Source organism: Legionella sp. PATHC035, assembly GCF_026191115.1.
Taxonomy (GTDB): Bacteria; Pseudomonadota; Gammaproteobacteria; order Legionellales; family Legionellaceae; genus Legionella.
Genome location: NZ_JAPHOT010000001.1, coordinates 1,142,501 through 1,257,843, shown reverse-complemented (window position 1 = coordinate 1,257,843; position 115,343 = coordinate 1,142,501). Strand labels below are relative to the sequence as shown.

Here is a 115,343-nt window from a genome sequence, read left to right as displayed (position 1 = left end):
CCTAAAACTATGGTGCCAAAACCCACCATGGAACCTACCAATGCATTGGTAATCGACACAGGAACTCCAAGATAACTCGCAAGATTCATCCATATAGTGCATGCCAATAAAACCCCCAGCATACCCTCAATTAGGATCAAGGGTTGTCCAGAGAGTTGACTGGAATTTATAATTCCATCACGCATTGTTTCGGTAACGCCTGTCCCTCCTAAAAATGCGCCAGCAAACTCAAAAATTATGGCGATCAGCATCGCCTGTTTCACTGTAACTGCTTTTGAGCCCATGGTCGTGCTCATGACGTTGGCCAAATCATTAGCACCAACACCCCAAGTCATCATAAAACACAAGATGACCGCTATAACAAGATATATAATTGAATAATCCATAGAATTTGACTACCGAGCTATTAGAATTTGAAGACGACTACCCACATGTTGGGCACCATCGGCTAAATCATCAATCCATTGGACCAGTTTATAGAGGAAAATTGCATCAATTGCAGATAATTCTTTTTCGAATTCAAAAATACGATGCCTGATATCTGTTAGACGTTCATCGCTGTCATGTTCAATCTCATAAAGGGTTAGGATCATTTCTTCTACAATCTTAACTTCAGAGCCCCTGAAACCTGTTTCCAACAATTCATCTAATTCATTGATTGCCTTACACGCCTGTTTTGATGCATCCAGGCAACGGCTTAAAAAAGGCATAAAAATTGGAATGAGCGTCTCTGGAATGAGCATTTGCCTACTAATAATCAGTGTGGCAATATCTTCTGCTTTATTCGCAATGAAATCCTGGGCACTAAGTAGCTCGAGAAGATCAGTACGCGAAACAGGGAGGAAGAGCCCAGTCGGTAAGTGGAGACGTAAATCTCGTTTAATTAAGTCAGCTTCTTTTTCGAGAGAAATTATTTTTTCTTTTATTTTATCAGCAGTTATCCAATCTTTTTTTAGGACTGCTTCAAAAAATGGGTAGAGCTGCTTGGCGCATTGGTGTACTTTCCGCATGTGTTGTTCTATTGGCCTTATCGGTGAAGGACCAAACATATTAAATATGCTACCCATGATGTTCGCATCTCTTAAGCAAATTTTGGAGAAGTATACCCCAAACTTTTTCAGGAACAAAACAATTGAATTAGGGTTCAAGTATTTTTTTCCTTGACCAATGGATTTTTCAAGAGAATTGTGAAGAGGGCTTAAAGCTAAAAATATTTTTATTTTATTCCCTTGTTCTTTTATATTGGTCTACAATCAGATATTAGGGTTTACCATAATATATTTTCCCTTACATGAAATTCATGGATGAATATCAGGGACAAGGAGTTCGGGATGAAGCGATTTTGGTTAATCGGTTTATTATTGTTGGCAAATAATGTGTTTTCGCAAACGCTAATCACCAAGGTGATTGAACTGCATTATGTCCCTGTTCAAAAAGTGATTCAATTAGTGCAACCCCTGTTGCAATCCGGAGAAAAAATAAGTGGCTCTGGGCAAACTTTAATTGTGCAAGTTGCTCCTCAGACATTAACCCAAATTAGAGCCGTATTGCATCAAATTGATGTGCCCCCCGTAACATTTAAAATTTCTATTTATCAAGGCGACCCTAATTGGCTTAGTGCACAAAATGAAAATTCTGTGACCTATAGTTCGCAGTCTCCAGCCGAAGTGAAGCGTTCACAATCAGTTAAAGTAATGAGTGGTGAATCTGCCTTTGTCTCCACTGGGGAAGAAGTGCCAATCATCACCTCGGTAGGTGCAGGATTTTTTACGGGAATAGCTTACGAACAACATCAGATAAAAAATGGATTGCTGGTTCAACCGGTGATGCGTGGTTCAAAGGTCGAGTTAAAAGTGCGTCGAGTACGTGAACAACAAAATCCCGCAGGCGGACAGCAATTTGATAATCAAAATATAGATACAACCTTAATGGTCCCATTAAATAAATGGGTTTCTTTAGGAACTCCTGAGGGAACAGAGGATACAGACTCTTCCTCTGTGTCTTATACCGCTGGAAGGCCTTTTTCGCAGCAAGCAACACTTTATGTAAAGGTTACAGTAGAGCATGATTTTTAATTGTCTCTGAATAAAAAATATACAATTGGTATATAATTAATATAAACCTAATCAATAAACTAACCCTTCGGGAGGGCTCATGGCAATTATAAGCTCGTTGGCTAATCATTTGCTGATTGCAATGCCTTCTCTAAATGATCCTAATTTTGAAAGAACAGTGATTTACATATGTGAACATCATGAACAAGGATCTGTAGGTCTAATTGTCAATCGCCCCATGCAATTTCCCCTTGCCATCGTTTTTGAGCAGTTACATATTGAGCCAGTTCGTATGGAGCAAAGCAAAATGCCTTTAATGTTTGGCGGGCCAGTACAACCTGAAAGGGGATTTGTGATTCATAAACAATTTGGTGGGTGGCGATCCAGCTTGTTTTTACAAGATGAGGTGACGGTTACTACATCAAATGATATTATTCGTGCCATCGCAGAAGATAAAGGACCTAAAGATGTTTTAATTACTTTAGGTTATGCTGGATGGGTGGAAAATCAATTGGAAAAAGAAATTCTTGAAAATACTTGGTTGGTTTGTCCTTATCGATCGGAGATTTTGTATGAGGTTCCCTTCGAAGATCGTTGGGAATATGCAGGGTCCACTCTAGGGATTAGAATGAGCCAACTCAGTTCAAATGTCGGCCATGCCTAGTCCTGTTTATATAGGTTTTGATTTCGGTTATAAACGCATTGGTGTTGCAGTAGGGCAACAATTAACATGCAGCGCCTCCCCTTTAGCGACTTTGAGTGCTCGATCCGGTGTGCCTGATTGGGATTTGGTTGCCAAAGTGATTGCTGAGTGGTCCCCGCAAGCATTAATTGTAGGTATTCCTACCTGTATTGATGGCAGTGAATTATACACAACTTCCGCTGCGCGCCGATTTGCCAAGGAATTGCGCAAGCGATTTACTTTACCGGTTCATTTAGTTGATGAACGGTTTTCAACGGTTGCGGCTAGAGAGCAATTGTTTGCACAAGGTGGATATCGTAAAATCAAGCAAACTGAGGTAGATAGTATAGCGGCTTGTGTTATACTGGAGCAATGGCTACAACATCCTGAATAGGGTCTGTCCGCATTCTACTATCATAGCCACATACAACCCAAGTCATCCCTCGCTATGGTCGGGATGACATGAATTCATGGCTCAATCTAGCGAAGCGGGAAGAGACCTCAGAGTCCAAGCGGTTTAGTTAAAAATAAGGTTTTTATGAATCATTTCTTAGAAATTAGTCAATTATCACGTCAACAAATTGAATCCATACTACAACGTGCGGTGTATTTCAAAAATCAGAATCATTATCCATCATATGCACAATATACGGTTGCAAATTTATTTTATGAAAACAGTACGCGAACTCGGGTAAGTTTTGAGTTGGCTGCAAAGCGTTTATCCATGCCAGTAATCAATCTCGACCTCCACAGCTCTTCAGAAACCAAGGGAGAGACCATTGAGGATACCGTTCGCACCCTTGCTGCCATGGGAATCCACTATTTTGTAATTCGCCATCGTCAGAATGGGTTACAGCAAAATTTGGCCCAACAAATTGGGGATTTAGCCCATATAATCAATGCAGGTGATGGTACCCATGCACATCCAAGCCAAGCTTTGCTTGATATGATGACAATACTTGAGCGAAAACCGCGATTGGATCAATTAAAAATAGCAATTCTAGGAAATATTAGGCACTCAAGGGTGGCGAATTCTTTTCAATGTATTTGTGCTCAATTGGGAGTGGGTGAGCTTGTCTTGGTTGCTCCGGAGATTTGGCAACCACAGACCGTGCATTATGGACGAGTCACCCATAGTTTACGCGATGGATTAATTGATGCAGATGTGGTGATTTGTTTGCGAGTGCAACACGAACGTTTAGCAGAGTCCGATCATTTGGATCTCGATACTTATCGACGTGATTTTGCGCTAACCAAAGAAAATCTGACCTATGCTAAACCTGGCGTGATGGTGATGCATCCGGGACCTATAAATCGAGGGATTGAAATAGACAGTGATGTTGCAGACGGGGCACATTCTTTTATACTGAGTCAAGTTGCAAATGGCGTTTTTGTACGCATGGCAATTTTTGATGCATTAAATCATCAAGTGTAATATTAAGCACATCACAGGACAGAATAATTTAAATGGACCATCCGAGGATTTAGCTCAAAATAAGCGTCTTGGAGAAGAGTCAGATTTGAGTACAAATGGGGCTTTTCAATAGGATGTGCATCTGATTCAGAAGGATATACCCATGAGCGATCGCTATCAGCATCTATGCATTTTAGTATTGCTGAGTTTTTACTGTTTGCTTTTCTATTTTATTTTTAAGCATTATCAACGAGTTGATTTCTCTTCTTTTTATCTATCATCTCAGGCATTAATGCAAGGGGAAAATCCTTATAGAAATTTCTTTACTACGTTTTTGCCCGCTATAAAAATATTGCCTGCTAATTTAAATCCACCGTTTGTTTTGTGGGGATTTAGCTTTTTAACGCGATTAAGCTATTCCAACGCATTACTTGTTTGGGTTTGCATTTCGTTCATTTTAGGCATAATTGGAGTAACCATTAGTTTTTATTATGCGTTTTCGCATCGTTTTTTGCAGAAACATTATATCAATGTCTATCTTCTCTATTTCGCATTTTTTCCCACACTAATGAATCTGGTGACTCAGCAATTTGGATGTATTTTATTGTTTTTAATTATGGGGGGGTATTATTTTTATATAAATGATCGTGACTATCGTGCAGGTATATTCTGGGGCATTATCATTGCGATCAAATTATTTCCGGCTTTGTTATTTTTCTATGTTTTAAAACAAGGTCGTAAACGAGTTTTTGCAATCATGTTGGTTACTTTATTAGTGGCTGCATGTCTTCCCCTCCTGGCTCATGGGCCGGTGGTTTATGAGCAATATTTTAGAATGATGCGAGGGGTGTTTTGGTATGGGGATGATTGGAATGCCTCAATTTATGGGTTTATTTTTCGTCTATTTTTTGGGGGAGAGAAACTCCCTGATATGTTTTATTTGAAACTAGTTAATCTGTGCTATGGTGTTTTATTTTTATTTTTGCTTCGATGGTATTGGCGAAAACTAGGTCCAAATCAAAAGGATCCGGTAAATCACCAACCCTTTTGTCTGACCTTAGCGATGATGTTATTTCTGAGCCCTTTTGGATGGATGTATTATTTTCCAGTGTTAATTCTTCCCATGATCCTTATTTGGTTTGTGGCATTAAAAGAGCATGACTTTTCGCCAAAAACCATGTTGATGTGGCTCTTATGTCTCTTTCTCCTCAATTTTCCTATTGATTATGTTAACAGCCAAGTAATGTCTCATGCTTGGGTCCGAATCAGTTTTTTCTCCAGCCATTTTTATGGTTTATTGCTCCTATGCTCTCTATTAAGCAAAAGAAAAAACATCTATGGAAATAATGAGATCCAATCTGGTCAAGCAATGCATTATTCAATATCAACCATGATCATTATTTTCGTCTTGGGAGTGTTCGTTCCCGTAATCTACTACCTGATACGGTTACTCAATTTAACGTTTAATTTGGAATTGACCTAACTGCCATTAAGAAGCCGCTCTCCCATTTGTGGGAGAGGGGTAGGGGTTGGTGAGTTAAAATCAATACCCTCATCCGCCCTGAAGGGCACCTACTCCCCAAGGGGAGAAGGGAGTTTAACGGTAATCCCCTTTATCCGGGAGTGCGTAAAGCATGCCTGAAGGATAATGCTTGTTGTAAATGCTCTAAGCATACCTGGTTGCTTGCATTAATGTCAGCAATAGTTCGTGCAACTTTCAATAAACGATGATACCCCCGGGCAGACAGTTTGAGTTGCAGCATAGACTGTCGTAAAAAATCGTGTTCCTCAGAACCTAATCCACAAATTTTTTCACATGTATTGGCTCCTATATAGGCATTAAGACAACCTTGTCGGTCCAACTGTATGGCTCGTACTTTAATAACTTGTTCTCGGATGAGATCACTTTGTTTATCGGGATTACTATTCGGAGTAACTAACTCCTCCTGAGTGAGTGCCTGGACGGAGATATGCATGTCGATGCGATCCAGTAAAGGTGCTGAAATCTTGGCATGATATCGCTTGATGCGATCAGGGCTGCACAAACAGTTCGCCTGAGGATTGCCCCATTGTCCACATGGGCAGGGATTCATTGCTGCGATGAGCTGAAATTTCGCTGGAAATTCTATTTGTGCTGCCGCTCTTGAAATGCATATTGTTCCTGATTCGAGTGGTTGTCTTAAGGTTTCTAGGACGTGTCGATCAAATTCAGGTAACTCATCCAAAAATAACACCCCATGATGTGCCAGTGATATTTCTCCTGGTTTTGGGGGATTTCCCCCGCCAACTAAGGATACGGGGGAGGCGGTATGATGGGGAGTGCGAAAAGGTGGGGCGCACCATTCACTAAAATCAGGTAATTTACCGCGTATGGAGTTAATTGCGATACATTCCAGGGCCTCTGCTTCAGATAAGGGGGGCAAAAGAGTCCTGAATCGTTTGGCTAGCATGGTTTTTCCGCTTCCAGGAGCCCCATTGAGTAAAATACTGTGTCCGCCATATGCGGCAATTTCCATTGCTTTTTTCGCATGAAACTGCCCTTTAATATCAGACCAATCGTCTGTATAGCGCATCGAGCATGATTCAGGTTTAGGGGGGAGGAAGTGTAATGAAGTTCCTTGACAAAGGTAGCTGCATACTTCACGTAAGTTATTGGCACTGTAGATGTTTTGATATCCGGTCAAGGAGGCCTCATGTGCATTAGCACTGGCGATAATCAGTGAGCTTTTTTCTTTATTTGCTGCTAGGACAGCTGGAATAATAGCGGAAATGCCCCGAAGCTCGCCACTTAAAGCAAGTTCGGCTATAAACTCATGGTCGGTTAATTGGTTTTGAGGAATTTGCTTGGAAGCAGCAAGAATACCAAGAGCGATAGGTAAATCAAAACCACTTCCTGCTTTAGGTAAATCAGCAGGCCCCAAATTGACGGTGATTTTTCGGCAGGGAAATTCAAACTGGCTATTAATAATTGCAGAGCGGACTCGATCCTTGCTTTCTTTCACGGCGGTTTCAGCAAGGCCTACGATTGTAAAACCAGGCAAACCATTCGATAAATGAACTTCTACTGACACAGGTTGTGCCAATATCCCCACAGTACTACGTGTTTTAGTAAACGCAAGATTCATTGCTTATTCCTGTGATGTTGGACTAATTGTTCGACAAAATTAGAGCGTAACCCGCATTTTTCCTTTATTGCTTCGTTATCTCTATCTATTGACTTAAGTAAACTCTGTTCCTCGAATCAGATATGTCTTAGAATCTAAAACAAAGTTTATAGGCTTATAGTCTTGTCGCTGGAACTGATGCAGCAACTACTTTTGTTCTTTATTAAGCTGGGTCATTAAAATATCGACTTGCTTTTGAAGGTGTTCTACTTTTTCTCGGGTTCGTCCCAGAACTTTGGTTTGTACATCAAACTCTTCGCGAGTAATCAGATCCATATGCGCAAAAGCTGCTTGTAACACTTCTTTAAATTTTTGTTGGATGTCTTTTTCAATGTTTTGTAGACTTGGGGGAAGGGCAGCAAAAAGTTTTTTTGCTAAATCGTCAAATTGTTTGGGGTCGAACATAATCACTCCATGTTTGTTTTTGCAAAGAGTCTAACAAAAGTATTATCACAGCGGAATATATTATGAAAATGATTATGGCAATTATTAAGCCTTTTAAACTGGATGATGTCCATGAAGCGTTAATGGAAATAGGAGTGCCAGGAATAACTATTTCTGAAACCAGAGGCTTTGGACGACAAAAAGGTCATACGGAGCTGTACCGAGGTGCTGAATATGTAGTTGATTTCCTTCCTAAGATTAAAATTGAATTGGCCTTACCTGATGATATGGTTGAATTGGCAATTGAAGCGATTTGTAAATCTGCGTATACCGGAAAAATTGGTGATGGCAAAATTTTCGTTTATGAGTTGCAGCAAGTGGTCCGCGTGCGTACGGGAGAAATTAATGCAGATGCTTTAACCTAATCTCCCCCATACCAATAGATGGCACGTTGAGTAATGACTGCATTGAGCTGGATATCCCAGGGTTCAGGTTCGATGGAGTCGACACGTTGAAATTGGTAAGCGACACCAAATAAAGGACAATTTTCTCTACCTTTAAAGGTTCGATCGTAATAACCAGCACCCATACCAAGGCGATTACAACGTACATCAAAAGCAACTAATGGCACTATGGCTAAGTCTAATTCTTCGACAGGAATGGACAAATCAGGATCAACAGCGGGTTCAGCAATCCCGTAACGATTTTTTTGGAAGGGGGTATCCGATGTTGCTGGTAAAAAAGAAAGAGTTAAATTTTCTTCATTAAGAACAGGAAAATAACAGATTTTTCCTTGTGAGAGCGCATTCCTCCAAAGTTCATCCACATCAATTTCACCGTTAATCGCAAAATATAGTGCGATTTGTTTGGCATTTCGATAGTGCTCTAACAAGCGAATGCGATTGCATACTTGACTCGAAGCTGCGGCACGATACGAAACAGATATCTTGGAGCGTATTTGTTTCATTGTATCTCTTAAAGCCTTTTTGACTTGATCGGTCATACAAGTATCGGTGTATTATTCTCTTTAAATTATCGATTCTTTATTGTAAAAATTCAAGGTATTGAAATCCTCTAAAAAATTTGTCACTCTGAAATCTTAGGAAATTGCAAATTTTTTTATAAAAAACTAGGCAAGGAAGAAAAAATAAGGTATATAAGCCGTCCTGGTTTTTTGTGATCCTTTGATATTAGGATCTGTTGACAATTCTAGTGTCGACAGCCCCTAGATTCCATGTACAGTATAACTCATTGAGAGAATGGTATGAGTGATTTATTTGAAGATGATGAAGATGCTGTTGTAGAAGTCGGAGAAGACTTCGTTGATGTTGATAGTGAGTTGGATGTTGAAGCCGAGGTTACCGAAGTTGTTCCTAATGGTTTGGACGCTCGTAGACGATTGGAAAATATGTTGGATGAAAAACGTTTGCGTGATGAGCTGGACGATTTTGGCGATTATTAACCTCCCTTGTCAATAAACACTCGTATCCGATGCAACTGCTTTTTCTTGAATAATAGGTTTAAGTAAGTAATGACACGAACACGAGTACTCCCTGAAGGGGACAGTAATTTTGCGTTTCCAATTGATGATCGCATTTTTTTGGGCGAGGGTCTTTTTGAAACGCTTAAAGTGGAGAGTGCCAGGCCATGTTGTGCTTTTTTGCATTGGCAACGTTTAAATGATTCTGCGCTAAAGCTAGGTATTCCCTTTGATCTTTCTTTTAAGCAATGGCGAGAGCATCTGTTTCATAAAATTAAATGCGATAATTTATATCATGGTGGTATTAAAGCAATTCTAAGTGGCGGCTCGGCACCTAGGGGCTTAGCAGCTCAGGGACAGATAAGCCAGCTTATATTCCAGACTTTTAACTATACCGTGGAAACCCATCCCCTGCGATTGGTTAGCGCGCCGTGGTTAAGAGATGGAAACAATCCTATATATCAAGTTAAATCGGTCAACTATTTAGAGGCTATTTTAGCCCGACGTCAAGCAAATGCTTTAGGTGCTGATGAGGCGTTGTTTTTTAACTTGCAGCATCATGCAACGGAAACCACCTGTGCGAATTTATTTTTGATACAGGATAATTGCCTGCTGACTCCTCCTGTATCCGATGGCGTACTTCCTGGAGTTACCCGCTCAAGGATTTTGCAACTGTCGAAACAACAGGGGTTAATGTGCAGAGAAGTTTCTTTGACAAAATCCATGTTAAAAGAAGCGGATGTTCTTTTTGCGACTAATTCCTTACAGGGGATTCGTCCAATATGCTCCCTGGACGATATTCCATTTTTGGTAGAGCACCCATTACTCAGTCAATTATCTTCTTCTCTGAGTATTTGCGACGAAAGTAATTAAAATGCATGACCTTGATAATACACAACAGCACGATGATTGAGGTTGCTATTAGGATTCCTTTACTTTTATAAAATGCTCCTTGTTTTAATAAAGCCTCCATTCCCGCATATCCAAAATAGGTGTATACAATTTCAGCAGGTATAAGAAACAAAAAAGTAGTAATGAGATAAGGTCGGAATTTTATCGCAGTGATTCCAAGGCCATAATTGACTAGATTAAAAGGAACAATCGGGAATAATCGCAGAATGGCAACAATCATCCACCCTCGTTGTTCTACGGCAGAGATTAGTTTTTTTAGTCTTTTTCCTTTTCTTTGAGAAAACCAGTCATAAACGAGATGCCTGGTGATCAAAAAGGAAAAAGCAGCACCACTTGTTGCGCCTAATAAATTGAGGAGGGTACCAAAAAAGGGTCCAAAAAGAGCCCCTCCTGCTAAAGTGATCACCATCGTGGGTAAGAACATAATCGTGGCAAAACAATATATAATTAAAAATAAAAGCGGTGCAAGCCAGCCTAGATGGTCAACCCAGTTAATAATCTCACTTGAATATTTTTGAAATAAAAAGGCAGTGGTAATTAGGAATACCAAGGCTAAAACAATAAAGATAGTTTTAGCGGGATGAATAATACGAAAATTCATAGGATTTGTTTTGGCGTCGGATAAGTTTTTGTCAGTAAACGCACGGCTGCCCTTAGTAATCAAATTTATCAAGAAGTCTATTACACCTGGTTATGCGTTGCAATCTTGAAAAAAAATGATTGATTGGGTATAACCGAAAGCGAATTTTTTATAAGAGATACTCTAACATGGAACAAGTTACTTGGAAGGAAAAACAAAAGCAGCGAGCCCGTAAGTGGGTTAAAGCACTATTAGTACGCTGGTTTAAAGTAGAGTTGCGTGGTAATTATCAGCCCGAACCCAACTCAGTCATTGTTGCAAATAGAACTTCCACAATTGATTTGCTGTTGCTGGCCGCTTTTTTACCTGAGCAATTGACTGTAGCTTTTCCGCCATACTCATCAAGTAAACTTCGGATGAAGATGGTAAGGCTATTTGCCGATGTAATTACCATCGATTCTACCAATGCTTTTGCTGCAAGGGCATTGATCAAAGCGATACGAGAGGGAAAGCGGTGTGTTATCTTTCCTCAAGGAATAGGCGTGCAGGAAGAGAGCTTGAAGGTTTTTGATGCTCCGGGAATGGTATTACAAAAAGCAGGAGCATCGGTTATCCCGATACGTATTGATGGTGCTCAGCACAGTATTTTCTCTTTAAGCAAAGACAAACACCTTATTCGTTTATTCCCCAAAATTATTTTGCATGTATTGCCGACACAATCCTATATGCAGGATAAAAATAAGCCCCTTGACAGAAATTCAGTGAGCACACATTTATTTCGTTTGATTAGCGAGCTAACTTTTGCAAACAGCTTTCAACCCATGTCCATGTTCGAGGCTCTTATTCAAGGAGCTGCGTTAGGAACAAAGAACAAGGCATTGATTGAAGATGCAAATCGCGCTCCCTTAACTCATAAGCAATTTCTTGCACGTTGTTTTATTTTGGGTCGACAAATTAAAAAACAGACCCAGGTTGGAGAACATGTAGGCGTCATGTTGCCTACAACTATTGCGGGAATGGTTACCTTTTTTGCGTTGCATGCATATCGACGTATCCCTGCCATGTTAAATTTTAGTCTTGGTCTCCACAGTTTGTTGGTTACCTGTAAGGTTGCAGAAGTAAAAACAATCTATACGGCAAGACAATTCATCACCACAGCGAAACTGGAAGATTTGGTCGTGGGATTACAGAACGCAGGAATAAACGTTTTCTTTCTGGAGGATTTTAAATCTTCAATAAATTTAGGTCATAAACTTTCTGGATTACTCAAGGGACGATTTCCTTCCCGAGCTTATCAACTCATTGGTGAGCCGGTATCTCCGGAAGATACGGGCGTGATATTATTTACGTCCGGTTCAGAAGGAGTTCCTAAAGGAGTTGTCTTAACCCATTCGAATTTACAAGCGAATTGCGCCCAGTTAACTTCGCGCGTTGACTTTTCTTTTCGGGATAAATTTTTTAATTCCTTACCTATCTTTCACTGTTTTGGATTAACTACTGGTTCAATTCTCCCTCTAATCAATGGAATTAGTTGCTTTTATTATCCTTCTCCTTTGCATTATAAAATAATTCCGGGTTTGGTTTATCAAACCGGCGCTACGATTATGTTTGGAACTGATACTTTTTTAACAGGCTATGCTCGAGCGGCAGAGCGACATGATTTTAGCAGCGTGCGTTACATTTTTGCTGGCGCCGAAAAAGTGAAGCCTGAAACCATTCGCCATTGGATAGATACTTTTGGTGTAAAAATTTATGAAGGCTATGGTGCTACAGAAGCCGCACCCGTAATTTCCATGAATTGTCCTCTAGCTTCTATACCAGGGAGTGTGGGGATGTTATTACCATTCATGGAGAGTCGAATTGAACCTGTAGATGGCATTGCTGAAGGAGGGCGTTTAATAGTTCGCGGTCCTAATGTAATGACGGGCTATCTCTCTTCCGAAAAACCAGGAGCGCTTATTTCTCCAGCGGATGGATGGCATGATACTGGGGACATCGTCACGATGAATGACGAAGGATTTATTACCATTGCGGGTCGTGCTAAACGGTTTGCTAAGATCGCAGGTGAAATGGTCTCTCTTACTGCAGTAGAGGGCATTGCTTCGTCGATTTGGCCTGAATTACTCCATGCTGCAGTGAGTAAGAAAAGTCCGAGAAAAGGAGAAGCAATTATCTTGTATAGTGAGGCAACGAATGCGGATAAAGCAAGTTTTGTGAAAAGAATACAAGAACTGGCTTATTCTGAATTGCTTATCCCGCAACAGATTGTTTCAGGAAGCAAAATTCCTGTGCTGCCTTCAGGAAAAATTGACTATTTAACCATTGAAAAAGAACTCAGAGAAGAATTAGCTTAGAGCTAGCTGTTGAAACAAAACGGTCATCTAGTAGAAGAAATCCTCTCTCCCGCTTGTGGGAGAGGGGAATGACTTAAATCGGCGAGCTGCTGGTCGATTTTATTTCTTCAAAACATAACTACCTGGCGCATCCATTATTGGTTTTAATGGGAGTTTATTAAAATCAGGTGCAGGTATGAGTTTCCCAGAATGAGGCTTTAACCACGTCAACCATTCCGGCCACCACGAGCCTGGATGTTCTGTTGCTTGTTCCAGCCATTGCTCTGCATGAGCAGGGGCTCGAAGGTTCACTTTATAGCCGTATTTTTTCGCTTCAGGTGCATTGATAATTCCTGCAATATGACCAGAGCCTCCGAGAACAAAGCGTTTAGGGCCATTCATCATTTTAAAGCCCAAGTAGGTTGTTTTCCATGGTGCGATATGATCTTTTTCAGTGGAGAGAAAAAAGGTAGGGATGTCAATGGTGCTGATATCAATTGGGGTATGGTTAAGATGGATCTTACCTGGTTTGACCAAGTCATTGTGCAGATACATCCATCTTAAATATTGAGAATGCATTGTTGCTGGCATATTGGTGCAATCAGAGTTCCAGTACAATATATCAAAAGGCACAGGGTTTTTACCACGCAGATAATTTTTAATAAAAAACGACCAAATCAGGTCATTTGCTCGTAGGGAGTTAAAACTTGAAGCCATGAATTTTCCTGCAAGATATCCTTTTGACTTCATTTCATCCTCAAGTTTGGCGATTTGTTGTTCATCAATAAAAACGGCAATATCACCTGGATCACTGAAATCAATCATGGATGCCAAGAAGGTGGCACTCCGAATCGAGTTATCTTGATGTGCCTTATTGTACGCAAGTAACATGCACAGAAGTGTTCCTCCGATACAAAATCCCATGGTATTAACTTGCGCTACATTCAGTTGTTTTCGAATGATATTAATCGCAGTTGATGGCCCTTCATTTAAATAATCATACAAACTTTTATGAGAGAAATTGGAGTCTGGATTAACCCAAGAGATAATAAACACCGTAATTCCTTGTTTCACTAACCAGCAAATGAGTGAGTTATGCGGGCTTAAATCCATAATATAATATTTGTTTATCCAAGGCGGGATAATAAGAAGAGGAACCGATTTGACTTTGGCTGTTTGCGGCGCATACTGGATAAGCTCCATCATGCTGTTGCGAAAGACTACTTTTCCAGGAGTCACAGCAATATTTTCACCCAGTTTAAACGCATCTGTATCTGTCATTTTTATCATGAGACGCGGGGACTCAACTTCCAAATCAGAGAGTAAATTATGCAAGCCATGTAGTAAATTTTTACCATGGCTTTTCAATGTCTCATCCATAAGCTGAGGATTGGTATGAACAAAATTAGCCGGAGACAATGCATCTAAATACTGCTTGGTAAAAAACTGCAGACGTTTTGCGGTGTTTTTGTCAGGGTATTCCAATTGTTCAAATAAAGAATTCATATGCTGACTGGCTAAAAGATAGTGCTGAGTTAACATATTGAAAAAGGGATTATTGAGCCACTCCTCCTCGCGAAATCGAGGATCAGGAATAGGCATGGGAGTTCCATTCAACCAGTGTTGCATTTGAGATTGTGTTAAATTAATAGCATCTTGCCAGTATGCGAGTTGCATTTCCCAGATTTTTTCTGGATTCTGCAACAGAATAGTCATCACATTTTGAAAATGTTCCGTGAGATCAATATATTGATTGATAATTAATGAAAGTTGTAATGGCGTTTCCTTTATATCGGAAATAATTTGCAGGCTTTTTTCAGCGATAGCTTGTAATAACTCACCAAGTTCTTTGTCATGGGTCATCCTAACTCCTGTTAGACAAATTAACAGGAGTATATTTTGGTTTTTTTATTGGTATTTAGCAAGTTATTAGTTTGTTCATTGCATTGACTTTGGTTTTAATCAAGGAATTTACCATGCTCTAATTGATCCATTATGCCAGAAAGAACCACTTTTCTTTTTTTTATTGACCAGCTCATAGAGTTCTTGTGCTGTTTGGGATGGGTGCTTGGGTGCGTTGTTGGTACCCATATCCGTTTTGACCCATCCCGGGTCAAAACTTGAGACCGTAATTTCAGGTAACCTTTCTGCTAAAAGTAAGGTATACATGTTGAGACATGATTTGGACATTTTATAATGGGGTACCGAAGCGGAGTCATTGGAACTAAAAGCACCCCATCCTGAAGAAATATTAATGATTTGAGCGTGAGTATTTAAATGTGGAATGCATTGTTCCGTTAATTCAATGGTGCCAAATACATTGATCGCAAAGGTTTCCTTTAACTGGCGCATGTTAATTTTTTTTTCGCGCCAATCTTCCTGTAAAACGGCAGCGTTGTTAATTAAGACATCAATTTCTGGTAATTGTTTTGCGAAGTGATTAATTTGTTCGGAATCCAATAAATTCAGCGGATAGATTGTTAGATTCTTGTGTGTTAGGGGAGTATGTCCATTCGTTGATGTGCCAATAACGTGCCAACCCTGTGCTAAGAAGATTTTAGCTGTTTCCAGCCCTATTCCTCGACTAATCCCTGTAATTACAAGAGTACTCACCGTATTTCTCCATATTATAGCCTGGATAAAGCGTAGTGAAACCCAGGACTCTTTGTCGTCATCCCTGGTTGTACTGGGGATGACCGGTCGCTATTCTTCTTTATTAATGTTTAAAATGACGGACGCCAGTGAAGACCATAATTAGCCCATGCTCCTCAGCACAAGCAATTATTTGTGAATCTCTGATTGAGCCACCTGGTTGAATAATTGCAGAAATTCCTGCCTCTGCAGCAATCTCTACGGTATCAGGAAAAGGGATAAAGGCATCAGAAGCCATGACTGCACCATGAGTGTCTAACCCCATTTGTTCTGCTTGCCAAAGACCGATGCGGGCGCTCATGACACGGCTGGTTTGGCCGCCTCCCAATCCTATGGTTGCCACATCTTTAGCATAAACAATGGCGTTGGACTTAACATGTTTTACAGCACGCCAGGCAAACATTAAATCATTCATTTGCTGTTCAGAGGGTTTATTTAGGGTCACGGTTTTTAATTCATAACCTCCGAGTAAGAGTGAATCATGTTCTTGAACAAGTAACCCACCATCTACTTTTTTCATGTTCAAGCGAAATGCCTCATCTTGTTTCCAAGTTCCAGTCAACAAAACACGAACATTTTCTTTATTGGCAAGAACTTTTTTGGCTTCATTACTGACATCAGGAGCTACAATGACTTCTACAAATTGTTTTTCCAGAATGGTTTTTGCGGTATTGGCATCCAAAGTTTGGTTAAAAGCAATAATGCCGCCATATGCTGATGTAGGATCACATTGAAAGGCTTTGAGATAAGCATGAAGAAGCGAATCCCCGATGGCAATGCCACATGGATTGGCGTGCTTGACAATAACACAGGTTGGTTTGTCGCAAGCAAAAGATTTAACACAATCTAATGCAGCATCGGCATCCAAAATATTGTTGTAGGACAATTGCTTCCCTTGAATTAATTGCGCAGCGCCAAGAGAGCCCGATGCCGTATTTTTATCAACATAAAAAGCAGCCTGTTGATGGGGATTTTCTCCATAGCGTAAGTCGGTTATTTTGTTAAATTGACAGGTAAGGACCTCAGGAAATCCACAGGGGGTGTAATTTTGATCTAAAGTGGTTAGATAATTAGTAATTGCTGCATCATAGGCTGCGGTGTGAGCGAAGGCTTTTTTAGCTAAGGTGAATCCCCAGTCTGAAGGAGTTTTTTGGGTGTTTAAGTAGTGAATCAGTTCTGCATAATCCTCAGGTTTAACTACCACAAAGGTGTGGGCATGATTTTTTGCCGCGGAGCGAATCATAGCGGGTCCACCGATATCAATATTTTCGATAGCCTCATTGAAATTACAGTCAGGGCGGCTGATGGTTTGTTCAAAAGGATATAAATTGATTACAAGTAAATCAATGGGCCTGATTGAATGTTCTCGGAGTGTCTTTGCATCTTTTTTCCCACGTGCAAGTAAACCGCCATGGATAGCTGGGTGCAGTGTTTTCACCCGACCATCAAGCATTTCGGGAAAGCCTGTGCACTCACTGACATCGGTAACTGGCAATTTATTCTCTCTGAGTATTGCAGCGGTATTTCCTGTTGCAATAAGTTCTACACCTTGTTGGTGAAGTGCTTTCCCCAATTCAACAATGCCTCGTTTATCGGAGACACTAAGAAGGGCTCTTTTGGGGTGAAAAGCGGAAAATGTATGTTCTTGGGCCATTATAATTTCCTTAATAATCGTAACCTGGATAATCTCAGAATATGTTGTACATCGTCACCGAAAACTGCGGCAATTTAAAACTATTTATTTAATCTAGAAAAAGCGGTTGATCTTCTCTCTATGAGGGATATTGTTACACATCGTAAGTCATTGTCGCGAAGTGGTAATCTATGTCATAACTGCGGCATTATGCCTCATTAATGGATGTTGCCGCCCTCTCGAGAATGACCAATAGTTATTTGGTACTTATCGTTCAAAAATAGTTACTTCAACAAAGCCTTATCAGATCAACTACTTTTTGTAGGCTTAAACGCCAATAATGACCACCCACTAAGATTTTCCTGACGAACTACGACAAACATTGAGTCATAGGTTTTAATCAGTTCAGGTGCCTGTTCTTCCAGTATTCCGGATACAATGAGCATCCCTTCAGGATTTAGTAGTTCTTGAAAACGTTCTTTAAGAGAAATTAATGGTGCCAATAAAATGTTAGCGATAATTAAATCTACCGGTTTAGATAGAGTTTCAGGCATACCAATTGACAATTTACGCTCGTCCAGTTCGTTCGCTGAAGCGTTATTTTGAGTGGCTTGTAAGGCTTGCTGATCAATATCAACTGCATGTACTTTTGCGGCTCCTAATTTTAAAGCAGCCAAAGTAAGTATTCCTGAACCACAACCGTAATCAATAACTTCCTTATTTTTTAAATCAGCCTGTTCTAACCAGGTTAAACATAAAGCAGTGGTAGGATGAGTTCCAGTACCAAAAGCCAGGCCTGGATCTAACATGAGATTGACGGCATTGGGTTCTGGGGGAGTAGACCAGGTGGGACAGACCCATAAACGTTGTCCATAACGTTGTGGTTTAAAATCATCCATCCAAGCCCTTTCCCAATCTTTGTCTTCCAAAATCTCTAGGGTGCATGCCAGTTTGGGGTGATTTTGCAGTAGGAGATCGCGAGTAAACTGTGCTTGGAAGACTTCCGAAAATAAGGCCTGAATAACGACTTCAGGCCATAGCGGGGTTGTTCCTGGTTCAGGCTCAAGAACTGGATTATCATTTTTATCGGTCAGCATGATGGACAGCGCACCGAATTCTTCCAATTCATTGCTCAGCAATTCGATTTCTTGACTGGGACAATGTTCTATTTTTAATTGAAACCACACAGCATTAATCCTTCAACATTTTTTCCAAATAATGAATATTAGTACCCCCAGCAACAAACGATTGATCATGGAAAATACGTTGGTGTAACTCGATATTGGTTTTTATACCATCAATAATGATTTCATCAAGCGCATTTCGCATTCTTGCAATGGCTTCAGCACGAGTCTCCCCATAACTAATGAGCTTGCCTATCATCGAATCGTAATTGGGTGGAACTGTATAACTGCTATAAATATGGGAATCAAAACGTATGCCTGGGCCACCAGGTTGGTGTAATAATTTAATTGTTCCTGGTGAAGGCATGAAGGTTTTGGCATCTTCTGCATTGATCCGACATTCAATTGCATGACCATGCAATTTGATGTCATCTTGCGTCAGAGTCATCGGGATGTCACTGGCAATTTTGATTTGTTCTTTAATCAAATCTACTCCGGTAATCATTTCCGTGACTGGATGCTCAACCTGAATCCGTGTATTCATTTCAATGAAGTAAAAACATCCATCCTGATACAGAAATTCAAAAGTTCCAGCTCCGCGATATTTCAGCTCTTGGCACGCTTTGACTACTGAGTCACCAATTTTTTTTCTCAGTTCGGGGCTAATTCCTGGAGCAGGTGCTTCTTCCACTACTTTTTGGTGGCGTCTTTGCATAGAACAATCACGTTCACCTAAATGAATGGCTTTGCCTTGACCATCTCCGAGCACTTGAAATTCAACATGGCGAGGATTTTCAAGGAATTTTTCCATATAAACAATGGGGTTATTAAATGCGGCTTTTGCTTCGCTGCGGGTCAGTGCAATGGAGTTAAGCAGGTTCGACTCACTATGTACCACACGCATACCTCGTCCACCACCGCCGCCGGCTGCCTTGATAATAACGGGGTAACCAATCTTGCGAGCAACTTCCATATTCAATTGGTCATCATCAGACAAAGGGCCATCTGATCCAGGAACACAGGGAACTCCTGCAGCTTTCATCGCGTTGATGGCAGATACTTTGTCACCCATGAGACGAATGGTATCACCTCGAGGTCCGATAAAGCGAAATCCACTTTGTTCCACTATTTCCGCAAAATCAGCATTTTCAGATAGAAAACCATAGCCAGGATGAATTGCCACGGCATCAGTAATTTCAGCAGCGGAAATAATTGCAGGAATATTGAGATAACTTTTTTGTGCTGGAGCAGGACCAATACAAACCGTTTCATCAGCAAGACGAACATGTAATAAGTCTTTATCGACGTCTGAATGTACGGCTACAGTCTGAATGCCAAGCTCTTTACACGCGCGTAAAATACGAAGAGCGATTTCACCTCTGTTGGCAATAACAATTTTACTGAGCATGAATGCACCCTCTATTCTATAACAAACAGGACCTGATCGTATTCTACAGGCTCTCCATTAGCGACGAGTATATCTACAATTTTACCGGCGCGATCCGCTTCAATCTCATTAAACATTTTCATGGCTTCGACAATACATAATACATCACCTGCTTTAACTGTCTGGCCAATCGTTACGAAAGGAGGACTTTCAGGAGATGGAGAAGTGTACATGGTACCTACCATAGGAGAACGAATTTTATGGCCTGGAGTGGTGGGCATTGCAGTCTTACTTTCTTGATGAGAAATGGCTGCAGGAACAGGCGCATTATTTGTAGGAGGTAGTGAATCCTGACGTGGCGCGGGGGTAGAAACGTAATGAACTTGAGGCGCTTCCATTGCTGGGGCACTGCTGTGACGGCTTAGTCTAAGCGACTCCTCACCTTCTTTAATTTCAATTTCAGAAATGCCAGTTTCTTCTAGCAATTCGATTAATTTTCTGATCTTACGAATGTCCATTGTTTGATTCTCTTTCAATAATTGATGTTAATGCTAATGAGTATCCTTGCGCACCTAAACCACTGATAGTACCTTTTGCAATATCAGAAAAATAAGAATGGTGACGAAAAGGTTCTCGGGAATAAATATTACTGATATGTACTTCAATAAATGGGATTGCCACAGCACATAACGCATCCCTCAAGGCGATGCTGGTGTGTGTGAATCCTGCGGGATTAAAAATGATATAACTTACTTTGTCGATACTGGCTTGGTGAATTGCTTCGATTAATTCTGCTTCCGAATTGCTTTGACAACAGTTTAATGCAAAACCAGCTTGTGTAGCTTCTTTAATTAAACGAGAGTTGATATCAGCTAATGTCGTGACTCCATAGACTGAAGGTTCTCGAGTTCCCAGAAGATTCAAATTTGGTCCGTGTAAAACCAGAATTTTTTTCATGTGATAGTTAGTATCAAGCAATTTCGGCAGATTTTGCCTGATCTTCCTAAAATTGTCTATATATCTCCGAGGATATCTACAAGTTCTCTGCTTTTTTTATATTTTTTTCTTTATAGCCTTCACTGGAGTATTTGCGCACTTTATACCAGTCTCCTAGACTTTTACACGAGATAATGAAATTATTTCAAAGATTCAACAGTTTTATTTTTTAACTCCTCCTGGAAAAGGAATTAATAATGCAGGAAATGCTTGAGCAGCAGGAGGTACAAAAGGTACAACCTGTAATATATTTTATTATTTTGATGATGATGATATTGGTGCAAATCTCTATCGATCAATATGTTCCTTCTTTACCTGCGATTACCAAATACTTTAATAGTACGGAATCATCAATTCAATTTACCTTATTTCTTTTTATGTTTGGACTTGGAATTTCCCATATTTTTTTTGGACCTTTATCCGATAAAATTGGACGTAAAATGCCCTTGATTTATGGTATAGGAATAAGTGTTATAGGGGCTCTTTGCTGTTTACTTGCCCCTTCTGTTAGCGTATTGATTTTGGGACGATTTTTACAAGGCTTTGGCATAGGTTCTTGTAGTTCCGTAGGACGCTCATTAATCCGTGATCTTTTTACTGGCCGCTATTTATCCAAAATTGGTTCTTACGTGGGTGTTGCCAGCACGCTTCTTTTAGTCGCTTCGCCTATTTGGGGAGGGTTTATTCAAGAGCATTTTGGCTGGAGGGCTAATTTTTTATTTATTTTTATTTTAGGCCTTACATTTTGGGTCATTATGCTGTTGGTCTTGCCTGAGACTAATAAAAATCTTAATCCTGATGCAACTAAGATAAGAGTCATACTGCAAAATTATGGTGCTTTATTAAAATCTAAAATATTTTTAGGTTATACCCTATGCGCCTGTTTTGCATGCGCTGGCTTGATTGCTTATCTGACTATTGCTCCTTTTTTATTTCAAAATGTATTGGGACTAACTCCTTTAGAATATGGTCAATTGTCAATTTTTATTGCTGGAGCTATCTGTCTAAGTGGAATAATTAACAGTCAATTGGTGATGGTTAAAGGTGTTTCTTACATGTTATTTATCGGTGTCTTTTTGATGATGAGTGGCGGTGGGATCATGCTCAGTTTTGCGCTTGTGGGAATCATGAATGTGCTGACCATTATGATCCCTATCGCTTTATTTAGTATGGGGGCTGGGTTTACTTTTATTAACGCGTTCGCAGGAGTTTTTTACCCGTTTCCACACATTGCGGGAACAGTGGCCGCATTATATGTGAGTTTGCAAGATTTAACTGCCGCATTAACAAGTGGTATTATTGCAGTAACCAAGATACAAGGTCAGCTGTCCTTGGCTTCCATATTACTCGTATTAGGACTAGGTGCTTTAGCTGCATGGTATTATCAAAACTCAATAACTCGGTAGAAATGCGTTGAATTTTTATTGCATGGGTGATAAAAAATTTTTAAACTATGTGGTCATTATTTTTCTATGAGTTTCACTCCGAGCATCAAATAATATTTTAAAAAATGACAAAACTATGCTAGCTTGGATAAGTTTTAGAGTGTATTAGTTGTGTTCGCAGGCGTAACTCACCGGTTAGAACCAATCAAGTTTTTTCTAGGAGCTTGATTTTATGGATTAATTGGTTCGGATAGAGCTGAGTTGCTTTCAAGTTAGATTAAGTTGCAAATAAGGAGTGGGTTTCAATGCATCATAATTACTATTTATCTCCCCTGGCAGTCGCGCTGGCTTTAGGAATAGCATCTCCCGCGAGAGCTGCTGAACCGATGCCATTACAAAAAGCATCTCTCGAGCAAGTAAAACAGAAGTTTTCTTTGACTCAAGGTGTTGCCGTTGCAAAAGACAGTTTACGATTCGTTAGTGAGCATACTGACACGAATAAAGTGACACATGTGCGTATGCAACAACAATATGTAGGATTTCCTGTGTATGGCGGTTATGCCATTATGCACAGCATGCATACAGTAAAATCATTAGCTAATGCTCAGTCTAATGTAGCGATGAATGGTGTTGTTTATCAAGGTTTACAGAATGAATTAGGCCAACCCGATGCTTCTTTTGTGAGCAATGCTGATGCAGCATTACAACAATTTAAAGCAAAGTATGCCGGTAAAGAGGTGAGTGACGAAAAAGTCATTCCTATGGTTTATATCGATGCTCAGCATAAAGCACATTGGGCTTATAAAGTGAGTGTACTTGTTGTCCATAAAGATAAAATACCAGAGCGTCCTACGGCAATTATTGACGCAAAAACCAAGCAAGCTTTTGTACAATGGAACGATATCAAAACTCAGAGTAGAGATTCTGTAAGCGGATCCGGTTTTGGTGGAAATAATAAAACAGGTTTCATTCAATACGGTACTGATTTGCCCTATCTGGATTTAACTCGTGATGCTGAAAATGGAATCTGCTTTATGGAAAACCCAGATGTTAAAGTAATTGACATGGGTCATAAATACAGTTCAAGAAGTAGAGCAATGAAGTTTAATTGCCAAACTAATGATGCAAATATTTACCTCACCGGTTATAAAGGAGACGGTTACGATAGAGAAAATGGTGCTGCCTCTCCAACGAATGATGCTTTGTACTCTGGTCATGTGATTCACCATATGTATCATGACTGGTATGATACCAACGCCTTGAGCAATGCGGATGGTTCGGCAATGCAATTAGTCATGCGAGTTCATTACGGTGAAGGCTATGAAAATGCTTATTGGGATGGTCAGCAGATGACTTTTGGTGATGGTGATACCATGATGTATCCTTTAGTCTCTCTTGGCGTTGCTGCTCATGAAATTAGCCATGGTTTTACAGAACAGCATTCCAACCTTGAATATTATGGTCAATCAGGCGGTATGAACGAAGCATTCTCTGATATGGCAGCCCAAGCAGCTGAATATTATTCTGTTAAGAAGAGCACCTGGCAAATAGGTGGCGAGATCATGAAGGAAGACAGCGGCTATGATGCATTACGTTACATGGACAAACCAAGTCGTGATGGTGAGTCGATTGATACTGCTGATGAATATTACGGTGGCTTAGATGTTCACTATTCCAGTGGGGTATACAACCATTTGTTCTACATATTAGCAAATCAACCTAATTGGAATACCCGATTAGCATTCGATGTTATGGTGAAAGCCAACATGGATTACTGGACCCCTTATTCTAACTTTGATGAAGGTGGTGAGGGTCTGGTAAGTGCAATCAATGATTTGGTCGCTGCTGATCCAAACCATCAGACGTTTCCTGCGACCGCTTTATGCGATGTTAAAAAGTCATTAAATGAAGTGAAGATTGCTACCAATATGGATGGCTGTAATTAATTTGAGTTCGATATAAAAGGCATTTCAATGTCTTTTATATCGCAAAACCAAAATTAATGAATCTATAGTGTAATGGAACATAGAATACGTAGATGTAGAAGTCCTAGTAATCATTTACTGGATTATAAAGTCAGCTAGAAGTTTACTTATAACTTCTGGCTGCTCCATATGAATGTGATGTCCTCCATCCATTTTCTTTAGCGTGAGATTTTTTACTGTCTTAATACGGGTATTAATTATCTCAGTATCAAAAGCAAATCCGTTACTCGATAAGAGTAAATAAGTCTTCGCCGTTATTTCCTGCAAACAAGAGAGAATCTGAGGTTCGGTCATACGTAAGGGAGAACGTTCCAGTAAACGTTGATCATGTCGCCAATAAAATTTCCCCCTTTTTTCAATTAAGCTTCGTTCACAAAGAATTTTTGCAATATCTAAAGAGACATATCCTTTAAATGCACGTGCTAAAGCTGCGCTATTTATATGGTCATAACCTTTTGATTTTTTCTTATTTTGAACAAGAAAATGCGCATATTCTCGTAATTGTAGACAAGCGGTTTCTGCAGGGTGGGAAAATGGTCCTAATCCTTCGATTAAGCATAGAGAGAGAAATCGTTCTGGGACTACTCCTCCAACCAAACTTGCAAGACAAGCGCCCATTGAATGTCCTAACAAATGTACTTTATCCAATTTAAGTGCTTTGATTAGCTCAATAACAATAAAAATGCCATCAAAAAAATGATAGTGGCATCCTTTAGGAAGATGTGACGAGTGACCGTGCCCAGGCAAATCAACAGCAACAAAATGGAAATCATTTTCTAAGTATGGAGCAAGAGGGGCAAAACTATTTGCATTATCCAACCAACCATGAAGTGCTAGGATAGTCGGCTTATCAGGGGTTCCCCAGGTTTTGCAGGCTATAGAAAAACCTGGAATAGCGAGTGTTAGCATCTTCATTTTTAGTTACTTTTTTTAAAATTGTTCTTATTTATTATTATATCTCTACAACAAACAGGAAGGCTATAATTCATTATTGAATATAATGCTTGTCTCAGCTGCTTCAACGATTACACTGGTTGTGTCCTAAATCTTCGGATAAATTATGAGCTCCTTACTCCTTGCACACTACAATTTTTTTATACATTGGTGATATGCTTAATACAGAAACTTGAAAAGAGTGAACCATGCAAAAAGAGGCACGTAGCGTTTCATTAATAACTTATAATATTCATAAGGGATTCGGAGTAGGGGCCGTGCGCTTTTTGCTTCCTAAAATGCGCGACGCAATTACTCAATTAAATCCTGATTTTGTTTTCTTACAGGAAGTTCAAGGGGAACATAGGAAACGACAAAAACGAATCAATTCCTGGCCAGACTCTCCACAATTTGAGTATATTGCTGAAAATATATGGCCTCACTATGTTTATGCAAAAAATGCAGTTTATGAATCAGGACATCATGGAAATGCTATTTTAAGCAAATATGCTTTTGAGCGCTTTGAGAATATTAATCTTACCAACATTCGTCGAGCCTCAAGAGGAATTTTGCACGCGCAACTTAAGTTGGAGCACATAACGGTTCATTTATTATGTGTACACCTAGGTCTTTTTAAGGCTGAGCGTATCGTGCAATGTAACACATTAATGCAGCGTATTAAGGATGTCGTCCCGCAAAATGAACCTTTGTTGATGGCGGGAGACTTCAATGATTGGCGCACGGTTATTTCCAAACCGCTCGCGGAACACTTAAATATAGAAGAAGCTTTTGTGTCAGTGGAGGGGCAGCATGCACGTTCATTCCCTGCAATTAGACCGGCACTTTGCGTCGATCGTGTTTATTTTCGTGGGATGAACGTTCATGAAGTGGCCTGTTTGCATGGCAAGCCCTGGCGTATGCTGTCTGATCATTTGCCGCTTTATGCACGTTTTGATTTGATTATTTGAACCGCCACACACTCATCAACATGAAGGCGGCTGTTCGTTAGCCTAGCGCGAAAAATGCTTTGTCTCAGACGATTTCTTCCCACAGAATCGCTTCATTAATTTTCATTCCTAAATGAAATTTTAAAATGCATAATTCACCAGAGTTGTTATTACAAATCGTGTTTAGGACGACCCAAAATGACACGAGCTTTTCTGGATATGCATAGGTTCAATTAAATGGTGTATCAAGCGTAATCTGGCAATTCTTTATCACGCATTAAAATGCTGTAAACACCACAAGAGTGTTTGATTTAAAGGAACATGAAAAATAGCGATAAGGGCAAAAAGAGTAAGGATGGCATAGCGATTTAAAAAATAAAGGTAATTTTTAGATTTTTTCTCATCTATTAAAGGTGCAAAATCTGCAATCCAATCGCGAAGAGCGATGCAAATAGGTAAATAAAGCAAGACGATAATTTCACCAAAAATACGTGGTTCTATAAAATTTCCAACCAGAAGCAACCCGATAAAATAAAAAGCTGTTACATAACGTAGCGGACGATAGTTTTCGGGAATGTAATCATAGAAACCAAACCAAAATAAAGGTAATCCGGCAAAACAAAAGCAAAGCATAAATAAATTAAGATCAGCAAATAACCACTCCAAATTCATCTCAAAATGAGAATGAGGAGAATTATAAGCATTCCACTCTATAAGTTTTCCAGGTATCCCTCTCAGGCTCATTAGAATAATGATTCGTGCAGTTAAGTATGCAAAAAAAGAAAATAATATAGGTTTGAATACTTCTCTGAGTTTTTGCCAATGCAGTGCAGGGATGAGCAAGACCATTAAGATACTGCTTTCACGATTAAAAGTTGCTAAAAACACCAAAGGAACAAAATACAGCCATTGAGATCTGAGGCACCATAAAAAACCCAACGCTGTAAAAAATAGGGCTGGTGTATCTGCAGGATAAAAAAAGGTTGCCGCTCGTCCAACCGTAAATCGATAATTGATCACCAGGACTAATGGCAAAAGCAAAATAAATAACCAGCTGAGCAATTGGGCTTGGCGGGCATTAAATTCAAAACGCAATAACTGATATATCCCAAGATACATCAGACTGGTGAACAACCATTCTGCTAAAAAAAAACAGGTACCTGGTTGGATCGGTAAAAATAAAAATGGGTACACTAGTAGCGGGACTAAAACGCGTTGTGCGTAGGGAAAGGGTATTGAGAAGTTAATGAGTTGATCAAAAGTAGTCTCGACGAAAGGGCGCGTGAGCGTATAATGCAAAAATGCATATCCTAATAATAAAGCAATTGTTATAAAACGGGATTTATAGCGTAGAATATCCTTATTCATTTTTATGCCCTAATATTGTTTTTTTGTTCTCACAGTGAAGTTAGCCCTCATTCTGAACCCAGCGAGGTCTCTCCTACCCAATAACACGGCACTACAATATGATAATCCTTCACGATCCGTGGGATGACGGCAGTTTTTTATACCGAAAAAACCTGGGTTCCGGTGTGCTTAACCCAGGCTACACTTATCATCGGGATTGATTTAATTACGCTGTAGGTACTCTTCTTTTCCCAGAAGACGATCACTCCATCTTGGGATTATATTCACCAACACAGGCCAAGCTATTTAAGCGGGCACGATTTAATAAAGCTTCTTGTGCTTTAGAGACATTTGCTTTATTTCCACCCCAAGCAGTTAAACAGTCCTCCTGTAATGCTCTTCCGAAAGAAAAGCTGAGTAACCAGGGTTGATGGTCGATGCTATTAATGGCGTTTAGATTTGCTGTTGCCTGTTGTGGTGATTGGCCACCAGATAAGAAATTAATAGTTGGCACTGCAGCAGGTACATTATTACGAAATACACCAATAGTATAGTCAGCAACTTCGTCAGGCTCACTGAACGGACTATGTGCTTTGCCGCAGGTTACCATGCTCGGTTTTAAAATAATATGTTCTAACTCAACTTGGTGGATAAATAAAGCATGAAATAATTCATGAAGAACAATTTCACAAACTTCTGCGCAATGTTCAATGCTGTGATCCCCATCCATCAGTACTTCAGGCTCAACGATAGGAACAATACCTGCTTCTTGGCAAGCTGCAGCATAACGGGCTAGATTTTCTGCGCCTGTTTTCACAGCGGTTAAACTAGGGGCAAATTCAGAAATTGAATAAACATTACGCCATTTAGCGAATTTTGCGCCTAATTTTTTAAAATGCTGTAAGCGCTCTGCTAACCCATCCAAGCCTTGAGTGACTTGTTCGTTTTCCGTATTCGCCAAAGGAACTAATCCTTTATCTACTTTAATTCCTGGGACAATACCCTTATCTGCAAATAACTTAGTAATCGGAGTTCCATGTTCATCTGTTTGGTTAAAGGTTTCTTCAAATAAAATGACCCCATTAATATATTGCTCTAAGTTGGGTGTAGTGGCTAACAGCAATCTATAGTCTCTGCGATTTTCTTCTGTATTTTCGATTCCAATAGAGGTAAAACGCTTACCTATAGTTGAATTGCTTTCATCCGCAGCTAAAATTCCTTTACCCTGTTGCAGTATTAATTCCATAGTGCTTGATAATTCTTCATAACTCATAGTGTATTTGCTCCTGATTGTTATTAGGGCTTGTTTACCTTTCTATTATTTGGGTCAAATTGTCGCGATTTTCTGCGCGCTTCTATGCTCACATACTTTGCGTATGCTCCGCTTTGGTGCTCGAAAATCAGGCCATTTTGGGCTCAAACTAGCGAAATGTAAACAGGCTCTATCGAGATATATATTTTTCACGAATAATATGTTGCATGGCAAAACCTTGTTCTTTTAAAGAACTAAACGCCTCGTCAATCATGCTTGGATTTCCACATAAATAAACAACGTCACGTTGCGGGTCAAGATTCAGGGTAGGAAAAGCATGCTGTACATAACCACTGTGCTCGTTTTCATTGAGTTCATGTACTGGTTGTCTACTTAAATAGGGTTTGAACATGACCTTAGCGTATTTCTGAGAAAAAGCATGAAACTCATCGGCATAGAGAATTTCTTCTCGTCGCTGAACTCCTTGGAGAATGACTACTTCCAATTCAGGATGTTGTTCCATCAACAAGCCAAGCTCTTGAATCATCGCTCGATAAGGCGTAATTCCAGTACTTGTAGCAACGAGGATAAATCGGCCAGGTAGTTCATCTTTAATCACTAGTCTACCATAAGGACCACTGACCTGAATCGTATCACCAGGTTTTAAATTATAAAGAAACTGTGTGCCGGGCCCATTTTCAAAATAACCTGCTGCGATTTCAATTCGATTATCTTGTTTGGGCGAATTGGCTATACTATAACTACGTTTTAATGCTTTTCCTTGATGTTCAAAATGAATCGTAATAAATTGCCCGGCTAAATAATTAAAATGCGGGGATACTTCACAACTAAAAATGAAGTGTTTTACTTTAGGAGAGATCATAAAAGACTCTTTTAAAGTGATGGGAAATGTATTTATTTGCATGACGAATATCAACTTAGGTAGAAATCTGAGATTATAACCCTTAATTAGGATTAATAATAAGCAAAAAATTATGCATTACAAGTTTTAGCAGCGTATAATTAAATTATGAATACGCCAGATCTTATTGCAATTATAGGCAATTTAAGCCGTTCTTTATACCCTGTACAGCATTTAATTACTGGGGGGGCATATATTCTGGGTATTTTGTTTTGTATGACTGCTATTGCCAAACTCAGAAAAATTGCTGATCACAGAGCCCAATCTTCTTCCCAAGAAAAGATGTATACTCCAATGATGTATTTATTGATGGGCGCTGCTCTCCTGTATTTGCCTTCTGTTTTAGATACTATGGCTAATACTACTTTTGGTGTAGGGAATGTTTTAACTTATACCTCTTACAATTCTTCAAATATATTCAGCTCTATGGGCTTAGTCGTGCAAACTGCGGGTGTATTATGGTTTGTACGGGGTAGTGTGTTAGTTGCGCATTCCAGCCAACCAGGAACCCAGCACGGACCGAAAGGATTGGCTTTTATAGTTGCTGGTATCTTGGCGATGAATTTTGATAACACCATCGCGATGTTAAATTATATAATGAGCACGATGACGAGTTGGACTATGGCAGTTAAAACAAGCGCGGGATTTTAGATACCCTAATCTTCTTCTCCACATATCCTAAGATTATTTGCCTTGGCAAAATCAATAATCGATTGATACAGCAATGGGCTTGTTTCTTTAAGTTTAGGATCAAGCAATACACATTGATATCCTTCGCTATTCACACTTGGCCTTAGAAGGGGAGAATAATGAATGCGGCTATTTTTAAAGCTTGCCAATGAGCCACTCATCCGTTCTGCCCAGTCGCTGGGGCGAAAGGTTTTTCCTTGGGAGGTGATTCCTTCTATGATAATTGTTTTACTTTCAGGTGTAGCCATATCTTTATACAATATAAATACAGAGTGCTAAGTATAACATCATATGAAGCAGGCTGTACGGAAATTTATTCATTTTGTAAAAATAAATTTGTGTTAAATTTGGTTTTCAAAATTAATTTTTATCCCTATTATGTCAACATATTCTATTTGTCATTTTTTTGAAGGTTATTAGGAATGGAAAAAGAAAGTCATTCTGGTATTTATTTGTTGCCCAATTTATTTACAACAGCCAGCTTATTTGCAGCATTTTATTCCCTTGTTGCCTCGATGAAAGGACAATTTGAAGCGTCCATTATTGCGATATTTATCGGCATGATTGCCGATGGACTGGATGGAAGAATTGCACGCCTCACTCATACACAGACTGAATTTGGTGCTGAATATGATAGTTTATCTGATATGGTTACATTTGGGGTTGCGCCCTCATTATTAGTATATAATTTAATTTTGAGCCAATTAGGGAAAATAGGCTGGCTAGTGGCATTTGTTTATACAGCCGCAGTTGCTTTACGTTTAGCTCGTTTTAATACCCAGCTTGAAACCGCTGATAAACGATATTTTCAAGGGTTACCTTGTCCTCCTTCTGCAGCCGTAATGGCTTCTTTTTCTTGGTTATGCTATCAACATGGCTGGCAAAATGTGTTTGTTTCCCTATTAGCTGCGATCTTATCATTAATTGCTTCAGGTTTAATGGTTTCTAACTTTCGCTATTACAGTTTTAAGGAAGTCGATTTCAAGGGCAAAGTTCCATTCCTTTACGTTTTAGTGATGATTATTTTATTTGTAGCTATTGCCGCTAATCCTTCATTGGTTTTATTTGTGGGCTTTACGATTTATGCTTTATCCGGTTTATTTATGACGTTACTTGCGCTGCAAAAAATGAGAAGGAAAAAATCTAAAGAAATGTAGCATTAACAATGAGGTATACTTTGAGTTAACGCCAGCCCATGCTCCCTTGAGATGGGCTCTAAAGTTAAAAAGGGGGCATCTCTTTTATGTAGCGTATGATTCTTTTGACATATCCCACGCTGTTCTAAACGTTAATGTTCACTGGAATACGATAGGTGATTAGGATTAAGCGCTCCATCGTATGATGGATGGTTTGAAGGATTACTGTCGGAAAGATGTAGCCTTTTAATTATTCACCTTCACCAAAATAATTATTAATTAATTGAGTTAAGGCTTCATTCATTTGCACTTCATCAGGACCATCAATTTCCAAAATGAGCTCGCTCCCTTTATTGGCTGCAAGCATCATGACACCCATAATGCTTTTCCCATTAACGGTTTGTGAATTGCTGGTCACATCGATTTGGCTTTGGAATCTTGCTGCGGTAGAAACAAATTTCGCTGAAGCACGTGCATGTAAACCCAACTTATTAATTATTTTGATTTTAGTTTTAATCATAGCGCGACAAATGTACCACGAATTTGGTTATAAGTGTAGCTAAGTGCAGCAAAGTTAAATCGAAGAAATTCAGGATTTGCTTTGCTGCCTATAAAGCTACTTTAAGGGTTTATCTCTTAATCATGATTTAGAATTTTTTCTTTGTGCTTGCTCAATTGACGCTCTAATTTATCAATCAAATTATCGATTGCGGCATATAAATCATCAGATTCTGCGCTTGCATGCAGTTCACCTTTAGTTACATGAACAGTAGCTTCAGCAATTTGACGTAATTTTTCTACATTCAATACCACGTTGATGGATGTGATGTGATCAAAGTGACGCTCTAGCTTATCGAATTTTTCTTCGGTAAATGCTCTGAGTGCAGGAGTAACATCAATATGATGTCCAGTGATGTTAATTTGCATAAAAATCTCCTCGTTACAAGAGAACCATGGTGAAAATCATGGTTCTTAGGTGCTGTTGACAATTCTATTCTCTTGGCCATTTCGGCTCAATCTAGGGAATTGTAAACAAACCCTAATTAATTACAAATTATTTTTCGTTCATTGGATGGAGCAATACCCATTGCTTCACGATATTTTGCTACGGTTCGTCTTGCTACTTTGATACCCTGTTCTTCTAATAACTGGGTGATCTTACTGTCACTTAAGGGTTTTTTTCTATTCTCGGCAGAAATTAATTTTTTTATCACGGCGCGAATGGCTGTAGAGGAACACTCATCGCCGGCATTTGTATTGACATGACTTGAGAAGAAATATTTTAATTCGAATACCCCTCGAGGAGTATGTATAAATTTTTGCGTGGTGACACGTGAAATAGTTGACTCATGCATATCCAGAGCCGAAGCAACATCATTAAGAATCAAAGGCTTCATCGCCTCTTCACCATATTCTAAGAATCCTTGTTGGTATTCTATAATACACGTGGCAACTTTAAGCAGCGTTTCTTGACGGCTCTGAATACTCTTTAAAAACCAACGGGCTTCTTGGAGGTTATTTTTTAAAAATTGATTGTCTGCACTATTATCAGCGCGTTGAATAAGTGATGCATACTGGTTATTAATGCTTAAATGGGGGAGCACGCTTTGATTAAGTTGAACTTTCCATTTATTGTTAACTTTTTTAACGGTTAAATCTGGAATAATGTATTCGGTAATGTCTTCATGAATTAAATTACCGGGTTTGGGGTTTAATCCTTGAATTGTTTTCAATACCTTATCAATCGTTTTTTCGGTAATCTGATGGTTTTTCATGAGCTGCTTATAATTATGCTGGGCTAGTAATTCAATATCTTCTGAAATAATCTTTTTAGTCAATGCGAGGCTTTCTGCGTCTAAAGAAAGCTGCTCCAGCTGCACGAGTAGTGTTTCAGCAAGATTCACCGAAGCACAGCCTACGGGATCAAAGAGTTGTAATCGATGGCGTACGGCCTCGATTTCATCTAAATCCAATGGATGGGTGTCGCTTGTAAGACTTGCATGTAATTCATTAATGCTCATCGTAAGGAAACCATCACTATTTACAGCATCAATAATTGCTGTTGCTATGGCTCTGTCCACATCGCTCATGGGAGAAAGTTCAAGTTGCCATCTGAGATGATCTTGTAAATTAGTGGTAGTACAATGCAAATTGTCAAAATTATAGTCATTATCTTCAAAGGCAATTCGTTTACCTGAGCTTTGATACAATTCAGACCATTGAAAATCGTAGGATTCATCATTATTTTGCTGTTCTACTGCATGAGTTTCGAATTCCCCTTTATCTTCGTTTGGAGTTGCTTCAAGCATTGGATTTGATTCAACAATAAGTTGAATTTCTTGCTGTAGATCAATTGTTGATAATTGCAAAAGTCTGATTGCTTGCTGTAACTGTGGCGTTAGTGTTAAGTGCTGTCCAATGCTTAGTTGCAATGATGGTTTCATTCAAATCCTCTTTGTATTCATTGCTATTTACTATCAGTTTAAACGATTCGTAAGGATAATCCAGTATCTACAGCGTTAATTTAGGTATGACTTTGAAAAATTAGATTGTTACCAAGGGTATTTTTGAGGAGTCCTCTGCAGCATATTAATAAGAAACAAATTCAGAAATTTATTTTTTGTAAATAGAAGAGAGCGATATTTAAGAGATCGGTTAAGAAAAGCGTGTGACCTAGAAACAACATGAAGGGCCCCATAAGTTATGGGGCTTCAAACATTATTTTACTTTTTTCTCTTTGAAAAGAACGTGCTTACGTACTTTAGGATCGTACATCATAAGCTCCATTTTTTCAGGATGGTTTCTTGGGTTTTTCGTTGTAGTCTTATAGTATCCAGTTCCTGCTGTGGATTCCATTTTCACTTTAATCGTGACAGCTGCCATGGTTTATCCCCTTAAGTTATACTTTTTCGCCTTTAGCTCTGAGTTTATCCAGAACTGCTTTTATACCTAACTTGTCTACAATACGCATACCTTTGGTACTGAGCTTTAATGTGACAAATCGATTTTCTTCTTCAACCCAGAAACTGTGGTTCTGAATATTCGGCAGAAAGCGTCTTTTGGTTTTGTTGTTAGCGTGCGACACTTTATGACCAGTCATGGGTCGCTTGCCAGTTACCTGACATACTCTAGACATTGTGTTACTCCAAAATAGGTTTTAGTTTGCTTGTCTTTGTAAAATTCTGGGCAAATAGCCGGATGTGAAATACAAGAGCGGTTTTATATCAAAAAAATGCATTAGTTGCAAGATTTTTGTAAGAACATATAATTCCGGCTTTGACCAAATGATGAGTGTGATTTATGCAACGCCGGATAAAAAGTTATGTTTTACGAGCAGGTCGGGTAAGTAATCGGCAGAGTCAAGGACTGGAACTTTGGCTTAAAGATTATCAACTTACGGTGGATGGGAATCCATGGAGTTTAGCCGAAGAATTTAACCGTAATGCGGATACAGTAGTCGAAATAGGTTTTGGCATGGGATCTTCTTTGTTGGCCATGGCTAAAAATAATCCTGAAGTTAATTATATAGGTATAGAGGTTCATCTTGCAGGTGTGGGGAGTTTGGCTGCTGATCTACATGAACATCAATTATCTAATGTACGTATTGTGGCCCATGATGCTGTAGAAGTGTTTCGCACCCAATTGCTCGATAACTCAATTGCCGGAGTACAAATATTTTTCCCAGATCCCTGGCATAAAAAACGTCATCATAAAAGACGCTTAATTCAGAAAGAATTTATTCAATTAGTAACAAAAAAATTGAAGCCAGGTGGGTTTATTCATTGTGCGACCGATTGGCAAGAATATGCCGAGCATATGCTGGATGTCTTATCTACAGAGCCTGCATTGAAAAATTCCCAGCACGATGGGGGATATTCACCCCGACCCTTATCAAGGCCACTTACAAAATTTGAACAGAGAGGGGAACGTTTAGGACATGGAGTATGGGATTTGATATTTAATAAATTGCCTGAATCACCCTAATTTTAAATGAAAATCAGATTCTCAGGCCTGATGAGATTGTAGAAATTTTAACTATTCTTTTGATCTTCTATTGTCCAATGTGTAATATAAATCTGGAAGTAACACTACAGGGGACGTAACATGGAATTTATCATTGAAATAAATGCAGCTCTAAAATTAGGACTAGAAGAATTTAAAAAATTCATTGAAAAGAAGCTGCTCGACGACAAGAGTTATCTTGAACATCCATTCTGGATGGCAGGTGGTGTTCAAATGACTGTTCTGAACTATTTGATTGAACAACACCAGAGAAAAAATGAAGATTCTGTTGATAAGGAAATCCCGTCGGATTTAACAGAGTTTATTGATTTGATTCTCAGTAAAGTCCGCGATAAAAATATTGGTTTGCCCTTGCATCAAGCAATTGCTGCCGGCAAAGTTCAGCTGGCTCTGCATCTTTTGGATGCTTATGAATTTGATGCCAATAAGCGCGATGAAGATGGGCGTACTTTATTGTCTTTAACAGTACAAACTAAAAATCGTGAATTATTAACAAAAATTTTAGCGTTGAATCCTGAAGTGAATGCAACGACTCGCCTTAAAGAAGCCCGCATACCTTTTCAGCCTTTACACCAAGCCATAGCATTGGATTTTGTTTCTGGGGTGGTAAATTTAATCAGAGCAGGGGCAGATTTGGCTAATCCTGTAGGCGTGAGGAAAGATACCCCACTGATCTTAGCGGCACGAAAAGGTAAAATAAAGGCACTTGAAGGTTTATTGGATGAGGCTCCCATAGAGAGGTTGAAGTTGGAGGCGGAAAACATGCCTTGTCCAGATGAGGAACGAGGCGATAATGCGATGGATGCGCTGTGTAAACGATTGTTCCGGGAGCAAGATAATAAGGATTTACTTAGAGGTGTGGCTATGTTGCTTTGTCGTGGAGCCGAACCACCACGAAACAAGGGGCTGTGCCAATTATTAGCGAGCAAACGTAGAGATTTGCTCAAAGAAATCGATAGTTATATCGATAACAGGCCTGAATTAGTTGATCCTTTTGTAAGCAGATGCCATGTGGAAGACAGTGCATTACATGAGATAATTTATGTCGATCATTCTTGGGGGAGCACTTTACGACAGCTTTTTGGTAAACCTAGTGATGCAGCTTTTGTAATAGAGCGATTGGTCACCCGCAAATACAGCCGTCGTCAAGAAGGGAGTATGGATAGCCCAGTACTACCAACGGCTGCGGCAGTACCCTTAAAAGGTGATGAACCTCCTTTTAAACTCTATGCAGAATTTGTCCGACGATATAACGAAGCATATGAGAACCAAAGAATGACCAATCCCTGGAGTACTATGCGTTGGTTGATTGCCGAGGGAAAATGTAATTGGGAAACAGTAAAGCAATACGCTCGTCATCATCCCGGAACCAGGACTCAGATTATCTATGATGATATGTTTAAGACTTTGCCTAAAATGGAGATGCATGAGCCAATTGAAAATTCAACTGGAGGACTCCATCCTAGCAGTGAAGAATCCGCTGTAAATGCGGTATTTAATCCTTAGCAATACGTTTCAGTGGTAGTCGCTCTATTGAATCAATAGTTTGGATCCTGGAGATGTGTCATTCCTGTGAAGGCTGGAATCTACGGTTAAATGAGGCATAGTGCCCAATGGTTGGATTCCCGTTTTCGCGGTAATGGCATACAGCTTTTCAACCAGGCTTTGGCGTAGGTGATGGAAACCAACCCTCACGAAGAGATGCCTATGAATAGACGCGGTATGCGCATTAAATTAAAATCGTCTCAATCTGCGAGTTTTTTAAATAGTGATTATGAATACTAGCGTATTACTTTTAACGGTGATTTGTTTTATTGGCATGATTAGCCCAGGTCCAGATTTTATATTGGTTACAAAAAACGCATTTTTATATCCTAGACGTCAGGCTTTAGCCACTGCTTTGGGTATTGTTACTGGATGTTTCTTTCATGCTACTTATTGTATTTTAGGCTTGGCGTTTGTCATTACACAGAGTATTGTTCTTTATACAACCATTAAATATACGGGCGCATGCTATTTAATTTATCTGGGATTGAAAGGTTTAAGAACCAAACAAACCCTAAGTATGCATCAAGACCGCTCCTCGTTGCACAGGATAACTGTTTCCAAGGCTTATTTTGAAGGGGTTTTATGTAATGCTTTAAATCCAAAACTTGCAGTTTTTCTGCTGAGTTTGTTTACTCAATTTGTCTCCATTAACGCATCGATTGGCGATAAAGCTTTAGTTGCTGGGGTTTTTATCAGCGAATCGTTCTTTTATTGGCCCTTACTCGTTCTATTCCTGCAATCAAATAATATCCGAAAAATATTTACTAATTTTCAAACTACTTTGACTCGAGTATTTGGTGGTTTATTGGTTTATGTGGGAGTTCGGGTGATGTTGAGCGCAGATTAGTTTTTAGAGGAATAACATGTCAAAAGCTGCTTTAGGACTAAAAAAAACAGAGTTAGATACCCCTTGTTTAATCATTGATAAAAATCTTCTGAAATCTAACTTGGAGACAATGAGGAAACATTCTATCGAAAACAGTATCCATATCAGACCTCATTGTAAAACCCATAAGTGCTCTAAATTAGCTCGTCTACAGATAGAATTCGGTGCAATAGGCGTGTGCGTAGCCAAAATTTCCGAGGCTGAAGTTCTTATTCAAAATGGAATACCCAATATTCTAATTACTTCACCAATTGTCACAAAGAATAAAATTGCCAGGCTTATTTCGTGTCTGGAAAAAGCTCCCTCCACTTTGGTGGTGGTCGATAATAAAGAAAATATGATTGTTTTAAATGAAGCAGGTCAGCTCAATAAAAAAATGATCAATGTCTTAGTCGATGTCGACCCTGGGATAGGGCGAACCGGAGTTAAACCCGAAACTGCTTTAAATTTTGCTTTAGAAATGAGGCAATTCCCTTGGTTAAATTTGATGGGAATTCAATGCTATGCCGGTAACTTACAGCATATTACCTCTTTTAGTGAACGAAAGAACAAATCATTACAGACCATGTGTATGGCGAGTGATCTGGCAAAAAGCTTTCGGGAAATGGGTCTGAATTGTCCCATAGTCACAGGAAGTGGAACAGGAACTTATGATATTGATGTTGAAGCGACAGAAGTAACCGAGATTCAACCGGGTTCTTATACAGTGATGGATGTGCAATATGCAACGATTGGTTCAAAAAGTAATGAGCGGCAATTCAATACCTTTAAACCGGCAATGACCCTTTTAACCACGGTGATTAGTAACAACAGAACAGAACATGTGACTGTTGATGCAGGCACAAAAGCCATTTATGTAGATCAACATAAACCCCTAATCATCAGTCATCAGGGGCTGGAATATGATTGGGGCGGCTTTGGAGATGAGCATGGGAAAGTGACTGCGGTGAATGGCGCTCAATTACCTGATCACGGTGAGGTTTTAGAGCTCATTGTTCCTCATTGCGATCCAACCATTAATTTATTTGATCAATTTTTTATTACTGAAAACGATATTGTAGTTGATATTTGGGATATTGATCTCAGAGGAAAATGCCAGTAAAAATTAAATCCATGAAGTACGATCAACTCACTGGACATACTTAGTTTATGGAAAAGGCTAACCCTTCAGATTGTGCTAATTACAGCAGGAGAACTTGCTTAAACTTCATATACCCCATAGAATTCTAATTTTCTTAAAATTCTCCGGGAGAGTAGTACATGGGGTGGAATGAGCCAGATAAAGGCAAAGATCCCTGGAAGGGTAAAAATCAACCTCCAGATTTGGATGAGGCGCTGAAACGCGCTCATGACAAATTGAAGAAGTTTTTATTTGGAGGTTCTACCAAAATTGGTAGTGAGCCTTCCAAAAAATCGAATGGTGGTCTAATCGCGCTTACTGTAATTTTGGTTGCCTTTATTCTCTGGGTGTTGTCGGGTGTCTTTATTGTTGATCCCGCAGAACAAGCGGTAATTCTTCGTTTTGGTAAATATGTGGAAACAGTGGGTTCCGGACCACATTGGATACCAAGGATTATTTCTTCAAAAATTATTATGAATGTGGACCGCGTGTTGGATTATTCTTATTCTGCACAAATGTTAACGAGTGACGAAAATCTAGTTTCTGTATCCTTAGCGGTGCAGTATCGCATTGGTGATTTGCAGGAATATTTATTTAACGTCGCTAATCCTGAGGAAAGTTTGCAGCAAGCGACCTCCAGTGCGCTGAGACAAGTTGTAGGGACAACTACCCTGGATCAAATGATTACGGAGGGACGTGAAGTTTGGGGCAATCAAGTTCAAGAGACTTTGATAAAAACTCTGGATTTATATAAAACAGGTATTTTAATCGTCAATGTAGCACCACAGCCTGCACGTGCTCCTGAAAGTGTACAAGATGCGTTTGACGATGCAATTAAAGCACAAGAAGATGAAAAGCGCTTTAAAGAACAAGCCCTTGCTTATGCCGCGAAAGTTGTTCCAATAGCAGAAGGGAAGGCGAGCCGGATCCAACAAGAGGCTGAAGCTTTTTCCAAACAGCTTGTATTGAATGCCCAAGGGGAAGTTTCTGAGTTTTTAGCGTTACTTCCTCAATACACTGCTGCCCCAAAAGTTATGGCAGAACGCATGTATTTGGAAACAATGCAAAAAGTTATCAGCAAGAGCAGTACGATCATAGTCGATAGTAAATCAGGTAATTTGCTGTATCTTCCTTTAGATAAGTTATTTGGAAAGTCCTCCGGTTTTCCAACTGATACCGCAAAAAATAACAAAGCGGAAAGTGATGAATCCAATGAGACAGAGAACTTGGTCGATGGTCGTGAGCTCACCAGACCTGTTTATCGACAAGGGAGAAATTAACAATGAAAACTACGGGTAGAACCCTTGGCATTTTGATCTTTTTACTACTTCTATTTTTAGTGACCAGTGTATTTACGATAACACAAGGTCAACAAGGAATTCTTTTACGTTTAGGCCGTTTGGTTAATGATGGCTTGACTGATAAGGTCAAAGTATTGAATCCTGGATTGCATTTTAAAGTACCATTTATCGAAAACGTACGTATTTTTGATACGCGTATTCAAACTATGGATATTAAGTCGACCCGTATTGTCACTAAAGAAAAAAAGGACGTCATGGTAGATTATTATGTCAAATGGCACATTACCGATTTGGCTCAATATTTTAAATCCACAGGTGGCAATGAATTTAAGGCAGAAACACTACTGGAGCAACAATTAAATACATTGTTACGTGCGCAGTTTGGTAAACGTACTATTCCTGAAGTCGTGTCGGGTGGTCGTGATGATGTTATGGAGTTGTTGCGTAAAGCAGCCCAAAAACAAGCAGGCGGGTTAGGTATTAACGTGGTTGATGTACGCATTAAAGGAATTGAACTACCAGCGAATACCAGCAACGCCATTTATCAACGGATGCGGGCGGATATGCAAAAAATTGCGAATAAACACCGTGCTGATGGTCAAGCTGCTGCTGAAGAGATAAAAGCTAAGGCCGACGCTGATGTGATGGTCTTGTTAGCAACAACCCGCAGTAATGCACAAAAAGTACGAGCCATTGGGAAAGCACAAGCGGCGTCGATCTATACAGATGCCTACAGTAAAAATAAGGATTTTTTTGCATTATACCGTAGCTTGCTTGCCTATGAAGGGAGTTTTAAAAGCAGAAAAGATATTTTGGTATTGGATCAAAGCAGTGCATTTTTTGATTATTTTAAGCAAGCCACACCAAAAAATGATGGTGTACCTGCTAAAAAGTAACTATAATGTTGGGTTTTGGTAACTATTCACCTCTATACCAAAATCTTGGAGAACACTACATAATTTGTGGCAGGTTGATCAAAAAGTACTCTTGAATGGCAGGCATACTGACTATGTGAGCATTTTGTAGAATGTTTTCATTTGAGATGTACCTGTAGGGACTTGAGGCAGAGGAGTGGAGTTACAAATTTTGTTGAAATTGAGTTCTCAGGTTCTCAATTTAGAGTGGCGAATAGCATTTTGTAAATTTAAGAGTTGATCATGGGTAAAAACGTTGTTGTTTTAGGAACACAGTGGGGCGATGAAGGCAAAGGTAAAATTGTCGATTTATTAACCCAAGATGCACAGGTTGTTGTCCGCTATCAAGGCGGCCATAATGCAGGCCACACATTAAAAATTAATGGAGTGAAAACGGTTCTACGTCTTATTCCCTCCGGGATGCTGAGACCCCATGTGACTTGTTATATTGCTAATGGAGTGGTTCTCTCACCCGATGCACTATTGGGAGAGATTAAAGAACTCGAACAAAGTGGAATTGACGTGCGTTCCCGCTTACGTATCAGTATGGCTTGTCCACTGATTCTTCCCTGTCATGTTGCCATGGATAAAGCGCGTGAAACACATATGGGAAATTCGGCCATTGGTACTACCGGACGTGGCATAGGCCCAGCTTATGAGGACAAGATTGCCCGCCGTGCATTAAAAGTCAGTGACTTATTTCATCCTGAACGCTTTGCAGCAAAATTAGCGGATCTTTTAGATTATTATAATTTTCTTTTGACGCAATATTTCAAGCAACCTGCTGTAGCTTTTGAACCTTTATTAGATTCAGCGATGCAATGGGCTGAAGAATTACGTCCCATGGTTTGTGACGTTTCTGCTTGTTTGCATGAGCATCGGGAGCGGGGCGATAATATTTTATTTGAGGGAGCCCAAGGGGTTTATCTAGACATTGACCATGGAACATATCCTTTTGTAACTTCATCAAACACGTGTGTTGGTTCGGTAGTTAATGGTGCAGGATTTGGTCCAAAATACCTTGACTATGTGTTAGGAATCACCAAAGCTTATACTACTCGTGTTGGGGGAGGACCTTTCCCAACAGAACTCTTTGATGAAGTGGGTAAACAAATTGCTGAGCGTGGCCAGGAGTTTGGTGCGGTTACTGGAAGACCAAGACGTTGTGGCTGGTTTGATGCAGTTTTGTTAAAGCGTTCCATTGAGTTAAATAGTATCACGGGATTATGCATCACAAAGCTGGATGTTTTGGATAAATTAGATGTGTTACGTATTGCTGTTGCCTATAAAGATGCACAGGGTAATTTAATCTCTCGTCCTCCTCAAGCAGCTGCTGACTTCCAAGGTTTAGAGCCGGTTTATGAAGAAATGCCTGGTTGGCAAGAGTCTACTGCTGATGTCACGAATATGAGCGACTTGCCTGCCAATGCTTTGGCTTATTTAAAACGAATAGAGAATCTGCTGAATGTTCCAATTGACTTATTATCAACTGGACCAGAGCGCGATTCGACAATTATTTTACGTAATCCTTTTAAATCTTGATTTCAATTAGTGTTACCAAATATCCGAGAGTAAATTGGTAACAGAAGTAGGTCGGGCCCTTGGCCCGACAATATAATTTTTTCTGGCTGGCCTGATGTCGGTACCGATCTGACCTAAATCTTTTATTGCTCAAAACTTACTCATAAATTAATTTAAGCGAAACGCTCAAGTAATTGTCGCACCAAGGGCCTGACCTACATAATTTGCTGTGGAATTTAGTTTCTGTGGAATTCTTGGGCCAAAAAGGCCCGACCTACGCTCCAGTGACACACTAAAATTGATTTTCAAATGCATGAAGTTTTTGTTCCAACTCCCATTGTAATTGGGCTTTCTCACTCGTTTTGATAAATAGTTGGCAACTTTGGCTTTCCAGGTCTTGGCAATCGTCAATTAGTAGGGCCTTTTCAGGCGCAGACCATATGCTTTTACCCGGTAAAAATGAATAGGTGAGCGCATTCCTATTGATTTGTTTTAAGGTGGGATAATCCAGCCCATGATTCAATGCAGCTTCTACATATTGTTGCGTCAGGTTAGTTCGCAATATCCCTTCATCATCCGTAGACAAGACAACTGGAACCTCATGTTTAAGATAAAAATTAAGCGGATGGTTTGAACCCGAGATTTTTAATATTTTAAGATTGCTGATGAGATTAATTTCTACTGCTTTGTGATGTTTTGCCATGTAGTCCAAGGTGCTCTTTGCCTTATTTTCATGAGCAATATCTACTCCATGCCCAATTCTTTGGGCTTGGCCAGTGAGGAGTGCATCTCGAATGTGGTAATCTAAATCTTCCGGGGTAACAATTTCTTGAGTTAACTCTCCAGCATGTAATGCAATATTGACTTCAGGGTATAGCTTGTGTAGGTATTGGTATATTTGCATTTGTTTGCGATAGTCTCGTAAAGAGATCATCCCGTCTTCAGGCTGGACTAAATTAACACCAACAAGAGCGCCCTTACTTCGTATGGATTGATCAACAGCTTCAAACGCATTAAGTGTCTGTGCAAACAAGTTATCTAGAGATTGTTCTCGCAGGGAATAGTATAAAAATTTAATTTTAATTTGGCAGGCTTTTTTTTCTGGATTGGTATCGCAACCCAGCTCTTGGCGTGCTTGTTGCAAAATACGATTTGATTCGACTACAGTGTAATTGACATTATTTTGAAAGTCTTGGTTTTCCAAGAGAACCTTTCTTTTTTGGCTAAATGAAGTAGTGTTCTTGAGCTTATCGCCAAAACTGACTGAATGGGCATTATCAGGCAAGATCATCACTTCCATATAGCGTTCATTTTGTAGTGCTGCGGTTTGCATGACTGATGCAAGGAGTTCGGGCTGATGATCTGCAACTATGGCATTGAACTTATAGAATGAGTTGAAAAAATGATCGTGGCCTGATTCCTTCCCTGGCACAAAATCTTTCATAGACCAGCTTCTTACAGTGCTTGCATAAAGTTCAGGATGATTAAACAAATCTTTTGTCTCTACACCTTTACAAACAGATGGATTTTTACTGGCCGTCCAATTGCTGGTATTCAAGCAATAATTATCTTTAGATGTCAGTTCCAACATGACTTCTGGGTAGGCACCTCCAGATAAATGATAATGTAATTCTCCACCTTTAGGCATGGTTTTGAAGAATGTATATAAAGAATTCGGATCACTTTTTATTTGATCAAAATAAGATTGAACATTAGCTTGAGTAGCAGTGATAAAAAGCAGGGTGAACAGGAAGAAAGTTGATTTAATATAATTCATTGTAATCTAAAAAATATCAGTTTGTGAAGATTATCGCATAATTATTATTAAATCCCAACCATTGTATTTAGATTCTATTCATAGCAAAATGAATTTACAGTTTCTAAAAGCCAGCATATCATTTCTCACTCCAAACTGTGTTCTGTTTATCCTGAGTGGGAAAGTGAGAGGGCAAGTAAGCGTTGTCCTTAAAAGATAAAGAATCCCCTCTCCCACTCGTGGGAGAGGGGTCGGGGTGAGGGAACTCAATACCCACATCTGCCCTAAAGGGCACCTTCTCCCCTTGTGGGGAGAAGGGAGGCTGATGGCAATGAGACAAGTAGGCATAGGAAAGGAACCGGCACTCTTTTGAAGGTATTAGCAATTGAGTCTAAATCAATGAGGATGATGAATATGAAACTTTTTTTATCAAAATTGTATGCTATTTTAGGTGCTTTTTTCTTATCGCTAATGGCAGTAGGATTTTGTGAGGCAGCATCTGACATAAGTAATGCTACTAATAAAACCAAAATGACAATCAATGTTGGTATTTATGCCCCTTTTTCTAACGAATCTGCTTTTATTGGCAGGAATATGTTGGGGGCAATGGAAATCGCACGTGATCAATTAAAATCTTCTGACATTCATTACGAATTTTATACCTTAGATCAAATGCCGAATTCAGCGAATGCAGCAAAAACCGTGCAAAAATTTATTGATGCACACCACATTAATGTTTTGGTAACTGAAGGTACAGAAAGTGGCGCTTTAGTCGCACCTTTAGCAAAAAAAAATAAGCTCATTCATTTTTGTTTGACTGATGATTCAATCATTGCTGATGGAAAAAATAATTTCTTAACCCAAAGTCCCAATCACAAACAAGCTGCTGTTTTGACTCACTCGGTGAAACCAGAATTTATTGCTCAATTTAAGCAGGAATATTTCAGTCACCCTGTCAGTGAAGCAGGATATGCGTTTGATATATTCCATTTGATTCATAGTAGTGCCCAGCTGGCGATGAAGACTCATTCTGATTTTTCATCTCAAGCGGTTGCAACACATCTTTTAGCTCTCGAATCAGGGACGGGGGTAATGGGTACATTTGACCTAGATAAAAATGGTGTTTCTTATAAAAAGCAGATTCTTACCGCCTGAATAAAGCTCCCTTCATTCCCGGTTGCTTGCAACCGGGATATTGGCTTGCAACCTCTCTCACTTAATTTTCTTAATCTTGCCTTAACATGGGCGGTATAAAATTAAATCATAGTGTAGACATTCTTTTCATGGAGAAGAGGAGGTTGTATGCAAAGTAAAGATGATCTTCTAAAGCAAGTGGTTGCAAACACTCATCTGGGTAATAAAAAAGGGGTAATCTCAATCATCTTAGGTGAGCGTTTTGGTTATCCCTTGGGTATGATAAGGAGTAGATCTTCTAAGCAAGCTGTAGATTTCAAAGCCTTGAGTTTAGGTATAACTGAAGGAAAAGGGCTTGGTTTTATTGATTTTGTATTTGATCATACGACGGGTTTTATTGGAATAACATTTAGTAAAAAACTCAACCCACATGGACACGATGGCATTGCTGATTCCCTGTATATTCCTGGTTCTTCAGGGAGCGCCTTAAGACGAGCTACAATGGTCGGTGGCAAAATTGCATTTTTAAATAATATGTTTGTCAGTACCGAATGGAGTGGTCATTACGGTGCTGATCTGTGGAATACAAGAATCATTGAACATTTTCAAAGTATTTTTTATTGGACTACAAAACAACCCATTTTGCACATTAACTGGAGAGATAGTGATCCTGAGCAAGAGAAAGCAGCTGGCTCTGTTGTACCAAGCAAACAGGTTGAGAAACAACACTCCAGATTGATGACTTTTGGCTTATTTTGCGTCGATAATCGTGCTACTGCTGATGGGGTCAGGGCCAACACACCATTAACGAACGACCTCTCTAAGACGGTGGTTTCCTATTTACCGCCAAAATGATGTAACCAGGATTTATAGTACGATAATTGATGCCACTTAAGCTTCAGAGCGCTTCATTTCCGGTTGCGAACTACAGGGCTACTGTAATTAAAAGGTTTTAAGTAAAAGAAGAGGAGCCTAAGAAGGTCTGATTACAATCTAACTTCTTGGCTCCTCTTCGTTTATAGACGGTAATTATCTATTTGCTAAAGACATACCTTCCAAGACAGTCAAAGCAGCATAAAGTTGATAGTCGTTATGCATTAAATCGTCTATTTGAGCTTTAGCCGTTTTCGCTTTATTTTCCTCATTGTTCTTATTAATCAAGTGGCCATTAAGATTGGCTTCACTAAATCCAGTCAGATCAGAGGGTTTAGCAGCAGTCTTAGGAATCTCCATCTCATTGACTACGATATCAGGTACAATACCCTTAGCTTGAATTGAAGTTCCTGAAGGAGTGTAATAAAGAGCAGTAGTTAATTTAATCCCGGTTTTGTCATCCAGGGGTAATACGGTTTGCACTGAACCTTTACCAAAACTCGTTGTACCTAAAATAACGGCTCGTTTATTGTCTTTGAGCGCACCAGCTACAATTTCAGCGGCAGATGCTGAACCATTATTGATTAATACAACCATTGGTGCATTATGCAAAACATCGATACCTTTGGATAAGGCAGTAAAATCTGAACCAGGTAAACGTCCTTTCGTTGAAACGATGGTTTCGGGTTTGCCTGATTTGTCTTTACCAAGGAACGCATCAGAAACTTGAATGGCTGAATCAAGCAAGCCTCCAGGGTTGTTACGTAAATCCAGTACGAGACCTTTTAAGTCTCCGCCAGATTGTTGTTTTAGTCGATCGATGGCCTGCAGCATGTCTTTTCCAGTTAAGGCCTGGAATTGAGTTAAACGGATGTAACCATAGCCTGGAGCGAGTAATTTACTTTGTACACTCTTAATTTGAATCACTTCACGTACCAAATCAAAAGTAAGTGCTTTGTTAACTCCTTTGCGCAATACAGTCAACTGGATGGTGCTACCAGCTTTACCGCGCATTAAGTTGACGGCATCTTTAAGTGAGAGACCTTGGACAGACTCTTTACCTAATTTAATAATATAGTCTCCGGATTTAATGCCTGCTTTAAATGCTGGGGTATCCACCAGAGGAGTAACCACTTTTACAACGCCGTCTTCCATGGTCACTTCCAATCCTAACCCACCAAATTCACCACTCGTTGAGGTTTGCAGCTCTTTAAATTCTTCTTCATCCAGATAGCTGGAGTGAGGATCAAGACCATTGAGCATGCCCCGAATGGCGTTATCGAAGAGTTCTTTATCATCGACAGGTTTAACGTAATATTTTTTAATCTCACCGATAGCATTGGAAAATCGTTGAACATCTTCTAAAGGAACTGCTTTAGAAGTCGCATTGGAGTTTGTAGAATTATTTGCCTCATCATCTGCAAAGCCAGTCAGAGGTAACATAAGAGTAACAGCGTACACTATCGCAAGCGTGCAGGGATACAGTTTTCTTATTAACATAGCGATCTCCTCAGATGCAAGGCTACAACATAAGCCATCTTCTTTTATTATAATTATTGAAATGCAATTAAGGTGCCAGGGTTCACTTAGGATAACCAATTAAGTGGTGGAATTGCCTTTCCCCTTAGTCTTATTTCAAAGTATAGACCGTTTTGTTTAATTCCGCCGCTATGACCAACACTTGCAATTTGTTCATTTTGACGTACATACTGACCTTTGCTTTTGAATAGGGATTGATTGTGAGCATATAAAGTCATAAAACCTTGTCCGTGATCAATAATAATCAATAATCCATATCCCTTCAGCCAGTCGCTAAATACTACTTTTCCAGGATAAACGGCAGTAACTACGTCTCCTTCCTCGGCAAAAAATGTCACTCCTTGATTCATTTTGCGTAAGGATCGGCTCTGGCTCTGGACTGGGAGCGGCAATTTTTTGCGCATTTGGCTAAATGGACTGCTTGTTGGATGAAACGGTTTGTCCTTTTGAGTAATGCTTTGTTGGGCTAATGACTTCAGCAAACGGGCCAAATTCTCTTTATTTTTTCGTACCTCTCTCAACCTGTTTTGTTTGTCTTGAATTTCATGATTCAACGATTGAATTAAGGTCGTATGATAACTTTTATTTTGTTGCAGTCGTTCTTGATGCTGAGTAAGCTCCGTTTTAAGTTGCCTGTTCGCATGAAGTTCTTCACGAAGTTTTTCTTTGCTCTCACTTAGACGTGCGCGAGTTTTATCTATTTTTTCAATCAATAGTTGTCGTGACTTAACGATATATTGGTAATAGGTTAAAATCCGACTGACCTTATTTGGATCATCTTGATTGAGCAGTAATTTAAGTGATTGATACTCACCCATTTGATAGCGTGCACGTACGTGATTCGCTAATAATTGTTGCTGAGTAATAAGTTGTTGATTTAAATCGTTTACTTGTTTTTGCAAGTCAGTAATTTTATTTTCTTTGTTCTTGATATCTTCTTGAATGGAGCGGAGTTTGCGAATCCCTTCACCGATTTGCTTTTCAGTCTCTGATAATTCTTTATTTAAAATACCGCGTTTGTCGTGAGCAGAGTTTAACGTTTTTTGGAGGCTGTTAATTTGCGCATCTAATTGTTTTAACTTATTTTGTGTTTGGAGTACGGTAGAAGATTCTGCATAAACTCCAAAGCAAAACAACATACCAAAGAATAATCCACTAAAAGCGAGAGCACTCGATTGTTGCTTAATCCATCGAGTGGGTTTTTGTTTTTGCTTCGTAGCTATCAAATGATAAAAAGGGGAATTTTTAGCATTTGACTGACATAAGTTATGAGAAATTAAATAATTCCGTTTATTCATGAGTATCTTTTTCTAACAATTGATGTCCTGTCATTTCCGCTGGAGGAGTAATACCAAGCAAGGCCAACATGGTTGGTGCGATATCAATTAAGCTTCCTTCACTTCGGGTGAAATGCCAATGCCCCCCTACATATACTAGGGGTACAGGTTCACTGGTATGAGCAGTATGTGCTTGATGTGTTGTTTCGTCAAACATTTCTTCAGCATTTCCATGATCCGCTGTTATGAGGAGTTTGCCCTCTTGTTGGGCTAGTGCATGCCACACTTTGCTCATGCATTGATCAAGGCATTCTATGGCACGAATTGTAGCCTGAAAATTCCCACTATGTCCTACCATGTCGGCATTGGCATAATTGCAAATAATGACGTCATAGGCTTCACTGTTAATGGCTTCGACCAAACTTTCTGTTAATTGGGGAGCGCTCATTTCTGGTTGTAAATCATAGGTGGCGACTTTAGGTGAAGGAATGAGAATTCTCTCTTCATTCGAAAAAACATTTTCGTTCCCACCATTGAAGAAAAAGGTTACATGGGCATATTTTTCTGTTTCTGCAATGCGTAATTGACTTAACCCGTGCTCTGCAAGAACTTCACCTAAGGTATTATTTAAAGGAATCGGTGGAAAGGCCTGGGAAGTTGGCAGATTTTTATCATATTGGGTCATGCTGACAAAATAGGATAATTGCGGTTGCACCATGCGGTTGAATTTTTTAAATGTTGGATCAATAAAAGCGGTGGTTAATTGTCGGGCTCTGTCGGCACGAAAGTTATAGAACAAAACAGCATCGCCATCTTCTATTGCTTTTTTTTCACCTATAAGGGTAGGAGGTATGAACTCATCAGACAGATTTTGTTGATAATAAGACTTGATTGCTGCTTCGGCATCTTGAAAATGATGCGGGCTGTGGCCTTGTGTCAGTAACGTATAGACTGGTTCTATTCTCTCCCAACGATTGTCTCTGTCCATTGCATAATAGCGCCCACTAATGGAGCAAATTTGAGCCACTGGATGTCTTTTTAATTGGTTATTGAGTCGCTCTAAGCTATCTAAGGCACTTTGTGGCGGTGTATCCCGGCCATCTAAAAATAAGTGTAAATATACCGAAGTGAATTGTTGTTGCGCACATAAATTAAGTAAGGCAAATAGGTGTTGTTCGTGGCTGTGTACTCCCCCCGGAGAAAACAAACCCATAATATGCAGTGACTTATTTTTTTTCTGTAGGGTGGTTATTACCTCATGAAAAAGAGGGTTGTTGGCGAACTCTCCATTGTTGATGCTTTGGTTGATGCGAGTGAAGTCTTGTTGGATCACTCGTCCTGCACCTATATGCATATGCCCTACTTCGGAATTACCCATTTGCTCATCAGGTAAACCAACAGCATACCCGGAAGCGTGCAAAAGAATATGCGGGCAATTGTTCCACCATTCATCCCATTGTGGTGTATTTGCTTGGGCGATCGCATTATATTTATTATTTTTGTTATATCCCCAGCCGTCTAAGATCATGAGCAACAAGGGTGTTTTTTTTTGCATGCAATTCTCCGTGGAACACAATCCCAATTGGGTGGGAAAATTATACCTTACTTAATGGGTATTTCGAAATTTATTCATGCAGCAAAGTTTTGAACTCGGAGCCATTCAACATAACCTTTTCTTCGCTCTGAGTAATAAATTAATAATTTCTTAATAATCATGATTTAAAATGTGGCCAGATTGACTTTGGGTTGTTCAGGCTGAGGCGAGCTAAATTTAATCGGGATAGACAATTCAAACCTTGAGGAACGGTGCAACATGCCTATAAATTCAGGTCCTAAATTTTTTAAACCGAGTATCGCTCAGGAAAACACGTCCTCATCTTCCTCTTCATGTCAAAATATCCCAAATGAAGGGAGCAATACTCGGCAATTGGCTGCTAAATTTTTAGATAAAGTAGTTCATTATTCAAAATTAGATCTAAAAACCAGTCCTATTCTAATGAAACACTTGTTACATCTCCTAAAACTCGATGACCTAGATACCAAAGATGGAGCATTTAATCTTTTCATAAAAAAACTTACCTCAGAGAGAATTGATTTGACGGAACTGATTAATGCATTTAAAGAATATGCATTGAATAATGATGGAATCTGCACTCTCTTAGCCTACATTGAAGACAATCAATTAATTTCCCACGAAGAAATTAAACAATCAGAAGATATTCTTCTTGTTCAGCTCCATCTTTTGTGTCTGCTTGAATCTTTTGTTGCCACATTAAGCAATAGCAGCCAATTTGCTGAAGATACCTTCAAACATATTCTGAATCAGCGCAACAATCCATTTAATAAAGGTAATACCTGGACAAACTTTTTATTCGGTACCCCATGGGATACCCCTTTATTTGAACGTTTGAAACTCATTTCTATTGAGCCTGGCTTTTTGCAAATACTTTTTCAACGGCAAATGAGCGATAAATTAAAAATAACTGAAGAGGATGTAAAGCAATTTATCGAAAAATACCATTTATCCAGTTGGAATGCATCATCGATTATTGTCCCTAACACTGATGAACGAACCATCTCAATTGCACCTATGGCCATTAATATCATAGAAGCATGTCGCACTGATGTGGTTAGCCCAAGATATGAAGAGCGTGGTGGCAAAGAGAACTCAAAGTCAGGATTAGGCTTAATTGGCTTGATGGAACAATTAAATTATCGTACTGCAGCAAAACACAAAAAGCATATTCTTCCTGAAGGGGTTGAGGTGCGGATGCAACATACAGATGACTATCCATTGATTCCAGGTCTGGCTATCAATAGTGACCCTAAGGTGGTCTCAGAGTTTAAAATTGATAAATTTTGGCAAGATTTATATATAAGCTGGAATGCACGATTTGTTATTAGCAATATCGATTATAGTTTTCTAATATTTAAGCTCATGGTGCCCTCAGTGCTGGGTGCCGAAGCGCATAATTTTAAAGAAACACGATTGCTTGCACTTTTTTTTATAGGTAATTTATATCTCAGTGTAGCACCACAAAATAACTCTCTTTTTAAAATCGGATATCGATTAAAAAATGCTGATGAAATATTGAAGCAATGGGGTGTTATAAACCAAGAGTGGGCATCCTTGCTGTTACAGGGGCGTACCAACGATTCAGAAGTCATGCCTGATAAAGCTTATGAAAAAATTATAGGTAACTATCCCACACTAAGTATGCTGCGACAGCTTACTCTGTTCTCACAAGATCCAGAGGCTTATCGAATGTTGGTTAAAGGAACAACGGCTGCACAAGAAGTTGATGAGCAACAAAAGCCGAAAACAAGTAAGCAAAAAGTTGATAAGCAACAAGAAACAAAAACAGGCAAACAAGGAGTTGAGAAACAACAAAGAACCAGCTCAGGTCAAGAAGAGCGCGTGTTTCTAAAACCTCAATAAAACATCATGAAGAAGCAGAGCTGATGTTTAAATTAACCATGTCTCTTGAATAATCTTCGTTCATAAGTGCTTGTCTTCATTTCCGAAAATGATAGGGCGAATGGTATAAATTAAATTTTTTGACAACTGTTTTGATAGAAATCTTTTGAATGTCTATTGAGTCTCCTTGCTTCAGTAGTGACATTTTTGTATTAAAAAGGTTAGACTATGCACCATTTATTTGATTGGGAAGAGTAGTTTTGGAACAAAAAATTCCTCAGCATGTTGCCATTATTATGGATGGAAACGGTCGTTGGGCTGAAAGTAGGGGACTTCCACGTATTGAAGGCCATAAAGCAGGTGTTGAGTCTGTGAAGAAAATGATTCGCTGCTGTATGACCAAGGGAATTCCTTGCCTTAGTTTATTTGCATTCAGCTCGGAGAATTGGTTTCGACCTGCTGATGAAGTTAATTTTTTGATGGAGTTATTCCTGGAGTCCTTAAGAAAGGAACTTGCTGAGTTAAATCAGCATGGAATCCGCATGCGATTTACGGGAGACCGTAGTTTGCTCTCACCAGTGTTGCAACAACAAATGCGGGAAGCAGAGCTTTTAACCGCGAATAATGAGCAATTAATTTTGAATGTAGTTGTTAATTATGGGGGTAAGTGGGACCTGGTAAACGCTGCAAAAAAGGTAGCCAAGGCAGTTTTAAATGGTGAATTGGCAATAGAAGATATAAATGAAGTCAATTTTGCCCATTATCTGGATACAGAGGGATTACCTGACCCTGATTTATTTATTCGTACAAGTGGTGAGTTACGGATTAGTAATTTTTTCCTTTGGCAGCTTGCCTATACAGAGCTTTATTTTAGTGAGGTACATTGGCCAGATTTTGGTGAATATGAGCTTGAATTGGCTTTAGCTTCTTTTAATAAGAGGAAGAGAAGATTCGGACAACTTTCTTAATCAACAATAGGGATCATATACAGTTTACTAACTTGAGCCACATGGCCTGATTTTGGAATACAGAATCTCGTCATCCCTCGCTATGCTCCAAATGATGGGTAGTGTGGGTATCCGAGTGCAGAAAGTCACTGGTTTGGCTGAGGTAGAATTGCATACTCTCAATAATAAGGGCGACATTATGTTTTTCCAACGCTTAATTACAACACTGATTTTAGTGCCCTTGGTTTTATGGCTTATTTTTTATGGTAATCAGTGGCTTTTGGCAGGAATTGTTTTGCTTGTTTTTCTTGCTGCATGCAGAGAGTGTTGGCAATTAATTCCATTGCACCATTGGAGTCTCCAAGCCGGGTTTATTGCAATTATGCTTGTGGGTTTGTGGGCTTGTGGTGCTTTCTTTTATTACTGGTTGGATGTTGGCTTAATTATTTGGGGTTTGAATGTACTGGCCATCCTCAGTTTTCCTGGCTCACAGAAATATTGGGGTTATCCTGCTGTCGTAGCGATTGTTTGTTTTTTACTCCTACCGCTATTCGTACAAAGTCTAATTCATTTATATCACTTGCCTAATGGCAAAGCGCAGCTCGTTTATTTGCTGTTTTTAATTTGGGTTTCAGATACAGGGGCTTATCTTAGCGGAAAACTGATGGGCAAACATAAATTAATTCCTCAAGTCAGTCCTGGAAAATCTTGGGAGGGGGTTATTGGCGGGATTATTCTGTCTATGCTCATCGCTTGGATTGGATATAGTTATTTTAAACCGGTTGCTGCGGTTCATTGGTTCGTTTTAGCCTTATGTACTATAATTATTGCAATCTTTGGTGATTTATTTATTAGTATATTAAAGCGTCGTTGCCATTTAAAAGATACAGGCGCTCTTATTCCGGGACATGGCGGTATTTTAGACCGTTTGGATAGTTTGATTGCAGCGTTGCCTTTGTTCTATTTTGGACTAACTTGGTAATACTCGCAGGCGGCCCTATTGTCTGAGCTGTAACAAATCGATAATCAGGATGCTTGTCGCAAATGTGCATGGCAAGAAAGCACTTTTTACTTAGGTCTCGGAGAATTTGAATTGTAATTCTTGAGGATTACTTCATTTAGGATAGAACTATGCTTTCAACATTGCTGTATTTTCTTTTGGCGTTGGTCTTGTTGGTTACGGTACATGAGTATGGTCATTTTCAAGTAGCGCGTTGGTGTGGCGTTAAAGTCCTACGCTTTTCTTTTGGTTTTGGTCCTATCTTAGCGCGTTGGCGTGACAAAAAAGGCACAGAGTATGCCTGGTCGTTATTTCCTCTGGGCGGCTATGTCAAAATGCTTGATGAATCCGAGGGAGATGTAGACGAAAAAGAGCGCCATTTAGCTTTTAATAATCAATCTCTGTGGAAAAGAGCTGCAATCGTACTAGCAGGGCCTTTTTTCAATTTTATTTTTGCTTTTGTTGCGTTATGGCTGGTCTTGATTATTGGGATGCAATCATTAGCCCCGATGATCGAATCAGTAAAACCCAATAGTATCGCCGCACATGCTGGACTCAATGCAAAAGAAGAAATTATTGCATTGAATCATACCAAGATAAACAGTTGGCGAGATTTCCAGTATGCGCTCATGCCTCTTGTTGGTTCTCAAGAAACAATTCAGTTAACAATAAAATCTTTGGTTAATGGAAAGGAACGGCAGGTATTTTTGCCCTTGGCCAATTGGCAACTAGACAGCAAAAAGCCTGATCCGCTTGAAAGTCTTGGAATACAACCGTTTATTCCTTCAATCCCCCCTGTTGTGGGTGAGGTAGTCCCAGATTCTCCGGCGGCGAAAGCAGGTCTTGAGAATGGCGATAAAATATTAAGTGTTGATGGAAAACCTTTTGATGATTGGTTGTTTTTAGTGGATTACGTACAAACTCGTCCTAATCAACAATTAACTTTATCAATTAAAAGAAACGGCAGTATTCAAAATGTTGTTGTACAAACTGGCAGTCAGAAAAATAAGGATAAAATTGAAGGTTTTTTGGGAGTTCGCTCACAAAAAGTAAAATGGCCAGCACATTGGTTACGATTGGAGAGAGAAGATCCCTTAACTGCTGTGGGTACTGCATTAAGACAAACGGTACAACTTACTGGCACTACATTTACTTTAATGGGGCGATTAGTAACGGGAAAATTGGGATTAAATAGTATTAGTGGTCCAGTGGGTATCGCACAGGGGGCGGGTGATTCAGGGCGTAGCGGGTTAACAACTTATCTCTTTTTTCTCGCTTTGGTCAGTATTAGTTTAGGTGCATTAAATTTATTACCTATTCCGATGCTGGATGGCGGTCACTTGATGTATTATCTTTTGGAAGCAATTCGACGTAAACCTTTATCTGATGGTTTAAAATCAGCAGGAGCCTATTTAGGTTTATTGCTCTTAGCAGCTCTAATGTTTATCGCGTTGTCTAATGATTTATCAAGACTTGCGGGATAATATTCGAAAAACTTCGTAAATCTAGATTTTAGGTCGACTTGATCTTTTGTCCTGAGACGATAAAGACATAGGTTAAATAGCATTTTGGGATTCTTGGAACCAGGAATCAAGTCATTAATCGCAAAGTATTGGCAAAGTCAGGGAACAAAAACTTGACAGTAGTTTCTACTTCCTATAAAAAGTGTTTCAATTTTCAGTGTACCAAATTTGAGAGTTAATAGTACACGTAGTACTGGGCGTAAAATAATAATGAAAAAAATCAGTAGTAAGTTTATATTAGGTGTTTGTTGTTCCTCGCTCATAGCCTGGTCTTCACAAACAATTGCAGCAGATACTTTCGTCGTTCGCGGGATTAAAGTGACCGGCTTGCAACGTGTCTCAACTGGAACAGTACTCAATTATATACCTGTCCAGGTTGGAGAAGAGATTGGCCCTGAATCAACTGCTGAGATTATTCGCACCCTGTATGATACCGGTTTTTTTCAGTCTGTTTCATTAGAGCGTCAAGGTAACACGTTAATTGTCAATGTCGTCGAAAGAGCAACTATAGGTTCTATTAGTGTTGTCGGGAATAAAGAAATTCCTAGTGACAAGATGAAAGACTTCCTTAAAGAAATGGGTTTAGTCAAAGGCCGTGTTTTCCAAACATCTACTTTGGAGCGTTTAGAAAAGGAGTTGAAACAAGCCTATAACGCGAGAGGGAAATATAACGCGCGTATCGAAACTCGAGTTAGCCCTTTAACCGATAATAGGGTTGGTATTACCATTACTATTTCTGAGGGGCGCGTCTCCCGCATTAAACAAATCAAAATAATCGGTAATCACGATTTTACTACCAATGAATTATTACCCGAGTTTACTCTCTCCAAATCGGGTATCTTTACCTATTTTACTAAAAAAGATCAGTATTCTAAGTCAGGTATGGATGCATCTTTAGAAGCATTGCGTTCTTTTTACCTGGATAGAGGTTATTTGAAGTTTAAAATTATCTCCTCGCAAGTATTATTGTCGCCTGACAGAAAAGACGTTTATATCAATGTTCATATCGAAGAGGGGCCTCAATATCATTTTTCAGGCTATAAAGTGGTAGGGAAGCCGATATTGCCTCAGGAGAAAATTAATTCCTTAATCCAAGTCAAAAAAGGTGCTGTTTTTTCCCGTAAAAAAGTGACTGATTCAATCTCTGCTATAGGTTTGGCTTTAGGGGATATAGGTTATGGTTTCCCAGCAATTAATGCTGATCCACAGATAGACGAGAATAATAAAACTGTATTTATTGCATTTATTGTCCAGCCTGGCCGCCATGTTTATGTTCGTCGCATCAAGTTTCATGGTAATACCAAAACCAGTGATTATGTCTTACGGAGTGTCATTCGTCAGGATGAGGGAGGACTTTTATCGCTGCATAATATTAAAGAATCTGAACGGCAATTACGCTTATTAGGTTATTTAAAAAATGTTGATGTAAAGACTAATCCTGTGCCAGAAGCAAATAACCAAGTGGATTTGGATGTTAACGTAGAAGAAGCACCTTCAGCAGAAGCAAGTGCTTCGATTGGTTACGGTACTAATGGTTATCAATTAAATGCTTCAGTAAATCAACATAATTTTATGGGTACTGGACGTTCTATGGGGGCTGCATTTACTGCGAGTAAATGGGGACAGGACTATACAGTTAACTATTATAATCCCTTTTATACCGATACAGGTATAGGACGTGGCTTAAATCTTTATTATGCCCGTGTTGATCCGAGAAACCTTAATGTCAGTACTTACAACTCCAACCGTTTTGGTGGTGATGTAAATTACAGTATTCCCCTAGGGGAAACCAGTAGATGGCAATTGGGCTTTGGATATCAAGATGTCGAAATTAAGAGTGTTGGTTATGTAGTACCCATTCAGAATTTTGTGCAGATGTATGGAACCCATTTCCAGGAAATTCGTTTATCTACAGGTTGGAGTAGGAACAGCTATGATCAGTTTCCTTATCCTACAAGAGGGATTAACCAGCAAATTTCGGGTGTGATCGCCTTACCTGCGACTTCAGATTCGTTGTCTTACTTTAAAGGCTCTTATCAAGCGCGTCTGTACCAACCGATAACAAGAGGATGGATCTTCTCCTTACAAGGTTTTGCAGGTTATGGAAATTCTTTTAACAATAAAGGACTGCCATTCTTTGAAAACTACTATGCAGGGGGTATAGCACAGCCAGGCCAGGTACGTGGATATGACAGCTTCTCTTTAGGACCATTGGATAACTACCGTAATTCTGTAGGGGGTAACTTATTACTCAGCGGAACGGCGGGAATTATATTGCCTTATCCTTTAAGTCGAGATAATGTGAGAACAACTGCCTTTGTGGATGCGGGTAACGTATTTGCGGTGAATACCTTACCTACTTTGACTGGTAAATATGAAGGCCCCATAAGATATTCGGCAGGTCTTTCACTTGAATGGCGTTCTCCATTCGGTCCGTTAGCATTTAGCTTGGCTAAGGCATTGAATCCTCAACCTTTCGATCAAAAGCAATTCTTCCAATTTGCTCTATCTTCAGGATTTTAACTGATAATTTTCTTTCTTTTCTCCCTGATTTGGGAGAAAAGACGGAGCATATTATTTGTTACAAAATTATCGAAAATCATGCTGTACATATCGCAACCTATTGCGAATTGTGCTAGCATCATGCTCTTTAATTTTGGGAGATTAGTTATGAAGCGGTTAGGTCTGGTCTTAGCGGCCTTTGTTTTCAGCATATTTGGCACAAGTGTATTTGCTGATGCAGCAAAAATTGGCGTAGTTGATCTGCAAAAAATCATGCAGACTTCCAGTCAAATCAAAGAAATCCAAAAAAAATTAGAGAAAGAGTTTAAGCCACGTCGCGATAAGCTGGTTGCTGTTGAAGCTGGCATTAAAGCGGACATGGAAAAATTTAAGCGTGATAGCGCGATTCTGAGCGCCGCTCAAAAGAAAGAGATGGAAAAGAAAATTGTGAGTGCACAACAACAATTTGAGCGTGATGGTCAGCAATATCAACAAGAATTAAGCACTGCAAACAATGAAGCCATGGAAGCATTGTATGCTAAAGTCCGTGCAGCAATTGCAAAAGTTGCTAAAGATGATAAGTACGATCTTATTGTACAAAAAGATGCAGCTCCTTTCAGTGCAACTACTCTTGATGTAACTGATAAAGTTGTAAAAGCAATTAACTAAGCGGCGATATAAAATTGCTGACATTAGCAGAATTAGCTAATCATTTAGGTGGCGTGTGGCATGGAAATGCCAATCACGCCATTTTTTGTTATGCCTCTCTTGCTCGAGCTACATCAAAGGATGTTGCTTATTACGATAATTCGGCGTTACTCCCAATTCTGGGTACCACTTTAGCTGGTGCGGTGCTGCTCAAATCAGAACATCGCCATTTATGTCCAGGAAACTGTATTGTTGTCGCTCATCCTTCACAAGCAATGATGCATGCTGCCCAGCTTTTATCGGCTCCTCTGCCCGCAGTTTCGGGTATGGATCCCACAGCTATGGTTCATCAATCTGCTCAGTTAGGCCACGGTGTATCAATCGGGGCATATAGCGTCATTGGGGCTAATGTACAATTGGCTGATGGAGTGACTGTTGGAGCGAATAGTGTCATTGAATCTTCCGTACGAATTGGTAAAAACAGTCAAATTGGGCATGAGGTAGTGATTCATTCAGGATGTCAGCTGGGTGCTCAAATAATCATAAATTCTGGCTGTGTCATTGGTGCTTCTCCATTTAATTATTTAAAACAGCAGGGACACTGGCAACCAGGCTTTAATGCAGGTGCTGTTGTTATCGAAAATCAAGTACATATAGGCTCGAATACTGTCATTGATCGCGGTTCATTAAGTGATACTTATTTGGGAGAAGGGGTTTGTATTGATAATTTGGTTCAGGTTGCTCATGACGTATTGGTTGGTAAGAATACAATTATTGCAGGATGCGCTGCTATAGGTGCCTATGCACAAATAGGTGCTGATTGTATTATTGGCGGCGCGAGTTGCCTTGCTGCTCATGTACACTTGGTGGATGACGTAGTGATTACCGGAATGTCTACAGTCAGCAAATCGATTGCCAAACCTGGGATTTATTCATCCGGTACTCTAGTGCATGAACATCATCGTTGGCGTCGTAACGCGGCACGGTTTCGACGCTTGGATGATTATATGGTAAAGCTTGGCGCCTTAGAGAAAAAATTGAGTAGTATTGAATAAGAAGAATAAGTTTTTAGCATTAACAATTGATTTGAACCTGCTAAATCAGGATAATGTTTTTCCTTTGGACTCCGTTTTGGGCCATACTAAGCGTACTTATTAAAGCGAGAAACTGGTATGAGTGAACCTGTAGATATAAAACAGATTTTTAGTATATTGCCACATCGGTACCCCATGATCTTAGTGGATAGGGTACTTGATTTCAAACCATTTGAACAATTGACGGCGATTAAAAACGTCACCATTAACGAGAATTTTTTTACCGGTCATTTCCCGGAAAATCCAATTATGCCGGGCGTATTGATGCTGGAGGCGTTGGCACAAGCTTGTGGGCTTTTAGCAGGATTATCTCAAACACCTGAAGAAAATGAGGGTATTTTGCATTTCTTTGCAGGTATTGATAATGCGAAATTTAAACATGTGGTTACTCCAGGAGATCAATTACGCTTGGAAGTAAAGCTAATAGCAAGAAAAAGAGAATTTTGGCGCATGCATGGCGAAGCTTATGTAGGTGATAAACTGGCCTGTTCCGCGGATTTATTAAGTGCTGCAAAGGAAATTCAAAAGTGATAGATGAAAGAGCAATAATTCACCCCTCTGCAAAACTGGCAAACGGGGTTTCAGTAGGTCCTGGTGCTGTAATCGGGGCTGATGTGGAAATAGGTGAAAATACCTGGATTGGTCCTTATGCAATAATTGAAGGCCCAACCACCATTGGCAAAAATAATAAAATTTTTCAGTTTGCTTCAGTGGGCGACGATCCCCAAGATATTACCTATCAAGGTGAGTCCACGCGCCTAGAAATCGGTGACGATAATATCATTCGCGAATACTGTATGATTAGTCGTGGAACCGTGAAAGGGGGGGGAGTAACCCGGATTGGCAATAAGAACTTTTTTATGGCTTATTCGCATGTCGGGCATGATTGCATGATTGGTAATCAAATTATATTGGTTAGCTACGCTGCATTATCAGGCCATGTCACTGTCGGTGATTATGCAAACATAGGCGGATATGCCGCAGTCCATCAGTTTTGCCATGTAGGTGCCTATGCGTTTATTGCTAGAGCTTCTTATGTAGCTAAAGACGTACTTCCCTATCTCATGATATCAGGAGATACAACTTCTGCTTGTGGTATTAATACCGTTGGATTACGTAGACGAGGATTTTCATCTGAAGCAATTGATGGTTTACGACGTGCCTATAAAATAATTTTCCGCAAGGGACTAACGGTACAACAGGCTGTTGCTGAATTAGAATTAATGCAAAATGAATGCCCTGAAGTTGTTTTAATGATTGATGCATTAAATCAATCCACACGCGGAATTGTTCGATAAATTGATTAGAGTGATATCCTATGCTAGACATTCAATTATTGCGGGATGATCCGCAATTTGTTGCTTCCCAATTGCTAAAGCGGGGATTTAAGTTTGATGTTACATCGTTTACTGCTTTAGAAGAAAAACGTAAAGCGCTGCAGGTTGCCACACAAGCATTGCAAAATGAGCGTAATTTACGTTCTAAAGCGATTGGTGAAGCAAAGTCTCGTGGCGAGGACATTGAGCCCATGCGCGAGGAAATGGGCCGTCTTGCTCAGGAATTAGAACAGAAGAAGGACGAACTGGATGATTTACTCCAGCAAATTGAGGCGATAGCTCTAAGATTACCCAATATTCCTCATGAATCGGTTCCTGTTGGTGAAGATGAACAGCACAATCTTGAAATTAGACGCTGGGGTAAAGTGCCTACTTTTGATTTCCCCGTAAAGTCTCACGATGAATTAGGTGAGAACTTAAACCAAATGGATTTTGCTTTGGCTGCTAAACTGACTGGCAGCCGCTTTGTGGTGATGAAAAATCAATTGGCTCGATTACATCGAGCTTTAATTCAATTTATGTTGGACATGCATACGCAACAACATGGTTATCAAGAAATCTATGTGCCTTATATTGTTAATGCAGACAGTCTAATGGGCACAGGCCAATTACCAAAATTTGAAGAGGACTTGTTTAAGTTAACCGGAGAGCATGGGTATTATCTGATCCCTACTGCAGAAATTCCAGTAACCAACACAGTCCGTGATGTGCTTCTAGAGGAAAAGGTTTTGCCTATTCGATATGCCTGTCATTCGCCTTGTTTTCGTAGTGAAGCGGGTTCTTACGGTAAAGATACCAAAGGGATGATTCGGCAACATCAATTTGAAAAGGTTGAATTAGTTTGGATTACTAAACCTGAGGACTCATATGCTGCTTTAGAACAATTAGTAAACCATGCGGAAACTATTTTACAGCGTTTGGAGTTGCCTTATCGAGTGATTACTCTTTGTACGGGGGATATGGGACCAAGTTCAGCAAAGACTTACGATTTAGAAGTTTGGTTACCCAGTCAAAACACGTACCGAGAAATTTCATCTTGCTCAAATATGGAATCTTTCCAGGCAAGACGAATGAAAGCACGCTACAGACAGGAGCAGACACGCGAAATCGAATTAGTCCATACCCTGAATGGATCGGGTCTTGCTGTAGGCCGAACATTGGTTGCATTGATGGAAAATTATCAAGATAAAGATGGAAATATCCATATTCCAATGGCTTTAAGACCTTATTTAGGTGGTATTGAGTGTATTCGACGCGAGGTGTGAGTACTGAATAAAAAAGCTTCCATGAGCTGCAGCCTGGGCTGCAGCAAAAAATCAAGAGTACCAGCTTTTTAACTGCCCACCCTAAATTCCATGGTTTGATGCGATAGAATGTCCTTAGTTATTTCCTTATTATTTGGAGCAAAGGTTGAAAAGAAGGTGAGTCGAGGGTGATTAAAGAAGCCTTTTTTTTCGTCCATAGAGTATTCTGAACACTTTAAGAAATCTAAATGAGGCTCTATATCCTCTGCTGGTACGTCATCAGTTTTTTCTGAATACCTTTTCTTTTGTGATTCATGATACTCAGAATTGAGTTCTTCTGGTTCATTCTGAAACTCTCTTGCAGCAGTATTCTCCTCTGTGTCGATTTCTGTTAATTCACAAAATGAATGGTTGTATGGATAAAAAATAGAATGGTCTAAACCATCAGCATCAGCGAGCTCCAATAATTCAGATAATTCAGCGGATCTTGGATTTACAGCTTCATGAGGATTAAGGCTGGCATGATGCATTGCTTTATTTTCTGATGCATGTTGATGAATCGCGGTGATCTCATGAAGTAAGGTTTTGTTAATGAGTGACTTCATGTTGGCGCTTCTTTGGATCTTTTTTAAAATGTTTCTTAAATACTCAATATGAGCGGGATAGGTAGGGCTAATTTTTTTTATTTTCCTTGTGCTTTGTACACCCAATATGGCGTACGGATTCTTTTTGTGGACGCGATTTAAGGGAGCATGATAGGCATGCATTGTTTTTGCCATGTTATAAGCTAATTTTTTTTCCCTAAATTTTAAAAATAGCCAACGTTTTCTCCTTCTTTGTCTTGCTTTAAAATGCGCTTTTCTAATAAAAGCAAGCAGATGACGTAATCTGGAAGTGAATGACGGCGTTTTAAATAATTTATTAATGACATTAAATTGTCGTGTGACTGTTAGAAAAAACAATAAGTTATGTTTAAATAAAAATTTGAATTCTTGTTTTCTTTGCTCATTTTGATGCATTACATCAAATGGATTAGGGGCTGCATTTATTTTTCTGAGCCATTCTAGATGGGATACTAATAAAGGATAAGCCGCTTCCGATAATTCAAGCCGTTTAAAAAAACGATACGAGTTTTGAATCGTTCCTTTTAAAGGCACATCCAGTGCTAATTGAATGGCATCCATATCACTCAATTCCTGTTCGTCCAAGTTTTAAAAGTATAGTATTTTTTGCAAAAAGTGCATTTATTTTGGTCGCAGTGATTTATTGGTTGTCTTTCAGTGAGTTAAGTTATTCTTTTGACTTCCAGGGATATTTGCTTTTATGATGTTTTGATTTCTGTTGAGAAAATAGTTGGGTCGATATGAATTGTTCAACAAAGCTTCCCGAAAGACTCATTGACCTTTGTAACTGACCGCCGTTCACCCTAATCGATGAAAAAAATTGTTTTTTTTAGTGAAAACCGTTTGTAGCGTCATCGATTAACTGGGGAAAGAGAAAAAGAGTAAGTCATGGTAAAAAAAGGAAAATTTTATTGTTTGGCGATTCTCAACATGTTAGCCATCATTTTTTCTCAGAATATCGATGCAGCGTGTTCCCTCACTCATTCCTCAGGCCAAACTATTAGACGAACGGAAGATGTTTTAGGACGTCTACTTTTATCGGATGCACCATGTCCCCAAAATGTTTTTGCATTACGCCAACTGCTCAAAAACTCGGGGGTAACATTGCAAACTACATTAGTTGCTAATCGTGGATTTCATAATCCAACTCTGGGAAGTTTTAGTATATTTGAAATGGCTTTGGGGGAGTTAAAAATCCATGATGCTCATTGGGCCATTCAAGGAGGCGATTTTTTCTTCGGGCATTTTACAGCCATAGGACCAGGGGGTGATTTAATCGCGGATCAGAATTCAGAAAAAGATTCACTGATGGTTGAAGCGTTTGCTTGGGATTCAAAGAAAGAAGTATTTAATTTCTATGAATTACGAGGTGATGGCTCGCAGGGGCAATGGTTCTATCGAGGAGATTCGTCTGATATTTTTGCCGATAATGAATGGCTTCATCGCCAGCCCGATCCAAAGCACCCACAATTTGGTAATCGACTTCGTTGTTCCGGTTGTCATGGTGCTGGCGGACCCATTATGAAAGAACTGATTCAACCTCATAATGACTGGTGGGAGCCTATGAGACAACTGGATTTTGGTGGACACCATCCTGATACCTCGTTACAAGAGATTTTAGAAACATTGGTTCCTCCGGAGCAATTAGCTAAAAATGTTTTAATAGGGCTGCAAAAATTGAATCAAAGCAAAAAAATGCGTTCATTACAGGAACAACTTCGTCCTTTATTTTGTCCTGTTGAATTAAATTTAATGTCAGATAATTATCCCAACGACAAACAGCATAGCTCCATAAATATTCCGGTAGAGTTTTTTCTTGACGCACGATTTTTGCAAGCGAAAGGAAAGCAAACAATCAAGATTTCAAGAACTTTTTATCAAACGGCATTGAACGAGCTAGGTAGTCATTTTCCAGAAACTGATTGGAACGATGCAGATCACGCCTGGCTTACTCCTGTCAAGGCTGAATCAGATCAGTTAGCAATAGATAATCTCCTACAAAAAGGGATCATTGATTTGAAGTTTACGATGGATGTTTTAGACGTAGATATGACCAATCCCATATTTTCCTCAGCCCGGTGCAGGCTTTTGCGTTTAGTTCCTACTACAGCGACACCGAATTGGCTTGAGGTATTTAAGGAAAACCTCAATCAATCGGCGGACTGGGCTGCTAAAAAATTACTTAAAAACCTCATGTCTCAACAGCAAGATCCGGCATTTTATGTGCAAAAAGCAAAGAAATATCTCCAACAATGCCGGTTAAAATTGCAAAATAGCAAAAACGTATTACTGTTGTATCGCTTATTGGCACAACGACGCGCTGAGATTCGTGCCTCTGAAATCTCATTAAACCCTCGAGGCCAGATTTTGGAGCCTGGATTTCGCATTATATTCCCTGAAAATAAAATCAGCTCAACGCCAGAGCGATTAAAACTTACTTTATCCTGTGAGGTGATTGAAGACATTTGATTTACTGCAGTGTCCCAATAAGCCTACCTCCTCGGATGCGGTTTGGGAGAGGAATAAACATTAAAAGATGTTGAATCCCTAACTGTTTCATCCCTTAAGAAAAAATTTATTGCCTTGCTCGTTTATCTGCTGGATTAACATCTCATTTAATTGTAACCTTCATACTTGTTTCAAGAGTAGTTTTAAGTAGTTATGCTGCTTTAGCTTTAACCTAGTTTAGGAAAGAATATGGTTATTTATGAAGTAAATTTGGCCATTGATGGTGATATTTATCCTCAATTTCAATTATGGCTAAAAAAGCATGTCAAAGAGATGTTGCAGATTCCCGGATTTATTCAAGCACGTGTTTTGAAACCCGAAAACGAGGAACCTGTCGAGCAGGAACAATTAACAGTCCAATATCAATTAGAAAATAGAGATTTTCTAAATGTATATTTTGCTGAATTTGCATCAAAAATGCGTGAAGAAGGGCTTAATCTATTCAAAAATAAATTTTCCGCCCAAAGACGAATTTTCGAGGTTCAGACTAATTTCTTAAATTAAAAATTTGCATCGGCATTGTGCTTTCATATAGCCTTTTACTATGCAAAAATTATTGCACTTTGTCCTTCGGATAAATATAGGATATAGAATGAGACAGATGATTAAATTTGGATTTATATTGGGTTTGGCGGCAACGAGCAATGCCTTTTGTGCAGAGCCTGTTCAAGGAATTTATTTGGGTTTACTGGGCCAACTAAGCTATGCGCCCAATACTAATCTTAGTGTGACACTCCCTGATGGAAATACGTACAATGGTTCAGTTAAGTTGAGTGTCATCGGTGGTGGAGGCGGTGCTTCTTTAGGCTACAAAATAAAAAATTTTCGATTAGAGGGGGAGTTTCTTTTTAATCTGAACAATTTCGGTTCATTCAGTACAGGCTCTTGTACTCTGATCAGCCCCGATGTCTTGGGTCCTAATGGGAACTGTTCTGCTTTTATCGAAGAAACCGGTCTGGGTTTTAATGGTTACACCGCGGGTATTTACGGTCTTTTCAATACGTTTTATGACTTTTTGTCCAGCGATCCTAACGTCAACTTTGTCCCTTATGTGGGATTAGGTTTGGGGGGCGCTATTATTAAAAACCATGCTTTATTTCACAGTAATAACCAATGTATTTCTTTAGGTACTTGTTCACCGATTGTCTCGCAAACTGTGGATACCTCAAACAACGGCTTCGCAATTCAAGGGATCGTTGGATTCAATTATTATCTTGACGACTTTACCACCCTTGGTCTTGATTTCCGATATCTTTCTACAGTCAATTTTAATAAGAATAATTCAAATACTTTGGTCACGACGACTAACTCAAATAGCAACAATTATGGGATAGGCACCATTAATATCACAGCAAATTTTGCGCTTCAGAAAGCAGACTGATTTTTTTCTGATGCAGACTTTTCTGTTCTATGAACCATCACGTTATATTGAATGCTGCATCATAAAATTTATAGAAAAAAGCGATTCCTCTGTTTTATAGCTAGAATTAAAAACAGAGGATTAATTTTTAATCTTTAAATGGTGTCTTCACGGTGATACGTCATCCCGAATCTAATGAGGACTCTCCAATGTCTGGAATGTGAATTCATGATGAAATGTGATATCCAAATCAGGAGAATCTTCGTGGTAACACGTATTAGAATGATGAGCGTTTTATCAAATTGGATTTAATGACCAATAGGCAGGATAAGGATTAGTTAATCGATCATTTTGATGTCAGGCATAATTTATTTACAGGAGTTGTTGAGTGATGCACAGTCTGATGAATCATTGTTTTCCCACATTCATATTTCTTTTTTATCTCATTATTTTTCTTTTGCTTAGCAAAGTAGTTTTCCATTTTAAACGCAAGCTCACCAAGGATGCAGAAGACACTGCAATGGATATTGTTGGGAGTATCGGTGCTTTTTATAGTATTTTTTTAGGTTTTGTTATTTATATTTTATGGACTAATTATCAAAAAACTTATGAACTTGTTAATACGGAAGCTTCCCAATTGTATATTACTGCCCAAAGCGCTCGAGCTTTTCCTCCTGAGATTCAACAAAAAGTCATAAAAAATTTAAGCTTATATATTTCGTCTATTGTAAATGATGATCTAGTCGCTATGTCATTGGGGGAGGAAGGAAAAACAACGCAAGGAATAGGTGACAGCTTGTATCGTATCTTGTTGCACTATCAACCTAAAGCTTCTGTTGCTAATTTTTACCAAAGTGCGGTTTCTGCATGGAATCAGGCTACTCAGTATCGTGATTTTCGTTTGAATATGCTCAATCCAGCAATTCCTAATGCCTGGTATCTGATTATTTTTTTAGGTGCCTTCTTTATAATTGGTATTTATTCTTTGGAGTCGAGTTTGCAGGGACATCCTTTTCTGTATATTTTATGCATTTTTCTAGCCATTTACATGACTGCTATTAGTGTTCTAAGTTTTCCATATTCGGGTTGGGTCAAGGTATCGGATGCACCCTTTAATCGACTGTATAAGACCTTAAATAACTTACCCATTCAATCCAGCATAAAAATTGGAGAGAGTTCAAAAAACAATAATTTCTGAGCTCATCATTTAATTGAGACAGAAAATTGGATTAATTCATTATAATTTAAGGAATAATCATGGCATTAAAATTTGATGTGATTGTTTTAGGTGGTGGCAAAGGAGGTAAAACTCTGGCTGTTGAGCTGGCCAAAACTGGACAACGGGTTGCCATGGTTGAAGACAACCAAATTGGCGGTACTTGCATTAATGTGGCGTGTATCCCTACAAAAACGCTCGTACAATCTGCAAAGATTGCACACTATTGCCGTTCAGCATCAGATTATGGTCTAGAGGCTACTCTTGCCCCCGTCGATTTTAAAGCAATTCGAGCTCGTAAAGATGCTGTAGTTCATGCAATGCGAGAAGCTAATTTAAAACAATTTTTGGATTCAGGAATGGATCTGATGCTGGGGCGTGGACACTTCATAGGACCTAAGACAATTGAGGTTCTTTTGTCATCACCACGTGATGGTAAAAAGGTGGTGGAAATTACCGCGGACAAAATTTTTATTAATACCGGTGCCTTACCTCTTATACCTCCAATTCCAGGCCTTGACAAAATAAAATATCATACCAATGACAGCTTAATGAATGTCAATAAAGTGCCGAAGCATTTGCTTATTGTTGGTGGTGGATATATTGGTTTAGAGTTTGCTCAATTATTTCGACGATTGGGGGCAGCGGTTACAGTAATCGAGGCGGATAGCAAGTTTCTTGGTCGTGAAGATAGAGATATTGCTGAACAAGTTCTTAATACTTTAACTAAAGAAGGGATTCATTTTGCTCTTAATACTAAAATTAATGGCATTCGAGAAGAACATGGCGAAGTACTTGTCGATGTAAATCAGAATGGAGAACCCGCGCTGATTCGTGGGAGTGACGTACTGATTGCGGTGGGACGTACAGCAAATACGGCAGGATTAAATGTAGAGAAAACAGGGGTTCAGCTAGATGAACGTGGTTTTATTAGAGTAAATGATTATCTCGAAACTTCAGCTGAAGGCATTTGGGCTTTAGGGGACGTAAAGGGTGGGGCTCAATTTACGCATTTATCTTTAGATGATTATCGGTTAGCAAAACATAATCTGCAAAACCCTCAAAATAAGCGTTCCGTTCAAGGACGACTTATTCCTTATACAGTATTTCTTGATCCGGAACTTGCTCGTATTGGTCTAACAGAAACTCAAGCGCTTGCTCAAGGCCATAGTTTAAAAATCGCAAAAATTCCCGCTGCGGTTATTCCGAGGGCGAAAACACAAGGGGAAACAACGGGTCTTTTAAAAGCGGTTATTGATGCAAAAACAGATCATATTTTAGGTGTATCCATCTTCTGTGCTGAGGCTGGTGAAATACTTGGGGTAATCCAATTGGCGATGGAAGTGGGTATGCCTTATCAGCAATTACGTGATGTAATGTTTGCCCATCCTACCCTTGTTGAGAGTATTAATCTGTGGTTTGCCTCGGTGACATGAGTCTATTACGTGAACGATGCGTGCCCTTGAACGTGTAGGAGCATCCCGAAATAAGGACAATAAAAAACAGGTTATAAGGCGCCAAAATGCCTCTTTTTGGCGCTTTTTGAGCAAAGATATTTTCGTGAATCTCCAGTTTTTCCCGTACTTTTTTAATAAAAATAGATTAAATTTAATTCAATAAGATCAAATTTTGTAGTAAAAACACTAAAAAGTGTTGATTTAAATTTCATCTTATGTAAACCTTGCTCGCTATGAGTAGGAAATTAATTTACATAATAATCGGTATTAGTTGTCTTACATTCGGTTTTCTTGGATTGACGCTTTATAAGAAGGCTAAGCTCCATGAGCACCCACTAACTCCGAAAAAGGTAGTTATTAAAACCGAAAAGGTTAAAAAAGGTACGACAAAAAATAATACCTTACAAAAAGACGCTGAAAAAATAGCACATCAAAGCGCTGAACACATCGCGCAGAGTGCTAAAACATTAGCACATGCTACTAAAAAAATAGTGGTTGCTAAGAAGAGCGCCCGCCCTATGCACACCCCAAGAAAGGTTATTATGAAAAGCAGAAATATTGCTTTGACTAAAGTATCTTTCGATGAGTTGCCAGGTTGGGATACTGCTGATGTAAAAAAATCTTTATTAGCATTTCAGAAGTCGTGTGAGACGTTCTTGAAGCAATCACCATCTCATCCGATAAATACACAACACATCAAATTAAAAGCCCGTGATTGGCATCCAGCATGTAAGGCGGCCTTAGCCCTGGAGTCGGTTTCAGAAGATTCAGCAAAAGTGTTTTTTGAAAAGTGGTTTCATCCTATTGAGTTTGCGCAAAAGAAACCCGTTCATGGCTTATTTACCGGCTATTATATGCCTAAAATAAAGGGAACTTTAACAAAAAGCACTAAATACAACACGCCAATTTATGGGCTGCCAAAAGGTAAATATTCAACTTCCTATACTCGGGAGCAAATTGATAATGGCGCTCTCAAGAAAAAAGCACGTGTGATTGCATGGATCCATAGTCCTGCCGAACGACTCTTTTTAGAGATAGAAGGTTCAGGGGTAATTCAACTACCTAATGGTGAAAATATATATCTAGGATATGCCGGTGAAAATGGTGCCCCATATACCTCAATTGCTAAAATAATGATTAATAAAGGGATTATGAATCGCCATAATGCCTCTAAAGCAGCGATTATTCGTTATTTGGAGAAGCACCCTGAAAAAGCAAAATCAATTATCCAGAAAAATAAATCGTTTGTCTTTTTTGAGGATTTAAAAGAGCCTATGGCACTTGGCGCTCAAGGGATGGCCCTTACACCAGGCTATTCTTTAGCTGTGGATAAAAAATGGATTCCGCTTGGTGCGCCGCTGTGGTTGGATACAAAACGTCCTGATAAAAAAGATCAAGCCAATGAGAAACAATTTCAACGTCTGATGATTGCCCAAGATACAGGCGGTGCAATTCGTGGGTTTATGCGCGGTGATATTTATTGGGGTTCTGGGAAGCTTGCAACATTTCTAGGCGAGCATATGAAAAATGAAGGCCATTATTGGCTCTTGCTTCCAAAAAATATTTTATCTCGATTGGCTAAGAAATCACTTTAACTCAAGCATGCTCCTGCATGTATTGCCAACTGCATAAATAGAGGAAGCATGAGTTTTGCAGGATAAACCCAGTAAGCTGGGATTTGATCCGGTTAAATACCAGATTGCCTGAATTCAGAGTGTTCTATATGACGCTCTTCGCTGCTAAAATCATAATTCTTTAAGCTGACGTGTTGCCACGCATCGAGTATTTCCCGTTGTGCAATGTCCCAATCGGTACCTCCTTTATCTGAGCCTTGCCAAGACAGTGGAGTGAAATAGGGGGTCATTAAATCTTGAAACGAGATAATTTCTGTTATGGTATTTCCCTCATGGCCATATCCACATTTTTTAATTTGCAATAGTTCATGATAGCTTTTGGCACACGCCTCAAATGGAAAAAGTCCTATAGAGGCTTCATCGAAGAGCATATTTTGTTTCTTCGGTGTCAGATACCCAATAAGATAAGGTCTGATGAATGTAGTGGCTTTCCTTTTACCTTCATTGGACCCAGAACATCGTATAGTTCCATTTTCATGAACTAAATATAAACTCGACCCCCGTTCATTGTTAGGAGCGTTGGTGATAAAAATTACAGGTTTATTGTTGGGGCCAGAAAAAAGATAGGAAAAATTGATGCATTGTTTATCTTTCATGTAGTATTTACCGCCTAAATGGAAGCGAAGTGTGCTCTAAACCCTAATAAATAGCAACCTCTTTGAATCAGATACACTGGCTCTAATTTTCGTTTAGGGTAGGTGGCACCATAGTACCTGCGAGTGTACTACTGGTTGTAAGAATGGGCGGGATTCTACTTACCTTGTTACCGTACGCACTTAGATTTCATGTTGTAAAACCAGATTTAATTCCTATACTTTTTTTATAAAGTTTTTATTTGGAGTAAGGCAATGAGTCGTTTGTCGCTGGCATTTTTATTCACTTTAATTTCAATGTTCAATTCCGCCTTCAGTGATGAAGCCCCCAAGGTCCCTAATAAAGCTCAAACCAATAATATCCTTGAGCAAACAAAACAAAAACTTGATGATGCGAATCAAATTGAAAAGGATAATTTAGAGAAAGGCATCCAACAAGGCGAGGGACAAAATGATAAAAGTCATTGATACACTAGGGACTAAAATTTTTATTCATATAACGGACAGCAATACGTTTCAAGCTTTCAACGGTCATTTTTCCTACCTATATTTAGACCGAGTTTTTTAATTTTAATTCAAACGTTCTCCTATCAAAGTACTCAAGCTTTGGTTATCTTTTTTTTCCTATCTGAAGCAAAAGGCAATGTGTGCCCCTGCGCACGGCTCTTGATGAGTCACAGAACACAGGAGCTTGCCAATAAACAAGTATTAAGTCCAAAAAAGGATTTAAATTAAACACACTGTTGACAGATAGGCTTGAATGAGTTGGAATTCTTGCTCTGAATTTTAAATCAGAACAGTGATTAATAGAGATTTATGATGTTTACAATTAAATTTAATGGAATTGTTATTGGTACTCTTGACGATAATGCGAGTGAGCATAGTTTAAATCGATTAATCGGTCGTCATCTATTTGGAGAGTTTGTGGTCGGTCGGCTTTCAAACTCTGTTCGACAATCCTCTGGATGGCCTACCCTAAACCGCAAAAACTCAATCCATATTGATTATAGGGTTACCTTTCCTGTCGCCTCTCACGACAAAAATATTAAGGGAAAACCTTTAATGCACTATTTCACAAAAGAGGAGTTTAAAACGGGATTAGAGATTACAATACAACACAAAAAAAAGGAGTCTATTTATATTGAAAGTGACATGGTGCAGCAAAGGAAAAACTTCATAAATCAACTCAAGGTTACTTTGTTTGCATTGGCAAGCAATCGCCTCGATTCTCTGCCCCTTCTTCCTATTGAACTGATTCAACTTATTGTATTCAAAGCTAGCCCACATACAGTGACTATGGAGCACATAAATAAGTGGACAGAAGATATTTTAAAAAGAGATATGAAAATAGTTGAATCATCGCCTGAGCGCCAGAGCAAGGATATTACTTTTTTTAGCCCCCAAAACAGGCGTTCGCAAACTGCATGCGACAATTTTTTGAATCTGAGTATTGTCACTCTGGGAGCCATTGCAGTTGTTGGAAGTATGATATCGTAGATTGTCATTGGGGAAGGCCTTGCTTTTTTCCTATTTAAATTTTGAATAAGACAAATTAGCAAATCAATAGCCATGGTCACCGAAACTTAGAAGCCAGCGAAACCATAGAAAATTGATATAAAGACCCCAAATGGGCATTATTTAACAACTTAAGGATAAGCTCCTTCATTAATTTTTCACTCTTGCACTCCAAAAGATATTGGATTGTGTCACTGAAACGTTTGTTGTCATTTGACTATTTTTCCGGTCGGTTGTGCACTGATTTTTGCCGGAGTGAGGTTGTTAGTGATACGGGAGACAGCCCTATCTACCCGTCGTTGAAGCATGATTTCGACCATTACTGTTTCATTCGGATGAAGAATTTTGTTAATGTCAGCGAGTGAGGAATGAAAATCAAGTAACCTGTAATAGGCAAGGGCTTGGCTGCTTGCTTCAGGGTGTGCCTTGATACGAAATCCCAGATTACCTTGCATTTTCGGCGTATTGATCCCTGCCTCCATGATATCGTAGTCAAGAAAATAGGTCAGTTTTCCACGATCATGCTGGTTTTGCTGACGATCGACGAAGAAACCCACCGGAAGCGCATACTCACTATATTGGGGGCCTGCAGTGAGGTAAAGGTCATAATCGTCAAGATGATTGCCCCGGTCATCAATAAGTCGAAATATAATCATCGAGTAGCGATTAGTAATAAATTCGCGCTTATAAATAAGTGTTTTCATCAGTTCTATACGTTCATTTTTTTGCGTTTCTTCGGTCATCTTATTGAGTTCTTTTGCCAAAGTATTGTAGGCGTCACGAGTCTTTACTTGAAGGCATTTTAAGACCCATATCGCCGTAGGGTGAGTAGCAGCATTGGCCATAGTAATACTGCGAATAATTCCCATTTTTTTACCGGAATGCGAACATCCAGGAAGAACGCCGAAAGCCATCGTCCGTGCCCGTGTCATTTTCGCAACCACAAGACTTTCTCCGTTATTTCCCTCTTGATGTAACTTTAATAGACTGTAATTCATATTTGCAGCCGCTACTCGTACTACTCCATCCGATCCGACCTCGCCGGTATAGGAATTAAGCGCATCATAAAGTTGGCGATCAATTTTCTGTCCTGTAAGCACAAAGCAATAGATACCATGAGCAGTGCAATCGTAATCAAGCCAACTTTCATTGAGTTGCCAGCTCATAGCACTCCCAAGTTCAAGCCAATCAAGTACGTGCTGCCCCGGTTCAATACCTTCAAAAAAGCTTTTTATACGACTCAGTCTTGATTTACCGAGTTGAGCAAGCGCAGAGCCATGATTGGCGGGAGCCAACATGATTAGATGGCTCAAGGGGCATTTTGCAAGATTATTCTTAAAGTATAAATCCATCCATTTACGGACAACGGGGCCACCGGTGGAGTGAGTAATGCAAGCAAAACGCTCCCCGTTTCTTAGCTTATCCGCAATTTCATCGCGTATTGCATGATCGAATGCACGGGCTATATCGTCGACTGTTACTGTATCGTTAAAGCTGATATAACGTCCAAGATAGATGTTACCTACTTGAATATCCAGCGCTCCATCATTGCTTTGACGTTCAAGCCATTGAGGAAGCTCTCCATAAGTATTGGTATGTGTGACACTCCAACCGTGGACAAAGATAACAATCATAACTCTCCTTAGCTTATCAATGTAACAAAAGGGTTTGTTCCGTCAATCGATGGTACTCGATTATTTTACAATGAGTTAGCTAAGTCAAATTAAAAACTTGATGACCATTTGAAACCAAGACTTATACTTGAGACGGCTGCCTATCAAGAAGACTAGCAATAGCAATATTCGGTTACACTGAAATGGCTGGACTATACTGAATATATCGAGTTCAAGGAGGAGAAAAAGATGCTTTCTATTCAGCTTACCCCTATTATTTCAATAATTGCGGGAGTTTTAATTCTGCTGTTACCACGACTGTTAAATTATATTGTCGCTATTTACCTGATTATTGCTGGCATTGTAGGCTTGGGAGTGTTGCATTAAGAAAAATGATATAGAACTGCATCCCATAGCCGGGACTAGAAAAATCCAGGGTAGGGTGTAGTCCGTGTTTTTTGAACTACACCTTAAATTTTAATTAATCCATATTGGGTCATATCCGATTGTAACACTGTTGGTCTACCAGGCTATGACACCACCATCATAACGGTGCAGCTTTTCTGCATGACTTTGAGCGAATTCGTTCTCTGCTTGTTTTAGAATTCCTGCGACACTGGTTTGTACATCAATTAACGCATCTGCTCCGCCCATTGCTGTTTTTACCCACCCTGGATGAATGAGCATGACATGAACTCCTTTATCTTGTACATCGATAGCGAAGCTGCGCATGGCACAATTAAGAGCCGCTTTACTGGTACGATAAGCATATGATTTACCGTGGTCATTATCAGAAATGCTCCCCATGCGAGAGCTAATCACCAAGATATTTTTTTCCTGGCTCGCTTCGATATTGGTTAGCAAAGCATCACTCAATTTCACCACACTGATACAATTTACATTTAAAACTTCAAGGAAATTTTCTCTATTAATAGCACCTATGGTTACACCTTGCTCACCGCTAATACCTGCATTATTTACTAACAAATCAATCGGTCTGCTATTTAAAGCGTGTTTTAAAGAAGCTATATCTTGGTCGCTTGTCACATCTAATTGAATCAGTTCATCAGCCAACTCGTTCAGTTCATTTGCTTTGATGGGGTGCGGCAACATCCTATAACATAATATCCTTTCTCTTTAAGTTGACGGGCAAACTCCAAACCAAGACCTCTATTTGCTCCGGTAATGAGTGCTGTTTTCATATGAACCTCCTTTGTATTTGAAATTTGCCGCAGGACCAGAACGCTCGATTTTTTTAAAATTCCAGTTGTTCCTATCTAAAAAGTAACTATTAAATCAATTCGTAGTATAGTCTATGCACTTATGAAGGACTTTTAAGAGTCTACATAGAATAAAATAAGCATATCGAATAGTTTGTGCCTTTGCTCTCAAGAAAAGGCTAAGGCGATACAAAAAAATATATTTGAATCAGGAGAACCTCATGTGGATTAAGGACTTATTTATTGATATCCCTAAACGAGATAATGCACCGGAAACCAGATTGCATATCCGTATAGTCTGTGAAAACGAAGCGAATCTCGACAAAATGCCCTACGTTTTTATGCTTCCTGGTGGCCCGGGTGCCAATCATTCTCACTACAAGGATTACGAATGCTTGGCAACTACGGGCAATATGGTATTCATTGATCCCAGAGGATGTGGATTAAGTGAGAAAAACGACCCTTCATCCTATACTATGGACAATTATATTCGAGATGTGGATGAAATTCGTAAATACCTCAATCTGGAAAAAATAGTTCTATTGGGTAAATCCTATGGCGCAATGTGCGCACTAGGATACACTCTGACCTATCCAAAATATGTTTCGAGTCTTATCCTGGCAGCTGGTTCTCCAAGCTTTAGAAACCTTGAAACAGCTCGTCTTAATGTGGAAAAAAGAGGATCTCTGGCTCAACAAAAAGTCTGTGAGCAATTATGGGAGGGGACTTTTAAAAGCGATGAAGAGCTGGATCATTTTTTTGATGTCATGGATTCCATGTATTCTTGGAGGAAAAGACATAATCTTCCTGTAAATCGACCAGCTCCGGATTATATTTTTGCACATGAGCCTTTAAACCAGGGTTTTGGCGGATTTTTACGTACATTTAATTATGAAGATCGCCTGCATGAAATAACCTGTAACACGCTCATTTTGGTAGGCGAAGAAGACTGGATTACTGATAAAAAACATTCTGAATTCATGGCGAACAGAATCCCTAACAATCAATATCTCGTGTTTGAAGGCGCCGACCATTCCCTTGAGTCTGATGTTCCGGAATTATTCTTCGCAAGCATAGAGTCCTTTTTGAAAAGCCAATGTGAAAAAAGAAATTCGCATCATTTTTTTCAAAATGAGAATAAGGGGGAAAAAGCAAATTTGATCGCCGATGAAACAAAAAAATGTACATTCGGCTAAAAATTAAAAAAGTCTATTAGCAAAGCAATGTTGGGTCGTTTTGACCCAACAAACCCTTCTATCCTGAAGCTCGGCATGCAAATGTTCTAGGCGACAACCAATTCGGTGGATGACTCGTGAATAAATGCCCCCTATCGATTGACTTGAACTGTCGTAGCTCAATGCCATTAAAATATTCTTAGCTCAGCTTTAATTCGTTGGCATTGATCTTGAGAAGTTTCCAGAGTTGTTTGAGTCTTACGAAATGTTTGCGGTAAAATGTTGAAAAATTTCATGCAGGAAGTTTTCCATGAGGATTCATTATTATACTTCGCCAGTGTAAAATTTTCTTGATTTATTTTATTCGTGATCTCATCCAAAACATTAATAGCCCGTATGAGTTTTCCATCAAGTTTTGCTCTCATTTCACCATAACTTTCTCTTGCATAAGGGGCAATAAGCGTATTTTTCATTTCTTCAATTAAAGAGGTTAAATGAGCTAATTGTGATGAAAGAAGCAAGAATTTTGCATCGGTTGCTCCATATTCAAGGACTAATCGCCCAGTAATTCGCTCAAAATCTTGTTTCATTTTTTCTGCAGCAGAGAGAATGACTGCGTATTTTTCTCTAAAACGCATCAACAATTTGTTTAAGTGCTCTTCAGAATTGTAGTGTCTAAAGTAATCGGTATTTAGATTAGGGATAGGAGAGAGTCGGTGTTTCTCGCTGTTAAAATTCTCTGAAAAATTGGTGAATGTTTCTCCATTATTATCATCTACCTTATAATAATTTTTAAGTCGCGATAAATAGTTTACAGCAAGGTATACCTCATTTTCAGAAGGGTCACAGATATAAACTTCTTCACCCCATGTTGTGGGGTCTGAGGGATTGCTGTCAGCTTTTCTTCCGATAACTAAAAAACAATGATCGCCACCTTTTATATAAAAAGCTTCTGCAGAAACATGAGGTTCATAATTAATACAATAATCTAAAGCAAGTAAAGCATATTCATAACAATTGCCTACCGAGAATTTCTTACAAAGTTGAATACGTTGATAAAATTGTTGGGTAGTACTATCAAACTCCAGAGAAAATTTAGGGTCCCTCATTGCCAAAATATGAGATTCAAACATGACGTCGCTGATTGCTTTTTTTCGGATGTCAGGATACAAGTTATTGGCAGGCTGAGTTGTTCCTTCCAAAATAATTTCCCTGGCATATTTTAATGCATTTCTTGCGATATCTCTGTTTCTCATAACTAGGTCTCTAAATAAAAACGAATGGAATAATAATAAATAAAAAGAGTTAATGAAATTATTTAAATAAAACCCAAACTGATTAAGCTAAAGGCATGGCGATCAAGGTTAATTTTTGTTCATTTATGGCTATAATTTATATAAGCATAGAAAAAGGAGTTGATATGCTGTCCAAGTTAGAGAGTACTATTAAAAAAGAACTTCCATCTCTAGAGTTCAACTTGATCCCAGGTACGGATTTAATATACACCCGTAATGCCCATGGTCCTCGTCTAGAGGCTCTGAATACCGGAAATACTTTGCGATTAGGATATTATGGTCTTGTTAATTCGGAGGATATTGGCGGCAGGGATGTAGAAAAATTATTGCCTTGTCTGCAAGCAGAGCATCAAATTACTTCAATACTCGCGAATAATAGTGTTATAGATGATGCTGGTGCCATATTAATCGCCAATTTCCTAAAAAATAATACTTCTCTTCGAGTTTTAGATATCCATGCCAGTCAAATCAGTGAAGACGGTTTACTGGCAATCATCGACGCCTTGAAATCAAACGATTCCCTAGAGTATCTGAATATAAGAGCAAATAAGATTACCAATAAAGTATTAGAGAGCCTTTCTCTTACGCTTCAACATCACAATACTCGTTTAAAACAAATTGAGCTAACGCAAAATAGTGATCCAGCGGAAAAAGCTTTAAACCAAGGTTTACTCACCAAAATTTACGAGCAACTACCTATTAATCTCGAGACGAGAAAAAAAGAAGAACAAGAAAGACAAATTGCGTTAATAGCCATTGACGCAGAATCGCAGAAAGATGGCGAACTTGAAAAAAGGTTACCGAAGGAGGTAATTGGTGTTATCTCCTCCTATTTTCGCTCTCCACCTCAATCAAAACCTGGTGAGCCTAAGGAGGATGCGTCACCTAGGGTGGGTCCTAAGTAGTCATGCTGGCTAGGCGTACAGCCACAGCGTTTGAGGATTTGCCTTTAAACGAGTAAATAATACCCTGAAAATTTTTCTTAACGGAATTATTCGCCAATATCCTCGCTCCATAACTTACTATTTTGAATAATGAAATGTCGCATCATGCTGATGCATTCTTTATTCTGTAAGACCTCAAGTTTGACTCCATGAGAGGTTAATAGCGATTCTTCTCCCATAAAAGTTTGATTTTCTCCAATCACCACATAAGGAATCTTATAAAGAAGAATGGCTCCACTGCACATGGCGCAAGGAGAGAGTGTAGTGTATAAAATAGATTGCTCATAAACTTGAGCTTGCTGTCTACCCGCATTCTCTAACGCATCCATTTCAGCATGAAATATAGCGCTTCCTTTTTGGACTCGTTGATTATGTCCGCGTCCGATGATCCTGTTTTGATAAACAAGTACAGCACCAATGGGTATTCCTCCCTGGGCAAGACTTTGCCGAGCTTCTTTTATCGCTTCCTCTAAATATCGTTGATGGGGCACTGACATGGTTATCCCTTCATATGACAGTAAGATCTGGATATTCTCCAGCATTTTGAGTACTAGAAACAAGAACCAATAGTAATAACTCATTAAAAATCTTGCGAAAAGTTCGATTTTCAGTTTGATAGGGGGCAATTCTACAGAAAATCAAATGGTGATCCGAGTGATTAATTGGGTTAAATTTTTATATTGCACTGAACAAGATGATGGGAATGAGATTGTGACACTTGGAGCTATAATGCGCCTTTCTATAAATTTCATAACCTATTGATTTATATGGTCGGAGTGACAGGAATTGAACCTGCGACCCCTGCCTCCCGAAGGCAGTGCTCTACCAGGCTGAGCTACACTCCGTGTTAGAGTCGTACTATATAACATGGTTTACATTAAATTTCTGGGATTCACCGTGCTGCGCCCAGGCTTCTTAAATCAATAACTTCTTTGCAAGGCGAATTGAGCCAAATTGATCAGTGCCTCTTTATATTTTGAATTAGGTAGCATCATCAAAGAGGATAACGCCCTGTCAACTTCTTGGGCGGCGATGTTCTTGGTGTATTCTATCGCTTTGGTTTCTTCGAGGGCCAGAAGAATATCCGGGAGAAAATCCAAGGTGCCTTTTTTCAGACTTTCTATAATTTGTTGTTTTTGCAGTTCGGTACCATGCTGTAATGCGTGAATTAAAGGCAAGGTAGCCTTACCATCAGCCAAGTCGTCCCCTATATTTTTGCCGATTGTTTTGGCATCAGAGCAATAATCCAGAGCATCGTCGATAAGCTGAAATGCATTACCCAGATGCAGGCCATAGGCATACAGACTGTCTTGCACTTCCTTGGATGCCTTGCTGATGATCGGACCTATACAGGCTGCAGCTGCAAATAAGAGCGCTGTTTTTGCTCGAATTACATCAAAATATTCATCAAAAGTTAGCGTAGGATTATGACGGTTTGATAACTGTTTTACTTCACCACAGCTGATCTCAAGAGCTGTCTTGGCAAAAAGCTTGAGTACGTCTGGGTTACCAGAATCAACAATTAATTCAATGGATTGAGTGAAAAGGTAATCACCAACCAAAATACTTGCTTTGCTACCCCAAATATCATTTGCCGTCTGCCGTCCTCTTCTTAAGGTGGATTCGTCGATGACATCATCGTGTAGCAGCGTGGCTGTATGGAAAAACTCCACCATAGCAGCCAGAGTAATATGCTCTTTACCTTGATAACCACATGCATTACTTGCTAAAAGAACTAACAATGGACGCAGTCTTTTGCCGCCACTTTCTATGATATGGTGGGACATGTCATCAATTAAACCGATTTGTGATTCGATTTTATTAATAATAAGCGCATTAACTGCATTAAAATCGTCACTAACCAGCGTGCGTATACTGTCAATCGACATTGTTTGTCCTCTACGATTCAATCAGCAAATGCTAAGGTTTGTGCATACGAATTGTCAAGTAAAAGTAGGTTTAACTTGTGAGTACCCAGCCACACGTTCGACCAAGGGATACGATCTTTTTCTTGGGTTATTCGCTGCACACGAGCTTATACATTAAACCGAAAATGCATGACATCGCCATCGCAAACCACATAATCTTTACCTTCCAGACGTAATTTTCCGGCTTCTTTTGCCCCTTGCTCACCTTTACATGTGATAAATGCGTCATAGGCAATGACCTCTGCTCGGATAAAGCCTTTTTCAAAGTCCGAATGGATAACGCCTGCTGCTTGTGGCGCAGTAGCTCCTTTAGGAATAGTCCATGCTCTTACTTCTTTGATGCCGGCAGTAAAATAAGTTTGCAAGCCTAATAACTCATAACCTGCACGAATCACGCGATGCAATCCGGGTTCACTTAAACCTAAGTCTTCCATGAATTCTTGGCGATCTGCTTCATCTAATTCAACTAATTCTGCTTCAGTTGCAGCACATAGAGCAACAATACTGGCTTTTTCTTGCAACGCCAAATCACGAACTTGATCCAGTAAAGGATTGTTTTCATAACCGTTGTCATCGACATTTGCAATATAAAGTACGGGTTTTGCGGTAAGCAGAAAAAGGCGGCGCGCAATAGGTTCTTCTTCAGCACTCAATTCTAAGGTGCGGACTGGATAACCTGCATCAAGATGCGTCTTGATTTTTTCCAGGGTTTTCATTTCAAAAATTGCTTCTTTATTACCACTACGACTGTTTTTTCCTGCTTTCAATATGGCTTTTTCAAGAGTTTCCATATCGGCTAAAGCAAGTTCTGTATTAATGACTTCTATGTCACTTAGCGGATGTACTTGACCTTCGACATGGACTACGTCGGTGTTTTCAAAACAGCGTACTACATGGGCAATGGCGTCCGTTTCACGAATGTTAGCCAAAAACTGATTTCCCAAGCCCTCACCTTTAGATGCCCCTTTGACAATACCAGCAATATCAACGAATTGCATGGTTGCTGGGAGTACTTGTTGTGGTTTCACTATCTCACTCAAAGCATCGAGACGAGGATCTGGAACAGTAACTATCCCAACATTGGGTTCTATTGTACAAAAAGGATAGTTTGCCGCTTCAATACCTGCTTTGGTGAGTGCGTTGAACAGTGTTGATTTACCAACATTGGGCAAGCCCACGATGCCACATTTAAATCCCATGTGTAGTACCTCTATTATTAAAACGAATGTGAGTTCAATATAGAACGTCATACCCGTAAAAATGTGGGGCATTTTGTACGGAGCCATTCTACATAATTCAGTTCAATCTAAGAAAAAAGTAATCTTCTCAGATTGAACTCACCTTATATCTATACTAACTGCTACCTTGGATTAAGCTGCATTCAAATTCTACCCAGAATTTTTTTGCATCACCGATAAGCAGTTTTTAAACATTCAATTGATTCATTGCTCTGGCTAAATCACCTGAGAATATTAAAGGCATTACTGCCACGCCTCTATCAATTGCATCATAAATTAACTGTCTGTCTTGTGCAGCGGGTTTACTGAGCACAAATTGATGAACTAAATCTCTATGGCCAGGATGACCTATTCCTATTCGTAAACGGTGAAATTCTGTGCTGCCTAGTTGAGCTATTATATCTCTTAAACCATTATGACCACCATGGCCTCCACCTGATTTAAGTTTAATGCGTCCTGGTGGTAAATCCAGTTCATCATGAACGACCAATATTTCTTCAGGTGAAATTCGGTAAAATTGACTGATAAGTCGGGTAGGTTGACCACTATGGTTCATAAACGTCAGAGGCAAAACCAGCTTGCCTGAGTGCTGATTTAATTCCAAATCAGTCAGTTCGGCCTGCATTTTTTTTTCCAGCTTAAAAAAAGCACTGTGGCGCTGAGCTAAGGCGGAGACGAACCATCCACCAGCATTATGTCGAGTATATTCATAAGCTGAGCCTGGGTTACGCAAACCAATGATAAGTTTAATGGCCATGATATAGCTCTTGATAGGGGTTGGTGCTTATGTAGCCTAGGTTATACTTCGCTTAACCAGGCTACATTTTACTACGTGTTATATTGATTCAAGCACACTTGAATGATTACTCTTCGTCTTTTGCAGCATTAACAGTAGGTACCTCAGATGCTGAAACCTCAGCAGCTTCTGATGCTTCTTCCTCTGATGCGCTTGCTCTAGGCATGTGAATGCTCACAACTGGAGCGTCATGACTACCATCGGCAACATCAACAGTGAGTTGTACCCCTTTAGGCAATTTTAGGTGAGATAGATGAACCACCTCATCCATTTGAACATTGGACATATCTACTGCGATAAACTCAGGTAAATCTTTTGCCTGACAACGTACCTCAACTTGAGTCATGGTATGGTTAATAATACCGCCCGCTTTAATGCCAGGAGCTTTGTCTTCATTGATGAAATGAATAGGTACTAGTTTAACCAGAACGTCGGTTTTAGAAACGCGTTGTAAATCCATATGCATCACAACGGGTTTATAAGGATGACGTTGCAATGCCTTCAAAATAACATGTTCGACTTTGCCATCAACTGTAATATCAAAAACACTGGAATAGATACTTTCAGTTTCCAACGCCTTAACTACTTTATTATGCTGAAAGTGAATTGACATTGGCTTTTTATCCCCGCCATAAATAACAGCAGGTACTTTATTTTCAAGACGACGTAGGCGGCGGCTCGCACCTTTCCCCATATCCGTTCTTGTTTGTGCTTCTAAAAGGATGTTTGACATTGTATACTCCAAAGTTTATAAGTGTACCCTATCTAATCCGCGACCAGATTAAACACCGGATTATCATTTAAAAAATCCGGAAAGGGTGGCGAAGTATACAATATTTTAAAATGAACTTGAAGTCATAGGCATAATTTCATAGAATATGCGACTTTATTGAATTTGTGATAGCCAATCAGGCGAGTTGGAGAAAAATTATGTATGCGGTAATCAAAACTGGCGGTAAGCAATACACCGTGAAGGAAGGTGATGTGTTGAAAATTGAATTACTGCCTGAAGATGTTGGCAATGAAATACAATTTAAAGAGGTACTCATGTTGGCTGATGGCGATAAAATCGTCTGTGGTACTCCATTAGTTGCCAAGGCAACTGTGAAAGCTGAAGTGCTTGATCATGGCCGTCACAAGAAAGTCAAAATTATCAAGTTTCGTCGTCGTAAGCACCACATGAAACAAATGGGGCACAGACAATATTATTCGCAAGTTAAAATTACTGCGATAAGCAAGTAAGAGAGGATAGCAATGGCTCATAAGAAAGCAGGTGGTAGTACTCGTAACGGCCGCGACTCGAATCCCAAGTACCTTGGTGTGAAGCGTTATGGCGGTCAATTTGTTAACGCGGGTGAAATAATTGTAAGACAACGTGGCACACGTTTTCATCCAGGACCTGGTGTTGGTTGTGGTCGTGATCACACCTTGTTTGCCTTGGTTGAAGGTTTGGTACAATTTGTTGTTAAAGGTGAAAAAAATCGTAAGTATGTAACTATCATTGCAGAACAAAAAGAAGAAGCTGCAAACTAGTTAAGTTACATGACTACAGCCAGGATTCTGCGCAGAGTGGACTTGGCTTTTTATGATGTGTTTCGGATCATGAATTTTATTTTGTAATCCGAATGACACCTTATACCTATATGCAATGTTATTAACCCCGGCAACGGGGTTTTTTTTTATTTCGAGGTTGGTCATGAAATTCGTTGATGAGGCAGTAATAAAAATAGAAGCAGGCCATGGAGGAAATGGTTGTCTTAGCTTCAGACGCGAAAAATTCATACCAAAGGGTGGCCCTGATGGTGGTGATGGGGGCGATGGCGGTAGCGTTTATTTCGAGGCAAGTACGGATTTGAATACCCTTGTCGATTTTCGTTACATGCGTCATTACAAAGCGGGTAATGGCCAGCCCGGTATGGGCGGAAATTGTACTGGGAAAAAAGGCGATGATTTAATAATAAAAGTACCTGTTGGTACTATGATTTATGATGTAGATACTGGGGAATTGCTGGGTGATATTAAAGAGCCCGGTGTGCCGGTGTTAATCGCTCAAGGTGGATTTCATGGGTTAGGGAATACACGCTATAAGAGTAGTGTGAATCGCTCTCCAAGACAGACCTCTCCTGGAAGCCCAGGGGAAGCACGACATTTACGACTCGAATTACGGGTTTTGGCTGATGTAGGTTTATTAGGCTTACCTAATGCTGGGAAATCAACTTTAATTCGTGCCGTCTCGAGTTCAAAGGCTAAAGTCGCTGATTATCCTTTTACGACATTACATCCCAGTTTAGGTGTGGTCAGCGTTTCTTCTCACAAGAGTTTTGTCATGGCTGATATCCCGGGGCTCATTGAAGGAGCTTCTACAGGGGCCGGACTTGGTCATCGATTTTTAAAGCATCTTTCCCGGACCTGTGTATTACTTCATGTAATTGATGTTGCCCCTGTTGATGAAAGCGATCCGGTTGCATCAGCGAAAACAATTATTAATGAGTTAGCAGAATATAATCCAGAGCTGTTACAAAAACCGCGATGGCTGGTATTGAACAAAATAGATATGTTGCCTGATGCAGCAAGCAGGGAAGAGCGAATACAAACCATAGTTAATGGTCTGAATTGGAAGGATAAAGTCTTTGCTATTTCAGCGATCAGCGGTGAAGGAACACAACAGTTGTGTTATTCACTGATGCAGCTGATTGATGAGATGAAAGAGTCTGAAGCATAACCATTCGGCAGCATGTTCTACTACTGCAGCAGTACGATAAGGTATATTATGGGTTTCATGACCTTTCTGCTCGTGATTGCTGTAGTCAATGACTAATTTTGTGGTTCCTCGTATTGGTTGTTGTTGCCAATATTCGGCTAAGCCGGTCAGATGAAAAGATAATTTATTTTGATGCAGACCACTAAAATCCAATAAATGATGGATATGAGGCCTGGTCAGCAATAATTGCAATAAACCACCTGTGGCTTCGTCAATAATGGTTATTGGTTCATTAATTTGCGCGATTAATTCACGTAAATTTTCAGAAGCTTTTTTATCTATGCCACTAATGATATGTGGTTCTAAGATAGGATCAACAATAGCTTGTATTTGCGCGACACGATTCGGCATACAACGAACCTTAAATTCGATATAAGGTGATTCCCAGCGATAACCTGTTTGACAATCAATATCCTGCAGCGCATCTTCCAATTTTTGGGCAATTTCACTTTCTGCCAAGCCAAAAATTCGCCACTTAAGTATTTGTTTTTGACTGTGACTCGTTTGCTGTAATATGGGTAATACATATTGATTAAACATAGGCAAACATTCTCGTGGCGGGCCAGGTAATAAAAAAAACTTTTTATTATTCCAAGGGTAGTAACACCCTAAGGCACTGCCGAGAGGATTGGGTAAAAGTTGAGCATCTTTAGGGAAGAGACTTTGTTGAATATTCCCTGGATTAAGATTGAGATTTGCATCACGTAGCCGGCTTTTTATATGTTCTAGAGCGATAGAGTGCTGAATTAACTCCTGACCTGTAAATTGAGATAGGGCAAAGCGGGTGAGATCATCTGTGGTTGGCCCAAGCCCGCCAGTGATAATTACAATGTCATGCTTCTGGGTCAAGAACTGCAGACAGTTGATGATATCATCCACTTTGTCACTGCATGAAACATGAAAACCTAAAGACAAGCCTTCAGAGCTTAACGCGTGGGCTATATCACGCCCATTCGTATTTAAAGTATCACCATGAACTATTTCATCACCGGTTGCTAAAATGCCTAATGTCATTACCTGTTTCCGAGTATTCACTATGAATATGATTTTATAGCATAATTTGAAAAAACTGTAATAGTTGTTGACATTTATCTGCAAATTGCCTAATAACTAAAAAAGGTGGTTCTTTTTAAGATAGCTATCCATCGAACTACCTAATTTTTACGGTTTTTGTATGTGAGGAGAAATTATGGAATTTTCAAGCCGTTATGTAGCGCATGTACCTGACGCTCAAGGGTTTGTTAATTATTCTAAAGAAGAACATGCTATTTGGAATATTTTATTTGAAAGACAAATAAAATTATTGCCAGGAAGAGCTTGTGATGAATTTCTAGCTGGTTTAAACACGTTAGGCATTCAATCTGAGGCAATTCCACAAATTCCAGATCTAAATCAAAAACTTAAAGCAGAAACGGGTTGGCAAGTGTCTGCAGTTGCCGCGTTAATTTCTGCTCGCGAATTTTTTGAGTTATTGGCAACAAAACATTTCCCCGTAGCTACATTTATTCGTAATGAAGAAGAATTGGATTATGTCAAAGAGCCTGATATTTTCCATGAAATTTTTGGTCATTGTCCTATGCTGACGGACAAAGTTTATGCCGAGTTTGTTTATGATTACGCTCAGAAAGTATTAACTTTTCCTGAGTCCGATTGGCCGTTATTGCAACGTATGTTTTGGTTTACTGTTGAGTTTGGCTTAATTAACAGCATAAAAGGTCTGAGAGCATATGGAGGTGGGATACTGTCCTCGATTAGTGAAACAGTATACAGCGTGGAAAGCGATATTCCGCTGAGAGTCATGTTTGATCCAATAGCTGCATTTCGCATGCCCTATCGTATTGACATGTTACAACCTGTTTATTTTGTAATTAATGACTACCAGGTTTTATACGATTTTGTTTTATCAGATTTAGGTAAACTTATGGCTCGAACCCGCGAATTAGGGGAGTTTCCGCCGCTTTTTAAGGTAGATCCAAATAATCCTAATATTCATATTCGAGCGTGTTAAAGGTATACATATTGTAATGAGCAGCCAGTCTTGTTAACATCGAGCAACCTGTTTGTTCATTGGCTGTCTTAAGTCAAGGAGCATTATTTGATTAAAGTACTAATTGTTGATGACCATGCATTGGTTCGAATGGGGATTCGACGATTACTCGAAGATATGTCGGATGTAGAAGTAGTTGCTGATGCAGAAAGTGGTGAGCAAGCTTTGGCATTAGTCAAAAAACATTCCCCCGATGTTGTCCTTTTAGATATGAAAATGCCTGGAATTGATGGCTGGGAAGTAACACGTCGTCTAAAAAAATCAAATCCCCACGTTAAGGTTATTGCTGTAACTGCAATGTGTTCTGATGTGTTGCCTACTCGAGTTTTACAATTGGGTGCCATGGGCTATCTGACGAAGGAGTCAGGCGCTGAAGAAATGGCGGCTGCGATACGTAAAGTTGCTAAAGGCGAGAGATATTTAAGTGCTGAGATTGCTCAAAAAATGGCGATCAATAGTTTGGAAGAAGTACAAGGCTCACCTTTCGATGTGTTATCTGAACGCGAAATGCAAGTCATGTTAATGATTACGAGTGGTATGAATGTTCAGGAAATAAGTGACCGACTATTCCTTAGTACTAAAACGATTAATGGGTATCGTTACCGTACCTTTGAAAAATTAGGTATTAAAAACGATGTAGAGCTTACTTATTTGGCTCTAAAGCATGGAATTATAGAAAATCCTATCGATCTGGCATCAGAAGATTAAGAGCTTTGTAGCCCGGATTAGCGCTGCATAGTTCGGGATTTCTGTATCAATAGAGATTACCCATATCGGATTATGCTGCGCTATTCAGGGTTACACAGTTGCACTCCAGAGCACAATTAATTACTGCTATGATTATTAAATGAATATTTCTACTGAATTAGCGTTGTTTCTCACCAAGTTACCTAATGAACCCGGCGTTTATCGTATGTTGGATGCAGCAGGGAATCTTCTTTACGTGGGTAAAGCATCCAATTTAAAAAAACGGGTTACAAGCTATTTTAATAAACAAAATACAGGCATTAAAACACGTTCTTTGGTGAGTCAAATCGCCAGTATAGAAATTTCGGTCACGCGCAGTGAAACAGAAGCTTTATTATTGGAAAGTAATCTGATTAAGACATTGAAACCAAAATACAATGTTTTGTTACGCGATGATAAATCCTACCCATACATCCATCTTTCCAATCATCCTGATTTTCCACGCATTGAAAGTTATCGTTCAAAGAAAAAGCCTCTTTCAGGAGATTTCTTTGGTCCTTATCCCAGTAGTGGCGCGGTGAAGGAGACGATAGTAACCATTCAAAAAGTGTTTAAAATCCGCAATTGTCGTGACAGTTATTTTAATGCACGCTCAAGGCCGTGTTTGCAATATCAAATCAAACGATGCACCGCTCCATGTGTCAATTATATAACGCCAGAAAATTACAAGCGATCAGTACAAGATGCCATGCGATTTTTACAAGGTAAGTCCCAATTAATTCTTGATGAACTTGCTAAGCGGATGGACAAAGCAGTAACTGAATTAAATTTTGAAGAAGCAGCAATTTTAAGGGATCAGATTAAAAGTTTACGTTTAGTCCAAGAACAACAGGGCGTGTTACAGTTACGAGGCGATGCAGATGCTATTGCCATTGAGGTAAGTCCCGGTTTTGCTTGTGTTCAGTGCGCGACGATTCGTGAAGGCCAAGTATTGGCAAGTCAGTGTTACTTCCCCTCGGTGCCCCAAAAAGGCTTAGATGATGAACCCAGTATGGATGATTTATGGCAACAAACTTTTGATGCTTTTGTAGGTTTCTATTATTTAGATAGTCCGGAGAAAATCCCTGCGTTAATTATTACGAACCATGATTTAGTGGATCACCTATCATTGGAAGAAGCCTTATCACAACAACGAGGTAAGCAGTGTAAAATTCAAATAAATCCTCGCGGTATAAAATCCCGCTGGATGGATTTTGCACTGAATAATTTACGTGTTTCGGTAGCTGATTACGTGACAAAACATTCTACAATGAAATCTCGTTTTCATGAATTAGAACAATTTTTAGGATTGAAAAAGCCTATTGAACGCATGGAATGTTTTGATATCAGCCATACCCAGGGTGAAGCAACTGTGGCATCATGCGTTGTGTTTGATCATGAAGGCCCTAGTCCTGGCGAATATCGACGATTTAATATTGAAGGAATTACTCCTGGAGATGACTATGCTGCAATGGAACAGGCCATTACTCGTCGCTTTAAACGGTTAGTAGAAATTCAATCATTGCCGGATGTATTAGTTATTGATGGCGGAAGGGGGCAAGTCGCTGTTGCTGAGAAAGTATTACTTTCTTTAGGTATCTCGACAGTGATCTTACTGGGTGTTGCTAAAGGACCTTCACGAAAGGCTGGATGGGAAAAGTTGATTTTAGTCCATGAGGCACGCGAATTGACCCTACCCGATGATTCCAAGGCCTTACATCTGCTTCAACATATCCGTGATGAAGCGCATCGATTTGCTATAACGGCTCATCGTAAAAAAAGACAAAAAAAGAGACTGGATTCAACGCTTGAAGATATTGAAGGCGTTGGGGCAAAACGCAGACAAGCATTGCTTCATCGTTTTGGTGGGATACGAGAGCTTGCTAAGGCACCCATAGACGAAATTGCCAAAGTATCAGGGATTAGTGAACACTTGGCTAAACGTATTTTTCTTTTTTTTCATGGAGAAAAAGTTTAATCAGGAGCCCCGTCATTCTGGGTGCCTGACACCTAGGCTATCAGCAATAGATCAGAATATTATTTATAACCCTAGCAAAAATCCTAATATTCGTACTAAACTAAAATTAGATATGCTCGAATAATAATTAGAATAAATTGATATTTAAGCACAAATCTTGCATGTAAAAAAATAAAAGTAAGGTGAGAGGGGGGGCATATGTATAAATTACTTTCAACTGCATTGTTGATGTTTACGGTTGCTGTTGCGAATGCGGCTAACTTTTATGGCACTGGATTATGCGGTTACCCACAGTATGATTGCGTTAAGGTTGAGGCTGGACAAAGTTGGGAAACCTTATTTCCAGATGAAAAACAACGCGATATCGTCCAAAGAATCAATCGTACTTATAATCCTTTATGGACGGGCAAAATTATTGCGGTTCCAAAAAATCTGGCTTACCTCACTGTTTTTGACGTGTCTCCTTTTCCGCTAAAAATTCCAAACGAACATCAAAAGCAAATAATTGTTGATCAGGACAAATTGGCTTACGCAGCCTATGATGCTGAAGGGAATTTGGTGATATGGGGGCCAATTTCATCAGGAAGAGACAGGTGTCCGGATGCTAATCGTTCTTGCCGCACTTTAACTGGGATCTATCGCGTATTTAGTAAGGAAAATGAAAAATGTGTCTCCGATGTGTTTCCCATAGGTAAAGGTGGCGCGAAGATGCCTTTCTGTATGTTTTTCCATAAAGGCTTTGCATTACATGGTTCTCCAGACATACCTGGAGTAAGAGCAAGTCATGGTTGTGTACGCATGTTTACTCAGGATGCCAAATGGTTAAATGAGAACTTTGTTGAGTTATCCAGTGAACGAAATAATTTTAGGGGTACAACAGTTATTGTTCGTCCAATCAATGACAGTGAGTGAGAAAAATGATGAATACAATTAAAAAAATCACTTCGATTTCATTAATGTTTTTCTTAGGGTCAATGTCGACACACCTTGACGCAGCCCAATCTAAAAAAATGGATCCTAAAGAGGCGCAAGCTAAAGCAGAAAAAGAAGAGGCTCGATTTCCGATAGGATGCAGGCCCGTGGGGTATAAGGAAAGTTTAAAAGTATTGTCTCTTTACCCTGGAAAAGAGGGGGCGTTACAATCCTTGTATTTCTTCTTCAATCAATTACCACAAACGGTGAGTTTGTATCAAATGCGAGATGAAGACAGTCAGTATACTACCCGATACAATCATACAATAGGTGGCCGTCAATGGGCGGCATTAGCCACAGGGGAGCCCTTAGTCAAATTTATTTGTACATTGGGTGATGGTAAAACTTCCTATGGAAAAATTATTGATTGTGCTGATACGATAAAGGTCTGTGAGTACGTCAATGTAAAATTTGGTTTAAATAATAAAGGCAATTTTTGGATAGTCGATGGCACTACAAGAAATGGTGCCGTTAATGAGGTAGTGCATTACGGCATAATACCTGGGGTATAAATCTGAACACATAATGATAAAAATTCAGGTGAAATTGCTGTGCAAAGAGGGAGAATCTTCATGAAATCGCTAGTACCTTGGGTATGTTTATTCGTTGCATCAGCCAGCCAACATGCTTTTGCTGATGATTTTAGTGCCTATCGATTAGGGAACTATAATAAAGCGATAGAGCCTTTAATGAATCAATCAGGGAAAAATGCAGTTGCTGATTACTACTTGGGACGGATTTATCTTTATGGATATGGTCAACTTAAAAATAGTCAGTTGGCCATACGCTATTTTACCCAATCGGCACAAAAAGGCTATCTTCCTGCTATCCAACTTATGGCCAGATACACTTTATTGCATGAAAAGGATCCACAACAAGCTTTTACATGGTTTAAAAAGGCGGCGGATGATGGTGATGTAGATGCCCAAATGTTTACGGCGGCGGCATACAGATATGGAGTTGGAGTGAAACGCAATGAGGATGCGGCAACTCGCTATTACATCAGTGCGGCAAAAAATGGTAATTCCCTTGCCCAATTTACTTTAGCCAAGAATTTTATTGACAGTCGTAATGCATCAAATAAAAAATTAGGTCTTATCTGGTTAAATAAGGCGGTGGCCAATGGTAATCCTCAAGCGATAACTCGATTAGGGGAGTTATATCTTGAAGGGAAATTGGTTGATAAGGACGAAAAGAAAGGTGAAGAATTATTAACCCAAGCAGCAACTCAAGGTTTTGCACCCGCAATGGTTGCTTTGGGTGAATTGGCTTTGCACCAAAACCAAAAAGAACAAGCCTTGAAATGGTTTGGTCAGGCAACGAAACAACAGAATGATGAGGCGTATTTAGATCTAGCTCATAATTATTTGGAGCCCAAAAGCCCCATTTATGATCCCAAAACTGCCTTCATGTGGACCTTAAAAGCGGCTCAAGATGGTTTGCCACAGGGCAAACGTGAGTTAGCTGAAATGTACCAAAAGGGAATAGGCGTGGATGCTGATCCGAATTTGGCCAAGCAATGGCTAAATCAGGCGAATCAAGATGACAGTGCAAAAAATCAAGAGGCTGCTTTGGCGCAAGCAGCACTGTGGTTAAGTAATGGTACAACAGATAAATTGGAGCAAACTGATTTTCAAATGAAGGGCATACTAAGTGCTTGGCATAATCCTACGGTATTAGGTGATTTCGCTTATAACCAGGCACCCCGATTGAAAAAGATAATGCGTCAGTCTGTTTTTAAACCCCAATTTGAATTAGTCCAACCTAACGATGTTCCTATAACCAGTTACTATGATGCGATCTTGAATAAAACTCCTGGCTTCCAGGCGAATCAATGGACATACCCACTTTATCCTTTGGATCAACAGTTATCTGCTTTAGAAAGAACAAATACTCCAATATTTGCACAATTAAATCTTCCTGCACCTTATATCGATGCCAATTATTATGATTATGATGATTATTCACAAGCCAGTATCATGGATTTATGGACTCAAGGCTGGCAAGCACAGCTTAATTATATGTCGGTATTTAATCATTTATATTTTAGGGCGATCTTAGGTGATGCCCAATCGCAATTTCAAATAGGGCAAATGTTTCAATATGGTATTGGTGTGGCGCAAAGTGATGCGTCAGCTATTATTTTTTATCAAAATGCAGCCCAACAGCAACATTTAGGGGCCGAATACAATTTAGGGCTTTTATATTTACAGCATGCCAAGGATAAACAAGGTTATCAGCTGGCATTAAATGATTTAACGGATGCTGCGTTTAAAGGCAATAAAAAATCTCAATATGTATTGGCTCGAATTCTTTCACAAGGCATCACTGGCCCAGACGGTACAGTATTCATTCAACCGAATCAAGAACAAGCAATGTCTATGCTGTATCTGGCTGCCGCCAATAATTATGGTCCTGCAGAATATGAGTTGGCAGATAATTTGGCACGTCAAAATGATAGTGGCTTAAGTGTGAATGTCAGAAAGCACAAAATAGCGATGATTCGTCAATTGTATCAAGGTGCAGCAGATCGCGGAGTTTCTCAAGCGTTATTACCACTCGCCTTTTATAACGCTATGGATCAGGATAAACAAAGACAAGCACAAGCTTTTCGAGTTGCTAAGGATCAAGCGGCTACTGGTGATGAAAGTGCTGCCTTATTATTGGGCTTGCTTTATGACCGGGGTATTGGTGTACAAGCCGATCCAGGCCAAGCAATTAATTGGTATCAACAATCGGGTCAAAATGCAGTAAGTGATTTTATCTTGGGAACGTATGCTGCTGAAGGAAAAGGACTTCCTCAAGATAAGAATAAAGGGATAGCGAAATTACAGCAATCTGTTGATGATAAATTCTCTTACGCAGATTTTAATATGTCCGTACTACGCAAACAAATCGGACAAGACTTTTTGCCTGATTTGATCAATTCTTATAAATTAGGAAACAGTCATGCCGGAATCGTTTTAGCTGATTATTATTTAGCAGAAAACTCTGATCCGGAAAAAATGCAAGAAGCAAAACAAATTTATACCGGTTTGGCTGAAAAAGGTGATCAGTACGCCCAATTGAAATTGGCTTTTATGCTGGAAAAAGGTTTAGGTTCTGAACCTAATCTGACAGATGCCCAACGTTGGTATACTGCTTCTGCGGAACAAGGAAATCCTCTGGCACAGTATTTATTAGGCCAGTTTTATCAATTGGGTGAGAGTGGAGAGCCTGATTATAACTTGGCGAAACAATGGTATGAGAAAGCAGCCAAAGCTCTGCCTGAGGCTTCTGTTGCCTTAGGTTTTATTGATGAAACAGTCAATGATAATTATGTTCGGGCATTAAAAAATTATGAACAAGCTGCTGCCAAAGGTGATGTTTTAGGGGTATACAATTTGGCGCTCATGTATTTATATGGCAAAGGAACTCCAGTTAATTATCAGAAAGCCAAAGATTTATTTGTTGAAGCAGCAACTCATCAAGTTCATGAGGCAATGAATCAATTAGGGGCAATTTATTTTAATGGTTTGGGACAGGCTCGTGATACCCAACAAGCTCTAGCTTGGTATAAAAAAGCAGCCGATTTAGGGAATGCGAATGCACTTTACCAGTTAGGATTATTGTCTGAAACGGGAGTTTCTACCAAACTAGATTTCAATAACGCGCTCAAATATTACCAACAGTCTGCAGATAAAGGTAACGAAAAAGCGATGTTGGCTTTAGCAAGAATGTATCATTACGGGTTAGGAGTTGAAAAAAACCCAAAAATCGCAGCAAGTCTTTATGAAAAATTGGCTGCACGTCAAAATGCGTACGCACAATACCAATTAGGTACTTATTATCTCGAAGGTACTGCAGGTGAGCGTTCCATTACTAAAGGCAAGCAATTATTACAGCAAGCCAGTGATAATGGCAGCCTCCAGGCGCGTAAACTCTTGCAAAGAATGGAGGCACAAACTCAGGCTCGTGTCAGTTTTATTGAGCCTGTACTGATGAATAGAGCCCCTGCTACTGCAGATCAAGCTGCTGATTTTATGTATCTGGAAGCATTAAATGAATGGAATCAAGGGGATGAAATCTTATCGCGTATGATTTTACAGCGTTTAGTGACTCAATATCCCAATTTTGCACCAGCAAAACGTACTTTCGATCAATTGAATCAAGCACGAAGAGTCAGTATTTATGGTTAGTTAGTCAATTCCCCAAGTGAAGTAATCCTTCATCGCCATTAAAAAGCTCCTCTTCCAGCAGTGGGAGAGGGGGAGTAGGGGGGAGGTGTTTATTGTCGCAATATTCTCATCCGCCCTGACAGGCACCTTGATAATGATCTTATCCTCAGCAGTTATCTATTCAACAAGGTCCATCCAAAGTAGCAGCGTATTCGTCATATAAATTGGTTTTCATTGATGAAGCAGGTGTTGATAAATTTATTTCAAGAGAATAAGTGTGGAGTATAAAGGGTCGGAAGGATATTGGTGAAGTTTCTGGTAAACGCTTTGCCAGATCCAGTTTTATTGATGGATTAAGGGCGAATCAGGTGGATGCTCCTCTTTGTTTTAACGGAACTTGCGATACGGTTTTATTTAATTTTTGGTTAGCGTATTGTTTATCCCCAACTCAGTTTGCGTTTTAAATTTTATTTTTTCACCCAACGTGATTGGGCACGGTGAACAAAATGACAGAAAATAACGGAACCGAACCCTATGAGCCCACCTAATATAACATGCGTCAAGCGTTCTGATGCAACGCTCGCTGAATGCGTGACTAACATCACTGTTGTTGCAACAAAGAAACAACGAAAAGAATACGCAATGACATAACGACGGAAGGCAACTAAAGTTAAGAAAATGCCACAAATGGCAAAGGTCAAAGCAAAAGGCGTGCTGGGAATAATAAATCCGAATAAAATACCTAAGGGAACACCTAGTGATACACCAATAACACGTTGACTCAATTTTTGTGGCGTTGTCATTACATTACCAGTAACGACACTGGCAGTCCCCCAAATCATCCACTGTCCATTTTGCATCTGAAAATATTCAACCAGAAATGCTGAAATACAAACGGCGATTGCCATTGCAACCATGCTTTCAACATAAGGATTTTGCTCGCCAAGATCATTCAAACCGCCTAATCGCAATGGGTGATAATGAATCTTACGTTTCTTATAATATGCGCTTATTTCATCGAATTGGGCAAGCAATAACGTAGGAACTAATGCAATCAACAGATAGGGTAAAAATTGAGGAGCCTGCTGTAACATCACTGTATGATTAGTCTCCGCAGCAAATTCTGTAGCAAGAATAATGGCAGGAATAAAAGTCCAACTCCCTAAAGGACGAAGCCTCTCGCCCTTTATCGTAACCAAAATTACTGTCGTAGCAGCGAGGGTGCAGGAGACAATATACAGCACTGGCATAAGCTGGGTTAAAAAAAGTAAGTAAAACATTCCAACAATCATGCAACCATGAAGCAATACCCCTAATGCAGTAAGCTCAAGTCGTTCCTCTACAATGAGCGTTGATATAGTTAAAACAGAAGATTGAAGCCAAATCGAGTTATTGGTACTCAAATAGAGAAGGGCAAAGGGTAACAATACGATAATACCCCGCAGTAAAGACCCTATCTGAATTTCATCTTTTAATGCTTGTATCGTCTTGGAAATAACGTGCATTAGATCCCTTTGAGTTCATTTACTGTGACAATTTGTGCTATTTTTTCCATTAATTGGATAGAAAATTGATGTTCCTCCTGATTCGCCGCCGCACAAATGTCTTCAACAATACATACTTTATAATCACGATCATGAGCATCGCGAGCCGTGCTTTCTACTGCCCAGGAAGTACTGACTCCTCCCAGTATTACTCGTTCAATTTGGTTTGCTCGTAGCGCCGCATCAAGTGCAGTCCCATAAAATGCGCTCACTCTTGGTTTGACCATTGTTAAACTATTGCCAATCAGTAATTCAGGATGAAACTCTGTTCCTTTAGAACCAAGTTTTAGAGCATCCAACACATTTACTTTACCAAAGATAGGCGAATGCTTTGGTTGTTCCGTATAATCCGCACTAAAACCCACTTTCACCATGATGGTTAACCAATTCTTTAATATTGCAATTTCAAGAACTTTATTTACCTTTTTAATTATATCACGCTCTTGGGCATGTGCGGCTGAACGCGCTATTTTGCCTTGTGGATGCATAATATCAATAATATAGTCCAGACCTATAAATGCAGTACGCATCGTATTAACCTCCATCAAATACTCCTGAATATCAGTAAAGAAAGCACATTTTTTTGATTCCATAGTAACACTAAGTGTGCCTGATTTTATTTACTTGAATTTTCTTTAAAACGACTAGCCTCTATTTATTAAACTTTTGTCATTCAAGTTTCTTCATTGTTTCATATAAAAAATCAATTTTTTCATATTGTCCTTCTTGTATAAATCATAACTCAGACATAATTTGATGAATTATTAATCAATAATGATTTAACTGTGCCTAGTGGAAATACAAAATAGTGATCGGGATCTTCCAAATCAAAACCTCGAGTCATGTACAAGCTGATATTTCAAGTAATAATAATTTAGTTCAGGAAAATAAAACCTATCAATTGATTCACTCCAGAAAAGAGACCGATTTAGAAGGGGATAATTTTTTATGCTATGGAGAGGGATACTGCATTCTTTTTTAGTTTAGTAATCGTATTGCGCGCATCATCAGCACTGGCTTACGATGAACCGCTTGTGAATCTGGGGTTTAGCAGTTTTTATGATGGAAGTCCTCCTTGATTTAAACCCATAGAGAAATTTTGGACAAATCTCAACAATAAAATTAGAAAAGCGATCCCTCATTTTGAAACTCTCGCTCAAGCTATTGCTCATGTCGATAAATCGTTCATTTGAAAATCAAGGGGCTATAAAAGCAACGGATTTCAGTCGCTCCCCTTTTTATATGGGACAAATTCTTGCATCTTTTTAAATTTTTACTCAAAATATCCTTTGATTCATCTAGTTGTTTAACGGAATGTCTAACAAATAACAGGGGATGTTGAGATGAAATATACGGTAACTTTTTGCGTTTTTGATCATACAGTAGGTGGAAATCCTTTTTGGCATGGTTCATTTTTTCTGTCCAAATTGAATGAAAGCAATCAGTTGCTGGAGGTTGTTGAAACCTGGGGTTTTTACGGTGTTACCAGTACGGGAGATAATAGCAGTCGTTTTGAACAATTTAAAAGGAATCATCATTTAGATGTTGACTTCCAAGGCAATCACGGGATGCTGATCAATGAAGAAGTTCGCTATATGCATCTAGGTCATGGCTTGTATGGAAAAACCTTTGAGCTGACGCAAGAACAGTTCGAAGCGTTACAAAAGAAATGCACCAAGGCAGTTTCAGAGCAAGAAGCGGCTATTCGTGAGGTTGTAGGTGATGGCCAAAATTTCAAAGTCGATCCTCAAAGGCCAGGGCGAATTTACAGGGAAGAGGCATACTCCAAACAAATTTTTCAAATCGAACAAACCAAGGCAAAAATAGAAGGCCGCCCCTCCCGACTGAAACCTTTTGATTTTCATTTATCATTGGGGTTTTGGAAGATGCAATTTTATGGATATGCATTTTGGTTCCCTATACCCAGCCTTGAAAATTCCAATACCTGTAAAACCAGGGCCGTTTCCCTTTTAGAAGGTATCCTAACTGAGGAACAGCTTGCTCCATTTAAAAACTCCTCTTTGCCTCGATTTATTCCTGGTTTGGAGCCTATTCTATTGCATAGCGAAGGTCCACTTCGCACACATACCAAGGCATCAGGTAAAGAAGTATTTTATCGTGATCAAAAACAAGATAAAGAAGTGAAATTATATTGGAGTGTGCCACCTCAACTCTGTGATGTGTTAGCAGAGGATACTAGAGGCTTATTTAAAGTCGATGAAGAATACCGTCAGGAAGTGAAACAGGTCGTGAGCCGGTTACAGCGTTTGGAGTGGTCAATAAGGAATGCATTTGTACCGATACACGATGTAGAAAAAGAAAAAGTATTACGGAAATATAAAGAGGATTTAATTCAGCAAATTATTGCCTGCTATAAAGCGTTTGCCGTTATTGAACCTAAAAATGAAACGAAAATATCAGGTTGGCAAGGCTTCGCTCTCTCCTTATTTTCCTTACCCAAAAGTAGAGAGGAAAAAAAATTACAAGATAAAATTCATCAAGCGAATAGGTTGTTCAACTCGCTTTATATGGCAATAGTTGATGAATGGACAATCGATTTTGACTCCTTATTTGAGGAAATTAAGGGGAGTGAGCTTAAAAAGAGAGGGGATGAGGTGGATTATAATGAGCCTGAGGCGTTAGTATCTTATTTATCAATAGAAGATAAGAAAAATATATGTAAGATAATAGGAAGAAATTATTTAGAGAATGACGAAGAGACTCGTTTGACTGTCGGTTCAACTGCATAATTTTTATTAAAGTGTAACTGTTCTGAATTCAAAAACAGTTACACTGAATTCTCATTGAAACAATCAAATCTCGTCGTTCAATAAATTTTCTTGTATCTAAATTCATATGGTATCATAATAAAAATTAATGCTGTCTTTTTTTAGGCCATATTTACATGGGTGATCCTCAAGATCTATTCCAATCAGATTTTTTAACTATCCCATTAGATAAGTATCAAGGTGACCACTCGCCTGTTCTTTTGAAAGATGAGCTAAGTTGGTTGATTGCTCAGCTGTATCATTTTGTAGCAGAATCCCCTAATTCCACTTTGTTAATGCAAAGTAATTTTTCCTACTGGATAACTTATGCACTTCAATGTGCTGTAAATACCTATGATGCTGAAGCGGCACAACAAATTTGCACTCTTTTTTATCAATTAAGCCAAGATTCAAGTAGTTTAATCTTAATTTTTGAGCAAACGCTTGGTGGAAAATTTGCAGGGCAAACTGTTGCTTATGCATGGATGGACCAGCTCTTTTCCGCAACATATGACCCCAGAAATACCTCAGTGGTCATAGCCATTAATTATATTTTTAGCCAGTTATTAGCCCAAAAAGGTGACGGATTTTCTGATGTGGTGACAAAAAACATCACTGAGGGGAGTGAGAAGGGAAAAAACGCAATTCTTGTATTGGCTCGTGCTTTGGCAAATAGTGCTGAGGCATCTGAAAATCAGCATACAGCTGAATTAATTGCCAATTTATTGAGAAGTTTCGTTAAAAAATCTCCGTTTATTCTAGGCATCTCTCTAACTGAAGAAATAACACATGGTTCTTTTAAGGGAAAAAGCGGTGTCTATGTTTTGGTCGGCGCAATAAGGCAGGCGGTAGAGTATCAACCCCATCTAATACCAATAGTTGGCGATATTTTGATCGATGTGATTGATGTAGTTCCTAACGAGTTAAGCAAAGCCCTATGCAAAACTCATGAACAAGGTCCCTATAAAGGGAAAAATACCCTGCACATTATTCTTGTTTCGCTTGTTTCCGCTGCCTACCTCAATAAAAACTTAGAATCGGTAAGCGTTTTAATGCATGTAGTGCATAAAGTGTGGAAGAGCAATACAGATGGCAAAGTTACTTCAGCATTGTTGCACTCCATTGAAACTGGGGAGGATGCCAATATAAATGGAGTGATGATGATCGTACGTGCCATGCGCGCGGCAATCGACCATCAACATCAAGTAGCCCCATTTACTGATTTTTTAATTGATTTTATACAGAGTGACCCTAACGAGTTAGGTGATGCTTTTACTCATCATGCGCCTGCAAGTAATCTACGCGATTATACAGTTTCACCTTTAGTAGTTTTAATAAATACATTTCAAAGTGTTAACAATGTAACTCTGAAAACAAGCTTGCGTAATGTCATCAATAAGTTAGCTGATTCTAAATCAGCACTTGAAATGCTTCTTTCTTTATCTGGGGATGCAAAGTTAATTTTTATTGAAGAGTTAGCGCAAGTGTATTCTCTTAATCATAAGCAGGTAACCTGGCTTGCTCAAACTGATAGTCAGCAACTCAAAGCAAGCTCCACTACACTAGATTCTTGTTTTTTTTTGACAAAAAATAACTGGGGTAGAGGCCAACATTTTTTTGTAACACCCTACGTTTCTATGGATAAAGGAAAAAAAGAGCTCCAAGATAAAGAAGATCGATGTCTACAGGATGACGGGAGGAGAAATGCTAATGGTTTTAGCAGTCCTTAACTTATATGCAGAAACAAACTTAAATTCTAGAGCTAACTTGCTGTTTATTCAATGAAAAAATAAGTGGTTGTCCATTCATTATAAATACAATTAACGATTGCCTGTATTTTGGTCACAAGTTAAAATGCGGGCTCAATGTGGAGTTTTTTTGTGTTTTTAATTGATGGTGGTTCATTATGCCAAACCCTTTTTTTGTTTTTTTAAAGAAAAAGCATACCCTCCCTAAAGTTACTTCATATACAGAAACAGAACAAACTAAGGAACTGCAACTCCTTGTCGCATCGGGTAATAAAGCCCAATACAGAAAGAGAGAAAAAGACTTTAATGAAGAGGGCTTTAAATTCAGATTAACCAAGGGCGTAGTCTATGAAATTAGGGATGAGGGGGAAGATATTGAAGTCCAAGTTGCAGTCCAGGTTAAAGGATTTACTTTAACGTGGTACTTTTGGACTATCGATGGCCTGGACCAGTTCCCTCAGGAATTTAGAGATAAATTATTTAATGCTGCATCAAAAGTTCAAAGAGAAGAGGTTGAGGGGGGATGCGACTTATATCTCAGAGGAAGCGATGAGCTCCACGGCAAATTAATGCATCATCTTAAAGCTGAATTTTGGCAAAATCATAATCATTATCGATTAAAAAATAATAAGTCCTATACACCAATTGAGTTTAATCAACACATGTTCGGTCTTGCCTCAACGGAAATTTACCAAGAGTTTTTTGAAGAAGGTGAAATCGAAGCCATTTGTGAGAAATTTGCACAGTTTTATAAAAAATGGATAGCAAAGGAGGGCTGTAGACCTTCACTTGAGGAGGAGTACTTTAATGATCCTGCACAAAAATTAGATCTAGAAGATGTGCTTGAGCTGGAGTTATTTGCCCATCAACAAGAACCTTGTCGAATTAATCTGTCTGAATTAAAAGTAGATTATGAAAAAGCAAGAAAGGAAATAGAGCGAATTGTTAGAGAGGGTCTAACTACGGAAAAACTAGGTGTCTTATTAGAGAAAGTTGACCAGGAATATAATGAGCTTGTGGCGTTTAGAAAAATAGGTGGAAGCAGAGGACTTACTCCTGAGATAACCGATTCGAGTGTAATTAAAGCAAGTCGCTATCCAGTGAGTCCAGGTCGGGATGATAAGCTTAAAAAAGAGCTACCAGATGTTCCAAAGTGGGCGTATAGTGTTCAAGCTGCTGTTGAAAAAGCAAAAGCATTTATCCTTGATGATGCAAAAAAGAGATTAGCTGTTCCGGAAAAGATTATTACCGACAGTATGAGTTTAACTGAAGCCCATGAAGTAGGAGTGGCAAATGAAGGTGATGACGGAGCAAAAACAGAAACAATGGAGGTGACAGCTCGTGAGACAGAACCGAGCAAACCAAAGTTACGTGCAGCATTTGCAAAGTCTATTGACGCCTCGTTTCTTAAGATCTTGCAAAAGGAAAATGAAAACGCAAAAACGACTAAAATAGCCTCTATTACAGAGGTACAGACGCTATTTAGAATTTAAGCTCAGCCTAATCAATTGAGGAAAAAGAAATGGGTAGACTTTTTCAAAATAAAAAGAAGGATGTTAACCGAATTTTTGGATGTTTTGTTGCAGCTGAAGCAAAATCCGGAGAATTTTTTAATAAATTGAATGCACTTCAGAATGAACTTTATACGGTAAAAACCAAAGAAGAGTTTGATATTGTTGTTCAAAAATTAATTAATGAGGGAAAAAATGTTCATCAATTTTTATCTGAACTCATAACAGGAGCAGATCAAGAGATTATGTCAAAAGTGATGGTGCAATTGGCTTCGCAGCCTAATCTCAAAAACTTTATCATCTTGTTAAATTATACAGAGCTTGTAGCAAAAAGTATTGCTAACACCAATGAATCATTAAGCGTGCAAGAATCATTAGTTGGTTTAACTGACGAGCAAAAAACGGCGTTACTCGTTTTCATTACCAAATTAAAAGAGCTTAAACCTATTGCAGCATTACTTGTAAATCAGGAAGAATTATTTAAAGTGCTTCTTCAACAAACAACTTCATTGGATGCTCTTGATGCGATAGAAACTGAAATTGAAAATAAAAATCGACTACTTGATGGTGCCCTAGAACGATTATTACCTTACCCTAAAGATGAACTCGTAGCAGGACAAATTATTAACATCTTGAAAGCCAATAGGCATCTACTCAAGGTATTACAATCATTTGATTTACATGAAACATTAATGGACGACATATTAAATGCAAGAGCAAGAATTCTCGCACATACTGACTCTCATGCGAGCGCTCAACCAGTGTGTTAACGAAAGGTTACATTTTTCTTGATGAATTTTGCCCTGGTTTATCAATTAAATCCAGGTGACGTAGTCGTCTTGCATCGAGGAAGAATCGCATCGGCATATCTTCAATGGATGCTTCATTCGATTGCTTTAAAGGCACATCATTATTTTTTAGGGTGATTATGATGAACAGAAAAAAAAGAAAGTCGAACTGGCATGGCCAGTTCGATGCGAACCAATTAAGGATTAAGCAGCCATTGATTTAACACGAGCTACTAAGCGACTTTTAATACGGGCAGCTTTATTCTTATGAATTAAACCCTTACCAGCTGCTTTATCAATAACTGGTTGTGCTTTGGTGTAGGCAGCATGAGCGGCTTCTTTATCACCTGATTCAACAGCTTTAATCACATTTTTAATGTAAGTGCGGAACATAGAACGTGCACTGGCGTTGTGTTGACGTAATTTTACGTTTTGGCGAGCACGTTTGATCGCTGATTTAATATTTGCCACTTAAAAATCTCCACTCATTCAGACGGTACAAAAGATGGTGATCATGCACAATGAGTCAGAATTTGTCAATAGACTTCTTTGTTTCTAAAGTAGAAATTGATTCGCTCTATTGCGATATGTCTGATTTTTATGCATAATCAATTGATCAATATGGAACCAAAGTCTCTCTAGCAATTATATTTTAAAATCTTATACCTTATATTTAGGTTAGGAAAATTAATTCATTTAGGTATATCATAAGGTATTTTATTTCATGCATAAAAATTATGTCAGCAACAGAAACAGAAATTATGGTACCTAAACGCCAGAGCTTGCTACGCTCAACGACCTTGGTTTCAGTCATGACCTTCATTTCACGTATTGTCGGTTTTATACGAGATATGGTTCTTGCCAATTTTTTTGGTGCGCAAGCAGGGATGGATGCCTTTTTTGTGGCGTTTCGTATTCCTAATTTTATGCGCCGTCTTTTTGCAGAAGGAGCTTTTGCGCAAGCTTTTGTTCCTGTACTTGCTGAATATCAAAAAACACGCTCTCCGAATGATGTACGAGTTTTTATTGCGCGCATTGCCGGATATCTGAGTTCAATTCTAAGTATTTTTACTGTGATCGGAATATTCGCCGCACCGGTGATTATCTATTTATTTGCTCCTGGCTTTAGCCATGACAGCAGCCGTGCTGTATTGGCAACAGAAATGTTGCGTATTACTTTTCCATTCTTAATGTTGGTTTCGCTAACAGCCATGGCTGGAGCGGTATTAAATACCTACGGTTATTTTGCCATTCCAGCATTTACGCCAGTATTATTAAACATCTGTATGATTCTTGCTGCGGTTTATCTATGTCCTCATTTGCCAATACCCGTAGTAGGATTGGCTTGGGGAGTGCTGATTGCTGGTATTGCGCAATTGCTTTTTCAAATCCCTTTTTTGCATCAGCGCAATTTATTGGTAAAACCTCAATTAGTGAGAAATGATGAGGGGGTAAACAAAGTTCTAAAGCTCATGATCCCCGCTTTATTTGGTGTTTCAATTGCGCAACTTAATTTAATGGTCGACAGCATTTTTGCCTCCTTTTTAAAAGTTGGCAGTGTGTCCTGGTTGTATTACACCGATCGCCTGACTGATTTCCCACTAGGTGTTTTTGGCGTAGCGATTGCCACAGTGATTCTCCCACATTTATCTCGGAGGCATGCGGAGCAAAGTATCAGCCAGTTCTCAAGTGCGTTGGATTGGGGACTGCGTTCTATTTTACTTATAGGAGTGCCTGCAGGTCTGGGGTTGTGTTTCTTTGCTTTACCTCTGATCTCAAGTTGTTTTGCTTATGGTAAATTTACTGCTTATGATGTGATTCAGACACAAAAAAGTTTAATTACTCTTGGAGCCGGTGTCCCTGCTTTTATGATGGTAAAGGTTTTGGCTTCAGGGTTTTATGCACGACAAGATATCAGTACCCCAGTGAAGGTGGGGGCAATTTCGATGGTGGTTAATACGTTATTATGTTCTGTATTCGTTTGGCACTTCGCTCATGCGGGTTTGACTTTAGCTTCGGCATTAGCAGGTTATGTCAATTGCGGCACTTTATTATTCCTACTGATTAAACGTGGAGCGTTCAAACCTTCGCCTGGATGGTTAAAATACAGTATGCAATTATTCTTAGCCAATGCAGCCATTAGTCTCTATTTAATTTTAATGAGTGGAACAGTCAGTTATTGGCTTGGGTTTTCTCCAGTAATGCGTTTAGGCATACTAGCCGCTCATGTAGCTGTTGCTGTGGTAATATATGTTGTAGTGTTGGGATTAGCCGGACTCAGACCTGCTCATTTTCGTGGCCAAGTGAAGGAATAAAAAAATGCAAGCAAAATTATTTTATGAGACTCAGAGTGATAGAGCGGTTCCTCTTTATTTGATGTCACAAAATCAATGGGAAGAAGGGATGAGCCTGTTTACACCTGCAGAACAAAATTGTCTTGCTTTGCATCAATTTCAAGGAAAATTGGGCGACTCCTGTTGTATCCAGAATGCAGATGGATTAATCGACAAAGCATATATTGGTACAGGAGATGGAAATCAGGTTCAGGCTTTAGCCAATGCAGCACTGGTACTCCCACCGGATACTTATCAAGTACAAGGAAGATGTACTCAGGAAGCAACAATGAATTGGGCTTTGGCACAATATCGTTTTGATGCTTATAAAAAACAAGAGATAAAACCTCGTATTTTAGTCGTTCAACCAGATGATTTGAATGCTCTTTTGGCTCTAACCCAAGCGCAATTTTTAGTGAGGGATTTGATAAATAAGCCGACTAATGATTTAGGCCCAAAAGAGTTAGCTGAAGTAGTAGAGCAATTAGCAAAAACACATAAAGGACAATTTAAACAATGGGTTGGCGATGAATTACTCGACGATAATTTTCCAGCAATCCATGCCGTTGGACGTGCTTCCAAATCAGCACCTCGCTTGTTGTCCTTAACGTGGGGGGATGAGAAAAACCCTCGTATTACACTGGTTGGAAAAGGAGTTTGTTTTGACAGTGGTGGGTTGGACATTAAATCCGCTTCGGGCATGCGTTTAATGAAAAAGGATATGGGAGGCGCAGCCCATGTAATCGGCCTTGCGCAATGGATTATGACTCGTAATTTACCCGTGCGCTTGCAAATGCTTGTACCTGCGGTAGAAAACGCGATAGGCCCCGATGCTTTTAGACCAGGTGATGTCTTAACCATGCGTAACGGCTTAACCGTAGAGATTCATAACACAGATGCAGAGGGACGTTTGGTATTAGCCGATGCTTTGGTCAAAGCATGCGAAGAGCAGCCTGAATTACTGATTGATTTTGCTACCTTAACAGGAGCTGCAAGGGTTTCCGTCGGTACCGAAATTGCAGCCTTATTTACCAATAAGGATCAATTGGCTGCCGAAGTCACTGCGGCATCATATCAAGTCGCTGATCCTGTCTGGAGATTACCTTTATTTGCTGCATACGAAGAGCTGCTTCGTTCGAATGTGGCTGACTTGGCTAACTCGAGTGATCATCCCTATGCTGGCGCTATTGTTGCTGGATTATTTCTGCAACGTTTCGTGTCCAAATCGATACCCTGGATGCATTTTGATATTATGGCTTGGAACTTAGGCAGTAAACCAGGTAAACCTGAAGGTGGTGAAGCGATGGGATTACGTACGGTTGCAGAGTATTTGTTACGTGTTTATGGATAGTTGTTTTGTTCCATGCAACAAGACATCGATCCTTCCAATAAGGAGATTTTATGTTAGTGACGTTTCATACAGATGCTTACGAAGACATTACCTATTTTGCAGATGTAGCTAAAAGTCTGCTTTCTTTAATGGGGCATAGTGGTACGGTTCCAGGAGCGATTAAAGCAGAAAATCTTCCTGAGGCTTTGCAAAAGTTACAGTCTGGGCTTGGCAAAGAAAACAAAATTGCTGAGGAAGATGACGACAATGAACCCAAAATAAGCTTGGCAAAACGAGCTGTTCCCTTAATCAGTTTGCTGCAAGCTGCGATAAAAAAAGACAAAGATGTGCTTTGGGATTAGTGATCTTTATGAGTCTAGCCTGGTTGCAAGCAACCAGGTTGTGCTAATCCAAACCTATTTCACTTCAATCTGATGTGTATGTAATTCACAACCTTTCGCTCTATAGTCCCTGTAATGAGTGCGACTCTGTTCTTTATCCGCTTCTGCGTTAATCACGATTTCCATAATGCGCTTAAATTTCGGGTAAAAATCAGGAACATGACTCGAAAGATTCAATAAAATATCATTAAAACCTCTTGGTTCACGTTCATAACCAATTTGTATTGGGGGCGGTGGTTCAGGTCCTTCACCTTGGAGGTTATGTGGGATAAAACTGTCCTCTTTGAAAGTCCACAACAGCTCATCCAATAACTCAGCATCCTGCTTGTTATTACATAAGACATAAACTTTATGCCCTTTAGCATAAGCTTTTTCCAAAAGACGACAAGCAACCAGCCAACGTGCATGGTTCTGGTCGCTCGTTAATAAGTAAAAATCAACGCGAATGGATGGCATGGCGTATTATTTGAGTTAATAAAGGAACAGGTCTTCCCGTAGCATTACGATTTTTACCGAAAACCCAGGCTGTACCGGCAATGTCTATATGGGCCCAACGATACTTTTCTGTAAAGCGGGACAGGAAACACGCAGCTGTAACACTACTTGCAGTACGATCAAAATTTGCATTGATCATATCTGCTAATGGACTATCGAGCGCATCTTGATACTCATCATCCAGGGGCATACGCCAGACACGATCATTGCTGTCTTTAGCAGCTTTTTCGATGAGCTGTGCTAATTCTTCATCTTGGGTCATAAAACCGGATGCTACCGTACCCAATGCAACAATAATTCCACCGGTAAGGGTTGCAACATCGATGACGAATTCAGGTTCATACCGTTCTGCATAAGTTAACGCATCAGCTAATACCAGACGACCTTCGGCATCAGTATTGATAATTTCAACAGTTTGCCCAGACATACTGGTGACGATATCCCCTGATTTAACGGAAGTACCACTGACCATATTTTCAGCACTGGCAATCAAGCCGATTACATGAATGGGAAGCTTCAGTAACGCGCATGCTTTTAAAGCACCCAATACACTAGCAGCCCCTGACATATCATATTTCATTTCATCCATAGCATTGGCGGGCTTGATGGATAACCCACCTGAATCGAAGGTAATTCCTTTGCCTACCAGAATGATTGGGGGAGTATTTTCTGCACCTTTGTAATGTATGTCTATTAGTCTTGGTGGTTGGGCTGAACCTTGAGCGACTGCCAATAACGTTTCCATACCCATTTGACGCATTTCTTCTGGCCCCATCACTTTGCAACTCATATTTTGTGCAAACTCTTTGCATAACTGCGTTGCTTGCTCGCCTAAATAAGTGGGGGTACAGATATTAGCGGGCATGTTCGCAAGATTACGGGTTAATTCCACACCCGCAGCAATGGCGTGGCCTAATTTTACTCCCTCATTACTGGCATTAGGTAAATAAAAAGTTACAGAATCCAATTGATGGGCTTTTGCCTTTTTCTTTTTAAAATCGAGTAATTGATACCGCTGATTATCCATTTGAATAATCATTTGTTCCAATTGCCAGTCTGCGGAATATTCATTTATTTGTGGGAGGCATATGGTTGCACTCCGAACACGATGCTTGATTAATGCTACAGTAATCTCTGTGGTTCTTTTTTTTAGTTGCGAAGGGCTGAATTTAGCTTGCTCGCCACATTGAATAATTAATAAGCTCCCTTGCAGATTATGATGCCATTGTATATCACCAGCTTCAGATGTTTTCTGAATCAGTGTGCTAATTAGGCCGTGGTTTTCTTGATCTAAAGCCCGGGCAAAATCAGATAAATCCGTATCAGAAAATACGCCAAGTACAAGACATTCGCTGGTTGATAACGAGGGGTTTTGTGTTAATTCATATTTCATTTTTTATTATCCTAATGTCTCGTGTAGCCTTAGGCATGGCGAAAACCGCCATACTCGATAGCCTGGGTCTCCTTGCCCTAGTTTCGTTTTCCGATAAGCGATCCCGCTGTCTCGGATACCGTCATGCTTCACCCAGGTTACAATTTAATTGCAGTTTACCTAAACTAAGTTTGGTTTTAAACAGGCAATTTACAATCTGTTAAGGGTTTTGTAGGTACAACAATTTGCACATTTATACCTTTAATTGTTGGACTATTTAGCGCTTTTTCAAGATAGTCAATCAATGGTACCTCAACTACTTTGCCATATTCTGACGAAGCTTGCCGAAAATACAATTGTCCGTCATGTCGAATTGCAAAACCTAAATGCGATATATTTAATGCAGTACCAATTTTTTGGCTTAGATCCCAGTTTGGTCTTACAATTTCAATGATAGCGCCATGAGGAATTTGCGCAAATAAATACATATTTGGTTTATTATGTTCGGGAAATAACGCAGTAAAGGGAAGGTAAGGGACTTTTTCGGAAGTCACTTCTAATTGAGCCCCTTTCCTTTTCAATTCATCTAATCGCGCTTCTTCTTTTCCTTTATCGGCATCTTCTAGTCTAATTGTTTCAATCGTTTTAAAGGCATACCAATTAGGTTTATTAATCACTGCCTCAGCGATTTGAGCTACTGGTTGATTATTTTTATCTTTAATCGTTAATGTAATGTCTTTAAGGAGTCCGTTTTGCTGATTGTTTTGATTCCAATCCAGGCCTTGAAAGTGATTTCGTTGAAGATAAGAAACGAGGCCATTTTTATAACGCATATTTTTTATGCATTGTTGAAACGAGGTTAGGGAATTGGCCAAAGCTAAAGACAGAACCGTGTTGACATAGGTATCGCAATCGAATGAGTCGACACGGTATTTAGGAAACTGATCATAGCGTGCCTTGGGACCCTCTCCTAAAGAACCAAGTAAATAAGGGATACCCAAAAATTGGCTGCTAAACCAATCTATTCTATCGGGCATGGAAGTATTCGGCATGCTGCTTAGTCTATGGTATAGTTCTTCTATAGAGGAGTTAGCTTGTATTTCAGTAGTATTCGAGTCAAAAGCATAACTTATAAAAGAAATGAGGAAGCAGGTTATAAAAATCAAATGTTTTAAGGGAGTAAGTGTGCACTTCATCAGTTTTTTCTATCTAAAGCCAAATAATGACTACATATTAACCTGTTACGGAGTATGGAGGCAAGAATGCTCAATATAATCTGGCTAGCGATGATACTGATTTCCGTAGTAGTTGGTGTGATTGAAGGACGTATTGATGAGGTTGGTCGTGCTGTTACTGACTCAGCCAAACTTGGTTTTGAAATTGCTCTTGGTTTGGCAGGAATCATGTCCTTATGGCTTGGAATTATGTCCATAGCGACCGAATCAGGACTGGTGACTGTATTGGGTAAACTTCTCAAACCGATTTTGAGACGGCTGTTTCCGGATATTCCTACAGAACATCCCGCAATGGGGGCGATCACCATGAATATTGCTGCAAATATGTTGGGACTTGCCAATGCAGCAACTCCATTTGGATTGCAAGCGATGAAAGAGCTGCAAACCCTGAACCAGCATGCCAAAATTGCGACCAACTCCATGTGTACTTTTCTAGCTATTAACACTTCAAGCGTGCAATTAATTCCTGCTACTGCAATTGCATATTTGGCGGCAAATGGTAGCACTAATCCAAGTAGTGTCATTGTCAGTTCTTTAATCGCCACTATCGTTTCTACTTTAGTTGCCATCATTGCCGTAAAGCAATTAGCGAAATTACCCATGTTTCGTGTTGGAAGGAAAGACAGCCTATGAGTGGATTTGCTAATCAGTTGTCTAATTGGATGCTTTTAATTTTTATTGTGGGTATTCCTTTATACGCTGCAATAAAAAAAATTAACGTTTTTGATGCATTTATCGTAGGCGCAAAACAAGGATTTGATACGATTTTGAGCATTGTTCCTTATTTAATCGCGATGATAGTTGCTATTGGAATGCTGCGTGCTTCAGGATTTTTTGGCTTAATGGCCAATCTGCTCGCTCCTCTTCTCGCCATGATTGGTATGCCTCCTGAAGTATTGCCCTTGGCCTTAATTCGGCCTTTCTCAGGAAGTGCTTCAACAGGATTAATGGCGGAGTTGGTTCATCAGCATGGTGGAGACTCATTTATCGCCAAAGTTGCAGCCACGATGATGGGGAGTACAGAAACAACATTTTATGTGATTGCTGTTTATTTTGGTTCTATAGGAATTCGCCGAACACGACATGCTATCCCAGCTGGCTTGCTAGCAGATCTTGCTGGAATCATTGCCTCTGTACTCGTTTGCCGTTATTTATTTGGGTGATTTTCAGAGTCAACTCAATAGAAAATTGCATTAACGATTATCCAATTCTTGTCTTTTTCTTGCCCTTGCTTTTACCCTTACTGGCGTAATTTGTTTTTTCAAGTGATTTAAAACGTGCAAATACATTTCGTACCTTCGCTTTAAATTGGGCCATTTCTCGCGCAGGAACAGGAGATGCTGTAGGGAGGTAGGTCGTTGTTGGATTTCTTGGTTGGTTATGAACATGCAGCTCATAATGGCAATGAGGACCTGTAGCCAGACCTGTTTGGCCTACGTAGCCAATTACTTGACCGCGTTTAATTCGGCTGCCTTTGGACAAGCCTTTGGCAAATCGAAGCATGTGTCCATACAGCGTACTGAAGGTTTTGTCATGTTTGACTTCAATCATATTTCCGTAGCCATTGTGTCTACCAATATTGGTAATGACTCCATCACCAACTGATTGAATGGGTGTGCCAATAGGCGCTGCGAGATCAATACCTTTATGTGCTCTTTTATAATGCAATATGGGATGATATCTTGAAGAAGTAAAGGTTGAGCTTATATGGCTGAACTTAATCGGATACCGTGAAAAGGCTTTCTTAAAACTTTCGCCTTTGGGAGTATAGTAATCACGGTTGCCATTTCTACTAATATGGCGTACCGCTTGTGCAGTTTTTCCTTGATTGGTATAGCTTACAGCAACAATATCACCAATACCTACCATTTTGTTTTCTACATAAAAGCTGTCATAGGCAATGGAAAAGCGATCGCCGCTACGAACAGAACGCGAGAAATCGATTTCCTTACGTAATATCGTAGTCATTTGTTGAATTAATTTTCGAGGTATTCCCAAGCGTTGAGCAGTAGCGAAGAGTGAGCCCGAGACGACACCTGTGACGTAACGCTCTTGAGTTTTTACTTTTTTGGAGTCTACTTTCGTTTTATAAACTGCCCCATCCCTATAAACAGTTAATGTTTGAATGTTATTCATTGGAATAACTAATTTTTCTAATTTATTTTTATTAATTAAAAATTTTAGTTCCTGACTCGGTTTTATTGCTGTCAGTGCTTTTGCATAAGGATTTTTTTGCATCACCAAATGTAAATTTTGTGCCGTTAGTCCAAGACGTTTAAATATGGTTGCCATAGAGTCACCGGATCTAGGCCTAATCGTTTGCCATTCGTTGTCCTTAACAATTTTTTTGATAGGTTTGATTGTTTTGACAGCATTATCAACGACCGTTTTAGCGGTCTCATTGGCAAGCTCAGGTTTAGACTCTTCAACAATTTCTTCTTCATTTTGATATGCGTTTTCTTGATAGCTTTCGTCTTGGTATTCTTCGGACTCATCCCCATCGAGATCAGGTAAGCTCAGGGTTTGAGTTTTGGGACCTTGATATGAGTTATGCGAAAATTTTTTTACAAGAAAATAGGGGAGTGAAAAAGCAATAATTAAGGCAAAACCCATTAATACCTTAGATGGCTTAGATTTTTTATTTTTATTTGTTTTTCGTTTTTCGATATATATATAAGGTTTCTTATCCATCGTTTGCCTATACATTGCCATCCGGAACTATGCTATTGTCTGCATTTATTAATTTTTCGGGTGACAAATTATTTTAAATCACCTTTTAGGTATGGCAGGAAATTGCCAACCGGGCTAAGATACTCGGTGTGAGAAGATAGGTCAATCATTTATAAAGGTTTTGATGTCATGATAGTTGAAGATTCAGTATGTTCCGAACTAGTAAGAGGCTGCGAAGAGGTACTTCCGCAGCAGGAATTGGAAAAAAAATTACAAAAAGGAACTCCCTTAAAAATAAAGGCAGGTTTTGATCCAACTGCACCTGATTTGCATTTAGGACATACTGTATTACTAAATAAGTTAAGACAATTCCAACAATATGGCCACGAGGTTAT

General features: G+C 39.3%; 111 protein-coding genes and 1 tRNA gene (2 of these 112 running past the window's edge). 65 read left to right on the top strand and 47 right to left on the bottom strand.

The annotated features are described in order from the left end of the window. Together OQJ13_RS05650 and OQJ13_RS05645 are read right to left on the bottom strand one after the other, a co-directional pair. Positions 1-386, bottom strand: the start of a protein-coding gene (locus OQJ13_RS05650; protein ID WP_265709787.1) for an inorganic phosphate transporter. The gene continues 868 nt to the left of window position 1, outside the view; only the first 386 of its 1,254 coding nucleotides appear in the window; it begins with the start codon at positions 384-386; its stop codon lies off the left edge, out of view. Between the two features lie 9 nt (positions 387-395). Beyond that, entirely contained in the window at positions 396-1,067 is a 672-nt protein-coding gene (locus OQJ13_RS05645) for a TIGR00153 family protein (protein ID WP_265709786.1), read from the bottom strand. 264 nt (positions 1,068-1,331) lie between these two features. Here OQJ13_RS05645 and OQJ13_RS05640 point away from each other — a divergent pair, with 264 nt between their 5' ends. The 5 genes from OQJ13_RS05640 (at position 1,332) to OQJ13_RS05620 (ending at position 5,633) form a co-directional block, all read left to right on the top strand. Then, positions 1,332-2,075 carry a type II/III secretion system protein gene (locus OQJ13_RS05640; RefSeq protein ID WP_265709785.1) on the top strand — a complete coding sequence of 248 codons (744 nt, stop codon included), beginning with the start codon at positions 1,332-1,334 and terminating at the stop codon, positions 2,073-2,075. 79 nt (positions 2,076-2,154) lie between these two features. Continuing rightward, entirely contained in the window at positions 2,155-2,718 is a 564-nt protein-coding gene (locus OQJ13_RS05635; protein ID WP_028380972.1) for a YqgE/AlgH family protein, read from the top strand. Continuing rightward, complete coding sequence (gene ruvX / locus OQJ13_RS05630) at positions 2,711-3,130, top strand: Holliday junction resolvase RuvX (protein WP_265709783.1); 420 nt, start codon at positions 2,711-2,713, stop codon at positions 3,128-3,130. The genes OQJ13_RS05635 and ruvX overlap by 8 nt, the downstream gene beginning before the upstream one ends. Before the next feature lie 144 nt (positions 3,131-3,274). Continuing rightward, on the top strand, positions 3,275-4,171 hold the full coding sequence (locus tag OQJ13_RS05625; protein ID WP_265709782.1) for an aspartate carbamoyltransferase catalytic subunit: 897 nt from the start codon (positions 3,275-3,277) through the stop codon (positions 4,169-4,171). A 142-nt stretch (positions 4,172-4,313) separates the two neighbouring features. Next, positions 4,314-5,633 carry a glycosyltransferase family 87 protein gene (locus OQJ13_RS05620; RefSeq protein WP_265709781.1) on the top strand — a complete coding sequence of 440 codons (1,320 nt, stop codon included), beginning with the start codon at positions 4,314-4,316 and terminating at the stop codon, positions 5,631-5,633. A gap of 130 nt (positions 5,634-5,763) precedes the next feature. Here OQJ13_RS05620 and OQJ13_RS05615 read toward each other — a convergent pair whose 3' ends face one another. Both OQJ13_RS05615 and ubiK read right to left on the bottom strand, forming a co-directional pair. Then, on the bottom strand, positions 5,764-7,275 hold the full coding sequence (locus OQJ13_RS05615) for a YifB family Mg chelatase-like AAA ATPase (RefSeq protein ID WP_265709780.1): 1,512 nt from the start codon (positions 7,273-7,275) through the stop codon (positions 5,764-5,766). A 186-nt stretch (positions 7,276-7,461) separates the two neighbouring features. Next, positions 7,462-7,719 (bottom strand): ubiquinone biosynthesis accessory factor UbiK, encoded by a 258-nt coding sequence (ubiK, locus tag OQJ13_RS05610; protein ID WP_265709779.1) that lies wholly within the window; start codon positions 7,717-7,719, stop codon positions 7,462-7,464. 62 nt (positions 7,720-7,781) lie between these two features. Here ubiK and OQJ13_RS05605 point away from each other — a divergent pair, with 62 nt between their 5' ends. Further along, positions 7,782-8,123 (top strand): P-II family nitrogen regulator, encoded by a 342-nt coding sequence (locus OQJ13_RS05605; protein ID WP_265709778.1) that lies wholly within the window; start codon positions 7,782-7,784, stop codon positions 8,121-8,123. Here the strand turns inward: OQJ13_RS05605 and OQJ13_RS05600 are convergent. Next, positions 8,120-8,701 (bottom strand): 5-formyltetrahydrofolate cyclo-ligase, encoded by a 582-nt coding sequence (locus OQJ13_RS05600; protein ID WP_265709776.1) that lies wholly within the window; start codon positions 8,699-8,701, stop codon positions 8,120-8,122. The genes OQJ13_RS05605 and OQJ13_RS05600 overlap by 4 nt on opposite strands. A gap of 261 nt (positions 8,702-8,962) precedes the next feature. On the opposite strand from OQJ13_RS05600, the gene OQJ13_RS05595 reads away from it, so the two are divergent. Then, positions 8,963-9,160, top strand: coding sequence for a PA3496 family putative envelope integrity protein (locus tag OQJ13_RS05595; RefSeq protein WP_028380980.1), 198 nt, complete (start codon positions 8,963-8,965; stop codon positions 9,158-9,160). Positions 9,161-9,229: 69 nt separating this feature from the next. Continuing rightward, on the top strand, positions 9,230-10,051 hold the full coding sequence (locus OQJ13_RS05590) for an aminotransferase class IV (RefSeq protein WP_265709774.1): 822 nt from the start codon (positions 9,230-9,232) through the stop codon (positions 10,049-10,051). On the opposite strand, the gene OQJ13_RS05585 is transcribed toward OQJ13_RS05590, so the two are convergent. Then, on the bottom strand, positions 10,005-10,691 hold the full coding sequence (locus OQJ13_RS05585; protein ID WP_322783755.1) for a TVP38/TMEM64 family protein: 687 nt from the start codon (positions 10,689-10,691) through the stop codon (positions 10,005-10,007). The genes OQJ13_RS05590 and OQJ13_RS05585 overlap by 47 nt on opposite strands. A 167-nt stretch (positions 10,692-10,858) precedes the next feature. On the opposite strand from OQJ13_RS05585, the gene OQJ13_RS05580 reads away from it, so the two are divergent. Beyond that, the gene (locus OQJ13_RS05580) at positions 10,859-13,024 is read left to right on the top strand and encodes an AMP-binding protein (protein ID WP_265709770.1); all 2,166 of its coding nucleotides are present in this window, start codon (positions 10,859-10,861) and stop codon (positions 13,022-13,024) included. Between the two features lie 99 nt (positions 13,025-13,123). Here OQJ13_RS05580 and OQJ13_RS05575 read toward each other — a convergent pair whose 3' ends face one another. From OQJ13_RS05575 to aroQ, 7 genes are all read right to left on the bottom strand, one after another. Beyond that, complete coding sequence (locus OQJ13_RS05575) at positions 13,124-14,866, bottom strand: PHA/PHB synthase family protein (RefSeq protein ID WP_265709768.1); 1,743 nt, start codon at positions 14,864-14,866, stop codon at positions 13,124-13,126. A gap of 108 nt (positions 14,867-14,974) precedes the next feature. Then, the gene (locus OQJ13_RS05570) at positions 14,975-15,616 is read right to left on the bottom strand and encodes an SDR family NAD(P)-dependent oxidoreductase (protein WP_265709766.1); all 642 of its coding nucleotides are present in this window, start codon (positions 15,614-15,616) and stop codon (positions 14,975-14,977) included. A gap of 103 nt (positions 15,617-15,719) precedes the next feature. Next, the gene (gene purH, locus OQJ13_RS05565) at positions 15,720-17,309 is read right to left on the bottom strand and encodes a bifunctional phosphoribosylaminoimidazolecarboxamide formyltransferase/IMP cyclohydrolase (RefSeq protein ID WP_265709765.1); all 1,590 of its coding nucleotides are present in this window, start codon (positions 17,307-17,309) and stop codon (positions 15,720-15,722) included. A gap of 287 nt (positions 17,310-17,596) precedes the next feature. Further along, the gene (gene prmA / locus OQJ13_RS05560) at positions 17,597-18,475 is read right to left on the bottom strand and encodes a 50S ribosomal protein L11 methyltransferase (protein WP_265709763.1); all 879 of its coding nucleotides are present in this window, start codon (positions 18,473-18,475) and stop codon (positions 17,597-17,599) included. A 4-nt stretch (positions 18,476-18,479) separates the two neighbouring features. Further along, positions 18,480-19,820, bottom strand: coding sequence for an acetyl-CoA carboxylase biotin carboxylase subunit (gene accC, locus OQJ13_RS05555; protein ID WP_265709760.1), 1,341 nt, complete (start codon positions 19,818-19,820; stop codon positions 18,480-18,482). Positions 19,821-19,831: 11 nt separating this feature from the next. Beyond that, positions 19,832-20,317, bottom strand: a complete 486-nt coding sequence (gene accB, locus OQJ13_RS05550; protein ID WP_265709757.1) for an acetyl-CoA carboxylase biotin carboxyl carrier protein — start codon at positions 20,315-20,317, stop codon at positions 19,832-19,834. Beyond that, complete coding sequence (aroQ, locus tag OQJ13_RS05545) at positions 20,304-20,756, bottom strand: type II 3-dehydroquinate dehydratase (RefSeq protein ID WP_265709755.1); 453 nt, start codon at positions 20,754-20,756, stop codon at positions 20,304-20,306. Before aroQ ends, accB begins: the two co-directional genes overlap by 14 nt. Before the next feature lie 245 nt (positions 20,757-21,001). Between aroQ and OQJ13_RS05540 the strand changes: the two genes are divergently transcribed. Next, positions 21,002-22,201, top strand: a complete 1,200-nt coding sequence (locus OQJ13_RS05540; RefSeq protein ID WP_416209919.1) for a multidrug effflux MFS transporter — start codon at positions 21,002-21,004, stop codon at positions 22,199-22,201. A 284-nt stretch (positions 22,202-22,485) separates the two neighbouring features. Next, entirely contained in the window at positions 22,486-24,126 is a 1,641-nt protein-coding gene (gene proA, locus OQJ13_RS05535; protein ID WP_265709750.1) for a zinc metalloprotease ProA, read from the top strand. A gap of 114 nt (positions 24,127-24,240) precedes the next feature. Here the strand turns inward: proA and OQJ13_RS05530 are convergent, their stop codons facing one another. Continuing rightward, complete coding sequence (locus OQJ13_RS05530; protein ID WP_265709748.1) at positions 24,241-25,080, bottom strand: alpha/beta fold hydrolase; 840 nt, start codon at positions 25,078-25,080, stop codon at positions 24,241-24,243. Positions 25,081-25,307: 227 nt separating this feature from the next. On the opposite strand from OQJ13_RS05530, the gene OQJ13_RS05525 reads away from it, so the two are divergent. Further along, complete coding sequence (locus OQJ13_RS05525; protein WP_265709747.1) at positions 25,308-26,066, top strand: endonuclease/exonuclease/phosphatase family protein; 759 nt, start codon at positions 25,308-25,310, stop codon at positions 26,064-26,066. A gap of 249 nt (positions 26,067-26,315) precedes the next feature. Here the strand turns inward: OQJ13_RS05525 and OQJ13_RS05520 are convergent, their stop codons facing one another. The 3 genes from OQJ13_RS05520 to OQJ13_RS05510 all read right to left on the bottom strand — a co-directional run bounded on the left by OQJ13_RS05520 (position 26,316) and on the right by OQJ13_RS05510 (position 29,569). Next, positions 26,316-27,413: a hypothetical protein gene (locus tag OQJ13_RS05520; protein ID WP_265709745.1), complete on the bottom strand. Its 1,098-nt coding sequence runs from the start codon at positions 27,411-27,413 to the stop codon at positions 26,316-26,318. A 241-nt stretch (positions 27,414-27,654) separates the two neighbouring features. Continuing rightward, positions 27,655-28,665 (bottom strand): class I fructose-bisphosphate aldolase, encoded by a 1,011-nt coding sequence (locus OQJ13_RS05515; protein ID WP_265709744.1) that lies wholly within the window; start codon positions 28,663-28,665, stop codon positions 27,655-27,657. Positions 28,666-28,834: 169 nt separating this feature from the next. Then, the gene (locus tag OQJ13_RS05510; protein ID WP_265709743.1) at positions 28,835-29,569 is read right to left on the bottom strand and encodes a ferredoxin--NADP reductase; all 735 of its coding nucleotides are present in this window, start codon (positions 29,567-29,569) and stop codon (positions 28,835-28,837) included. Positions 29,570-29,674: 105 nt separating this feature from the next. On the opposite strand from OQJ13_RS05510, the gene OQJ13_RS05505 reads away from it, so the two are divergent. Then, entirely contained in the window at positions 29,675-30,217 is a 543-nt protein-coding gene (locus tag OQJ13_RS05505) for a type IV secretion protein IcmC (protein WP_265709741.1), read from the top strand. Positions 30,218-30,222: 5 nt separating this feature from the next. On the opposite strand, the gene OQJ13_RS05500 is transcribed toward OQJ13_RS05505, so the two are convergent. After that, on the bottom strand, positions 30,223-30,504 hold the full coding sequence (locus OQJ13_RS05500; RefSeq protein ID WP_028381000.1) for a DUF3579 domain-containing protein: 282 nt from the start codon (positions 30,502-30,504) through the stop codon (positions 30,223-30,225). A 174-nt stretch (positions 30,505-30,678) separates the two neighbouring features. Here OQJ13_RS05500 and pssA point away from each other — a divergent pair, with 174 nt between their 5' ends. Further along, positions 30,679-31,413 (top strand): CDP-diacylglycerol--serine O-phosphatidyltransferase, encoded by a 735-nt coding sequence (pssA, locus tag OQJ13_RS05495; RefSeq protein WP_265709737.1) that lies wholly within the window; start codon positions 30,679-30,681, stop codon positions 31,411-31,413. Between the two features lie 229 nt (positions 31,414-31,642). Here the strand turns inward: pssA and OQJ13_RS05490 are convergent, their stop codons facing one another. From OQJ13_RS05490 to rpmB, 5 genes are all read right to left on the bottom strand, one after another. Continuing rightward, complete coding sequence (locus tag OQJ13_RS05490; RefSeq protein WP_028381002.1) at positions 31,643-31,912, bottom strand: HPr family phosphocarrier protein; 270 nt, start codon at positions 31,910-31,912, stop codon at positions 31,643-31,645. A gap of 116 nt (positions 31,913-32,028) precedes the next feature. Then, positions 32,029-32,319 carry a ribosome hibernation promoting factor gene (hpf, locus tag OQJ13_RS05485; RefSeq protein WP_265709736.1) on the bottom strand — a complete coding sequence of 97 codons (291 nt, stop codon included), beginning with the start codon at positions 32,317-32,319 and terminating at the stop codon, positions 32,029-32,031. Between the two features lie 116 nt (positions 32,320-32,435). Then, positions 32,436-33,836 (bottom strand): RNA polymerase factor sigma-54, encoded by a 1,401-nt coding sequence (locus OQJ13_RS05480; RefSeq protein WP_265709735.1) that lies wholly within the window; start codon positions 33,834-33,836, stop codon positions 32,436-32,438. A gap of 274 nt (positions 33,837-34,110) precedes the next feature. Next, the gene (rpmG, locus tag OQJ13_RS05475) at positions 34,111-34,275 is read right to left on the bottom strand and encodes a 50S ribosomal protein L33 (protein WP_003635328.1); all 165 of its coding nucleotides are present in this window, start codon (positions 34,273-34,275) and stop codon (positions 34,111-34,113) included. A 16-nt stretch (positions 34,276-34,291) separates the two neighbouring features. After that, complete coding sequence (rpmB, locus tag OQJ13_RS05470) at positions 34,292-34,528, bottom strand: 50S ribosomal protein L28 (RefSeq protein ID WP_028381005.1); 237 nt, start codon at positions 34,526-34,528, stop codon at positions 34,292-34,294. A gap of 164 nt (positions 34,529-34,692) precedes the next feature. Here rpmB and trmB point away from each other — a divergent pair, with 164 nt between their 5' ends. From trmB to OQJ13_RS05435, 7 genes are all read left to right on the top strand, one after another. Then, complete coding sequence (gene trmB / locus OQJ13_RS05465) at positions 34,693-35,376, top strand: tRNA (guanosine(46)-N7)-methyltransferase TrmB (protein WP_265709734.1); 684 nt, start codon at positions 34,693-34,695, stop codon at positions 35,374-35,376. Between the two features lie 120 nt (positions 35,377-35,496). Continuing rightward, complete coding sequence (gene ankC, locus OQJ13_RS05460; RefSeq protein ID WP_265709731.1) at positions 35,497-36,921, top strand: Dot/Icm T4SS effector AnkC/LegA12; 1,425 nt, start codon at positions 35,497-35,499, stop codon at positions 36,919-36,921. Positions 36,922-37,189: 268 nt separating this feature from the next. Continuing rightward, positions 37,190-37,810, top strand: a complete 621-nt coding sequence (locus OQJ13_RS05455) for a LysE family translocator (protein WP_265709730.1) — start codon at positions 37,190-37,192, stop codon at positions 37,808-37,810. 16 nt (positions 37,811-37,826) lie between these two features. After that, positions 37,827-38,951 (top strand): DSD1 family PLP-dependent enzyme, encoded by a 1,125-nt coding sequence (locus OQJ13_RS05450; RefSeq protein ID WP_265709729.1) that lies wholly within the window; start codon positions 37,827-37,829, stop codon positions 38,949-38,951. 158 nt (positions 38,952-39,109) lie between these two features. After that, positions 39,110-40,249 carry an FtsH protease activity modulator HflK gene (gene hflK / locus OQJ13_RS05445; RefSeq protein WP_265709727.1) on the top strand — a complete coding sequence of 380 codons (1,140 nt, stop codon included), beginning with the start codon at positions 39,110-39,112 and terminating at the stop codon, positions 40,247-40,249. 2 nt (positions 40,250-40,251) lie between these two features. Then, a complete protein-coding gene (gene hflC / locus OQJ13_RS05440) occupies positions 40,252-41,166 on the top strand; it encodes a protease modulator HflC (RefSeq protein WP_265709725.1) in 915 nt (304 codons plus the stop codon). 261 nt (positions 41,167-41,427) lie between these two features. Then, complete coding sequence (locus tag OQJ13_RS05435) at positions 41,428-42,726, top strand: adenylosuccinate synthase (RefSeq protein ID WP_265709723.1); 1,299 nt, start codon at positions 41,428-41,430, stop codon at positions 42,724-42,726. A gap of 271 nt (positions 42,727-42,997) precedes the next feature. Here the strand turns inward: OQJ13_RS05435 and OQJ13_RS05430 are convergent, their stop codons facing one another. Continuing rightward, the gene (locus tag OQJ13_RS05430) at positions 42,998-44,482 is read right to left on the bottom strand and encodes an adenosine deaminase family protein (protein ID WP_265709721.1); all 1,485 of its coding nucleotides are present in this window, start codon (positions 44,480-44,482) and stop codon (positions 42,998-43,000) included. Between the two features lie 393 nt (positions 44,483-44,875). Here OQJ13_RS05430 and OQJ13_RS05425 point away from each other — a divergent pair, with 393 nt between their 5' ends. Beyond that, positions 44,876-45,616 carry a branched-chain amino acid ABC transporter substrate-binding protein gene (locus OQJ13_RS05425; RefSeq protein WP_265709720.1) on the top strand — a complete coding sequence of 247 codons (741 nt, stop codon included), beginning with the start codon at positions 44,876-44,878 and terminating at the stop codon, positions 45,614-45,616. A 147-nt stretch (positions 45,617-45,763) separates the two neighbouring features. Then, a complete protein-coding gene (locus tag OQJ13_RS05420) occupies positions 45,764-46,450 on the top strand; it encodes a polymorphic toxin type 43 domain-containing protein (RefSeq protein WP_265709719.1) in 687 nt (228 codons plus the stop codon). 174 nt (positions 46,451-46,624) lie between these two features. Here OQJ13_RS05420 and OQJ13_RS05415 read toward each other — a convergent pair whose 3' ends face one another. From OQJ13_RS05415 to gpmI, 3 genes are all read right to left on the bottom strand, one after another. Further along, entirely contained in the window at positions 46,625-47,968 is a 1,344-nt protein-coding gene (locus tag OQJ13_RS05415) for a S41 family peptidase (RefSeq protein WP_265709718.1), read from the bottom strand. A gap of 86 nt (positions 47,969-48,054) precedes the next feature. Then, positions 48,055-49,146 carry a murein hydrolase activator EnvC family protein gene (locus tag OQJ13_RS05410; RefSeq protein ID WP_265711894.1) on the bottom strand — a complete coding sequence of 364 codons (1,092 nt, stop codon included), beginning with the start codon at positions 49,144-49,146 and terminating at the stop codon, positions 48,055-48,057. Between the two features lie 151 nt (positions 49,147-49,297). Continuing rightward, the gene (gene gpmI, locus OQJ13_RS05405; RefSeq protein ID WP_265709717.1) at positions 49,298-50,839 is read right to left on the bottom strand and encodes a 2,3-bisphosphoglycerate-independent phosphoglycerate mutase; all 1,542 of its coding nucleotides are present in this window, start codon (positions 50,837-50,839) and stop codon (positions 49,298-49,300) included. Positions 50,840-51,097: 258 nt separating this feature from the next. Between gpmI and OQJ13_RS05400 the strand changes: the two genes are divergently transcribed. From OQJ13_RS05400 to serS, 10 genes are all read left to right on the top strand, one after another. After that, positions 51,098-52,723 (top strand): symporter, encoded by a 1,626-nt coding sequence (locus OQJ13_RS05400; protein ID WP_265709715.1) that lies wholly within the window; start codon positions 51,098-51,100, stop codon positions 52,721-52,723. A 239-nt stretch (positions 52,724-52,962) separates the two neighbouring features. Beyond that, complete coding sequence (locus OQJ13_RS05395; RefSeq protein WP_265709714.1) at positions 52,963-53,670, top strand: isoprenyl transferase; 708 nt, start codon at positions 52,963-52,965, stop codon at positions 53,668-53,670. Positions 53,671-53,848: 178 nt separating this feature from the next. After that, positions 53,849-54,631 (top strand): phosphatidate cytidylyltransferase, encoded by a 783-nt coding sequence (locus tag OQJ13_RS05390; RefSeq protein WP_265711893.1) that lies wholly within the window; start codon positions 53,849-53,851, stop codon positions 54,629-54,631. A 149-nt stretch (positions 54,632-54,780) separates the two neighbouring features. Further along, positions 54,781-56,133 carry an RIP metalloprotease RseP gene (gene rseP / locus OQJ13_RS05385; protein ID WP_265709712.1) on the top strand — a complete coding sequence of 451 codons (1,353 nt, stop codon included), beginning with the start codon at positions 54,781-54,783 and terminating at the stop codon, positions 56,131-56,133. Positions 56,134-56,382: 249 nt separating this feature from the next. Next, entirely contained in the window at positions 56,383-58,695 is a 2,313-nt protein-coding gene (gene bamA, locus OQJ13_RS05380; protein WP_265709711.1) for an outer membrane protein assembly factor BamA, read from the top strand. Positions 58,696-58,842: 147 nt separating this feature from the next. Then, positions 58,843-59,343, top strand: a complete 501-nt coding sequence (locus OQJ13_RS05375; protein WP_265709708.1) for an OmpH family outer membrane protein — start codon at positions 58,843-58,845, stop codon at positions 59,341-59,343. A gap of 14 nt (positions 59,344-59,357) precedes the next feature. Continuing rightward, positions 59,358-60,377, top strand: a complete 1,020-nt coding sequence (gene lpxD / locus OQJ13_RS05370) for a UDP-3-O-(3-hydroxymyristoyl)glucosamine N-acyltransferase (protein ID WP_265709707.1) — start codon at positions 59,358-59,360, stop codon at positions 60,375-60,377. A 117-nt stretch (positions 60,378-60,494) separates the two neighbouring features. Next, entirely contained in the window at positions 60,495-60,947 is a 453-nt protein-coding gene (gene fabZ / locus OQJ13_RS05365) for a 3-hydroxyacyl-ACP dehydratase FabZ (protein WP_028381025.1), read from the top strand. Then, a complete protein-coding gene (lpxA, locus tag OQJ13_RS05360; protein WP_265709703.1) occupies positions 60,944-61,714 on the top strand; it encodes an acyl-ACP--UDP-N-acetylglucosamine O-acyltransferase in 771 nt (256 codons plus the stop codon). The genes fabZ and lpxA overlap by 4 nt, the downstream gene beginning before the upstream one ends. 20 nt (positions 61,715-61,734) lie before the next feature. After that, complete coding sequence (gene serS, locus OQJ13_RS05355) at positions 61,735-63,018, top strand: serine--tRNA ligase (protein ID WP_265709702.1); 1,284 nt, start codon at positions 61,735-61,737, stop codon at positions 63,016-63,018. Between the two features lie 68 nt (positions 63,019-63,086). Here the strand turns inward: serS and OQJ13_RS05350 are convergent, their stop codons facing one another. Then, positions 63,087-64,181, bottom strand: a complete 1,095-nt coding sequence (locus OQJ13_RS05350) for a hypothetical protein (RefSeq protein WP_265709701.1) — start codon at positions 64,179-64,181, stop codon at positions 63,087-63,089. A 327-nt stretch (positions 64,182-64,508) separates the two neighbouring features. Between OQJ13_RS05350 and OQJ13_RS05345 the strand changes: the two genes are divergently transcribed. The 6 genes from OQJ13_RS05345 (at position 64,509) to OQJ13_RS05320 (ending at position 71,756) form a co-directional block, all read left to right on the top strand. Next, positions 64,509-66,089 (top strand): hypothetical protein, encoded by a 1,581-nt coding sequence (locus OQJ13_RS05345; protein WP_265709699.1) that lies wholly within the window; start codon positions 64,509-64,511, stop codon positions 66,087-66,089. Between the two features lie 228 nt (positions 66,090-66,317). Continuing rightward, positions 66,318-66,632 carry a DUF4286 family protein gene (locus OQJ13_RS05340; protein ID WP_265709698.1) on the top strand — a complete coding sequence of 105 codons (315 nt, stop codon included), beginning with the start codon at positions 66,318-66,320 and terminating at the stop codon, positions 66,630-66,632. Positions 66,633-66,720: 88 nt separating this feature from the next. Beyond that, positions 66,721-67,509, top strand: a complete 789-nt coding sequence (locus tag OQJ13_RS05335) for an outer membrane beta-barrel protein (protein ID WP_265709697.1) — start codon at positions 66,721-66,723, stop codon at positions 67,507-67,509. A 370-nt stretch (positions 67,510-67,879) separates the two neighbouring features. After that, positions 67,880-68,686, top strand: coding sequence for a DUF4239 domain-containing protein (locus OQJ13_RS05330; RefSeq protein WP_265711892.1), 807 nt, complete (start codon positions 67,880-67,882; stop codon positions 68,684-68,686). A 59-nt stretch (positions 68,687-68,745) separates the two neighbouring features. Beyond that, positions 68,746-70,140 (top strand): mercuric reductase, encoded by a 1,395-nt coding sequence (locus OQJ13_RS05325; RefSeq protein WP_265709694.1) that lies wholly within the window; start codon positions 68,746-68,748, stop codon positions 70,138-70,140. Positions 70,141-70,394: 254 nt separating this feature from the next. Next, positions 70,395-71,756 (top strand): murein transglycosylase A, encoded by a 1,362-nt coding sequence (locus tag OQJ13_RS05320; RefSeq protein WP_265709693.1) that lies wholly within the window; start codon positions 70,395-70,397, stop codon positions 71,754-71,756. A 92-nt stretch (positions 71,757-71,848) separates the two neighbouring features. Here OQJ13_RS05320 and OQJ13_RS05315 read toward each other — a convergent pair whose 3' ends face one another. Beyond that, positions 71,849-72,391 (bottom strand): hypothetical protein, encoded by a 543-nt coding sequence (locus OQJ13_RS05315; protein ID WP_265709691.1) that lies wholly within the window; start codon positions 72,389-72,391, stop codon positions 71,849-71,851. Between the two features lie 252 nt (positions 72,392-72,643). Here OQJ13_RS05315 and OQJ13_RS05310 point away from each other — a divergent pair, with 252 nt between their 5' ends. Then, positions 72,644-72,856 carry a hypothetical protein gene (locus tag OQJ13_RS05310; protein ID WP_265709688.1) on the top strand — a complete coding sequence of 71 codons (213 nt, stop codon included), beginning with the start codon at positions 72,644-72,646 and terminating at the stop codon, positions 72,854-72,856. A 348-nt stretch (positions 72,857-73,204) separates the two neighbouring features. Then, complete coding sequence (locus OQJ13_RS05305; protein ID WP_265709686.1) at positions 73,205-73,885, top strand: hypothetical protein; 681 nt, start codon at positions 73,205-73,207, stop codon at positions 73,883-73,885. A gap of 227 nt (positions 73,886-74,112) precedes the next feature. Here the strand turns inward: OQJ13_RS05305 and plaB are convergent, their stop codons facing one another. Next, positions 74,113-75,537: a phospholipase PlaB gene (gene plaB, locus OQJ13_RS05300; protein WP_265709685.1), complete on the bottom strand. Its 1,425-nt coding sequence runs from the start codon at positions 75,535-75,537 to the stop codon at positions 74,113-74,115. Positions 75,538-75,765: 228 nt separating this feature from the next. Between plaB and OQJ13_RS05295 the strand changes: the two genes are divergently transcribed. Further along, positions 75,766-75,903 (top strand): DUF3096 domain-containing protein, encoded by a 138-nt coding sequence (locus OQJ13_RS05295; protein WP_081776877.1) that lies wholly within the window; start codon positions 75,766-75,768, stop codon positions 75,901-75,903. 135 nt (positions 75,904-76,038) lie between these two features. Here the strand turns inward: OQJ13_RS05295 and OQJ13_RS05290 are convergent, their stop codons facing one another. Further along, positions 76,039-76,629, bottom strand: a complete 591-nt coding sequence (locus OQJ13_RS05290; protein ID WP_265709683.1) for an SDR family NAD(P)-dependent oxidoreductase — start codon at positions 76,627-76,629, stop codon at positions 76,039-76,041. Next, on the bottom strand, positions 76,596-76,718 hold the full coding sequence (locus tag OQJ13_RS05285) for an SDR family NAD(P)-dependent oxidoreductase (RefSeq protein ID WP_265709682.1): 123 nt from the start codon (positions 76,716-76,718) through the stop codon (positions 76,596-76,598). Before OQJ13_RS05285 ends, OQJ13_RS05290 begins: the two co-directional genes overlap by 34 nt. A gap of 239 nt (positions 76,719-76,957) precedes the next feature. Here OQJ13_RS05285 and OQJ13_RS05280 point away from each other — a divergent pair, with 239 nt between their 5' ends. After that, positions 76,958-77,932, top strand: a complete 975-nt coding sequence (locus tag OQJ13_RS05280; protein WP_265709681.1) for an alpha/beta fold hydrolase — start codon at positions 76,958-76,960, stop codon at positions 77,930-77,932. Between the two features lie 167 nt (positions 77,933-78,099). Here the strand turns inward: OQJ13_RS05280 and OQJ13_RS05275 are convergent, their stop codons facing one another. Further along, positions 78,100-79,167, bottom strand: a complete 1,068-nt coding sequence (locus OQJ13_RS05275; RefSeq protein ID WP_265709680.1) for a hypothetical protein — start codon at positions 79,165-79,167, stop codon at positions 78,100-78,102. 164 nt (positions 79,168-79,331) lie between these two features. Between OQJ13_RS05275 and OQJ13_RS05270 the strand changes: the two genes are divergently transcribed. Then, positions 79,332-80,111 (top strand): hypothetical protein, encoded by a 780-nt coding sequence (locus tag OQJ13_RS05270; RefSeq protein ID WP_265709678.1) that lies wholly within the window; start codon positions 79,332-79,334, stop codon positions 80,109-80,111. A gap of 86 nt (positions 80,112-80,197) precedes the next feature. Here the strand turns inward: OQJ13_RS05270 and OQJ13_RS05265 are convergent, their stop codons facing one another. The 6 genes from OQJ13_RS05265 to OQJ13_RS05240 all read right to left on the bottom strand — a co-directional run bounded on the left by OQJ13_RS05265 (position 80,198) and on the right by OQJ13_RS05240 (position 84,845). Continuing rightward, positions 80,198-80,731 (bottom strand): nucleoside deaminase, encoded by a 534-nt coding sequence (locus OQJ13_RS05265; protein ID WP_265709676.1) that lies wholly within the window; start codon positions 80,729-80,731, stop codon positions 80,198-80,200. Between the two features lie 187 nt (positions 80,732-80,918). Then, positions 80,919-80,995, bottom strand: a tRNA-Pro gene (locus OQJ13_RS05260). 75 nt (positions 80,996-81,070) lie between these two features. Further along, complete coding sequence (locus OQJ13_RS05255; RefSeq protein WP_265709674.1) at positions 81,071-82,039, bottom strand: polyprenyl synthetase family protein; 969 nt, start codon at positions 82,037-82,039, stop codon at positions 81,071-81,073. Between the two features lie 146 nt (positions 82,040-82,185). Continuing rightward, positions 82,186-83,277 (bottom strand): redox-regulated ATPase YchF, encoded by a 1,092-nt coding sequence (ychF, locus tag OQJ13_RS05250; protein ID WP_265709672.1) that lies wholly within the window; start codon positions 83,275-83,277, stop codon positions 82,186-82,188. 226 nt (positions 83,278-83,503) lie between these two features. Then, positions 83,504-84,073: an aminoacyl-tRNA hydrolase gene (pth, locus tag OQJ13_RS05245; RefSeq protein ID WP_265709671.1), complete on the bottom strand. Its 570-nt coding sequence runs from the start codon at positions 84,071-84,073 to the stop codon at positions 83,504-83,506. Positions 84,074-84,179: 106 nt separating this feature from the next. Further along, positions 84,180-84,845, bottom strand: coding sequence for a 50S ribosomal protein L25/general stress protein Ctc (locus OQJ13_RS05240; protein ID WP_265709669.1), 666 nt, complete (start codon positions 84,843-84,845; stop codon positions 84,180-84,182). Between the two features lie 197 nt (positions 84,846-85,042). On the opposite strand from OQJ13_RS05240, the gene rplU reads away from it, so the two are divergent. From rplU to cgtA, 3 genes are all read left to right on the top strand, one after another. Then, a complete protein-coding gene (gene rplU / locus OQJ13_RS05235) occupies positions 85,043-85,354 on the top strand; it encodes a 50S ribosomal protein L21 (protein WP_028381047.1) in 312 nt (103 codons plus the stop codon). A gap of 12 nt (positions 85,355-85,366) precedes the next feature. Further along, positions 85,367-85,645 carry a 50S ribosomal protein L27 gene (gene rpmA, locus OQJ13_RS05230; RefSeq protein WP_265709668.1) on the top strand — a complete coding sequence of 93 codons (279 nt, stop codon included), beginning with the start codon at positions 85,367-85,369 and terminating at the stop codon, positions 85,643-85,645. A gap of 163 nt (positions 85,646-85,808) precedes the next feature. Continuing rightward, positions 85,809-86,834: an Obg family GTPase CgtA gene (cgtA, locus tag OQJ13_RS05225; protein WP_265709666.1), complete on the top strand. Its 1,026-nt coding sequence runs from the start codon at positions 85,809-85,811 to the stop codon at positions 86,832-86,834. Here the strand turns inward: cgtA and OQJ13_RS05220 are convergent. Continuing rightward, complete coding sequence (locus tag OQJ13_RS05220; RefSeq protein WP_265709664.1) at positions 86,790-87,887, bottom strand: competence/damage-inducible protein A; 1,098 nt, start codon at positions 87,885-87,887, stop codon at positions 86,790-86,792. The genes cgtA and OQJ13_RS05220 overlap by 45 nt on opposite strands. A gap of 175 nt (positions 87,888-88,062) precedes the next feature. Here OQJ13_RS05220 and phhA point away from each other — a divergent pair, with 175 nt between their 5' ends. The 7 genes from phhA (at position 88,063) to OQJ13_RS05185 (ending at position 97,217) form a co-directional block, all read left to right on the top strand. Next, positions 88,063-88,881 (top strand): phenylalanine 4-monooxygenase, encoded by an 819-nt coding sequence (gene phhA, locus OQJ13_RS05215; RefSeq protein ID WP_265709663.1) that lies wholly within the window; start codon positions 88,063-88,065, stop codon positions 88,879-88,881. Positions 88,882-88,968: 87 nt separating this feature from the next. Further along, positions 88,969-89,628 carry a two-component system response regulator LetA gene (letA, locus tag OQJ13_RS05210; protein WP_058510655.1) on the top strand — a complete coding sequence of 220 codons (660 nt, stop codon included), beginning with the start codon at positions 88,969-88,971 and terminating at the stop codon, positions 89,626-89,628. A gap of 139 nt (positions 89,629-89,767) precedes the next feature. After that, positions 89,768-91,624 carry an excinuclease ABC subunit UvrC gene (uvrC, locus tag OQJ13_RS05205; RefSeq protein WP_265709661.1) on the top strand — a complete coding sequence of 619 codons (1,857 nt, stop codon included), beginning with the start codon at positions 89,768-89,770 and terminating at the stop codon, positions 91,622-91,624. 198 nt (positions 91,625-91,822) lie between these two features. Then, positions 91,823-92,536, top strand: a complete 714-nt coding sequence (locus tag OQJ13_RS05200) for a L,D-transpeptidase (RefSeq protein WP_265709660.1) — start codon at positions 91,823-91,825, stop codon at positions 92,534-92,536. 8 nt (positions 92,537-92,544) lie between these two features. After that, positions 92,545-93,108: an endopeptidase IV gene (locus OQJ13_RS05195; protein ID WP_265711891.1), complete on the top strand. Its 564-nt coding sequence runs from the start codon at positions 92,545-92,547 to the stop codon at positions 93,106-93,108. A gap of 60 nt (positions 93,109-93,168) precedes the next feature. Continuing rightward, a complete protein-coding gene (locus OQJ13_RS05190; protein WP_265709659.1) occupies positions 93,169-96,774 on the top strand; it encodes a tetratricopeptide repeat protein in 3,606 nt (1,201 codons plus the stop codon). A gap of 254 nt (positions 96,775-97,028) precedes the next feature. Further along, complete coding sequence (locus OQJ13_RS05185; protein WP_265709657.1) at positions 97,029-97,217, top strand: hypothetical protein; 189 nt, start codon at positions 97,029-97,031, stop codon at positions 97,215-97,217. A 3-nt stretch (positions 97,218-97,220) separates the two neighbouring features. On the opposite strand, the gene OQJ13_RS05180 is transcribed toward OQJ13_RS05185, so the two are convergent. Continuing rightward, entirely contained in the window at positions 97,221-98,258 is a 1,038-nt protein-coding gene (locus OQJ13_RS05180) for an FUSC family protein (protein ID WP_265709655.1), read from the bottom strand. After that, complete coding sequence (locus tag OQJ13_RS05175; protein WP_265709654.1) at positions 98,258-98,890, bottom strand: cysteine hydrolase family protein; 633 nt, start codon at positions 98,888-98,890, stop codon at positions 98,258-98,260. Before OQJ13_RS05175 ends, OQJ13_RS05180 begins: the two co-directional genes overlap by 1 nt. 750 nt (positions 98,891-99,640) lie before the next feature. On the opposite strand from OQJ13_RS05175, the gene OQJ13_RS05170 reads away from it, so the two are divergent. The 5 genes from OQJ13_RS05170 (at position 99,641) to OQJ13_RS05150 (ending at position 105,250) form a co-directional block, all read left to right on the top strand. Next, positions 99,641-101,047: a hypothetical protein gene (locus OQJ13_RS05170; protein WP_265709653.1), complete on the top strand. Its 1,407-nt coding sequence runs from the start codon at positions 99,641-99,643 to the stop codon at positions 101,045-101,047. Between the two features lie 155 nt (positions 101,048-101,202). Beyond that, on the top strand, positions 101,203-102,795 hold the full coding sequence (locus tag OQJ13_RS05165) for a hypothetical protein (RefSeq protein ID WP_265709651.1): 1,593 nt from the start codon (positions 101,203-101,205) through the stop codon (positions 102,793-102,795). Between the two features lie 176 nt (positions 102,796-102,971). After that, positions 102,972-104,306, top strand: a complete 1,335-nt coding sequence (locus OQJ13_RS05160) for a hypothetical protein (protein ID WP_265709649.1) — start codon at positions 102,972-102,974, stop codon at positions 104,304-104,306. A gap of 29 nt (positions 104,307-104,335) precedes the next feature. Continuing rightward, on the top strand, positions 104,336-105,094 hold the full coding sequence (locus tag OQJ13_RS05155) for a hypothetical protein (protein WP_265709648.1): 759 nt from the start codon (positions 104,336-104,338) through the stop codon (positions 105,092-105,094). Positions 105,095-105,112: 18 nt separating this feature from the next. Further along, positions 105,113-105,250 (top strand): hypothetical protein, encoded by a 138-nt coding sequence (locus OQJ13_RS05150; RefSeq protein ID WP_265709646.1) that lies wholly within the window; start codon positions 105,113-105,115, stop codon positions 105,248-105,250. A gap of 66 nt (positions 105,251-105,316) precedes the next feature. Here the strand turns inward: OQJ13_RS05150 and rpsT are convergent, their stop codons facing one another. Then, positions 105,317-105,583 carry a 30S ribosomal protein S20 gene (gene rpsT / locus OQJ13_RS05145; protein ID WP_028381062.1) on the bottom strand — a complete coding sequence of 89 codons (267 nt, stop codon included), beginning with the start codon at positions 105,581-105,583 and terminating at the stop codon, positions 105,317-105,319. Positions 105,584-105,849: 266 nt separating this feature from the next. Between rpsT and murJ the strand changes: the two genes are divergently transcribed. Genes murJ through OQJ13_RS05130 form a run of 3 tightly spaced genes read left to right on the top strand, consistent with a single transcriptional unit; the run spans position 105,850 to position 109,137 of the window. Continuing rightward, on the top strand, positions 105,850-107,427 hold the full coding sequence (gene murJ, locus OQJ13_RS05140) for a murein biosynthesis integral membrane protein MurJ (RefSeq protein WP_265709645.1): 1,578 nt from the start codon (positions 105,850-105,852) through the stop codon (positions 107,425-107,427). 4 nt (positions 107,428-107,431) lie between these two features. Next, positions 107,432-108,796: a leucyl aminopeptidase family protein gene (locus tag OQJ13_RS05135; RefSeq protein ID WP_265709644.1), complete on the top strand. Its 1,365-nt coding sequence runs from the start codon at positions 107,432-107,434 to the stop codon at positions 108,794-108,796. 50 nt (positions 108,797-108,846) lie between these two features. After that, complete coding sequence (locus OQJ13_RS05130; RefSeq protein WP_265709643.1) at positions 108,847-109,137, top strand: DUF1840 domain-containing protein; 291 nt, start codon at positions 108,847-108,849, stop codon at positions 109,135-109,137. A 54-nt stretch (positions 109,138-109,191) separates the two neighbouring features. Here the strand turns inward: OQJ13_RS05130 and OQJ13_RS05125 are convergent, their stop codons facing one another. The 3 genes from OQJ13_RS05125 to OQJ13_RS05115 all read right to left on the bottom strand — a co-directional run bounded on the left by OQJ13_RS05125 (position 109,192) and on the right by OQJ13_RS05115 (position 112,239). Continuing rightward, positions 109,192-109,632 carry a DNA polymerase III subunit chi gene (locus tag OQJ13_RS05125; protein WP_058387420.1) on the bottom strand — a complete coding sequence of 147 codons (441 nt, stop codon included), beginning with the start codon at positions 109,630-109,632 and terminating at the stop codon, positions 109,192-109,194. Beyond that, positions 109,613-111,064, bottom strand: coding sequence for a leucyl aminopeptidase (locus tag OQJ13_RS05120; RefSeq protein ID WP_265709641.1), 1,452 nt, complete (start codon positions 111,062-111,064; stop codon positions 109,613-109,615). Before OQJ13_RS05120 ends, OQJ13_RS05125 begins: the two co-directional genes overlap by 20 nt. Positions 111,065-111,240: 176 nt before the next feature. Beyond that, positions 111,241-112,239, bottom strand: coding sequence for an N-acetylmuramoyl-L-alanine amidase-like domain-containing protein (locus OQJ13_RS05115; RefSeq protein WP_265709640.1), 999 nt, complete (start codon positions 112,237-112,239; stop codon positions 111,241-111,243). A 66-nt stretch (positions 112,240-112,305) separates the two neighbouring features. On the opposite strand from OQJ13_RS05115, the gene OQJ13_RS05110 reads away from it, so the two are divergent. Together OQJ13_RS05110 and OQJ13_RS05105 are read left to right on the top strand one after the other, a co-directional pair. Further along, positions 112,306-112,911, top strand: a complete 606-nt coding sequence (locus OQJ13_RS05110; protein WP_265709639.1) for a nucleoside recognition domain-containing protein — start codon at positions 112,306-112,308, stop codon at positions 112,909-112,911. Next, the gene (locus OQJ13_RS05105) at positions 112,908-113,441 is read left to right on the top strand and encodes a spore maturation protein (protein WP_265709638.1); all 534 of its coding nucleotides are present in this window, start codon (positions 112,908-112,910) and stop codon (positions 113,439-113,441) included. The genes OQJ13_RS05110 and OQJ13_RS05105 overlap by 4 nt, the downstream gene beginning before the upstream one ends. 37 nt (positions 113,442-113,478) lie before the next feature. On the opposite strand, the gene OQJ13_RS05100 is transcribed toward OQJ13_RS05105, so the two are convergent. Continuing rightward, complete coding sequence (locus tag OQJ13_RS05100) at positions 113,479-114,969, bottom strand: M23 family metallopeptidase (protein ID WP_265709637.1); 1,491 nt, start codon at positions 114,967-114,969, stop codon at positions 113,479-113,481. Positions 114,970-115,137: 168 nt separating this feature from the next. On the opposite strand from OQJ13_RS05100, the gene tyrS reads away from it, so the two are divergent. Next, on the top strand, positions 115,138-115,343 hold the 5' end (the start) of the coding sequence (tyrS, locus tag OQJ13_RS05095) for a tyrosine--tRNA ligase (protein WP_265709634.1). 991 nt of this gene lie beyond the right edge of the window; only the first 206 of its 1,197 coding nucleotides appear in the window; the start codon lies at positions 115,138-115,140; its stop codon lies off the right edge, out of view.

Bases quoted from the DNA above. Each gene is read 5' to 3' on its own strand.
- OQJ13_RS05325 (WP_265709694.1), top strand. From the start codon at position 68,746: ATGGCATTAAAATTTGATGTGATTGTTTTAGGTGGTGGCAAAGGAGGT.
- aroQ (WP_265709755.1), bottom strand. From the start codon at position 20,756: ATGAAAAAAATTCTGGTTTTACACGGACCAAATTTGAATCTTCTGGGA.
- hflK (WP_265709727.1), top strand. From the start codon at position 39,110: ATGGGGTGGAATGAGCCAGATAAAGGCAAAGATCCCTGGAAGGGTAAA.
- OQJ13_RS05335 (WP_265709697.1), top strand. From the start codon at position 66,721: ATGAGACAGATGATTAAATTTGGATTTATATTGGGTTTGGCGGCAACG.
- OQJ13_RS05350 (WP_265709701.1), bottom strand. From the start codon at position 64,181: ATGGATGCCATTCAATTAGCACTGGATGTGCCTTTAAAAGGAACGATT.
- OQJ13_RS05305 (WP_265709686.1), top strand. From the start codon at position 73,205: ATGATGTTTACAATTAAATTTAATGGAATTGTTATTGGTACTCTTGAC.
- OQJ13_RS05175 (WP_265709654.1), bottom strand. From the start codon at position 98,890: ATGGAATCAAAAAAATGTGCTTTCTTTACTGATATTCAGGAGTATTTG.
- OQJ13_RS05645 (WP_265709786.1), bottom strand. From the start codon at position 1,067: ATGGGTAGCATATTTAATATGTTTGGTCCTTCACCGATAAGGCCAATA.
- bamA (WP_265709711.1), top strand. From the start codon at position 56,383: ATGAAAAAAATCAGTAGTAAGTTTATATTAGGTGTTTGTTGTTCCTCG.
- serS (WP_265709702.1), top strand. From the start codon at position 61,735: ATGCTAGACATTCAATTATTGCGGGATGATCCGCAATTTGTTGCTTCC.
- OQJ13_RS05605 (WP_265709778.1), top strand. From the start codon at position 7,782: ATGAAAATGATTATGGCAATTATTAAGCCTTTTAAACTGGATGATGTC.
- accB (WP_265709757.1), bottom strand. From the start codon at position 20,317: ATGGACATTCGTAAGATCAGAAAATTAATCGAATTGCTAGAAGAAACT.
- OQJ13_RS05190 (WP_265709659.1), top strand. From the start codon at position 93,169: ATGAAATCGCTAGTACCTTGGGTATGTTTATTCGTTGCATCAGCCAGC.
- accC (WP_265709760.1), bottom strand. From the start codon at position 19,820: ATGCTCAGTAAAATTGTTATTGCCAACAGAGGTGAAATCGCTCTTCGT.
- purH (WP_265709765.1), bottom strand. From the start codon at position 17,309: ATGGCCCAAGAACATACATTTTCCGCTTTTCACCCCAAAAGAGCCCTT.
- gpmI (WP_265709717.1), bottom strand. From the start codon at position 50,839: ATGCAAAAAAAAACACCCTTGTTGCTCATGATCTTAGACGGCTGGGGA.
- ankC (WP_265709731.1), top strand. From the start codon at position 35,497: ATGGAATTTATCATTGAAATAAATGCAGCTCTAAAATTAGGACTAGAA.
- ychF (WP_265709672.1), bottom strand. From the start codon at position 83,277: ATGGGATTTAAATGTGGCATCGTGGGCTTGCCCAATGTTGGTAAATCA.
- OQJ13_RS05420 (WP_265709719.1), top strand. From the start codon at position 45,764: ATGCAAAGTAAAGATGATCTTCTAAAGCAAGTGGTTGCAAACACTCAT.
- OQJ13_RS05310 (WP_265709688.1), top strand. From the start codon at position 72,644: ATGAGTCGTTTGTCGCTGGCATTTTTATTCACTTTAATTTCAATGTTC.
- phhA (WP_265709663.1), top strand. From the start codon at position 88,063: ATGGAATTTTCAAGCCGTTATGTAGCGCATGTACCTGACGCTCAAGGG.
- OQJ13_RS05280 (WP_265709681.1), top strand. From the start codon at position 76,958: ATGTGGATTAAGGACTTATTTATTGATATCCCTAAACGAGATAATGCA.
- OQJ13_RS05400 (WP_265709715.1), top strand. From the start codon at position 51,098: ATGCCTATAAATTCAGGTCCTAAATTTTTTAAACCGAGTATCGCTCAG.
- OQJ13_RS05105 (WP_265709638.1), top strand. From the start codon at position 112,908: ATGAGTGGATTTGCTAATCAGTTGTCTAATTGGATGCTTTTAATTTTT.
- OQJ13_RS05220 (WP_265709664.1), bottom strand. From the start codon at position 87,887: ATGACATTAGGCATTTTAGCAACCGGTGATGAAATAGTTCATGGTGAT.
- OQJ13_RS05520 (WP_265709745.1), bottom strand. From the start codon at position 27,413: ATGAATAAGGATATTCTACGCTATAAATCCCGTTTTATAACAATTGCT.
- OQJ13_RS05170 (WP_265709653.1), top strand. From the start codon at position 99,641: ATGAAATATACGGTAACTTTTTGCGTTTTTGATCATACAGTAGGTGGA.
- OQJ13_RS05415 (WP_265709718.1), bottom strand. From the start codon at position 47,968: ATGTTAATAAGAAAACTGTATCCCTGCACGCTTGCGATAGTGTACGCT.
- OQJ13_RS05315 (WP_265709691.1), bottom strand. From the start codon at position 72,391: ATGAAAGATAAACAATGCATCAATTTTTCCTATCTTTTTTCTGGCCCC.
- OQJ13_RS05155 (WP_265709648.1), top strand. From the start codon at position 104,336: ATGGGTAGACTTTTTCAAAATAAAAAGAAGGATGTTAACCGAATTTTT.
- OQJ13_RS05500 (WP_028381000.1), bottom strand. From the start codon at position 30,504: ATGGCTACACCTGAAAGTAAAACAATTATCATAGAAGGAATCACCTCC.
- OQJ13_RS05435 (WP_265709723.1), top strand. From the start codon at position 41,428: ATGGGTAAAAACGTTGTTGTTTTAGGAACACAGTGGGGCGATGAAGGC.
- rseP (WP_265709712.1), top strand. From the start codon at position 54,781: ATGCTTTCAACATTGCTGTATTTTCTTTTGGCGTTGGTCTTGTTGGTT.
- OQJ13_RS05425 (WP_265709720.1), top strand. From the start codon at position 44,876: ATGAAACTTTTTTTATCAAAATTGTATGCTATTTTAGGTGCTTTTTTC.
- OQJ13_RS05240 (WP_265709669.1), bottom strand. From the start codon at position 84,845: ATGTCAAACATCCTTTTAGAAGCACAAACAAGAACGGATATGGGGAAA.
- OQJ13_RS05115 (WP_265709640.1), bottom strand. From the start codon at position 112,239: ATGAAGTGCACACTTACTCCCTTAAAACATTTGATTTTTATAACCTGC.
- hpf (WP_265709736.1), bottom strand. From the start codon at position 32,319: ATGCAAATTAACATCACTGGACATCATATTGATGTTACTCCTGCACTC.
- OQJ13_RS05135 (WP_265709644.1), top strand. From the start codon at position 107,432: ATGCAAGCAAAATTATTTTATGAGACTCAGAGTGATAGAGCGGTTCCT.
- rpmA (WP_265709668.1), top strand. From the start codon at position 85,367: ATGGCTCATAAGAAAGCAGGTGGTAGTACTCGTAACGGCCGCGACTCG.
- OQJ13_RS05625 (WP_265709782.1), top strand. From the start codon at position 3,275: ATGAATCATTTCTTAGAAATTAGTCAATTATCACGTCAACAAATTGAA.
- OQJ13_RS05480 (WP_265709735.1), bottom strand. From the start codon at position 33,836: ATGAAACCATCATTGCAACTAAGCATTGGACAGCACTTAACACTAACG.
- OQJ13_RS05490 (WP_028381002.1), bottom strand. From the start codon at position 31,912: ATGATTAAAACTAAAATCAAAATAATTAATAAGTTGGGTTTACATGCA.
- proA (WP_265709750.1), top strand. From the start codon at position 22,486: ATGCATCATAATTACTATTTATCTCCCCTGGCAGTCGCGCTGGCTTTA.
- OQJ13_RS05100 (WP_265709637.1), bottom strand. From the start codon at position 114,969: ATGGATAAGAAACCTTATATATATATCGAAAAACGAAAAACAAATAAA.
- OQJ13_RS05165 (WP_265709651.1), top strand. From the start codon at position 101,203: ATGGGTGATCCTCAAGATCTATTCCAATCAGATTTTTTAACTATCCCA.
- ruvX (WP_265709783.1), top strand. From the start codon at position 2,711: ATGCCTAGTCCTGTTTATATAGGTTTTGATTTCGGTTATAAACGCATT.
- OQJ13_RS05525 (WP_265709747.1), top strand. From the start codon at position 25,308: ATGCAAAAAGAGGCACGTAGCGTTTCATTAATAACTTATAATATTCAT.
- OQJ13_RS05505 (WP_265709741.1), top strand. From the start codon at position 29,675: ATGAATACGCCAGATCTTATTGCAATTATAGGCAATTTAAGCCGTTCT.
- OQJ13_RS05515 (WP_265709744.1), bottom strand. From the start codon at position 28,665: ATGAGTTATGAAGAATTATCAAGCACTATGGAATTAATACTGCAACAG.
- OQJ13_RS05510 (WP_265709743.1), bottom strand. From the start codon at position 29,569: ATGCAAATAAATACATTTCCCATCACTTTAAAAGAGTCTTTTATGATC.
- rplU (WP_028381047.1), top strand. From the start codon at position 85,043: ATGTATGCGGTAATCAAAACTGGCGGTAAGCAATACACCGTGAAGGAA.
- cgtA (WP_265709666.1), top strand. From the start codon at position 85,809: ATGAAATTCGTTGATGAGGCAGTAATAAAAATAGAAGCAGGCCATGGA.
- OQJ13_RS05200 (WP_265709660.1), top strand. From the start codon at position 91,823: ATGTATAAATTACTTTCAACTGCATTGTTGATGTTTACGGTTGCTGTT.
- OQJ13_RS05125 (WP_058387420.1), bottom strand. From the start codon at position 109,632: ATGCCATCCATTCGCGTTGATTTTTACTTATTAACGAGCGACCAGAAC.
- OQJ13_RS05390 (WP_265711893.1), top strand. From the start codon at position 53,849: ATGTTTTTCCAACGCTTAATTACAACACTGATTTTAGTGCCCTTGGTT.
- OQJ13_RS05345 (WP_265709699.1), top strand. From the start codon at position 64,509: ATGGTAAAAAAAGGAAAATTTTATTGTTTGGCGATTCTCAACATGTTA.
- rpmG (WP_003635328.1), bottom strand. From the start codon at position 34,275: ATGGCAGCTGTCACGATTAAAGTGAAAATGGAATCCACAGCAGGAACT.
- pth (WP_265709671.1), bottom strand. From the start codon at position 84,073: ATGGCCATTAAACTTATCATTGGTTTGCGTAACCCAGGCTCAGCTTAT.
- pssA (WP_265709737.1), top strand. From the start codon at position 30,679: ATGGAAAAAGAAAGTCATTCTGGTATTTATTTGTTGCCCAATTTATTT.
- hflC (WP_265709725.1), top strand. From the start codon at position 40,252: ATGAAAACTACGGGTAGAACCCTTGGCATTTTGATCTTTTTACTACTT.
- OQJ13_RS05130 (WP_265709643.1), top strand. From the start codon at position 108,847: ATGTTAGTGACGTTTCATACAGATGCTTACGAAGACATTACCTATTTT.
- OQJ13_RS05635 (WP_028380972.1), top strand. From the start codon at position 2,155: ATGGCAATTATAAGCTCGTTGGCTAATCATTTGCTGATTGCAATGCCT.
- OQJ13_RS05290 (WP_265709683.1), bottom strand. From the start codon at position 76,629: ATGTTGCCGCACCCCATCAAAGCAAATGAACTGAACGAGTTGGCTGAT.
- OQJ13_RS05615 (WP_265709780.1), bottom strand. From the start codon at position 7,275: ATGAATCTTGCGTTTACTAAAACACGTAGTACTGTGGGGATATTGGCA.
- uvrC (WP_265709661.1), top strand. From the start codon at position 89,768: ATGAATATTTCTACTGAATTAGCGTTGTTTCTCACCAAGTTACCTAAT.
- OQJ13_RS05590 (WP_265709774.1), top strand. From the start codon at position 9,230: ATGACACGAACACGAGTACTCCCTGAAGGGGACAGTAATTTTGCGTTT.
- OQJ13_RS05580 (WP_265709770.1), top strand. From the start codon at position 10,859: ATGGAACAAGTTACTTGGAAGGAAAAACAAAAGCAGCGAGCCCGTAAG.
- OQJ13_RS05180 (WP_265709655.1), bottom strand. From the start codon at position 98,258: ATGCACGTTATTTCCAAGACGATACAAGCATTAAAAGATGAAATTCAG.
- OQJ13_RS05640 (WP_265709785.1), top strand. From the start codon at position 1,332: ATGAAGCGATTTTGGTTAATCGGTTTATTATTGTTGGCAAATAATGTG.
- murJ (WP_265709645.1), top strand. From the start codon at position 105,850: ATGTCAGCAACAGAAACAGAAATTATGGTACCTAAACGCCAGAGCTTG.
- rpmB (WP_028381005.1), bottom strand. From the start codon at position 34,528: ATGTCTAGAGTATGTCAGGTAACTGGCAAGCGACCCATGACTGGTCAT.
- OQJ13_RS05285 (WP_265709682.1), bottom strand. From the start codon at position 76,718: ATGAAAACAGCACTCATTACCGGAGCAAATAGAGGTCTTGGTTTGGAG.
- OQJ13_RS05530 (WP_265709748.1), bottom strand. From the start codon at position 25,080: ATGAAGATGCTAACACTCGCTATTCCAGGTTTTTCTATAGCCTGCAAA.
- OQJ13_RS05255 (WP_265709674.1), bottom strand. From the start codon at position 82,039: ATGTCGATTGACAGTATACGCACGCTGGTTAGTGACGATTTTAATGCA.
- OQJ13_RS05120 (WP_265709641.1), bottom strand. From the start codon at position 111,064: ATGAAATATGAATTAACACAAAACCCCTCGTTATCAACCAGCGAATGT.
- fabZ (WP_028381025.1), top strand. From the start codon at position 60,495: ATGAGTGAACCTGTAGATATAAAACAGATTTTTAGTATATTGCCACAT.
- OQJ13_RS05430 (WP_265709721.1), bottom strand. From the start codon at position 44,482: ATGAATTATATTAAATCAACTTTCTTCCTGTTCACCCTGCTTTTTATC.
- OQJ13_RS05540 (WP_416209919.1), top strand. From the start codon at position 21,002: ATGCTTGAGCAGCAGGAGGTACAAAAGGTACAACCTGTAATATATTTT.
- ubiK (WP_265709779.1), bottom strand. From the start codon at position 7,719: ATGTTCGACCCCAAACAATTTGACGATTTAGCAAAAAAACTTTTTGCT.
- OQJ13_RS05600 (WP_265709776.1), bottom strand. From the start codon at position 8,701: ATGACCGATCAAGTCAAAAAGGCTTTAAGAGATACAATGAAACAAATA.
- OQJ13_RS05410 (WP_265711894.1), bottom strand. From the start codon at position 49,146: ATGTTGTTTTGCTTTGGAGTTTATGCAGAATCTTCTACCGTACTCCAA.
- OQJ13_RS05270 (WP_265709678.1), top strand. From the start codon at position 79,332: ATGCTGTCCAAGTTAGAGAGTACTATTAAAAAAGAACTTCCATCTCTA.
- OQJ13_RS05375 (WP_265709708.1), top strand. From the start codon at position 58,843: ATGAAGCGGTTAGGTCTGGTCTTAGCGGCCTTTGTTTTCAGCATATTT.
- OQJ13_RS05620 (WP_265709781.1), top strand. From the start codon at position 4,314: ATGAGCGATCGCTATCAGCATCTATGCATTTTAGTATTGCTGAGTTTT.
- OQJ13_RS05455 (WP_265709730.1), top strand. From the start codon at position 37,190: ATGAATACTAGCGTATTACTTTTAACGGTGATTTGTTTTATTGGCATG.
- OQJ13_RS05575 (WP_265709768.1), bottom strand. From the start codon at position 14,866: ATGACCCATGACAAAGAACTTGGTGAGTTATTACAAGCTATCGCTGAA.
- trmB (WP_265709734.1), top strand. From the start codon at position 34,693: ATGCAACGCCGGATAAAAAGTTATGTTTTACGAGCAGGTCGGGTAAGT.
- OQJ13_RS05265 (WP_265709676.1), bottom strand. From the start codon at position 80,731: ATGAGTTATTACTATTGGTTCTTGTTTCTAGTACTCAAAATGCTGGAG.
- OQJ13_RS05450 (WP_265709729.1), top strand. From the start codon at position 37,827: ATGTCAAAAGCTGCTTTAGGACTAAAAAAAACAGAGTTAGATACCCCT.
- OQJ13_RS05585 (WP_322783755.1), bottom strand. From the start codon at position 10,691: ATGAATTTTCGTATTATTCATCCCGCTAAAACTATCTTTATTGTTTTA.
- OQJ13_RS05275 (WP_265709680.1), bottom strand. From the start codon at position 79,167: ATGAGAAACAGAGATATCGCAAGAAATGCATTAAAATATGCCAGGGAA.
- OQJ13_RS05595 (WP_028380980.1), top strand. From the start codon at position 8,963: ATGAGTGATTTATTTGAAGATGATGAAGATGCTGTTGTAGAAGTCGGA.
- OQJ13_RS05320 (WP_265709693.1), top strand. From the start codon at position 70,395: ATGAGTAGGAAATTAATTTACATAATAATCGGTATTAGTTGTCTTACA.
- OQJ13_RS05330 (WP_265711892.1), top strand. From the start codon at position 67,880: ATGCACAGTCTGATGAATCATTGTTTTCCCACATTCATATTTCTTTTT.
- OQJ13_RS05110 (WP_265709639.1), top strand. From the start codon at position 112,306: ATGCTCAATATAATCTGGCTAGCGATGATACTGATTTCCGTAGTAGTT.
- OQJ13_RS05160 (WP_265709649.1), top strand. From the start codon at position 102,972: ATGCCAAACCCTTTTTTTGTTTTTTTAAAGAAAAAGCATACCCTCCCT.
- plaB (WP_265709685.1), bottom strand. From the start codon at position 75,537: ATGATTGTTATCTTTGTCCACGGTTGGAGTGTCACACATACCAATACT.
- OQJ13_RS05195 (WP_265711891.1), top strand. From the start codon at position 92,545: ATGAATACAATTAAAAAAATCACTTCGATTTCATTAATGTTTTTCTTA.
- OQJ13_RS05340 (WP_265709698.1), top strand. From the start codon at position 66,318: ATGGTTATTTATGAAGTAAATTTGGCCATTGATGGTGATATTTATCCT.
- OQJ13_RS05295 (WP_081776877.1), top strand. From the start codon at position 75,766: ATGCTTTCTATTCAGCTTACCCCTATTATTTCAATAATTGCGGGAGTT.